General features: G+C 55.2%; 106 protein-coding genes (2 of these 106 running past the window's edge). 83 read left to right on the top strand and 23 right to left on the bottom strand.

Going from position 1 to position 115,343, the window contains the following annotated elements; genetic code table 11:
• The 3 genes from rsmB to def form a co-directional block, all read right to left on the bottom strand.
• Positions 1–509: the start of a 16S rRNA (cytosine(967)-C(5))-methyltransferase RsmB gene (rsmB, locus tag Q1A74_RS15285; RefSeq protein ID WP_299598091.1), read on the bottom strand. Its footprint begins 853 nt before the window's first position; the window shows 509 of its 1,362 coding nt (coding positions 1–509); its start codon is at positions 507–509; its stop codon lies off the left edge, out of view.
• Positions 502–1,470 carry a methionyl-tRNA formyltransferase gene (gene fmt, locus Q1A74_RS15280; protein ID WP_299598088.1) on the bottom strand — a complete coding sequence of 323 codons (969 nt, stop codon included), beginning with the start codon at positions 1,468–1,470 and terminating at the stop codon, positions 502–504. Before fmt ends, rsmB begins: the two co-directional genes overlap by 8 nt.
• Positions 1,471–1,680: 210 nt before the next feature.
• Complete coding sequence (def, locus tag Q1A74_RS15275; RefSeq protein WP_299598086.1) at positions 1,681–2,187, bottom strand: peptide deformylase; 507 nt, start codon at positions 2,185–2,187, stop codon at positions 1,681–1,683.
• A 290-nt stretch (positions 2,188–2,477) separates the two neighbouring features.
• Between def and Q1A74_RS15270 the strand changes: the two genes are divergently transcribed.
• From Q1A74_RS15270 to Q1A74_RS15225, 10 genes are all read left to right on the top strand, one after another.
• On the top strand, positions 2,478–3,545 hold the full coding sequence (locus Q1A74_RS15270; protein ID WP_299598084.1) for a LysM peptidoglycan-binding domain-containing protein: 1,068 nt from the start codon (positions 2,478–2,480) through the stop codon (positions 3,543–3,545).
• Positions 3,546–3,611: 66 nt separating this feature from the next.
• Positions 3,612–4,769 carry a DNA-processing protein DprA gene (gene dprA, locus Q1A74_RS15265; RefSeq protein WP_299598081.1) on the top strand — a complete coding sequence of 386 codons (1,158 nt, stop codon included), beginning with the start codon at positions 3,612–3,614 and terminating at the stop codon, positions 4,767–4,769.
• Positions 4,770–4,837: 68 nt separating this feature from the next.
• On the top strand, positions 4,838–6,007 hold the full coding sequence (locus Q1A74_RS15260; RefSeq protein ID WP_299598078.1) for a PQQ-dependent sugar dehydrogenase: 1,170 nt from the start codon (positions 4,838–4,840) through the stop codon (positions 6,005–6,007).
• A 325-nt stretch (positions 6,008–6,332) separates the two neighbouring features.
• Positions 6,333–6,920: a Sua5/YciO/YrdC/YwlC family protein gene (locus tag Q1A74_RS15255; protein WP_299598075.1), complete on the top strand. Its 588-nt coding sequence runs from the start codon at positions 6,333–6,335 to the stop codon at positions 6,918–6,920.
• Positions 6,921–6,967: 47 nt separating this feature from the next.
• Entirely contained in the window at positions 6,968–7,873 is a 906-nt protein-coding gene (gene hemF / locus Q1A74_RS15250) for an oxygen-dependent coproporphyrinogen oxidase (RefSeq protein ID WP_299598071.1), read from the top strand.
• A 35-nt stretch (positions 7,874–7,908) separates the two neighbouring features.
• Positions 7,909–8,337: a hypothetical protein gene (locus Q1A74_RS15245; protein ID WP_299598069.1), complete on the top strand. Its 429-nt coding sequence runs from the start codon at positions 7,909–7,911 to the stop codon at positions 8,335–8,337.
• A gap of 15 nt (positions 8,338–8,352) precedes the next feature.
• Positions 8,353–9,192, top strand: coding sequence for a shikimate dehydrogenase (gene aroE, locus Q1A74_RS15240; protein WP_299598066.1), 840 nt, complete (start codon positions 8,353–8,355; stop codon positions 9,190–9,192).
• A gap of 276 nt (positions 9,193–9,468) precedes the next feature.
• The gene (gene purE / locus Q1A74_RS15235) at positions 9,469–9,960 is read left to right on the top strand and encodes a 5-(carboxyamino)imidazole ribonucleotide mutase (RefSeq protein WP_299598063.1); all 492 of its coding nucleotides are present in this window, start codon (positions 9,469–9,471) and stop codon (positions 9,958–9,960) included.
• A gap of 41 nt (positions 9,961–10,001) precedes the next feature.
• Complete coding sequence (locus Q1A74_RS15230; protein ID WP_299598060.1) at positions 10,002–11,117, top strand: 5-(carboxyamino)imidazole ribonucleotide synthase; 1,116 nt, start codon at positions 10,002–10,004, stop codon at positions 11,115–11,117.
• Positions 11,118–11,221: 104 nt separating this feature from the next.
• Positions 11,222–11,623: a hypothetical protein gene (locus Q1A74_RS15225; RefSeq protein ID WP_299598057.1), complete on the top strand. Its 402-nt coding sequence runs from the start codon at positions 11,222–11,224 to the stop codon at positions 11,621–11,623.
• Positions 11,624–11,673: 50 nt separating this feature from the next.
• Here Q1A74_RS15225 and Q1A74_RS15220 read toward each other — a convergent pair whose 3' ends face one another.
• The 3 genes from Q1A74_RS15220 to Q1A74_RS15210 form a co-directional block, all read right to left on the bottom strand.
• Positions 11,674–12,591 (bottom strand): dimethylarginine dimethylaminohydrolase family protein, encoded by a 918-nt coding sequence (locus Q1A74_RS15220; protein WP_299598054.1) that lies wholly within the window; start codon positions 12,589–12,591, stop codon positions 11,674–11,676.
• A 184-nt stretch (positions 12,592–12,775) separates the two neighbouring features.
• Positions 12,776–14,023 carry a Zn-dependent hydrolase gene (locus Q1A74_RS15215; protein WP_299598051.1) on the bottom strand — a complete coding sequence of 416 codons (1,248 nt, stop codon included), beginning with the start codon at positions 14,021–14,023 and terminating at the stop codon, positions 12,776–12,778.
• 170 nt (positions 14,024–14,193) lie between these two features.
• Positions 14,194–14,742, bottom strand: coding sequence for a gamma carbonic anhydrase family protein (locus Q1A74_RS15210; RefSeq protein ID WP_299598048.1), 549 nt, complete (start codon positions 14,740–14,742; stop codon positions 14,194–14,196).
• 140 nt (positions 14,743–14,882) lie between these two features.
• Between Q1A74_RS15210 and Q1A74_RS15205 the strand changes: the two genes are divergently transcribed.
• Genes Q1A74_RS15205 through Q1A74_RS15195 form a run of 3 tightly spaced genes read left to right on the top strand, consistent with a single transcriptional unit; the run spans position 14,883 to position 18,061 of the window.
• Complete coding sequence (locus Q1A74_RS15205; protein WP_299598045.1) at positions 14,883–16,931, top strand: M3 family metallopeptidase; 2,049 nt, start codon at positions 14,883–14,885, stop codon at positions 16,929–16,931.
• Between the two features lie 59 nt (positions 16,932–16,990).
• Entirely contained in the window at positions 16,991–17,236 is a 246-nt protein-coding gene (locus Q1A74_RS15200; protein ID WP_299598402.1) for a YheV family putative zinc ribbon protein, read from the top strand.
• Between the two features lie 18 nt (positions 17,237–17,254).
• On the top strand, positions 17,255–18,061 hold the full coding sequence (locus tag Q1A74_RS15195) for a hypothetical protein (protein ID WP_299598042.1): 807 nt from the start codon (positions 17,255–17,257) through the stop codon (positions 18,059–18,061).
• A 33-nt stretch (positions 18,062–18,094) separates the two neighbouring features.
• Here Q1A74_RS15195 and Q1A74_RS15190 read toward each other — a convergent pair whose 3' ends face one another.
• Positions 18,095–18,754: a hypothetical protein gene (locus Q1A74_RS15190; protein ID WP_299598038.1), complete on the bottom strand. Its 660-nt coding sequence runs from the start codon at positions 18,752–18,754 to the stop codon at positions 18,095–18,097.
• A 156-nt stretch (positions 18,755–18,910) separates the two neighbouring features.
• The gene (locus Q1A74_RS15185) at positions 18,911–20,275 is read right to left on the bottom strand and encodes an MATE family efflux transporter (RefSeq protein WP_299598035.1); all 1,365 of its coding nucleotides are present in this window, start codon (positions 20,273–20,275) and stop codon (positions 18,911–18,913) included.
• A 418-nt stretch (positions 20,276–20,693) separates the two neighbouring features.
• Between Q1A74_RS15185 and coxB the strand changes: the two genes are divergently transcribed.
• Genes coxB through Q1A74_RS15165 form a run of 4 tightly spaced genes read left to right on the top strand, consistent with a single transcriptional unit; the run spans position 20,694 to position 24,923 of the window.
• Positions 20,694–21,854: a cytochrome c oxidase subunit II gene (gene coxB / locus Q1A74_RS15180; RefSeq protein WP_299598032.1), complete on the top strand. Its 1,161-nt coding sequence runs from the start codon at positions 20,694–20,696 to the stop codon at positions 21,852–21,854.
• 24 nt (positions 21,855–21,878) lie between these two features.
• The gene (gene ctaD / locus Q1A74_RS15175) at positions 21,879–23,429 is read left to right on the top strand and encodes a cytochrome c oxidase subunit I (protein ID WP_299598029.1); all 1,551 of its coding nucleotides are present in this window, start codon (positions 21,879–21,881) and stop codon (positions 23,427–23,429) included.
• Between the two features lie 24 nt (positions 23,430–23,453).
• Complete coding sequence (locus tag Q1A74_RS15170; RefSeq protein ID WP_299598026.1) at positions 23,454–24,026, top strand: cytochrome c oxidase assembly protein; 573 nt, start codon at positions 23,454–23,456, stop codon at positions 24,024–24,026.
• Positions 24,027–24,032: 6 nt separating this feature from the next.
• Positions 24,033–24,923: a cytochrome c oxidase subunit 3 gene (locus Q1A74_RS15165; protein ID WP_299598023.1), complete on the top strand. Its 891-nt coding sequence runs from the start codon at positions 24,033–24,035 to the stop codon at positions 24,921–24,923.
• 49 nt (positions 24,924–24,972) lie between these two features.
• Here Q1A74_RS15165 and Q1A74_RS15160 read toward each other — a convergent pair whose 3' ends face one another.
• Positions 24,973–25,197 (bottom strand): DUF2909 domain-containing protein, encoded by a 225-nt coding sequence (locus Q1A74_RS15160; RefSeq protein WP_299598020.1) that lies wholly within the window; start codon positions 25,195–25,197, stop codon positions 24,973–24,975.
• Positions 25,198–25,239: 42 nt separating this feature from the next.
• Between Q1A74_RS15160 and Q1A74_RS15155 the strand changes: the two genes are divergently transcribed.
• The 8 genes from Q1A74_RS15155 to Q1A74_RS15120 all read left to right on the top strand — a co-directional run bounded on the left by Q1A74_RS15155 (position 25,240) and on the right by Q1A74_RS15120 (position 31,991).
• Entirely contained in the window at positions 25,240–26,073 is an 834-nt protein-coding gene (locus tag Q1A74_RS15155) for an SURF1 family protein (protein WP_299598017.1), read from the top strand.
• Between the two features lie 94 nt (positions 26,074–26,167).
• Entirely contained in the window at positions 26,168–26,824 is a 657-nt protein-coding gene (locus Q1A74_RS15150) for a hypothetical protein (RefSeq protein WP_299598014.1), read from the top strand.
• A 28-nt stretch (positions 26,825–26,852) separates the two neighbouring features.
• The gene (locus Q1A74_RS15145) at positions 26,853–27,905 is read left to right on the top strand and encodes a heme A synthase (protein ID WP_299598011.1); all 1,053 of its coding nucleotides are present in this window, start codon (positions 26,853–26,855) and stop codon (positions 27,903–27,905) included.
• A gap of 84 nt (positions 27,906–27,989) precedes the next feature.
• Positions 27,990–28,898 carry a heme o synthase gene (gene cyoE, locus Q1A74_RS15140; protein WP_299598009.1) on the top strand — a complete coding sequence of 303 codons (909 nt, stop codon included), beginning with the start codon at positions 27,990–27,992 and terminating at the stop codon, positions 28,896–28,898.
• 77 nt (positions 28,899–28,975) lie between these two features.
• Positions 28,976–29,569 (top strand): SCO family protein, encoded by a 594-nt coding sequence (locus Q1A74_RS15135; protein ID WP_367275413.1) that lies wholly within the window; start codon positions 28,976–28,978, stop codon positions 29,567–29,569.
• A gap of 84 nt (positions 29,570–29,653) precedes the next feature.
• Entirely contained in the window at positions 29,654–30,442 is a 789-nt protein-coding gene (locus tag Q1A74_RS15130; protein ID WP_299598002.1) for a CPBP family intramembrane glutamic endopeptidase, read from the top strand.
• A 30-nt stretch (positions 30,443–30,472) separates the two neighbouring features.
• A complete protein-coding gene (locus tag Q1A74_RS15125; protein ID WP_299597999.1) occupies positions 30,473–31,432 on the top strand; it encodes a peptidoglycan-binding domain-containing protein in 960 nt (319 codons plus the stop codon).
• Positions 31,433–31,436: 4 nt separating this feature from the next.
• On the top strand, positions 31,437–31,991 hold the full coding sequence (locus Q1A74_RS15120; protein ID WP_299597996.1) for a hypothetical protein: 555 nt from the start codon (positions 31,437–31,439) through the stop codon (positions 31,989–31,991).
• A gap of 40 nt (positions 31,992–32,031) precedes the next feature.
• Here Q1A74_RS15120 and Q1A74_RS15115 read toward each other — a convergent pair whose 3' ends face one another.
• Positions 32,032–32,838 carry an iron chelate uptake ABC transporter family permease subunit gene (locus Q1A74_RS15115; RefSeq protein WP_299597993.1) on the bottom strand — a complete coding sequence of 269 codons (807 nt, stop codon included), beginning with the start codon at positions 32,836–32,838 and terminating at the stop codon, positions 32,032–32,034.
• Positions 32,838–33,623 (bottom strand): zinc ABC transporter ATP-binding protein ZnuC, encoded by a 786-nt coding sequence (gene znuC, locus Q1A74_RS15110; RefSeq protein WP_299598400.1) that lies wholly within the window; start codon positions 33,621–33,623, stop codon positions 32,838–32,840. The genes Q1A74_RS15115 and znuC overlap by 1 nt, the downstream gene beginning before the upstream one ends.
• 263 nt (positions 33,624–33,886) lie before the next feature.
• On the opposite strand from znuC, the gene Q1A74_RS15105 reads away from it, so the two are divergent.
• Complete coding sequence (locus Q1A74_RS15105) at positions 33,887–34,864, top strand: metal ABC transporter substrate-binding protein (RefSeq protein ID WP_299597991.1); 978 nt, start codon at positions 33,887–33,889, stop codon at positions 34,862–34,864.
• Between the two features lie 36 nt (positions 34,865–34,900).
• On the opposite strand, the gene Q1A74_RS15100 is transcribed toward Q1A74_RS15105, so the two are convergent.
• Positions 34,901–35,452, bottom strand: coding sequence for a hypothetical protein (locus Q1A74_RS15100; protein WP_299597988.1), 552 nt, complete (start codon positions 35,450–35,452; stop codon positions 34,901–34,903).
• 193 nt (positions 35,453–35,645) lie between these two features.
• Here Q1A74_RS15100 and polA point away from each other — a divergent pair, with 193 nt between their 5' ends.
• The 3 genes from polA to Q1A74_RS15085 all read left to right on the top strand — a co-directional run bounded on the left by polA (position 35,646) and on the right by Q1A74_RS15085 (position 39,821).
• A complete protein-coding gene (gene polA, locus Q1A74_RS15095; protein WP_299597985.1) occupies positions 35,646–38,396 on the top strand; it encodes a DNA polymerase I in 2,751 nt (916 codons plus the stop codon).
• Positions 38,397–39,132: 736 nt separating this feature from the next.
• Positions 39,133–39,597 carry a hypothetical protein gene (locus Q1A74_RS15090; RefSeq protein WP_299597982.1) on the top strand — a complete coding sequence of 155 codons (465 nt, stop codon included), beginning with the start codon at positions 39,133–39,135 and terminating at the stop codon, positions 39,595–39,597.
• 44 nt (positions 39,598–39,641) lie between these two features.
• Positions 39,642–39,821, top strand: a complete 180-nt coding sequence (locus Q1A74_RS15085) for a hypothetical protein (protein ID WP_299597979.1) — start codon at positions 39,642–39,644, stop codon at positions 39,819–39,821.
• A gap of 68 nt (positions 39,822–39,889) precedes the next feature.
• Here Q1A74_RS15085 and yihA read toward each other — a convergent pair whose 3' ends face one another.
• Positions 39,890–40,543 carry a ribosome biogenesis GTP-binding protein YihA/YsxC gene (gene yihA, locus Q1A74_RS15080; protein ID WP_299597976.1) on the bottom strand — a complete coding sequence of 218 codons (654 nt, stop codon included), beginning with the start codon at positions 40,541–40,543 and terminating at the stop codon, positions 39,890–39,892.
• 133 nt (positions 40,544–40,676) lie between these two features.
• Here yihA and Q1A74_RS15075 point away from each other — a divergent pair, with 133 nt between their 5' ends.
• The 26 genes from Q1A74_RS15075 (at position 40,677) to Q1A74_RS14950 (ending at position 65,237) form a co-directional block, all read left to right on the top strand.
• Positions 40,677–41,327 carry a c-type cytochrome gene (locus Q1A74_RS15075; RefSeq protein WP_299597973.1) on the top strand — a complete coding sequence of 217 codons (651 nt, stop codon included), beginning with the start codon at positions 40,677–40,679 and terminating at the stop codon, positions 41,325–41,327.
• A gap of 205 nt (positions 41,328–41,532) precedes the next feature.
• A complete protein-coding gene (locus tag Q1A74_RS15070; RefSeq protein WP_299597970.1) occupies positions 41,533–42,210 on the top strand; it encodes a thiol:disulfide interchange protein DsbA/DsbL in 678 nt (225 codons plus the stop codon).
• A gap of 141 nt (positions 42,211–42,351) precedes the next feature.
• Positions 42,352–43,569 carry a hypothetical protein gene (locus Q1A74_RS15065; RefSeq protein WP_299597967.1) on the top strand — a complete coding sequence of 406 codons (1,218 nt, stop codon included), beginning with the start codon at positions 42,352–42,354 and terminating at the stop codon, positions 43,567–43,569.
• Between the two features lie 164 nt (positions 43,570–43,733).
• Positions 43,734–44,279 carry a hypothetical protein gene (locus Q1A74_RS15060; protein ID WP_299597964.1) on the top strand — a complete coding sequence of 182 codons (546 nt, stop codon included), beginning with the start codon at positions 43,734–43,736 and terminating at the stop codon, positions 44,277–44,279.
• A 147-nt stretch (positions 44,280–44,426) separates the two neighbouring features.
• Positions 44,427–45,341 (top strand): hypothetical protein, encoded by a 915-nt coding sequence (locus Q1A74_RS15055; protein ID WP_299597962.1) that lies wholly within the window; start codon positions 44,427–44,429, stop codon positions 45,339–45,341.
• Between the two features lie 48 nt (positions 45,342–45,389).
• A complete protein-coding gene (locus tag Q1A74_RS15050; RefSeq protein ID WP_299597960.1) occupies positions 45,390–45,800 on the top strand; it encodes an ACT domain-containing protein in 411 nt (136 codons plus the stop codon).
• Positions 45,801–45,880: 80 nt separating this feature from the next.
• The gene (locus Q1A74_RS15045; RefSeq protein WP_299597957.1) at positions 45,881–46,627 is read left to right on the top strand and encodes a hypothetical protein; all 747 of its coding nucleotides are present in this window, start codon (positions 45,881–45,883) and stop codon (positions 46,625–46,627) included.
• A gap of 88 nt (positions 46,628–46,715) precedes the next feature.
• The gene (locus tag Q1A74_RS15040; protein ID WP_299597954.1) at positions 46,716–48,377 is read left to right on the top strand and encodes a M28 family metallopeptidase; all 1,662 of its coding nucleotides are present in this window, start codon (positions 46,716–46,718) and stop codon (positions 48,375–48,377) included.
• 250 nt (positions 48,378–48,627) lie between these two features.
• On the top strand, positions 48,628–49,389 hold the full coding sequence (locus Q1A74_RS15035) for a beta-ketoacyl synthase chain length factor (RefSeq protein WP_299597952.1): 762 nt from the start codon (positions 48,628–48,630) through the stop codon (positions 49,387–49,389).
• Positions 49,382–50,200, top strand: a complete 819-nt coding sequence (locus Q1A74_RS15030) for a 1-acyl-sn-glycerol-3-phosphate acyltransferase (RefSeq protein ID WP_299597950.1) — start codon at positions 49,382–49,384, stop codon at positions 50,198–50,200. The genes Q1A74_RS15035 and Q1A74_RS15030 overlap by 8 nt, the downstream gene beginning before the upstream one ends.
• Positions 50,197–50,457: a phosphopantetheine-binding protein gene (locus tag Q1A74_RS15025; RefSeq protein WP_299597948.1), complete on the top strand. Its 261-nt coding sequence runs from the start codon at positions 50,197–50,199 to the stop codon at positions 50,455–50,457. The genes Q1A74_RS15030 and Q1A74_RS15025 overlap by 4 nt, the downstream gene beginning before the upstream one ends.
• A 34-nt stretch (positions 50,458–50,491) precedes the next feature.
• Positions 50,492–50,743 (top strand): acyl carrier protein, encoded by a 252-nt coding sequence (locus tag Q1A74_RS15020; RefSeq protein WP_299597946.1) that lies wholly within the window; start codon positions 50,492–50,494, stop codon positions 50,741–50,743.
• Complete coding sequence (locus tag Q1A74_RS15015; protein WP_299597943.1) at positions 50,743–51,327, top strand: hypothetical protein; 585 nt, start codon at positions 50,743–50,745, stop codon at positions 51,325–51,327. The genes Q1A74_RS15020 and Q1A74_RS15015 overlap by 1 nt, the downstream gene beginning before the upstream one ends.
• Positions 51,328–51,354: 27 nt before the next feature.
• Positions 51,355–53,139, top strand: a complete 1,785-nt coding sequence (locus Q1A74_RS15010) for an AMP-binding protein (RefSeq protein WP_299597942.1) — start codon at positions 51,355–51,357, stop codon at positions 53,137–53,139.
• Entirely contained in the window at positions 53,132–53,872 is a 741-nt protein-coding gene (locus Q1A74_RS15005) for a glycosyltransferase family 2 protein (RefSeq protein ID WP_299597939.1), read from the top strand. The genes Q1A74_RS15010 and Q1A74_RS15005 overlap by 8 nt, the downstream gene beginning before the upstream one ends.
• Positions 53,869–54,795: a hypothetical protein gene (locus Q1A74_RS15000; protein WP_299597937.1), complete on the top strand. Its 927-nt coding sequence runs from the start codon at positions 53,869–53,871 to the stop codon at positions 54,793–54,795. The genes Q1A74_RS15005 and Q1A74_RS15000 overlap by 4 nt, the downstream gene beginning before the upstream one ends.
• Positions 54,792–56,354, top strand: coding sequence for a histidine ammonia-lyase (hutH, locus tag Q1A74_RS14995; RefSeq protein WP_299597935.1), 1,563 nt, complete (start codon positions 54,792–54,794; stop codon positions 56,352–56,354). The genes Q1A74_RS15000 and hutH overlap by 4 nt, the downstream gene beginning before the upstream one ends.
• On the top strand, positions 56,344–56,820 hold the full coding sequence (locus Q1A74_RS14990) for a thioesterase family protein (protein WP_299597933.1): 477 nt from the start codon (positions 56,344–56,346) through the stop codon (positions 56,818–56,820). Before hutH ends, Q1A74_RS14990 begins: the two co-directional genes overlap by 11 nt.
• A gap of 2 nt (positions 56,821–56,822) precedes the next feature.
• Positions 56,823–57,503 carry an outer membrane lipoprotein carrier protein LolA gene (locus Q1A74_RS14985; RefSeq protein ID WP_299597931.1) on the top strand — a complete coding sequence of 227 codons (681 nt, stop codon included), beginning with the start codon at positions 56,823–56,825 and terminating at the stop codon, positions 57,501–57,503.
• A gap of 8 nt (positions 57,504–57,511) precedes the next feature.
• Positions 57,512–59,854 (top strand): MMPL family transporter, encoded by a 2,343-nt coding sequence (locus Q1A74_RS14980; protein ID WP_299597929.1) that lies wholly within the window; start codon positions 57,512–57,514, stop codon positions 59,852–59,854.
• Positions 59,851–61,080: an NAD(P)/FAD-dependent oxidoreductase gene (locus tag Q1A74_RS14975; RefSeq protein WP_299597927.1), complete on the top strand. Its 1,230-nt coding sequence runs from the start codon at positions 59,851–59,853 to the stop codon at positions 61,078–61,080. Before Q1A74_RS14980 ends, Q1A74_RS14975 begins: the two co-directional genes overlap by 4 nt.
• A gap of 14 nt (positions 61,081–61,094) precedes the next feature.
• Positions 61,095–62,261, top strand: a complete 1,167-nt coding sequence (locus tag Q1A74_RS14970) for a beta-ketoacyl-ACP synthase (RefSeq protein ID WP_299597925.1) — start codon at positions 61,095–61,097, stop codon at positions 62,259–62,261.
• Entirely contained in the window at positions 62,261–62,731 is a 471-nt protein-coding gene (locus Q1A74_RS14965; protein ID WP_299597923.1) for a hotdog family protein, read from the top strand. The genes Q1A74_RS14970 and Q1A74_RS14965 overlap by 1 nt, the downstream gene beginning before the upstream one ends.
• Complete coding sequence (gene fabG / locus Q1A74_RS14960; RefSeq protein ID WP_299597921.1) at positions 62,732–63,460, top strand: 3-oxoacyl-ACP reductase FabG; 729 nt, start codon at positions 62,732–62,734, stop codon at positions 63,458–63,460.
• Entirely contained in the window at positions 63,460–64,686 is a 1,227-nt protein-coding gene (locus Q1A74_RS14955) for a beta-ketoacyl-ACP synthase (protein WP_367275411.1), read from the top strand. The genes fabG and Q1A74_RS14955 overlap by 1 nt, the downstream gene beginning before the upstream one ends.
• An 8-nt stretch (positions 64,687–64,694) precedes the next feature.
• Positions 64,695–65,237 carry an acyloxyacyl hydrolase gene (locus tag Q1A74_RS14950; protein ID WP_299598394.1) on the top strand — a complete coding sequence of 181 codons (543 nt, stop codon included), beginning with the start codon at positions 64,695–64,697 and terminating at the stop codon, positions 65,235–65,237.
• 73 nt (positions 65,238–65,310) lie between these two features.
• Here the strand turns inward: Q1A74_RS14950 and Q1A74_RS14945 are convergent, their stop codons facing one another.
• The 3 genes from Q1A74_RS14945 to Q1A74_RS14935 all read right to left on the bottom strand — a co-directional run bounded on the left by Q1A74_RS14945 (position 65,311) and on the right by Q1A74_RS14935 (position 67,564).
• Positions 65,311–65,709 carry a hypothetical protein gene (locus Q1A74_RS14945; RefSeq protein ID WP_299597919.1) on the bottom strand — a complete coding sequence of 133 codons (399 nt, stop codon included), beginning with the start codon at positions 65,707–65,709 and terminating at the stop codon, positions 65,311–65,313.
• Between the two features lie 16 nt (positions 65,710–65,725).
• On the bottom strand, positions 65,726–66,331 hold the full coding sequence (locus Q1A74_RS14940) for a hypothetical protein (RefSeq protein ID WP_299597917.1): 606 nt from the start codon (positions 66,329–66,331) through the stop codon (positions 65,726–65,728).
• A 108-nt stretch (positions 66,332–66,439) separates the two neighbouring features.
• Positions 66,440–67,564, bottom strand: a complete 1,125-nt coding sequence (locus Q1A74_RS14935; protein ID WP_299597915.1) for a GNAT family N-acetyltransferase/peptidase C39 family protein — start codon at positions 67,562–67,564, stop codon at positions 66,440–66,442.
• Between the two features lie 229 nt (positions 67,565–67,793).
• On the opposite strand from Q1A74_RS14935, the gene Q1A74_RS14930 reads away from it, so the two are divergent.
• Positions 67,794–69,263: a RimK family protein gene (locus Q1A74_RS14930; protein WP_299597913.1), complete on the top strand. Its 1,470-nt coding sequence runs from the start codon at positions 67,794–67,796 to the stop codon at positions 69,261–69,263.
• 33 nt (positions 69,264–69,296) lie between these two features.
• Here Q1A74_RS14930 and Q1A74_RS14925 read toward each other — a convergent pair whose 3' ends face one another.
• On the bottom strand, positions 69,297–70,178 hold the full coding sequence (locus Q1A74_RS14925; protein ID WP_299597911.1) for a LysR family transcriptional regulator: 882 nt from the start codon (positions 70,176–70,178) through the stop codon (positions 69,297–69,299).
• Positions 70,179–70,701: 523 nt separating this feature from the next.
• On the opposite strand from Q1A74_RS14925, the gene Q1A74_RS14920 reads away from it, so the two are divergent.
• The 11 genes from Q1A74_RS14920 to Q1A74_RS14870 all read left to right on the top strand — a co-directional run bounded on the left by Q1A74_RS14920 (position 70,702) and on the right by Q1A74_RS14870 (position 85,352).
• Positions 70,702–71,742: a sulfotransferase gene (locus Q1A74_RS14920; RefSeq protein ID WP_299597909.1), complete on the top strand. Its 1,041-nt coding sequence runs from the start codon at positions 70,702–70,704 to the stop codon at positions 71,740–71,742.
• Positions 71,743–71,759: 17 nt separating this feature from the next.
• Positions 71,760–72,767 (top strand): glycosyltransferase family 2 protein, encoded by a 1,008-nt coding sequence (locus Q1A74_RS14915; RefSeq protein ID WP_299597907.1) that lies wholly within the window; start codon positions 71,760–71,762, stop codon positions 72,765–72,767.
• Positions 72,764–73,714: a sulfotransferase gene (locus Q1A74_RS14910; protein WP_299597904.1), complete on the top strand. Its 951-nt coding sequence runs from the start codon at positions 72,764–72,766 to the stop codon at positions 73,712–73,714. The genes Q1A74_RS14915 and Q1A74_RS14910 overlap by 4 nt, the downstream gene beginning before the upstream one ends.
• An 11-nt stretch (positions 73,715–73,725) precedes the next feature.
• Entirely contained in the window at positions 73,726–74,763 is a 1,038-nt protein-coding gene (locus tag Q1A74_RS14905; RefSeq protein ID WP_299597902.1) for a glycosyltransferase, read from the top strand.
• A 1-nt stretch (position 74,764) separates the two neighbouring features.
• A complete protein-coding gene (locus Q1A74_RS14900) occupies positions 74,765–75,559 on the top strand; it encodes a WecB/TagA/CpsF family glycosyltransferase (RefSeq protein WP_299597900.1) in 795 nt (264 codons plus the stop codon).
• A 25-nt stretch (positions 75,560–75,584) separates the two neighbouring features.
• Complete coding sequence (locus Q1A74_RS14895) at positions 75,585–76,568, top strand: glycosyltransferase family 2 protein (RefSeq protein ID WP_299597897.1); 984 nt, start codon at positions 75,585–75,587, stop codon at positions 76,566–76,568.
• 100 nt (positions 76,569–76,668) lie between these two features.
• Positions 76,669–77,859 carry a glycosyltransferase gene (locus Q1A74_RS14890; protein ID WP_299597895.1) on the top strand — a complete coding sequence of 397 codons (1,191 nt, stop codon included), beginning with the start codon at positions 76,669–76,671 and terminating at the stop codon, positions 77,857–77,859.
• Positions 77,835–79,211 (top strand): hypothetical protein, encoded by a 1,377-nt coding sequence (locus tag Q1A74_RS14885; protein WP_299597893.1) that lies wholly within the window; start codon positions 77,835–77,837, stop codon positions 79,209–79,211. Before Q1A74_RS14890 ends, Q1A74_RS14885 begins: the two co-directional genes overlap by 25 nt.
• Positions 79,212–79,970: 759 nt before the next feature.
• On the top strand, positions 79,971–82,781 hold the full coding sequence (locus Q1A74_RS14880; protein ID WP_299597891.1) for an immunoglobulin-like domain-containing protein: 2,811 nt from the start codon (positions 79,971–79,973) through the stop codon (positions 82,779–82,781).
• Between the two features lie 218 nt (positions 82,782–82,999).
• Entirely contained in the window at positions 83,000–84,034 is a 1,035-nt protein-coding gene (locus Q1A74_RS14875; RefSeq protein WP_299597889.1) for a glycosyltransferase family 2 protein, read from the top strand.
• A gap of 22 nt (positions 84,035–84,056) precedes the next feature.
• The gene (locus tag Q1A74_RS14870; RefSeq protein ID WP_299597887.1) at positions 84,057–85,352 is read left to right on the top strand and encodes a glycosyltransferase family 4 protein; all 1,296 of its coding nucleotides are present in this window, start codon (positions 84,057–84,059) and stop codon (positions 85,350–85,352) included.
• A 10-nt stretch (positions 85,353–85,362) separates the two neighbouring features.
• Here Q1A74_RS14870 and Q1A74_RS14865 read toward each other — a convergent pair whose 3' ends face one another.
• Positions 85,363–86,433, bottom strand: coding sequence for a glycosyltransferase family 4 protein (locus Q1A74_RS14865; RefSeq protein ID WP_299597885.1), 1,071 nt, complete (start codon positions 86,431–86,433; stop codon positions 85,363–85,365).
• A 708-nt stretch (positions 86,434–87,141) separates the two neighbouring features.
• Between Q1A74_RS14865 and Q1A74_RS14860 the strand changes: the two genes are divergently transcribed.
• The 3 genes from Q1A74_RS14860 (at position 87,142) to Q1A74_RS14850 (ending at position 90,121) form a co-directional block, all read left to right on the top strand.
• Complete coding sequence (locus tag Q1A74_RS14860; RefSeq protein WP_299597881.1) at positions 87,142–87,756, top strand: sulfotransferase; 615 nt, start codon at positions 87,142–87,144, stop codon at positions 87,754–87,756.
• A 159-nt stretch (positions 87,757–87,915) separates the two neighbouring features.
• Complete coding sequence (locus Q1A74_RS14855; RefSeq protein WP_299597878.1) at positions 87,916–88,692, top strand: ferredoxin--NADP reductase; 777 nt, start codon at positions 87,916–87,918, stop codon at positions 88,690–88,692.
• A gap of 181 nt (positions 88,693–88,873) precedes the next feature.
• On the top strand, positions 88,874–90,121 hold the full coding sequence (locus Q1A74_RS14850) for a sulfotransferase (RefSeq protein ID WP_367275410.1): 1,248 nt from the start codon (positions 88,874–88,876) through the stop codon (positions 90,119–90,121).
• Positions 90,122–90,405: 284 nt separating this feature from the next.
• Here the strand turns inward: Q1A74_RS14850 and Q1A74_RS14845 are convergent, their stop codons facing one another.
• From Q1A74_RS14845 to Q1A74_RS14835, 3 genes are all read right to left on the bottom strand, one after another.
• Positions 90,406–92,379 carry an acyltransferase family protein gene (locus tag Q1A74_RS14845; RefSeq protein ID WP_299597876.1) on the bottom strand — a complete coding sequence of 658 codons (1,974 nt, stop codon included), beginning with the start codon at positions 92,377–92,379 and terminating at the stop codon, positions 90,406–90,408.
• A gap of 278 nt (positions 92,380–92,657) precedes the next feature.
• The gene (locus Q1A74_RS14840) at positions 92,658–95,369 is read right to left on the bottom strand and encodes an AMP-binding protein (RefSeq protein WP_299597874.1); all 2,712 of its coding nucleotides are present in this window, start codon (positions 95,367–95,369) and stop codon (positions 92,658–92,660) included.
• 128 nt (positions 95,370–95,497) lie between these two features.
• Positions 95,498–96,160, bottom strand: coding sequence for a hypothetical protein (locus Q1A74_RS14835; RefSeq protein WP_299597872.1), 663 nt, complete (start codon positions 96,158–96,160; stop codon positions 95,498–95,500).
• Between the two features lie 576 nt (positions 96,161–96,736).
• Between Q1A74_RS14835 and Q1A74_RS14830 the strand changes: the two genes are divergently transcribed.
• From Q1A74_RS14830 to Q1A74_RS14780, 11 genes are all read left to right on the top strand, one after another.
• Positions 96,737–98,149 carry an undecaprenyl-phosphate glucose phosphotransferase gene (locus tag Q1A74_RS14830; protein ID WP_299597870.1) on the top strand — a complete coding sequence of 471 codons (1,413 nt, stop codon included), beginning with the start codon at positions 96,737–96,739 and terminating at the stop codon, positions 98,147–98,149.
• Between the two features lie 47 nt (positions 98,150–98,196).
• Positions 98,197–99,408 (top strand): outer membrane beta-barrel protein, encoded by a 1,212-nt coding sequence (locus tag Q1A74_RS14825; protein WP_299597868.1) that lies wholly within the window; start codon positions 98,197–98,199, stop codon positions 99,406–99,408.
• Between the two features lie 28 nt (positions 99,409–99,436).
• Positions 99,437–99,979, top strand: a complete 543-nt coding sequence (locus Q1A74_RS14820; protein WP_299597865.1) for a polysaccharide biosynthesis/export family protein — start codon at positions 99,437–99,439, stop codon at positions 99,977–99,979.
• Positions 99,980–99,986: 7 nt separating this feature from the next.
• A complete protein-coding gene (locus Q1A74_RS14815) occupies positions 99,987–102,161 on the top strand; it encodes a polysaccharide biosynthesis tyrosine autokinase (protein ID WP_299597862.1) in 2,175 nt (724 codons plus the stop codon).
• A 105-nt stretch (positions 102,162–102,266) separates the two neighbouring features.
• Positions 102,267–103,007 (top strand): CpsB/CapC family capsule biosynthesis tyrosine phosphatase, encoded by a 741-nt coding sequence (locus Q1A74_RS14810; RefSeq protein ID WP_299597858.1) that lies wholly within the window; start codon positions 102,267–102,269, stop codon positions 103,005–103,007.
• Positions 103,008–103,292: 285 nt separating this feature from the next.
• Positions 103,293–103,748, top strand: a complete 456-nt coding sequence (locus tag Q1A74_RS14805) for a hypothetical protein (protein WP_299597856.1) — start codon at positions 103,293–103,295, stop codon at positions 103,746–103,748.
• A 20-nt stretch (positions 103,749–103,768) separates the two neighbouring features.
• Positions 103,769–104,410, top strand: a complete 642-nt coding sequence (locus Q1A74_RS14800; protein WP_299597853.1) for a YqiJ family protein — start codon at positions 103,769–103,771, stop codon at positions 104,408–104,410.
• A 129-nt stretch (positions 104,411–104,539) separates the two neighbouring features.
• Positions 104,540–106,204, top strand: a complete 1,665-nt coding sequence (locus Q1A74_RS14795; protein WP_299597850.1) for a flotillin domain-containing protein — start codon at positions 104,540–104,542, stop codon at positions 106,202–106,204.
• 371 nt (positions 106,205–106,575) lie between these two features.
• Positions 106,576–107,670, top strand: coding sequence for a 4-hydroxyphenylpyruvate dioxygenase (gene hppD / locus Q1A74_RS14790; RefSeq protein ID WP_299597847.1), 1,095 nt, complete (start codon positions 106,576–106,578; stop codon positions 107,668–107,670).
• Between the two features lie 46 nt (positions 107,671–107,716).
• Positions 107,717–108,265 (top strand): VOC family protein, encoded by a 549-nt coding sequence (locus tag Q1A74_RS14785; RefSeq protein WP_299597844.1) that lies wholly within the window; start codon positions 107,717–107,719, stop codon positions 108,263–108,265.
• A gap of 44 nt (positions 108,266–108,309) precedes the next feature.
• The gene (locus Q1A74_RS14780; protein WP_299597841.1) at positions 108,310–109,317 is read left to right on the top strand and encodes a fumarylacetoacetate hydrolase family protein; all 1,008 of its coding nucleotides are present in this window, start codon (positions 108,310–108,312) and stop codon (positions 109,315–109,317) included.
• 73 nt (positions 109,318–109,390) lie between these two features.
• Here Q1A74_RS14780 and Q1A74_RS14775 read toward each other — a convergent pair whose 3' ends face one another.
• Entirely contained in the window at positions 109,391–110,242 is an 852-nt protein-coding gene (locus Q1A74_RS14775; protein ID WP_299597838.1) for a carbon-nitrogen hydrolase family protein, read from the bottom strand.
• Positions 110,243–110,385: 143 nt separating this feature from the next.
• Between Q1A74_RS14775 and Q1A74_RS14770 the strand changes: the two genes are divergently transcribed.
• Positions 110,386–111,180 (top strand): SDR family NAD(P)-dependent oxidoreductase, encoded by a 795-nt coding sequence (locus Q1A74_RS14770; RefSeq protein WP_299597835.1) that lies wholly within the window; start codon positions 110,386–110,388, stop codon positions 111,178–111,180.
• Between the two features lie 85 nt (positions 111,181–111,265).
• Here the strand turns inward: Q1A74_RS14770 and Q1A74_RS14765 are convergent, their stop codons facing one another.
• Positions 111,266–113,305, bottom strand: coding sequence for a winged helix-turn-helix domain-containing protein (locus Q1A74_RS14765; protein WP_299597832.1), 2,040 nt, complete (start codon positions 113,303–113,305; stop codon positions 111,266–111,268).
• A gap of 215 nt (positions 113,306–113,520) precedes the next feature.
• On the opposite strand from Q1A74_RS14765, the gene Q1A74_RS14760 reads away from it, so the two are divergent.
• Positions 113,521–115,343: the 5' portion of a serine hydrolase gene (locus tag Q1A74_RS14760; RefSeq protein ID WP_299597829.1), read on the top strand. The gene runs 40 nt beyond the window's last position; only the first 1,823 of its 1,863 coding nucleotides appear in the window; it begins with the start codon at positions 113,521–113,523; the stop codon falls past the right edge of the window.

Below are 115,343 nucleotides of genomic sequence, written 5' to 3'. Positions count from 1 at the left end.
CAGGCGGCCTTGATTGCCTGTTGCAGCCACTCCGGATGCGCGGAGCTGAACTGCGGGTTGCCGGAGAGTTTGCGAGTAAGCGCTTCCTTATTACGCAGTGCATTACGCAGCACACCATTGACCACGCCAGTGGCGTGACCGAGTTTGAGCGCGCGGGCGGCCTCGACCGTGGCACCGATGGCGGCGTGGTCGGGGATGCGGGTATATTCGAGCTGGTACAGGCCCACCAGCATTAGCGCGGCGAGCTCTTCATCTTTGATGGTTTTTTTCGACAGTTTGCCGAGGATCAGCTCCAGTCGCGGCGCAAAGCGCGCTGTGCCGTAGCAGAGCTCGCGCAGCAGCGCGCGATCTTTTCCGTTTCCTTGCGCGTCATCGATCTGTTTCTCCGCCCAGGGCAGCAGCCGCTGCAATGAGCCGCGGTCCTGATACAGGCGGGCGATCACGAGAGCCGCAAGGGCGCGGGCGCCTTTTCCTGTACTTTTTGCTGCTTGCTTGGGGGAATCACTCATGGCTCTGGCCTAACTGGGTACCGGGTTGGAAAAGCTCGCGGTACCCCTTGAGGATTTCCGCTACCGGCAACGCCTTCTTGCCCGGCAATTGTAGTTGAGTCAGGCGCAACGCCTCACGCCCGCAGGCCACCAGGATACCTTCATCGTCAGCGGAAAGAATTGTCCCGGGCACATCGGTGTGGCAACCCTGCTCGAGCTTTGCCGCATACACCCTCAACCGCTGCGGTTTGCCCTTGTTATCCACATACTCCGTCCAGCACACCGGGAAGGGGTTGAACGCGCGTACCAGCCGTTCCAGCTCTGTCGCCGGCCGGCTCCAGTCCAGTCGGGCTTCTTCTTTAGATATCTTGCCCGCGTAATTGGCTTGCGCGTCGTCCTGAGTCTGCGGCTGCGCGGTACCGCTTTCCAGCAGTTTCAGTGCCTCCAGTAGCGCCGGCCCGCCCAGCTGCGCCAGCTTGTCGTGCAGGCTGCCACCGGTCTCGCCCGCCGCGATGGGCGTGCGCGCCTCGACCAGCACCGGCCCGGTATCCAGCCCCGCCTCCATCTGCATGATTGCTACGCCGCTCTCGGCATCACCCATCTCCACCGCGCGCTGAATCGGCGCCGCGCCGCGCCAGCGCGGTAATAAGGAGGCATGCACATTCACACAGCCCAGATGCGGGGTATCCAGCACCACCTGCGGCAAAATCAGCCCGTAGGCCACCACCACCATCAGGTCCGCGTCCAGCGCCGCCAGCTCCTTCTGCGCTTCTTCATCTCGCAGGGACAGCGGCTGATATACCGGAATACCGTGCTCCAGTGCCAGCTGCTTCACCGGGCTCGCCAGCAGCTTTTTGCCGCGCCCGGCGGGGCGGTCGGGCTGGCTGTAGACCGCCATGACGTTGTGTTCGCTGTCGAGCAGGGTTTGCAGGTGTACGGCGGCAAAGTCGGGGGTGCCGGCAAAAATGATGTTCAGGGTCATGGAAAATGCTTTCAGAAAAGAAGGAGTGGGCTCGACGACGAAGCTTAAAACTAGGATGCGAAGGCAGGGTGCCGGGGAGTTGCTTTCAGAAGCGTCGGCGACAGGGACGTCGCCGCCGCAGCGTACAGGGATGTATACACAGCGGTTCTGAAAGCAACTCCCCGGTGCCTTGCCGCCCAAAGACCGGCTTCAAGGCGCCGGCCTAGGGGATCAAGCTCTCTGGCGATGCGCCTTCTCAAGCTTGGAACGAATACGATTGCGCTTGAGCGGCGAGATGTAATCCACGAACAGCTTGCCATCGAGGTGATCGATCTCGTGCTGGATGCACACCGCCAGCAGCCCCTCGGCCTCCAGCGCATAGGTCTCGCCGTTGCGATCCAGCGCCTTCAGGCGGATTTTGCGCGGCCGCTGCACCGTTTCATAGAAACCGGGAACAGACAGGCAGCCCTCATCGTACTTGTGAATCTCCGGATCCAGCACCTCAACCTCCGGGTTGATCAGCACCAGCGGCTCACTCTGATCTTCTGACACATCAATCACCACAATGCGCTCGTGCACATTGATCTGCGTCGCCGCCAGGCCCACACCCGGCGCTTCATACATCGTTTCAAACATGTCATCGATCAGCGTGCGATGAGTGTCTGTCACCTCAGTGACGGGTTCCGCCACCTTGCGCAGACGGGGATCGGGGAATTCGAGGATTTCCAGTTTGGCCATAACACCTGTGACAAACTTCTAGTCTTAGTGGAACTTGCGCTGATAACATAATGATCGCGCTTGAAATTTGCTGAATTGGGAGTGGTATCCGCGCACTGGCCGACGGGCCAGATGGCGTTCTTTTACTCCCCACCCCGGCGACGTCAGCCGCCACCGGTTCAGCGCTGTGAGATTATAGCGATATAAACCCTCAGTGATAGCCGCCCGGGCGCACCCCGGGATTCAGCAAGCACTTTCAGCAAACTACAAGGCCTCAGCGCTAGCGACAAAAAAAGCATAGGAATGCTTCCATGAAAAAAATAATCCTGGCCGCCGCCGCAACCCTGCTGGTGACCATTGGCCTGCAGGCGCAAGATTCGCGCCTCAAGCCCGACCATCCGGACACCTACGTTGTGCAGAAAGGCGACACCCTCTGGGATATCTCCGGCACCTTCCTCTCCCAGCCCTGGTACTGGCCGGAAATCTGGCAGGTAAACCCCCAGGTTGAGAACCCGCACCTGATTTACCCCGGCGACCGCCTGAACCTCGTCTATATCGACGGTCAGCCCCGCCTGGAGCTGGAGCGTGCGCCCACGGCCTACAAGCTGAGCCCCACCAGCAACAACCGCCTGGGCCCGTCCGTGCGTCGCGAGCCCATTGGTAGTGCCATCCCGGCGATCCCGCTGGATGCAATCAACGCCTTCCTGTCCCGCACCCGCATCGTCGGCCCGGGCGCCTTCCAGGGCGTACCCTACGTGATTTCCGGACAGGACCAGCGCATCCTCATGGGCGCCGGTGAAAAAATATACGCCCGCGGCGACTTCCGCGAGCCCCTGTCCTCCTACGGCATTTACCGCCCGGGCCCGGTCTACGCCGACCCCTATACCGGTGAAGAACTGGGGCAGCAGGCCCTGGATATTGGCTCCGTAGACCTGCGTCAGTTGGACACCGACAACGCCAACACCGAATACGCCGTGGCCACTATGGACGTGACCCGCACCAGCCGCGACATCCGCTTGCAGGACCGCCTGCTGCCGGTTGAGGAGCGCGCGATCGCCGCGCTGTTCCAGCCCGGTGCTCCGTCGGTTCCCGTCGATGGCGTCATTCTTGGTGTGGAAGAGGGTGTGACTCAGGTTGCCAAATACGATGTGGTTGCTCTCAACCGCGGCTTGCGCGAAGGCCTGCAGCCCGGCCACGTCCTCGCCATCTACAAGCGCGGTGCCACCGTGCGCGACCAGCTGGCCCGCGAGAGCGTGAAACTGCCGGACGAGCGCGCCGGTGTACTGATGGTATTCCGCAGCTTCGAAAAAATGAGCCTTGGCCTGGTGCTGGAAGCCGACAAGCCACTCGCCGTTATGGATCTGGTAAGAAACCCCTGAGCAGGGGCATCGAGTGCGGCCGTGTGCCGCACTCAGATAAAAGACAATCCCCGGAGGTACTCGCGCATGGATGCGCTGACCGCTTCTCTTTCTCTTCTGCGGCTTGAGGGCATAGGCCCCAGCAGCTACTGGCAACTGGTGGAGCGTTTCGGCTCCGCTCTCGCCGCACTGCAGCTCCCCCCCGAACAACTCTCCCGCAAACTCCCCGATCGTGCCCGCGCACAGTTGGCGGAATATCAGCGCCTGGAGATGGACAGCGAACTGGGCCAGTGGGCCTTGGCCGAGCGCCAGCGCTGTGCGGAGGAATGCATTTATCTCGTGCATCGGGATGATGAAAACTACCCCGCGCTGCTGAAAGAAATCTCCCGTCCGCCACCGGTACTGTATGTTCGTGGCAATCCGAATGTGTTGTCGTTGCCCCAGGTGGCAGTCGTCGGCGCGCGTCGATCCAGTCGCGCCGGGCTCGACAACGCCCAGGCCTTCTCGGCCGATCTCGCCGCCGCCGGCTTTGCTATCACCTCCGGTCTCGCCCTGGGTGTGGATGCCGCCGCACATGCGGGCGCACTGCAGGGCGAGGGGCGTACCATCGCAGTATTGGGCACCGGGGTTAACCGGGTGTATCCGCGGCGCAATGCGGCGCTGGCCGAGCAGATCCTCGCCGCCGACGGCGCCATCGTCAGTGAAATGCCTCTCGGCACTGCCCCGGAAGCGGGCAACTTTCCCCGCCGCAATCGCATTATTTCTGGCCTGAGCCTCGGTACCCTGCTGGTGGAGGCCGCGGTGCGTTCCGGCTCGCTGATTACCGCACGACTGGCCCTGGAGCAGAATCGCGAGGTATTTGCCATCCCCGGCTCCATCCACAATCCGATGGCGCGGGGCTGCCACCACATGATCAAACATGGCGCACATCTGGTAGAAACCAGCGCGGATATCGTTCAGCACCTGGGCGGTCTTTTGTCGGGAATGGCGACGCAGCCGGGACTGTTCGAGCCGGCACCCGCGATTTCCGTGTCGCTTCCCAGTGAGCAGCGCGATGTCATGCGTGCGCTGGGCACCGATCCCCGCAGTATCGAACAGCTGGCGCGGGACACCGACGGCGATACCGGTGCACTAATGGCTTGCCTGCTGCATCTGGAACTGGAGGGGCTAGTGGAGCAGCTTCCCGGGGGCTACCAGCTCACCGGCAGCGGCAGCAAAGCACTACTGGCATTGGCAGAAGATTGAGGTGGCACTGGCCGAATAACCAAAAAGCCGTTACGGTCATCCCTGAAAATATCAGGGAGTCCAAAACCATGGGTCTGCTAACCAGCCTGTTCCGCAATCACATGCCCCGCCGCGCAGTTACCATTGCCGGTACGGCAGTGGCCTTTTCGTTTACCGCCACCGCATTCGCCGCCAAAGGCGATATTCATCTCGACAAGCTGAACCTGCCGGAAGGTTTCAAAATCGAGGTGTACGCCGAAGATGTTCCCAATGCCCGCCATATGGCACTGAGTGACAGCGGCACCCTGTTTGTGGGCTCGCGAGGGGAGGGCAAGGTGTATGCGGTGCTGGATAAAGATGGCGACAACAAGGCGGATGAAGTAAAGGTCATTGCGGAGGGGCTCAAGCATCCCACCGGTGTTGCCCTCAAAGATGGCGACCTCTATGTGAGCGCCACCACCAGTATTCTCCGGTTCGACGACATCGAGGCGAACCTGGACAACCCACCCAAGCCCGTCACCATCACCGAGCAGTTTCCCGATAAGCACCACGGCTGGAAATACATCGCCTTCGGTCCGGACGGCTGGCTGTATGTTCCCATCGGCGCCCCCTGCAATATCTGTGACGAGAAAGGCTACGCCAACATCCAGCGCCTCAAAATCGAGGGCGACAAGGTGGCAAAAACCGAAACCTGGGCCCAAGGGGTGCGCAATACGGTCGGCTTTACCTGGCACCCGGAGACCAGCGAACTCTGGTTTACCGACAATGGCCGCGACATGCTCGGCGACAATATGCCACCGGATGAGCTGAACAGGGCACCGAAACAAGGTCTGCACTTTGGCTATCCCTACTGTCATGCTGGCGACATCCTCGATCCCGAGTTTGGAGGAGCAGAGGGCGGATACGGCAAACAGTGCAGTGACTATGTGCCGCCGGTACAGAAGCTCGGCCCCCACGTGGCCGCACTGGGTGTAAAGTTCTATACCGGGGAACAGTTTCCGGAAGACTACAAAAACCAGATACTGATTGCTGAACACGGCTCCTGGAACCGCAGCAACAAGATCGGATACCGGGTGACCCGGGTGAGCCTGAACGAGAAGGGCGAAGCCACGTCTTACGAACCGTTTATCGACGGCTGGCTACAGGGCGAAGAACGCTGGGGCCGCCCGGTGGACGTACTGGTGATGCCAGACGGCGCTTTGCTGATATCGGACGACTACGCCGGCGCAATCTATCGTGTTACCTATACGGGTGAATAGTCGGGCGAATGACTTTGAGCCGCGCAGTACGGATTGCATTTACTCGAAGGCGTGGGGTGAGCTGAATAGCTGACACGGAAATTAAAGCGCAATCCGCAACGGCTGGATTGCCCGCGAAACGCGCCACCCCTTTTCATCCTCACGGGATGACGGCCAGCCTTAGTGCTGGCCTTTTCGTTTGTGGCGCGAGTAAAAAATGCGTCAGTCCGCACCTGCCTTGTCTAGGCTGGTACTATTCGCTAAATTGCCGCGCTGGTTAATCCCAGGCTCGAGGCATGAAGCGCCCCGAACGAGACCCTAAAGCATTCCCAAAGAGTTCCTGCCCTTGTCCTCCGAGAATTGCCCAACCACCTTCAGCCAACGTCTGACTCTGGCCTGCGCCGCACGCGCCCTGGCCGCCGGCGGCGTGATTGCTCATCCCACAGAATCCGTATGGGGGCTCGCCTGCGATCCCGGCAACCCCGATGCAGTGGCGCGCCTTGTGGCGCTGAAAAATCGCCCGCTTGAGAAAGGATTGATTCTGGTTTCCGGTGATGTGGGCGACTTTTCCGGTCTACTGCACAATCTTTCCGGCGATCAGCGCGCGCGCATCGACGCCACCTGGCCCGGCCCGGTGACCTGGCTGGTGCCACACTTTGATCAGGTGCCACCCTGGGTCAGTGGTGTGCATCACAGTGTGGCCCTGCGCCATACCGACCACCCGTTTACTGCGGCACTGACACGGGCATTTGGTGGTGCCATCGTATCCACCTCCGCCAATCCGGCGGGCTGCCAGCCGGCGCGGCAAAAATTTCAGGTACTACGCTATTTTGGTGCCGATCTGGACTTTGTCGGCGGCGGCAGCACCGGCGGTCGTGCCGCGCCCAGCGAGATCCGCGATGCGTCCAGTGGCCGCATCGTGCGCGCAGGCTGAATGCCCCTTGCTGCGCCCGCAACGCTTGAACCTTTACTGAGATTGATATGAGTACGATCGATATCCAGGCTGTCAAAAATTATTTGCTCCAACTGCAGGACCGGATCTGTGCCGAGCTGGTTGCGGTGGACGGTAACGAATTTTTCGAAGACGCCTGGAAGCGCGAAGGTGGTGGCGGTGGCCGCACCCGGGTGCTGGAAAACGGTAACGTGATAGAGAAGGGTGGGGTGAATTTTTCTCACGTCTTCGGAGACAAGCTGCCACCCTCGGCCACCGCGGCGCGTCCGGAACTGGCCGGCCGCTCGTTTCAGGCCATGGGTGTGAGTCTGGTCATTCACCCGAAAAATCCCTACGCGCCGACAAGTCATGCGAATGTGCGTTTTTTTGTGGCGGAAAAAGAAGGTGCGGAGCCGGTTTGGTGGTTCGGCGGCGGTTACGACCTGACGCCTTATTACGGCTTTGAAGAAGATGTGGTGCACTGGCACCAGACCGCGAAAAATGCCTGCGTGCCTTTTGGCGAAGATATCTATCCCCGTTTTAAAAAGTGGTGCGATGAATATTTTTATCTGAAACATCGCGATGAAGCGCGCGGTGTAGGCGGGTTGTTTTTTGATGATTTTAGCGAGGGCAGTTTCGATAATGCCTTCGCTTTTATGCAGGCGGTGGGCGACTCCTATGTGGACGCCTATTTGCCAATTCTGAATAAACGCAAGGATACCGAATACGGCGAGCGCGAGCGGGACTTCCAGCTTTACCGACGCGGCCGCTATGTGGAATTCAATCTGGTATTCGACCGCGGTACCCTGTTTGGCCTGCAAAGCGGTGGCCGTACCGAATCCATTCTGATGTCACTGCCCTCTGAAGTGCGCTGGCGCTACAACTGGCATCCCGAAGCCGGCACCCCGGAAGAAAAGCTGTATACAGATTTTTTGCCGCACCGGGATTGGGTTTAACTCAGTATTGTGGGATTTTTCTAAAGGAAATAGGTATGCACAAGGCCCGCCTGGAAGATATTAACAAACTGTTCCTGGAATACCGTCGCCTGTTTGAAGCCCGCGATGCAGAACAGATCGCGGACTTCTATCGTTTTCCGCTCCACTACTATTTCTCCAATGGTAAAAAATCCCAGCTCTCCCGGGAATATTTCATCGGGCGGGTAAACAAGCTGCTGAAGTTTTATGAGAAATTGGGCGTAAGCCAGATCGTCGGTGCGGTGACTGATGTGATCGAGCTGAATGAAAACACCAGCCTCGCCACCCTGAATTGGGTGTTGCTGGATGGCAGTGGCGAAAAACCAAAACAGATTTACAGCGCGGTCACCCGCTACATGGTGTGTGAGTATGAAGGCGACTTGAAAATTGACGGCTTGATTGGTGTGAACGAAACCAGTCAGCTGAAACAGGCATTACAAAAATAACGGACCAGAGAGAACATGGATAAGTACGCGGTAATTGGCAATCCAATCAAACAATCCATGTCCCCGGTGATCCACAGCGCTTTCGCGCAGGAGACCGGGCAGGCGTTGGAGTACGGCAAACTGTTTGCAGAACCGGATGGTTTCAAACCGGTGGTGGACGCATTCTTTGCCGATGGCGCCAAAGGGCTGAATGTGACGGCCCCGTTCAAGCTGGATGCATTTGCCTATGCCAATACGCTCACCGAGCGCGCGCGCACAGCCGGTGCGGTGAATACGCTGGCGCTGCAAGACGATGGCTCTTTGCTCGGCGACAACACCGACGGCCCCGGGCTGGTGTCAGATATTCGCGATCATCTGGGCTGGATGATTCAGGGCAAGAAGGTGCTGGTGCTCGGTGCCGGTGGCGCGACGCGGGGGACCTTGCTGCCGCTACTGAAAGAGCAGCCGGCGCAATTGCATATCGCCAACCGCACCGCGTCCAAGGCAGAGCAGTTGGCCGAGGATTTTGCGGCCTATGGGGCTGTGACGGCCGGCGGCCTGGATCGGATTCCGGCGGGATTTGAGTTGATCATCAACGCCAGTGCGGCGGGGCTTTCCGGTGAGCGGCCACAGATCGACGAGTCGGTGGTGGGGCCGGATTGTTGCGTCTATGACATGGTGTACAGCGCCGAGCCCACGGCGCTTATGCGCTGGGCGGAACCTCTGGGCGCGCGCACGGCTGATGGTCTGGGGATGCTGGTGGGGCAGGCCGCGGAGGCATTCTATGTGTGGCGCGGCGTCCGGCCTGCTGTAGAGCCTGTACTGGCGATGCTGCGGGATGCGCTGCGCAAAAAGCTCGCAGACACCGCTAAATAACAGCCTCTAGTGTTCGAAAACCTTCCAATACCTGATGGTCACGGGATCGACTAGTGACCACCAGAACACCCTATCGGACGCTATCGTAGGGATTTTGGCAGTGTGAAAGCATCGCCGGGGCCCCGAATAGGGCCCTCGCCGGTAAGATTTCACCCCAATCGCGACGGAAACACAGCGGAAAGCGCCGTATGGCGTACTTTTCTGGCGGAGTTTTGGTATCCTTCCGCCCCTAATTTTTTGGGGCCCGTGCCCGCGAAATCCTGGAGTTATGCGAAAGTGAATGAGCTTCCCTTCGAAAAAGTCACCATCGTGATGGGATCCCAGTCTGACTGGCCGACCATGGAAATGGCCACCAAGCCCCTCACCGATCTGGGTGTGCCTTTCGCCACCGCCGTGGTTTCTGCCCACCGCACCCCCCAGCGCATGACTGAGTTTGCTACCACCGCCCATGAGCGCGGTACCGAGGTGATCATCGCCGGCGCCGGCGGCTCCGCGCACCTGCCGGGCATGATCGCGGCCATGACCCCGCTGCCCGTGATTGGTGTGCCGGTGGCGAGCAAATTCATGACCGGTATGGACAGCCTGCTGTCCATTGTCCAGATGCCCAAAGGCGTGGCCGTGGCGACCCAGGCCGTGGGTGCCTCCGGCGCATTCAATGCGGGCCTGATGGCAGCACAGATACTGTCCCTGACGGATCCAGAACTGCAAAAGCGCCTGATCGCCTGGCGCGAGAAGCAGACCGCCGGTGTGCCCTTCGAAGTTGAATAAATTGCTTGGCGACTAGTGAACGATTACGAGGTATAGCGGAAATGACAGCCAGACGTGTAGGTATAGTCGGTTGTGGTCAGCTGGCGCAGATGATGGCCCAGGAGGCCCGCCCGCTGGGTATCGAATTCAGTTTTCTCGCCGAGGGTGGTGAGAACACCACCTGCGTGGAAGGGCTGGGTACCATCGTGGACGCCGGCGATGGCTCAGATATCGAAACGTTGTACAAGGCGATGGGCAGCCCGGAAGTCATCACTGCCGAGCGCGAAGGTGTGGATGCAGGCCTGTTGCGCGCACTGGAAAAATTCTGCCCGGTGTACCCGCGCCCGGATGCGTTTGAAAAAACCCAACACCGGGTGCGCGAAAAAACCGCGATCACCGATGCCGGCCTGCCGGTGGCCCCTTTCCGCCCCGCCAACAATTACGACGAGATCTGTGCGGCGGTCAAAGAGCTGGGTTACCCCTCGTTTATTAAAAGCTGTGAAAACGGCTACGACGGCAAGAACCAGTGGCGGGTGAACAGCGACGAAGACCTCGCCGCAATCGCCGACCAGGTACCCGCGCAGGAATACGTGGTAGAGAAAGGCATCAACTTCTCCCGCGAAGTTTCTTTAATCGGCGCCCGCACCGCCGATGGAAACGTAGTGACGTACCCGCTGGCGGAGAACGATCACTACAACGGCACTCTGCTGGTCTCTACTGCACCGGCGCCGCATGTGGATGAAAAGCTGCAGACTACCGCGCAAGAATATCTGTCCACTCTCATGAATGCCTGGGATTACGTGGGTGTGCTGGCGATGGAGTGTTTCGTCACCGACGACGGCCTGCTGATCAACGAGCTGGCACCGCGGGTACACAACAGTGGCCACTGGACGTTAGCCGGTGCCAAGACCAGCCAGTTTGCCAACCATGTACGTGCGATTCTCGGCATGGAACTGGGCGCTACTACTGCAGAGCGCCCGGCAGTGATGATCAATATGCTGGGTGTGGACAAAAAACCTACGCTGCAAAATGACGGTGTCTGGTCCTACGGCAAGGAGCTGCGCCCGGGTCGCAAGATGGGCCATGTGATCTTGCTGGACGATACCCAGGAAGCACTGGCCGAACATATCGATGCGATGCTGGAAGAACTCTACGGCCCCAGCAAACGCCCCGCCTGATATTCAAACCCGTTAGCGGTCTTTTCTGTTAGTTCTGGCATACTTTCCCCAATTACCCCGTTAGGAAATTTCCTGACGGGGGCGTGAAGAATCGGGGGATGTTTATGCGCGAATTTATAAAAAACCTTTCTATCTGTTTTGCCGCCGGCGGTATCGCCGGGCTCGGTTACGCACTCGGCCTGTGGGCGCTGGGCCACTACGGGTTTACCCGCGCGCTGTCGGTCGACATCGCGCCGCACCTTTCCAATGCGTACATTTATCAGCGGGTTGTGTGGGGCGGTATCTGCGGGCTGATTTTCCTGCTGCCCTGGCGCAAGAGCTGGATTACCCGCGGCTTTCTGCTTTCGCTGATACCGGCGGGGATTCTGTTGCTGGTATTGCTGCCGATGCGCGGTCTGGGTATTGGCGCGCTGGCGCTGGGGACGCTGACACCGCTGGTGATTATTCTGGCCTGCGCGGCAGGCGGGATCGCCGGGTCGGGGTGGTTGCGGGCTCAGGGGAAGTAAATCAGATACAAAAATGGCGACCACCGGTCGCCATTTTTGTTTGCGCCACATTATTTGGTGGCAACTTGCCGTGCGAGTGGCTGACACATGCAGTGCACGCCACCGCCGCCGGCGGTGATCATGGAGATATCCGGGTCAATCACTTCCAGTCCGTGGGCACGGCACTTTTCTTTCAGTTCGGTGTTGTCGGCGGGGAGCATGACGCGGTCGTTACCGAGGGCGACGACGTTGACGCCGAGCTCCATCACCTGCGGGTAGGAGATGTCGATGATTTCAAAGTTGCGGGCTTTGAACCACTGAATCAGTTCTGGCTCTACCGCATCCACACACACGGCGACGAGCTTTTCTGCGAGCGCCGCTACCAGTACGTCGATATGCAGGAAGTAGGGGTCAAATTCGTAACCTTTCACTTCCCAGCCTTCTTTTTCGATCCAGCCTTTCATCTGGTTGAAGCCTTGCGGTGAGGTGCGCTCGCCGCTGTAGCCGCACAGGATGACGCCGGGCTCGAGCACCATAAAGTCGCCGCCCTCTAGGCTGCCGGCGGTGATGATGTCGTAAATCGGAATATTCAGCTTTTGGTAAGTCTTTACCACGTCGACCCATTCGCCGCGGCGCCAGGGGGAGTACATCTGCGTAACGATGGGCCCCCAGGGTGTCATGACGCTGCTGTCGCGGGCGTAGAGCTGGTAGGGGAGGTTGCTGTCGGCGGGGAGCAGGTGGGTGGTGACGCCGGCCTGTTTGTAGGCGTCGAGCATTTCCCGATGCTGTTGTTTGGCGACGGTGGCGTCGAACTGGCGGCCGAGACGTACGGAGCGGCGGCTGGCGGCGTTGCCCATTTGCCAGGTGTAGTTGTCGATGGGGCCGACGAGCAGGTCGGTGAGCACGCCGTATTCGGAGTCGATGCCCCAGTTTTTCAGCGGCGCGGTGTTGCCGTTGTCGTTGCGGTGTTTGTAAGTAAATTCGGTCATGGTTTTTTTCTCGAATCTTTTTCGGAGCTTTGTTCTAGCTCTGTTGGCGCGGCCACTGCCGGTACCGATTCGCCAGACACGCCGTGAACCCATCCCTGGGGGCTCTTCCGCGAGGTCCCTCTCGCGGAAGGTCTGGCGAATCGGTACCGGCAGCAGCCGCTTCGCATCTAGGTAATTAGCTTCGTTAGCCTTTTTTGTTTGCCATCTTCAGCATCGCGTGCAGCAGCACATTCGCTCCCGCCTCCAGATCCTTCGGTTCCGCATTTTCCGCTTCGTTATGACTCAATCCTTTTTCACAGGGCACAAAGATCATGCTGGTGGGCGCGACGCGGGAGATATACACGGAGTCGTGACCGGCACCGGAGACCATTTCCTTGTTGCTGTAACCCAGCTCGGCTACAGAGCTGCGCACGGCTTCCACACATTTGGAATCGAAGGCGACGGCGGGGGAGCGCCACTCTTCGCGGATCTGCTGTTCGAGGCCGATGTCGTCGGCCACGCGGGCGGCGATTTCGCGGAAGCGCTGGTCCATGCTGTCGAGGATTTTCTGGTTCGGGTGGCGCAGGTCGACGGCGAGGACGAGTTTTTCTGGCACGGTGTTGCGGCTGCCGGGTTCGACGCGGATGTCGCCGAAGGTGGCGCGGGCCCAGGGGGCGTGTTCTTCGGCGAGTTTGTAGAGTTCGTCGAGTACGCGGTGCAGCCCCATAAACGGATCGCGGCGGGTTTCCATGGGGCTGGGGCCGGCGTGGCAGGGCTGGCCGATGAGGGTGAGGTCGTACCAGTTCATGCCCTGGACTCCGCTCAATACGCCGATGGTTTTTTCTTCGGCCTCTAAGATGGGGCCCTGTTCGATGTGCACCTCAAAAGCGGCGGCGAGGGGGCGCGGCTTGGCCGGGATGTCACCTTTGTAGCCAATGCGTGCGAGTTCTTCGCCGAAAGTTTTGCCTTCCTTGTCCTCGCGGGCGTAGGCGTAATGGAGGTCGAACTCGCCGGCCCAGACGCCGGAGCCGATCATGGCGGGGGAGAAGCGGGCGCCCTCTTCGTTGGTCCATACGGCGACTTCAACAGGGGCGTCGGTTTCCACATTGGCGTCATTGAGAGAGCGAATGACTTCAAGGCCGGAGAGTACGCCGTAAACACCGTCAAACTTGCCGCCGGTGGGCTGGGTATCGAGGTGGGAGCCGGTGAGCACCGGAGGCAGGTCGGGATTCTTTCCCGGACGCTGGGCGAAGATATTGCCCACATCGTCGATGGTGACGGTACAGCCGGCGTCTTCGCACCACTCTACGAACAGGTCACGGCCCTGCTTGTCCAGGTCGGTAAGGGCCTGGCGGTTGCAGCCGCCCTTGTCGGTGGCGCCGATCTGCGCCATCTCCATCAGGGAGTCCCACAGGCGCTGGCCGTTAATACGCAGTTGGCGGTTGTCGGTCATCGAGTTGTCCACAATCAGAAGTTGTTATGCGTACTTACATTCTGTACATCAGGTTTAGTACAGATGCTGGAACCATTGTGCCGCGAGGCAGAACTTCTGATTGTTGATCTCGATCGCTCCGCGCGGTGATCCTGCGGAATCAGCGCGCGCTAAATGCAGTTACTGCAGGATTAACCGGCGAGGTATTCGTCTTTCAGCTTTACGTAGTTGCCTGCGGTATAAGTGAAGAATTTCTTTTCCTTTTCCGACAGCGGCCGCGCCTGCTTTGCCGGCGAACCCACATACAGATAACCACTTTCCAGCCGCTTGCCCGGCGGCACCAGCGCGCCGGCGGCCAGTACCACTTCATCTTCGATCACCGCGCCATCCAGCACTATCGCACCGATGCCAATCAATACGCGGCTGCCCACTGTACAACCGTGCAGGCACGCCTTGTGGCCGATGGTGACGTCTTCGCCGATGGTGAGCGGCCAGCCGCCTTCGTTGAAGTCGCTGGCGTGGGTGATATGCAGTACCGAGCCGTCCTGCACGCTGGTGCGGGCGCCGATGCGCACCCGGTGCATGTCGCCGCGGATGACGGTCATGGGCCATACGGAGCAGTCGTCGCCCAGTTCCACGTCGCCGACTACCGTGCTCTGGGGGTCGATAAATACGCGCTCACCCAGTTTCGGGCTGTGGCCGCGGTGCGCGCGCAGGGTAGGTTGGGGTAATTCGGACATGGGTAAAGCTGACCTCCGGGCTTTCGAGCAAGGTGTTAGTGTGCAACGAGCGAGTGCAATCCACTAGAATATTGGGCATATGTTAACCCGTCCCCGCGATCCGCGCCCCGCTGCCGGTCGCCCATCGACAAGGAATTCCGATGTCAGATTCTTCCTCCGTCAACCCGTTGCTGACTGCCCCGCTGCTGCCGCCCTTCGATACCATCCAGCCCCAGCACGCGGAGCCCGCCATTAAGGAGCTTATCGCCAACTGCCGCGAACAGCTGCAATCCTGCCTGAAACACCGGGAAGATGGCCCCAGTTGGAATGAGACCATGGCACCCCTGGAGGAGGCGCAGGATCTGTTGAGCAAGGCATTTTCGCCGGTCTCGCACCTGAACAGTGTGTTGAGTGGCGACTGGCGCGCGCCCTACGAGGCGTGTCTGGCGCAGGTGACGGAATACTGGACCGAGCTGGGGCAGAACCCGGAACTGTTTGCAGTGTACCGCGCGCTGGCCAAGTCCGAGGAGTTTGCCGGCTGGCCCCAGGCGCGCAAGCAGGCAGTGCGCCACGGGTTGCGGGATATGCATCTCGGCGGTGTGGCTCTGGAAGGCGAGAAGCGCGCGCGCTACGCCACCATCAGCAAGCGTCTGGCGGAGCTGAAAAGTCAGTTCGCCAACAATGTACTGGATGCCACCAATGCCTGGAGCCTGACGGTCACCGACGAGGCTGAACTGGCGGGGATCCCCGAGTCCGCACTGGCCGCCGCCCGCGCCGCGGCGGAATCAAAAGGCGAACAGGGTTGGCGACTGACTCTCGATGGGCCCTGTTTCCTCGCGGTGATGACCCACGCGGAAAGCCGCGAGCTGCGCCACAAGATGCACTACGCGTTTATCACCCGCGCCTCCAGCGTGGGCCCCAATGCCGGTGAGTTTGATAACGCCAATGTGATGGCGGAAATCCTGTCTCTGCGCGCGGAACAGGCGCATCTGCTGGGCATGAAGCATTACGCCGAGCGCTCCCTGGCCAGCAAAATGGCCGGATCGCCGGAAGAGGTGGAGACCTTCCTGTGGGATCTGGCCAAGCGCGCCAAGCCCGCCGCCGTGAAGGAGTTTGCCGAACTGCAGGCGTTTGCCGCCGACGAACTGGGCCTCGACAAGTTGCAGCCCTGGGATGTGGCCTGGGCGGCGGAGAAGCTCAAGCAATCCCGCTACGCGGTAAGCCAGGAAGATCTGCGCCCCTATTTCCCCTACCCGAAGGTGCTGTCCGGCCTGTTTGCGGTGGCGGAGAAGCTGTTTGGGGTGGTGGCGGAGCGGGACGACAGCGTGGCCAGCTACCACAAAGACGTGCACTTCTACTGGCTGAAGCGCGGCGGCGAGCCGATCGCCGGTTTTTATCTCGATCCTTATGCCCGTGAGAAGAAGCGCGGCGGTGCCTGGATGGACGACGCGCGGGTGCGCCGCCAGACGGTGGCGGGGCTGCAGCTGCCCGTCGCCTACCTGGTTTGTAACTTTTCTAGCCCGTCTAAAGACAAACCAGCCCTGCTGACCCACTACGAGGTCACCACCCTGTTTCACGAATTCGGCCACGGTCTGCACCATATGCTCACCCAGGTGGATGTGGCGGCGGTATCCGGGATTAACGGTGTGGCCTGGGATGCGGTAGAGTTGCCCAGCCAGTTCCTGGAGAACTGGTGCTGGGAGCCGGAGGCTCTGGCGATGATTTCCGGGCACTTTGAGACCGGAGAGCCCCTGCCGCAGGCGTTATTGGATAAAATGCTCGCCGCGAAAAACTTCCAGTCCGCGATGTTCACTGTGCGCCAACTGGAGTTTGCCCTGTTCGATTTCCTGCTGCACTCGCGCCCGGAAGGCGCCAATGCGGATGAAATCCAGCGGTTGATCAATGACGTGCGCGCTCGGGTTTCGGTGGTGCCGGTATCCCCGGACAACCGCTTCCAGAACAGTTTCAGTCATATTTTTGCCGGCGGTTACGCGGCGGGATACTACAGCTACAAGTGGGCGGAAGTGCTGAGTGCGGATGCGTTTTCGCTGTTTGAAGAGACGGGGATTTTCGACCCGGCCACAGGCAACCGATTCCTGACCACCGTGCTGGAGCAGGGGGGCAGCCGCGACGCGCAGGACCTGTTCACGGAATTTCGCGGTCGCGCCCCTACAATAGACGCGTTGCTGCGCCACTCGGGCATTGAGTGACGTTTTTAAGCGAAATGGTTTTAAAGAGGTAAGCTTTGAGCGACGAATTTGAAAAACCCATGAAGCGCCGGTTTATTGCCGGCGCGGTCTGTCCGCGCTGCAGCGAAATGGACAAGATCGTCAATTACAAACTGGGCGATAAAAACTATCGCGAATGCGTGGCCTGTGGTTTCAAAGACGAGATCCGCCTACAGGCATCGCCGCGGGAACTGGATACCCGCGTGAATCAGACCGAAGACAGGGAAGTGGAAGAAACCGCGGTAAAAATACTGCAACCACCCGCCGGGCCGGCCGGTAAAAAATAATCCACAAACAGTGTTCCCTTGAAAAAAATCTATCCCCTGATTGCACTGGCAATTGTACTGACGATTGCTGCTTTTTATGGCCTCGAGCATTACCGTGAGGTGCGCGCGCTACAGCAGACTCATACCGCGCATCTAATAACCCGTTGCGTTAATCAGGGACTGCTATCTCTATTTACTTTGCAGGCGAATGACTGGGCGGAAAATCCCGGGCAGTTAAATGCGGAAGAAAAACGCCTCAAACAGCGTGTGGCGACATTGCCAAATGCAGTGTACGACGGCAAGCCATTTTCTGACTGGCAGGGCGCGCTGGAAGTCTGTGATCGCCTTACGGTAAATTCCAATCGCCAGCACAAAACCATTTTCCGGCCGCTGACGGAGATGGCGAAAAAGGAAATGTGGAGTCTGCAAACGGCGAAAAGTGAACAGTTTCAGGAGCGGCGCAAAAAAGCGATCTATCGCACCAAAGTTGCCGCGGAAGCGGCGGACCGTTATCTGGATGATCTGAGTGCCGATGTGAATCGATTGCTGGATGTCAGCCGGATTTCTCCCGAGGCGCAGGCGCTGACACAGCAGCAGCTGCAGGAAAATATTTTCAAGAAATATCACAGGGGACGCTTCAGCAAGCGGCGGGTTCTGCAATATCTGGAGCGTCAGAAAGAGTTTTACCAATTGCTCACAGACAACCCGAAAGGTTTTACCCTGCGCGGCGGCAGTCTGTATTTTTACAATAAAAAAATGCACCGCAGGGCAGATGACCTGAACCGGTCTCTACTGCAGGGTGAAGTGGATTTCTTTAGTAACTGGCGCCAGATTGTAGAGCAGTAAGCGGTTACAACGGTTCGCCGGTGCCAGTCTCCGTCAGTGCGACAGATCCATGTGGCGGGTAAGGGTTGGCGTGCGTAATTCGATCTGCATATGCTGGGCAAAGTCCGGCCATTCGCCCGGCGCGTCATCGTAGCGCTGCTTGTGCAGGATCATGGAAACCAGCCGTGCCGGATCCAGCTCCGCCGGCTCAAAGCGCTGCAGCAATACTTCGGCGAGGTCGTCCAGCTGGCACGCCAGCGTTTCTCCCAGTAACTCCCGCACCACCAGGTTGGCCACCATCGGGTCCATCGGCAGCAGCGGTGTGCCGCACAGGGGCTGCAGCATATCGTTGATTTCTTCCATGGTGCGGTGGGCCAGATAGGCCTCATCGAGAATCGAGCCCAGGCCGTGCTCGTGGGGTTGGCGCTCGGGGATTTCACTGAAACTGTGCAGAATCAGCTCCCGCACCGGGTGGAAATTCAGGCCGCCGGCATCACACATCTGGTCCAGCCGCTTTAGCCAGGTGGGTATCGCCTGGATATAGCGAATCACAAAACAGGTGATGTGCAGGGGCGCGTCCCGCTGTGGCAGATGAATGCTGCGGTGCAGGTTCGGCAGGGTATCGTGCAGCGAACGGCGAAAACGCCCGCGCGCCTGTTCGGCGGCGACCGCACGGTCGATACAGTCCTGAATTAATTGGTAATGGTCAGACATACATCAAAACGAAAACGGCGAAACCGCCTCCCCGTTTCTTTGTTCGCATGCCCCTCCCCAGAGTATTCCTGACTCTGCATAGCCTATCCATAGGCTAAAAAAGTGTGCGGACAAGACTGCTTAACGTTGGACGTGGAATCGGTACCGTAGCTCCAGTTACAGCCAATAATTGTTCTTAGTGTAGTTGTAAAAGTAGACCATTAATCCGGCGGAACGTGCGACAAACCACAAAAAAAGGCTGAACCAGATGCCAGTGTTGTCCCACTGGCGCGTAAACCACCAGCAGGGCAAAAACACCATCACAGTTGCAATGAACATGGTGTCACGCATCTGTCTGCTTTTTCCCGCCCCGATGAAAACCCCGTCAAGCTGATAACTCCAAACCGCCACCAGTGGCAATGCGCACAGCCATGGATAAAAGACCGCAGCTGCGTCTAAAACGTCAGGAATATTGGTGAACATCGCCAATATCCAGCTTTCTCCGACGACCAGGACCAGCGTGATCAACATCGCGGATGCCAGCGCCCAGACCCCGGCAGCGGTATTGGTGCGCTTGAACTGGGCCATGGAGCCGCGGCTTACTGCGTGACCAACCAGGGACTCGGTGGCGTGGGCGAAGCCGTCCAGCGCGTAGGAAGTCATCATCAGCAGTTGCAGCAGTATCGCGTTGGCCGCCAGCACCGTATCTCCCTGTGCGGCGCCCTGGGCAGTGAAAAATGTCAGGGTGAACAGCAGCAGGCAGGTGCGGATAAACAGGTCGGTGTTGATCCGCAGCAGCTCTCTCCAGGGGCCAGTATTTTGCCACGGCCAGAAGTCCACGCTCTTCAGCACCCTGCGCAATTCCACCAGTGCAGGCCGGTGACGTTTGCCGAGCAACCAAAACCCCAGTGTAAAACTGCAGACGTCCGCACTCACCGAGGCCCAGGCCGCGCCGCGCGCACCCATGTCCAGGCCGAGGATCAGCAGCAGGTCCAGCAGGATATTCAGCAGGTTGGCGGTCACCAGAATCGCCAGCGGCGCGCGGCTGTCCTGGCGACCGATGAAAAACCCGAGCAGCGCGAAATTGGCCAGTACCAGCGGCGCGCTCAGTAACCTTATCTGCAGATAATCCTGCGCGTGGGGGCTGGCCTCGGCGCTGGCGTTCATCCACTGGGTGATTAGCGGTAGCAGTGGTGACGCTAGCAACAGCAGCATAAATCCCAGTAGTGCCGCCAGGCACAGGGCGCGCAGCAGCCAGGCGACACCGGCACGATCGTCGCCGGCGCGCGCAACCAGCCCGGTGGTTCCCATACGCAAAAAACCGAACGCCCACAGCAGCATCGAAATCACACTGGCGCCAATGGCAACGCCGGAAAGGTATTCCGGGCTAGGCAGGTGCCCGAGCACGGCAGTGTCTACGGCACCCAGCAGAGGCACAGTAATGTTGCTCAGGATCATGGGCCAGGCGAGCTGCCATACCCGCACGTAGGGCGCGGAAAATCGGCGCGAAATGGCACTTCGGCGCGCCTGTGAATTTTTCATGTAAGTTGGCGGTTTAATTGACTTTCTTCTGGCAATGTGTTTCTTTTGAACGTGCTAGATGCGACAAAAAGACACAGGTTGTTGGTTGTACCTTCCGGGCGACGACATCTGAAGTAAAAATAACAAGTTGCACTGACAAGCAGTATCGCGCAGTCGAGGTCCTCGCCCGGTGTGCGAACCAGTGTATGTAGTCTTGGTTTACTACAGCATGTCCACATGATGATGTGTGGAACATACCCCGATCTGTGGATCGGGGGCAGACTCCAGTCCTCCGAACGGCCAACCGCTGTTACAGGGTTTTGCTATTTTGTGGTTTTCAATACCGCGACTGCGCACGCAATTTCAGTGTGCCGGCTCGCAGTGCTGTGACCGCAGGAAAGCGGCTCGCGAGAATAACAAACATGGAGATCTGCAGGCGATGTTGATGGGCTTAAAACGGCTGTTCGCCTTTCTGACCCTTTCGGCTCTCGCTCCCGGTGCTTTCGCTCAAGAAGCGGCAGAAAAAGCACAGGAGGGCGTTCAGCGCTGGGGGGTCAATATGACCCAGGGGGTAACCGAAGTTTCCCGTACCACTTACGATCTGCACATGCTGATTTTCTGGATCTGCGTGGCAATCGGCGTTGTGGTGTTTGGGGTGATGTTCTACAGCATGTGGCGTCACCGCAAAAGCAAGGGTTACAAGGCGGCTCAATTTCACGAGAGCACACTGGTGGAGCTGGCCTGGACCATCGTTCCCACCCTGATTCTCGTCGGCATGGCCTTTCCGGCCACTAAAACCCTGTACGATATCTACGATACCAAGGAAGCCGATCTCGATATCATGATCACCGGCTACCAGTGGAAGTGGAAATACGATTACCTGGGTTCCGATGTCTCCTTCTTCTCCAATCTTTCCACCCCCCTCACGCAGATCAACAACCAGCAGGCGAAAACCGAAAACTACCTGCTGGAAGTGGATGAGCCGATGGTGGTGCCGATCAATAAAAAGATCCGCTTCCTGATTACCGCCAACGACGTGATTCACGCCTGGTGGGTGCCGGACCTTGCCGTGAAAAAAGATGCGATCCCCGGCTTCGTCAACGAGTCCTGGACCCGTATCGATGAGCCGGGAATCTACCGCGGCCAGTGCGCCGAGCTCTGCGGTAAAGACCACGGCTTTATGCCGATTGTGGTTAAGGCCGTGCCGGAAGACGAGTACCACTCCTGGTTGAGCGAGCGCGCCGAACAGGCTGCACTGATCAAGGAGCTGACGAATAAAACCTTCACCTTCGACGAGCTCTACGAGCGCGGCAAAAAAGTTTACAACAGTGCCTGTGCCGCCTGTCACCAGCCCAATGGCCAGGGTGTGCCCGGGGCCTTCCCGGCGATCGCCGGCTCCCAGGTTGCTACCGGTGGAATGGATAGCCACCTGAGTATGGTAGTGAACGGCTCGCCGAATAATCCGGCGATGCAGGCCTTCGGTGCACAGTTGAATGAAGTGGATCTCGCTGCGGTCATCACCTACCAGCGCAATGCCTTCGGCAACAATATGGGCGACACCGTGCAGCCCATCGACATTCTCAATTTCAAGAATAAGTAAGCAGGAGCCGAGAGGAGTTTAGTTATGGCACACGGTCCCAAACCCGGATTTACCCGCTGGCTCTACACCACTAACCACAAAGACATCGGCTCGATGTATCTGTGGTTCAGTTTTGCGATGTTCCTGCTGGGCGGCTGTATGGCGCTGGTTATCCGCGCCGAATTGTTCCAACCCGGCCTGCAGATAGTGCAGCCGGAATTTTTTAATCAGATGACCACCATGCACGGTCTGATCATGGTATTCGGTGCGGTGATGCCGGCCTTCGTTGGCCTCGCCAACTGGATGGTGCCGATGATGATCGGCGCTCCGGACATGGCGCTGCCGCGCATGAACAACTGGAGCTTCTGGATTCTTCCCTTCGCGTTTGCGATGTTGACCTCCACTCTGTTTATGGAGGGTGGCGCGCCCAACTTTGGTTGGACCTTCTACGCACCGCTGTCCACCGAATACGCACCGCCGAGCGTAACCTTCTTCATCTTCGCCGTGCATATCATGGGTGCGTCATCGATCATGGGGGCGATCAACATCGTCGCCACCATCCTGAACATGCGCGCGCCGGGCATGACCCTGATGAAGATGCCATTGTTCGTGTGGACCTGGCTGATTACTGCCTACCTGCTGATTGCGGTCATGCCGGTACTGGCCGGTGTAGTGACCATGATGCTGATGGATATCCACTTCGGCACCAGCTTCTTCAGCGCGGCCGGCGGCGGTGACCCGGTACTGTTCCAGCATGTGTTCTGGTTCTTCGGCCACCCCGAGGTGTACATCATGATTCTGCCGGCGTTTGGTATCGTGTCGGCGATCATCCCCACCTTCGCGCGCAAGCCGCTGTTCGGCTACAGCTCCATGGTGTACGCCACCGCATCCATCGCCTTCCTCAGCTTTATCGTGTGGGCGCACCACATGTTTACCGTGGGAATGCCGATTGCCGGTGAGCTGTTCTTCATGTACGCCACCATGCTGATTGCCGTGCCTACCGGGGTGAAGGTGTTCAACTGGGTGTCCACCATGTTCCGGGGCTCGATGACCTTCGAGACTCCGATGCTGTTCTCCATCGCCTTCGTAATCCTGTTTACCCTGGGTGGCTTCTCCGGGCTGATGCTCGCCATCGCGCCGGCGGACTTCCAGTATCACGATACCTATTTCGTGGTGGCGCATTTCCACTATGTGCTGGTACCTGGCGCGATCTTCTCGATCACCGCCGGCGTCTATTACTGGCTGCCCAAGTGGACCGGGAATATGTACAACGAGACCATGGGCAAGGTGCATTTCTGGATGGCGTTTGTCGGCCTGAACGTAACCTTCTTCCCCATGCACTTCGTCGGCCTCGCCGGTATGCCACGTCGCATACCGGATTACGCCCTGCAGTTTGCTGATTTCAACCAGATTGCCAGTGTGGGTGCCTTCCTGTTCGGCGCTGCGCAGATCGTGTTTCTGTTCAACGTGATTCGCACCGTACAGGGCGGCAAAAAAGCCACCGATGAAGTTTGGGAAAATCCAGAAGGGCTGGAATGGAGTGTGCCTTCACCGGCGCCATACCATACCTTCAGCACACCGCCGGTCGTGCGTTAATCACTGAGTTAACGGGCAGCCATTATGTCGCTGAGTGCAAACGCTAAAACCACGGCCAAGCTGCTGACCCTCGCGGTCAGCATGCTCGGCTTTGCGCTGTTCATCATGCCGCCGCTGTACGATGCCTTCTGCGAAATTACCGGACTCAATGGCAAGACCGGCGGACGTTATGAAGCGGTGCCCGCCGCGGTGGATACCGAGCGCACGGTGAAAGTGCAGTTCGTTGCCAGTAACAACGAAAATATGCCGTGGGAATTCAAACCGGGCACGGTGGAATTGCGCGTGCATCCCGGTGAGGCTGTGGACACGGTTTTTGTTGCCCGTAATCCCACCGAGCACGACATGGTCGGTCAGGCGATCCCGAGCCTGGTACCTTTTAAGGCCGCCAGCTATTTTCATAAGACCGAGTGCTTCTGCTTCAATCAGCAGGCACTCGCTGCCGGAGAAACTGCAGAGCTGGGGTTACGATTTATTGTCGATCCCGACCTGCCTCCCGGCGTAAACACCATCACCCTTTCCTACACGCTGTTTGATGTCACGGAAAGAGTTGCCAAACAAGCGAACAACAAAAATTCCGACCCCGAGCGAGAGGGATAAAAAACTATGGCCACTGAAAGCAGCTACTATGTTCCCGAGCAGTCCCGGCTGCCTATCTTCGCCACCATCGGCCTTTTTCTGACGGCCTTCGGTGCCGCCAGCTGGATCAATGGCGGGAGCTCCTATATTTTCTTCGCCGGTGCGCTGTCCATGGCCACGGTACTGTGGTTCTGGTTTGCCACGGTGATCAAGGAAAATATGCAGGGGCTCAACAGTGATCAGCTCAAGCGCTCTTATGTGTGGGGTATGGGCTGGTTCATTTTCTCGGAAGTGATGTTCTTCGCAGCGTTCTTTGGCGCGCTGTATTACATTCGCACCTTCGCATTGCCATGGCTTGGAGGCGAAGGTGACCGCGGCTCTTCCAATATGCTGTGGGATGGCTTCCAGAATACCTGGCCGCTTATGGTCACCCCAGAACAGGCAGTAGCCGGTGATTCGGCCAAAGTGGTTGGGCCCAAGGGCATTATCGACCCCTGGCACCTGCCGTTGCTGAACACCGTATTGCTACTGGCCTCGAGCGTTACCGTGCACATCGCCCACGTCTACCTGAAAAAAGGCAAGCGCCAGGGTTTCAACCTGTGGCTTGGTGCCACCGTGGTATTGGGCTTCACTTTCCTGTTCTTCCAAGTGGAAGAATATCTGGAAGCCTACCAGCAGTTGGGGTTGACACTGGAATCCGGTATTTACGGAACGACCTTCTTCATGCTGACTGGTTTCCACGGCGCGCACGTTACCTTGGGCACCATCATGCTATTGATCATGCTGCTGCGCTCGGTGATTGCACATCACTTCAAGCCTGATGATCACTTCGGCTTTGAAGCTGCCAGTTGGTACTGGCACTTTGTGGACGTGGTGTGGGTAGGATTGTTTATCTTTGTTTACGTACTCGGTGCGTAACCAGACCGGCAATGGTGGGTGCGATGTGCATCCACCATAGATTTAAACATTAATATTTGTTCGCCCAGGGTGCCGTGTTGGAAAGCATCCCGCTGTGAAAGCCATACCAGATGGCAATAAGCAGCAATGCCGCCAGGGTTATGCGAATGCCCAGCGTATAGAGGGTACGCTTAGATTGCGGCGCGCCCATATCGCGCAACATAAATAGCAGAGCGCTGGTCAAACTGGCCAGCACGGCGAGAAACAGCAACACGATAATTGCTTTTAGCCACATAATTTAGCGCCACCCATAGAAGTAAACAGAAGTATTGTTGGCATGACAGTTCCGAATAAGTCGTCACACCCTGACGACAATGCATTTACCACCGGGACCCAAACACTCTCCACGGAAGCGGGAGAACCATCGCGAGCCGCCAGTGTAGCATTTATCCGCAATTGGCCTCTCAGCATCCTGTGCCTGTGTTTCTTTCCACTGCTGATTGGTCTGGGCAGCTGGCAATTACAGCGGGGCGAAGAGAAGCAACAGATTCTGGATAAAGTGGATGCCCGCCTATCATCACAACCGCAAAAAATTTCCGAGCTGATAAAACCAAAGGTCTACACACCTGTTCGGTTGCTCGGCTTCTATACCGATGAATATTTTTATCTCGATAACCGCACCCGCAATGGCCGTGTCGGCTACGAAATACTGCAGGTGTTTGAAACCGGCAACAGCAAATCTGGAAAAGCCCGCTGGCTGATCAACCGCGGCTGGCTGCCTGCCAGCAGTGACCGAAACCGGCTGCCAGATATTGCTTATCCACTGGCCGCCAAGGTTATCACCGGGTTTCTGTACCCGAATGGTGATACAGCGGTGGACGAGCAAACTGCGGTGTCTTCCCACAGTCGAATCCAGTCTCTGCAGCCATTGAGTAGCGGCCAGCTACGGCTGCAGCAGCCTGCATGGCATATTCGCCTGAGTGCCGATTCCGATACCGCACTGCTGACAGACTGGCAATTGATCACCACAAACCCACAGAAACACCGGGGGTACGCGGTTCAGTGGTTTACCATGGCTGCGGCACTGTTGGTACTCTGGCTGCTTGCGGCGACCAATATGCGGCGTATCGTGCGAGAAAAGTGGTTTAAAAAATCGCCAGAACAGACATAATCAACCGATAACAATAACGAGCTACCGCAGGTTATCCACCCGAGCACCACAATGAGGAGCTGGTACACCGCGGCGCAACAGCGAGGTACAGATCGTGACAGAGCATACGCAGACGCAAACTGCACCTATCGGAAGTGATGTCGGGCGCGGCGAACAGACGAAGTCCAGGGGGCTCGGCCGCCTGTCCGGGTTTATCGTCTTCGCATCTGTGGCTCTCCCTATTGTGGCCGCCTACATCGTGTTCTATACCGGCGTTGGCATACCCACAGCCACCGTCAATCAGGGAGAACTCCTCAAGCCCGCGCAACAGGTAGCCGAAATGGACCTGATTGAGCGCGGTGGAAAACCTATTATTCTCGCCGAGGAAGAGCCCAGGTGGCGCTACCTGATCCTGAGCGATGCACAGTGCGCGGAAGCGTGCGAAAAGCTTCTGTACACAACTCGCCAGGTCCATATCCGTCTCAGTGACAAGGCGCCGCGGGTAGAGCGTTTACTGGTGACCAGCGATGCGCTGGCCGAAGCGCGCCACAGCCACCTGGCCGGCCTGCACCCGCTGCTCCGCTTTGCCACCGCTGATCAGCAACAGGTTGAGCAGTGGCTGGCAGACAGTAATTACGCACAACTGCCGCGACCCAGCGCACTGCTGGTGGATCAGAATGGTTTTGCCATGATGGTTTACGACAACGGTCACAGTGGTAACCAGTTGCTCAAAGATATCAAACGACTGCTGAAGTACTCCTACGAAAAGTAGCGGCCCTATTGACTCGGGAGAGAGCGAAATGGATGTGGAATCCGACATCACCGAACTGCGAAAAAACTACAAGAAAGACTGGCGTTTTCGCCTGGCCATGATCGGCACCGGACTGGCCCTGGTGGTGGTGGTTCTGGGCGCGTTCACCCGTTTATCCCATGCCGGGTTGGGCTGCCCGGACTGGCCCGGTTGTTATGGTCATCTTTTGTGGCCGAATGATGGGCATGAAATTGCTGCGGCTAACCTGGCCTTCCCCGACACACCTGTCGAGACCGATAAAACCTGGCCGGAAATGGTGCACCGCTATTTTGCCGGCATGTTACTGCTATTGGTGGCGGGGCTGACGTACATGTTCTGGCGCCGTCGCGGCCACCGCGGTTTTATCCAGAGCCATATCCTGCTTGGGCTGATTATCCTGCAGGCTGCATTCGGCATGTGGACCGTGACCCTGAAGCTGTGGCCACAAGTCGTGACTGCGCATTTGCTCGGTGGGATGGCCACGCTCTCCGTGTTGTGGATGCTGGCCGAACGGCTGCGCTACCGGAAACGGCTGGTGCCGCCGCACGAATTTACCGCGCTGCAAAAATTGCGTCCGCTGGCTGTGGCCGCGGTGATTGTTGTGGTGTTGCAAATTACCCTGGGCGGATGGACCAGTTCCAATTATGCCGCGCTCGCCTGCCCGGATTTCCCGACCTGTCACAACCAGTGGTGGCCGGAAACAGATTTCAGTCAGGGTTTTAATGTTGCGCAACAGATAGGGCCGAATTATCTGGGCGGTGCGCTGGAGGGGGATGCGCGCACGGCCATCCACCTTACCCACCGTATTGGCGCAATAATCGTCTCGCTGCTGGTTGGCCTGCTTGCACTGTTGGCGTGGCGGGCTGGCTCCCGGCGTTGGGCTCAGGGACTGTTCGCGGTGCTGTGCTTGCAAGTGGGATTGGGAATTGCGAATGTAGTGATGTCCCTGCCGCTGTCGATTGCGGTGGCGCACAATGCTGGCGCAGCACTGTTATTACTGAGCTTGCTGACGTTCTGTTACCGCATCAATACGGTACAACCGGCGATGAAGAATTTTTCGTAAAACGTGAAGTGATTGATCAGGAATGATGTTTGGTCCAGAGGATTGAGTAGTACCTCAGATAATAATGACAACGAGGTGGTAACCATGAGTACCCAGGCAGTAAACGTTCAAAGTGCCGGCTGGCGCGATTACTATGAGCTCACCAAGCCGCGGGTGGTGATGCTGATGATCCTCACTTCGGTGATCGGCATGTTGCTGGCCGTACCCGGTATGGTGCCGCTGGACGTCTTGATTCTGGGAAATATCGGTATTGCCTTGTGCGCAGGCGGAGCCGCTGCGGTCAATCACCTGGTGGACCGGCATGTGGATATCAAAATGGCGCGCACCACCAATCGGCCGGTGGCGCGGGGGCGAGTGGAACCGCAAAAAGCCTTGCTGTTCGCGCTGGTATTGGGTTGCACTGGTATGGCAATCCTGCTCGCTTTTATCAACGCACTGACTGCCTGGCTGACACTGCTGTCCCTGCTGGGCTATGCCGTCGTCTATACCATGTTCCTCAAGCGCGCCACACCGCAGAATATCGTCATCGGCGGTCTCGCTGGCGCAGCGCCACCGCTACTAGGTTGGGTCGCGGTGACCGGCGAAGTACATGGCCACGGCCTGCTGCTCGCGCTGATTATTTTTGCCTGGACGCCACCGCATTTCTGGGCCCTCGCCGTGCACCGCCGGGACGATTACGCAAAAGCCGAAATTCCCATGCTGCCCATCACTCACGGTGTGGGTTACACAAAAATCCATATCCTGCTGTATACCATTATCCTGTTTGTCGTCAGCCTGCTCCCTTTTGCTACGGCAATGCTTGGCTGGTTGTATCTGCTCGGCGCGGTCGTGCTGGGTATCGGCTTTCTGTACTGGGCCATCGAAATGCTGCGGGATAAAAAACCGAACGCCGGAATGGAAACCTTCAAGTATTCCATCATCTATCTGATGGCACTTTTCTGCATCATGCTACTGGATCACTACCTGGTGGCACTGCCCACCAGTGGAGTCTGAAGATGGGAGAAAATGCACAACATTCACCAGAACAGAAGCGCGGAATATTAATCACCGTCGCAATAATGGTGTTGTTCATGATCGCGGTCATCGCGGGTTTTCTGAACAAGATGAATCAGCCGCGGGTGATTACCGAGAGCGAGCTGCGTGCCAATGGTGCGATAAAACTGGAGCGGCCGCGGATTCTTGATGAGTTCGATCTGGTCGCCGATACCGGGAGTGTGTTTAAAACCACGGAGCTGGAAGGTCGCTGGACGCTGGTATTTTTCGGTTTCACCCACTGCCCGGATGTATGCCCGACGACGTTGTCCACACTGAACAATTTTTATCAGACCCTGGACGACGACACCCGCAGTGACACCGATGTGCTACTGGTGTCCGTTGATCCTCAGCGGGACAAGCCGGAGCAGTTGCACGACTATGTGCGTTACTTCAATCCGGATTTTTACGGCGTAACCGGCGAGTTTCTGAATCTCAAGCGTTTTGCCAATCAGCTCAATGTACCTTTCAACAAGGTGCCGCTGGAAGATGGCAACTACACCGTGGATCACGGTTCCCAGGTAGTACTGATCAACCCCCGGGGGCACTACCACGGCTTCTTCAAGGCCCCGCTGGACCCGGCAAAAATGAAGCTTACCTACCGTTCCATGCGAGCCACGTACAACGGCTAGGCAGACCCTCGTCACTGAAATAAACCCCCACAGGCGCTAGAATGGCGCCTGTTCTCGTCTGATCAAACTGAAAATGGATTTTCTATGTTTTCACTCAATGTCCAAGAGGGCGAGCCGGTGATCCGTGCCGCCGAGCCCTTCAATAGCAAATCACTCTGGCTTCCCGCTGCCTTTCTTTGTCTGCTGGCAATTCCATTTGGCTGGATCGGGGTGTTCGCGCCGGCGATCTGGCTCGGTCTGGTGGCAATGGAAACCACCCAGGGCTGGAAAAAAGCCGCGAGCTATGTAATTACCGGTTTGCTGATGCTGGTGGTGACCAGTGGACTTATTCCGGGAAATGACCACATCCTGTTGATGGATCCCTATCTTGAGAGCGGCAGTGAGATATATCCGAGCTTCCGCCCGGCCAAGGCGATCATCGCCCTCACCGTGGTGCTGTTCATGCTGGTGCGCCCGCAGCCCCTGAAGGGCAGAGACCTTCCGGTGATGGCAATAGCCATCGTCACCCCGATACTGATCGGAGCCCTGTTTCTCGAATTCCAACCCAAACTCACCGCCACCATCGCACTCGCCGCGCTGCTGAATCTATTGGTCGTGTGTATTGCCGAGGAAGGTTTTTTCCGCTGGGTTATTCAGCGCGGGCTGGGTCAATGGCTAAACCGCTGGCCCTGGATCGCCACGATCCTGGTAACCCTGCTGTTTACCTATTTACATACAGGCTGGGCGGCATCCATCACGATGCTAATACTGGTGGGCGTTGCCGGGCTTGGCTACGCACTTGTTTGGCAACTGCGCGGTAGCTTCTGGGCCTGTGTGTTTACTCACTCCGGGGTGAATGTTTTGCATATGGTGCTTTTGAAATATCCGGGTTGAGACCTGATGTAGCGACGAAAGGAATTTTCCATGCCAAAAGGACTACTGAGGCCTGTGGGTGTCTCTGGCACGAATGATGTAAGGGATGTGAGGTTGGTACAGATGTACCTGAATTCATTTGCGGGAAGCTTTGCACCCTTAGCACTACTAGATGAAGATGGTTTGATCGGAACAAAAACCATCGCAGCGATCAAACACTTCCAGAGAAATGCAGTTGGTATGCGATACCCCGATGGTCGAGTGGACCCGGAAGGGAAGACATTTCGATATCTAACGATGTATTTCAGCGAAGTCGAACAGAATGCAGTTGAACAAGTGTTGGTGGGGGCTTCGCCCAAGAATCAACCAGAGCCAGTTTCAAACGAAACAGTAAACGCGAAAGCCGGGCTAAACAACCTGATCGTCAGCTATGGTGACATTGCGTCAGAGCGACGAATTGTTGATCCATACAGTATAGAAGTCATCAAGCTGGCACTGAAAGAGTCCGGAATGAATCGCGCTGTGATCACCTCAACGTTCCGTACACCTGATCAGCAAGCGCGAATTATGTTAAAAAATGGGAAAAAGGATCTGAAAGCCCAGTTTCGGTTATACGGCGCTAATGGCGATAAGGTGCTGCGGGTGTACGCAGATAATAAATCAAAGAGTGACGACGAAATTGTCGAGCTGATGAAGAATGCAATTGTTCGGTTGGGACAGTCCGGACAGCGTGTCTCCAAACATTGCGTCGGAACAGAGGAATACAAAAAGCTGAATATCTTTGATATAGGTGTGAATTCAACAAGGGCAGTATGTAAGGGGTTCAATATCAAAAAATTTACATCTTGTTTGAATGACCTGGTGAGTGAAGGCTATATCGAAAAATTGATCGATGAAACTGGGAAATCGAATTCATGTTGGCACATAGAGATAAAGCCAAATAAAAAGCCCCTGCAAGAGTATGCAAAGGGTTCGATTCTAAAACCAATTAAATACGTTTCTGAAGGGTGATGGCATGCATAAGTTAGTACTGGCAGCTCTGCTCGTGGTGGTCAATAGTGCCTGCGCACAAAATAATGAAGCCCTTGATTGCAAGTACACCGACCGTGTTATCGAGGACATCGCTATTCCCCTGGATGGGAAATTGGTGGAAAAGCGGGAGTCGGTAGATCCGAATAGTGACGAGCCGGTTTATACCTATACCATTTTGTTTCAGAATCAGGACTCGATGAAAGTTGAGCAAAAGTTCTGCGATATGTACAACATGTCGGTCACTTACAGAATGAAACATTTGGACCGTAAGGAATTTGATGCATCCCTGAATCGCATTAAACAGATTGCAGACAACGCTAAACAGGACTATCAACTCAAGGCCCCGTTGAGCGCTATAGTCGATATGACGATGAATCAGCGTGGCTTGTCTCTGGGGGCCGCCTTTGATGTAGGCTTACCCAGTCAGGCGGCAAGTTCAAATGAAAATGTAGAGCACAGTGTGAGCTTCAAACCGCTTCCGACGTCTGAAGCGTACGCGGCTGAATTGGGCTTCTATTTCGGGATAGGCGGCGAGTAGGTCTCCACCAGTTTGGTTTGACTGGGTACTCTCCCTTGTATTACGACTCTTTTTTTGACCAGAACTGCCCCAGCAAAAATATCAGCCCCGCCGCCAACACAATCGATGGCCCCGCCGGGCTGTCCCACAGCACCGAGGCGATGAGTCCGAGCAGGACGGAGACGCAGCCGATCAGCGACGCATAGCCGGCCATTTGTTCCGGAGTGGTGGAGATGCGCCGTGCGGTGGCCGCGGGGATGATTAGCAGGGCGGTAATCAGCAGTACGCCCACTACCTTCATGGCGATGGCGATCAGCAGTGCCAGCATCAGCATCAGCGCCAGTCGCACCCTTTCTGTTTTTATCCCCTCTACCGCCGCCAGTTCTTCGTGGAGGGTAAATGCCAGTAGCTTCGACCAAAGGAAGTACAGCAGTACCGCGATCACCAGTGCGGCGATGGCCATCAGTACCAGATCCCGGGTGGAGACTGCCAGCAGGTCGCCGAGTAACAGAGACAGCAGATCCACGTTGATATCCAGCAGGCTGATGGTAACGATGCCGAGGGCGAGCATGGAGTGGGACAGAATGCCCAGCAGGGTGTCCACCGAAAGGTTCTGGCGACGGTGGAAATACACCAGCAGCAGGGCCAGCAGGCAACTGCTTACCACCACAGCCAGGGTGGGTTGGATATGCAGTACGAAGCCGAGGGTCACGCCCAGCAGTGCCGAGTGGGCCAGGGTATCGCCGAAATAGGCCATGCGGCGCCATACCGCAAAGCAACCCAGTGGGCCGCTCACCAGCGCCACCAGCAGGCCAGCGCCAAGGGCGTACCAGAGAAACGTCGAGTGCAGGAGTTGCGACCAGTCCATCAGTGTTGCCCTCCGGAATCCCGGGGTGCGGATCGAGATGGTGGTGGAGTCACGGCGTGGTCGTGGTCGTGATCGCAGTGCTCATCCACCACTTCCCCATTCAGGTCGTGGTGGTGGTTGTGGTGATGGGTATAGGGCGCCAGTTTGTCGCCAAACATCTCCAGGTAGATAGGATCTTTACTGACCTGCTCGGGATGACCGTGACAGCAGATATGCTGATTCAGGCAGAGCACCCGGTCTGTTGCCGCCATCACCAGGTGCAGGTCATGGGAAACCAGTAATACCCCGCACTGAAGCTCGTCGCGCAGTTGCGCGATCAACTGGTAAACCTCGCTCTGCCCCCCCAGGTCGACACCTTGCGTCGGTTCGTCCAGTACCAGCAGCTGTGGCTTGCGCGCCGCGGCGCGGGCCAGCAGCACCCGTTGCATCTCCCCGCCCGACAAATCTGCGAGCCGCGCGGTGGCCAGGTGTGGGGCGGCCACGCGGGCCAGTGCCTGTTCTACATTTACGTTGTCGATCCCCAACTGCAGAAAACGCCCCACCGTCATCGGCATGGTGGCGTCGATCTGCAGCCGTTGGGGCATGTAGCCGAGGCGCAGTCCGGGCCGCCGCTCGACGCCACCACTGGTGGGGCGGCTGAGGCCCAGCAGCAGTCGCAGCAGGGTAGTTTTACCCGCGCCGTTGGGGCCGATGACGGTCACGATTTCCGCCGGGTGCAGTTCGAGAGAAATATCCCGCAGCAGTTGCCGCCCGGAGATTTCCAGGTTGAGGTTGTGGGCGCGGATGAGCGGTGCAGAAGAGCTCAGGAGGTACTCCAATTTCGGCTGACTGTCGGTTATTAGATCATTTAGATAGGCGGATTAGGCTGGCGAGTGTATGCCGGGTGTGATTATATCGCACCCCCTTTCAAGGTGGTGGTATCGGACATTGCGCTGCAATGTTTTGAGCTCAGGGCTTTCCCGCGATTACTCACGGCCATATCTCGTGCCTAAACGTGCCTTTAAAGGGTTATCAACGCGCCAATTTGTACCGGTCAGGCTGTCTATTCATGTCCAAACAACCACTCCCAACCATTCTCTTTCTGCTTGTTGCGTCACTTGCGGTTTTGCTTGCGGGCTGTGACACCAAGAATTTGGGTGACGAGCGTGACAGCGGCAGCGGTGCCACACCACTGCTGCTGGCGAGTATCGGCCCGGTGGCGATGATTGCGCGGGAAGTGGTGGGCGATGACATGGAAGTGCGGACGCTGATCCGCAATGGCGACCCACACCACTATGCCCCCAAGGTTACCGACCGGGTAGCGATGGAGTCGGCACAGCTGGTGGTCTGGCTGGGCCCGGCGATGGAATCGGTGTTGGCTCGACAGATGTCACTGCTGCCTGCGGATCGGCAGCTAGGTTTGCTTGCCGCTGGCGACTATGAATTTGAGGGGGCCGACTCGGGTGACCCTCATATCTGGCTGCGCCCGCGCAATGCCGCGGTGATGGCCGCCCTGATCGCCACGCGCCTGGCGGCACTGAACCCGGAACAAGCGGATGTGTTTCGCACCCGGGCGCGCAATTTTTCCCGCGCCATGGCAAACCTGCAGAAAGTACAGGATCGGGCGCTGTGGGCCTATCGTGGTGTCCCCGTGGTATCCACCCACACGGCGTACAGCCAGTTCTTCGGTCCGGCGGGGGTGAAAACCGAGAGTCTCGGCTCTTCTGCCAGCCACCAGCACGGTGCCCGCACCATGCTGGAAAAGCACAAAGCGGCAGAAGATGGACAGGCGCGCGGTTGCCTGTTTGGTGAAGTGCCGGAGAATGAGCGGGATCGGCAGACGGCGGCGCACCTGAATCTAGGCTATGTAGCGCTGGATCCGCTGGGAGTCGGACTGCCGCCAAACGCGGATTACACCGCGCTGATGGCGAAACTCCTGGCGGATGCGCGTAAATGTCTGGGGACTATTCCCGATACGGCTCTGGACGCTGCTTCCGGTGCCGAAGTCGAAACCGATCCCGAAACTGGCCCCAACCGAAGCGAATGAGGGGCCGGGGCGGTGCTCAACTCGGCCGGGTCTGTTTCAGGTAGGTTCCTGAGGCGCATCTTCTTTTACCGGACTTTCCTGTGCCGGCTCGCTCGCGGCCGCCTCCTCTTCCTGATCCACATCGGCATCTGTTGTCAGCGCCGCCGGCTCCAGCGGTTGCAGGGGCAGGTGTCTGGGCTGCTCCGTATCCAGCAGTGGCTTTTCCCGAAGCTCGGCCGCTGTCTCTTGCACCACTTCTTCACTAATCTGGCGCTCACCCGCTGTGCGTAAGGCTTCCAGCAACTGCTTCTGCTGTTTCTGCACACTGTTGATCAGCGCCTGACGATTGGGTGCGCGGCGTATTTCCTGGCGGATTTTTTCACGAAACTGTTCGTCCAGCAGGCGCCTGTCTGTTTCGTTTTCGGTGGTTGTGACCTCGGGCACCGGGTAGGCGACCGCTTCCACATGCTCGATGGCTTCCGATTGCGTTTCAGTCGTCACGCCAGTCGTCAGGTCAGTCCTGGCCTCGAGGTCAGTCTGTTCCGCGGCAAAGGCTGCGCAGGACAGCGCGCAGGCCAGCAGCCCCGGAAGAATAATGCGGGGTTCCATTGCAAATACCTCTCCTTAATTTCCCTATACCAAGCCTAGAAGCTACTGGCGAGACGTGGGTGACAGTGCGATGACTCGCGCGGCGGTATCGGTGGAGCGAAAGCTCTCTGCGAGGGGAGCGAAAAGATGCGATCGCGGGTATCCTGTCGCCCACTGATATCTCCGCAATGAAAAACTGGTTTCCCACCTGTATATGAGTAAAGACAAGACTGCTTCCGCGCCTCTGATCCTGGTTGATGGCTCCTCCTACCTGTACCGCGCCTTCCACGCGCTGCCGCCGCTGGCCACCAGTAATGGTCAACCCACCGGCGCCGTGCGCGGGGTCATCTCCATGCTGCGTAAACACCTGAAGGAGCACCCGGACAGCCCGGTCGTGGTGGTGTTCGACGCCAAGGGTAAGACCTTCCGCGACGAACTGTTCGAAGAGTACAAGTCCCACCGTCCACCCATGCCGGACGACCTGCGCGCACAGATCCAGCCGATCCACGACATCATCGACGCCATGGGCCTGCCGCGCCTGGTCATCGACGGAGTGGAAGCGGACGACGTGATCGGCACCCTGGCACTGCAGGGCGCGGAGCAGGGCCTGGACGTGATCATTTCCACCGGTGACAAGGACATGGCCCAGCTGGTGCGCCCCGGTGTCACCCTGGTAAATACGATGTCCAACACCGTGATGGATGTGGATGGGGTAAAAGACAAATTTGGTGTCGGCCCGGAGCTGATCATCGATTTCCTTGCCCTGATGGGCGACAAGTCCGACAACATTCCCGGCGTGCCCGGTGTGGGCGAGAAGACCGCACTTGCGCTATTGCAGGGGCTCGGCAGCCTGAAAGACATCTACGCCGACCTCGACGCCATCGCGCCCCTGGGTTTCCGCGGCTCCAAAACCCTGGCCAAGAAAATGGCCGAACACAAAGACGCCGCGGACATGTCCTACGTGCTCGCCACCATCAAGACCGATGTGGAAATGGACTGCGAGCCCCAGGAACTGGCCAACGGAGAGCCGGATACCGACAAGCTGCGCGCACTGTTTGCCGAAATGGAGTTCCGCAGCTGGGTGGAGGAACTGAGCGAGGAGGGCGGCGGTGACCCTGAGTCCGCCGCCGATGCGCTGACCGTAGAGCGGAATTACAGCATTCTGCTGGATGAGAAAGACCTGGATAGCTGGCTGGAAAAGCTCAAAAGCGCCGACGTCTTCGCTTTCGATACCGAAACCACCAGCCTCAATTACATGCAGGCCAAGCTAGTGGGGGTGAGCTTCGCCGTGGAAGCGGGCGAGGCCGCCTATTTGCCGTTAGCCCACGATTACATGGGGGCCCCCGCGCAGATCGATTTTGATCAGGCGCTGGCCAAACTGAAGCCGATTCTCGAAGACGAGCAATACAAAAAAGTCGGCCAGAACCTCAAGTACGACAGCCACATTCTTGCCAACTACGATATCGAACTGCGCGGTATCGCCCGCGACACCATGCTTGAATCCTATGTGCTCAACAGCACTGGCAGCCGCCACGATATGGATACCCTCGCACTGAAATATCTGGGCGAGACCACCATCAAGTTTGAGGACATTGCCGGCAAGGGCGCCAAGCAGCTCACCTTCAACCAGATCGAACTGGACAAGGCGGGCCCCTACGCCGCGGAAGATGCCGACATCACCCTGCGCCTGCATCAGGAACTGAGCGGTCGTCTGGCGAAAGAGCCGAGCCTGGAAAAAGTGCTCGACGAAATCGAAATGCCGCTGGTGCCGGTGCTGACCCATATCGAGCGCAACGGGGCCTACATCGACGCCGCCATGCTGAAAAAGCAGTCCGGCGAGCTCGAAGAAAAAATGCGCGATCTTGAGCAGCAGGCGTTTGCAGAAGCCGGGGAAGAATTCAATCTCGGCTCCACCAAACAGCTGGGCACCATCCTGTTTGAAAAACTGGAAATTCCGGTGATCAAGAAAACCCCGAAAGGAGCGCCGTCCACCGCAGAGGCCGTTCTGCAGGAGCTGGCCCTGAGCCACAAGTTGCCGGCCATCATCATGCAGTACCGGGGCATGGCCAAACTGAAAAATACCTACACCGACAAGCTGCCGCAGATGATCGACCCGGCCACCGGACGTGTACACACGTCTTACCATCAGGCCGTGGCTGCCACCGGGCGTCTGTCGTCCTCCGATCCCAACCTGCAGAACATTCCCATCCGCAGCGAAGAAGGTCGCCGTATCCGCCAGGCCTTTGTGGCGGACCCAAACATTAACGGCGGCAGTGTGATTGTGGCCGCGGACTATTCCCAGATTGAACTGCGGATCATGGCGCATCTGTCTGGCGACAAGGGGCTGCTGGATGCCTTCGCCGCGGGCGCCGACATTCATCGGGCTACCGCCGCGGAAGTGTTCGAAGTGCCGGCAGACGAGGTGAGCGATGAGCAGCGCCGCCGCGCCAAGGCAATCAACTTCGGCCTGATTTACGGCATGAGTGCCTTCGGCCTCGCCAAGCAGCTGGATATTCCCCGCGCAGATGCACAAACCTATATCGACCGCTACTTCGAGCGTTATCCGGGTGTGCTCGAATACATGGAGAACACCCGCAAGCAGGCTGCAGACAAGGGTTATGTGGAAACCCTGTTTGGCCGCCGCCTGTATCTGCCGGAAATCAATTCCCGCAACGGCATGCAACGCCAGGCTGCCGAGCGCACCGCCATCAACGCGCCCATGCAGGGCACTGCGGCAGATATCATCAAGCGCGCGATGATCGCCGTGGCCGCCTGGTTGCGCGACGAAAAACTGAAAACCCGGCTGATCATGCAGGTGCACGATGAACTGGTACTGGAAGTCCCCGCCGACGAGCGGGATGTGATTGTGAAACGGATTCCGGAACTGATGCAGGCCGCAGCGGAACTGGATGTACCGCTGATTGCGGACCTGGGAGAAGGAGCCAACTGGGACGAGGCGCACTGAGAACTTTCAAATTTTTTGAAATTTTTTTGTTTCCGGTGGAACTCCACCGGAAACAGCCCCTCTAACTAAGCAAGATCGTTGATTTGAACATCATCCCCCAAAGCTTAGTCAGAAGCCCCTCGCCCCGAAGCTACCCCCATCGGGGCTTTTTTTTGCCCAAAATTTGTCCGCGCACAAAAAATACACTGATCGAGAAACGAACAGGGCTGGTAGATGGTTGATTGCGAATTGCACGAAAATGGAAAATTTAGCCAGTGGTGGAGAATAAAGTCTCAATATAAGAATTTAATATCCCCAGCAGGCGTGGTTGTGGGATACATTTCCTGTATCCGAATACCGGAGAGCAACGCAGAGAAAATTGAGTGGGGAACAACCGCGGCCCAGCTTAGTCTTTGTATTGAAGGAAACGCATCGGATGCAGTGGAATTTGGGTGAGAACCCAAGAGCGTGCCCGTCCCCCTGGGCGCGTTCCCCACAGTGCCCATCCCCAAGGGCACTGACCCCTGGCCGGCAGCTGCAATCTGCCGGCTTTTTTTTGCCTGCTATTTCAGTTTAGTAGAAATCTGGCGGTCTATTTCACATCACCCGCAGAGATTACCTTCCTCACAATTGCAAATGATAATATTTCGTATTACGGTGTATTGAGTGTGCCCCCTTTGCTCAACCGCCGAGCTGGAAATCACCGGGAGGGACATGGAACAGGGATGTATCAACCCGAATTGCATGGGGAATTTTTGTGAATTTGAAGTTTTTGTGTGCCAACCATCGCCAGTGGTTGATGAGCGATGCCCGGCGTGCGGAGCAGTCGTGGCTGGAGTGGACCGAGCGGGGAGCGCTTTTGTGTGAAGAGGGGCAGTATCGGCAGGCGGTACCGTTTCTCGGTTGCGCATATGAGTTGGCCGATTTCCTTCTCAGTGAGCGAGCCCCGGGCTACGCCGTGGCGGCAATGCGCTTTACCGACAGTGCTCGTCAGCTCATGGAAGCGTATCGCCAGACCGGCGATACCGGGCATGGCAATTATATCCTTGTGGGGGCCAGCTCGCGCCTGTCGCGGGAACTGGCAACCAAAGCCCACTACCAACTTACCGCCGACTGTATCCGTACCCTCTATACGGAGGACACCAGAGTGCCCGAAGCCTGGGGTGGGCAGTTGCCAGGAGAGTTGTCGCCGGCTGCGGGTGGGCCCCCGCGGCTGCATTGATTGGCGCGAACCCACATCACATTGAACCAGGAGCGCAATTCACCATGGCGTCCGCGGATCGATTTCTTAAAGTTCAGATCAGCCGGGAGGCCCTCGCGTCTCTGATTGCTGAACGTCATCTCACGGCAGAGCAGCTACGCGGCCTGACGCCGACTGCGCGCCGCGCGCTGCGACGTATTCTGCTGGACAGCCTCAAGGAAGAGGGGCTGGCCGGCAGCCATTAACGTCGCGATGGTCCGGGGTTTTACGTATGTGAGCGCTTACTGGTCGCCAGGGCCCTTGCCGCTGGATATTACTCCGCTGTATCGCCTTCGCTGTCACCCGGCGCCAGTGACAGCCACTGATTCAGGCGCGCCTCGAGCTTGTCCAGCCCCTTGCGTTTGGGTGAGGAGAAGATCTGCACGCTGACGTTGTTGTCCAGTCCCAGCTCCTTCAGCTCCTTTTCTACGGCGAAGCGGGTATTGTTGGCGGGGCCGTTTTTCAGTTTGTCCGCCTTGGTCAGCAGGATATGCGCCGGCATACCGGCATTCACCGCCCAGGTGAGCATCTGCAGGTCGAATTCCTTCAGCGGCTGGCGGATATCCATCATTAACACCAGTCCTTTCAGGCACTTGCGCTGCTCCAGGTAGAACGCCAGGTGCCGCTGCCACTCATCTTTCATGGAGCGCGCTACCTTGGCGTAGCCGTACCCCGGGAGGTCCACCAGCCGCTGCTGCTCGCTCAGGCGGAAAAAGTTGATCAGCTGGGTGCGCCCCGGTGTCTTGGAGGTGCGCGCCAGCTTGCCGTTGTCGGTCAGCGCATTGATGGCGCTGGATTTGCCGGCATTGGAGCGGCCGGCAAAGGCTACCTCGGCGCCGGAGTCCTCCGGGCACTCCGCCAGGGTGGGCGCGCTGATAAGAAATTCCGCTCGGCGGAAATTGATTCGTTCTACATTGGATTCGGACATGAGTCTTCCCGGTACACTCAGATGGCGCGCAAGTATATAATGCCGCGGTTTTAACGTCGCTGATGGCTGCCGGGCGTATGGTAAGCCGCCAGCAACGTAGGATGCACAATTTCAGCGCGCAACAGGACGACGTATGAACAGCATTATAAAAAAGGCCGCTCTGGCTTTGGGGATGGTAGCGTTTACCCAGGTCGGCTACGCCGCCGGTGACGCCAGTGCGGGGCAATCCAAGGCGGCTCTGTGTGTTGCCTGCCACGGTCCGGATGGCAACAGCCCGGCACCCACCTTCCCGAAAATCGCCGGCCTCGGTGAGAAGTACCTGCTCAAGCAGATGCACGACATCAAGAGCGGTGACCGTGCAGTCCCGGAAATGACCGGTATGCTCGACAATATGAGCGACCAGGATCTGGAAGACGTGGCGGCGTTTTTTGCCTCGCAGAATATCCAGATCTCCGGTTCCGAGGCCTTCTCGGTAATGCTGAACAACGGCGACAATGTGGATGGCCTGGAGCTGGGTAGCAAGATCTATCGCGCCGGCAATACCGCCAGCGGCGTGCCCGCCTGCATGGGTTGCCACTCTCCCACAGGTCAGGGTAATGCCCCGGCCGGCTATCCGCGCTTGTCTGGTCAGTACGCCGAATATGTGGAAAAGCAGCTGAAAGCCTTCCGCGCCGGTACCCGCGCCAACGATGGCGACGCGCGCACCATGCGTACCGTGGCCAAGCAGTTGTCTGACGCCGAGATCAAGGCGGTGGCCAACTTTGTTGCAGGCCTGACCGAGTAAGAACCGCTCGGTTGCACCGTCGGTACGGGAGCGAGTTCACAAAAGGCCGGTCTGTGACCGGCCTTTTTGTTTCTGGCTGCCGCACCCGGGTTGCACCCGGCAGCGGGAACTTCAATAATTCCGGCGGTCTATATTCAGCCGGGCGTCAGGTATTCAAGACCATACTGCCCCCGCCACCCAGAATAAATGTTTGGAGTAAGTCCCAATGAGAACTGTTGTCGCCCTGTTCACCATGCTGCTGAGCCTCGCGGCCTGCGCCCAGGATACCCCGGGTAAATTCAAGGCCGGCCAGCACTACGAAGTGCTGCCCACCGCTGTAGCTCAGGATGACAACAGCAAAGTCGAAGTCACCGAGCTGTTCTGGTACGGCTGTGGCCACTGCTACCACTTCGAGGCGCCGCTGAAGAAGTGGCAGAAAACCATGCCCGCCGATGTCGCGCTGAAGAAGATTCCGGCCATCTGGCAGCCGGTGATGGAAGTCCATGCGCGCATGTTCTACGTCGCCGAAGCCATGGGTGTGATGGACAAGGTCCACGATCCGATTTTTGCCGCCATCGCCCAGCAGCGTAAAATGTTCGCCAACCGCGACGGCCGCAACTGGAAGCCAGACGATGCCGCCATTGCCGCGATCTTTACCGACAATGGCGCCGATGGTGAGAAAGCGGTCAAACTGCTCAACTCCTTTGCCATCAACAGCAAAATCAAGCAGGGCCAGGCCAAACAGCGCGCGTACAACCTCACCGGTACGCCCGAAATGGTGGTTGCGGGCAAATACCGCATCAGCACTTCGCTGCCGGGCCTGAAAGGTAAATCCAATGGCCAGCAGCTGATGCTGGACGTAGTGGACTTCCTGATCGAGAAAGAGCGCGCCGAAAAGGGCTGATTACTCGAGCCCGACCGCACAAAACCCCGCTCGCGCGGGGTTTTTTTATACCTGTTTTTTTTACCCCCCGCTTTAAGGGTGCAGGCGCATGCGGACGTTGTACTCCACGGTGCTGCTAGGCTAAAACAGGGTTCCAAAAAAATGTACGCCACTACGATCATGCCCAGAAACCGCCCGCGCCAGCTCCGTCTGCTTTCCCTCGCCCTGTGGTTGGTGGGGACATGGGCCTGCGCGCAGCCTGCCGCAGATCAGGAAAATCGCGACACCGCCGCGCGCGCGGTCAGCCTGTTGTCGTTTATCGGTGTGGATTACCCGGAAGCCGTGGCGGACGGGGCTATCCGCGACCGCAGCCTGTATCGCCAGCAACAGGGCAACGTACGGGTGGCGACCGACCTGCTGGAGCGCCTCCCGGACAAGCCCGGGCGCACCCAGCTGCAGGACAACCTGCGCGCCCTGTCCGATGCTATCGACAATCGCGCCCCCGCGGCGGTTGTGCGCCAGCGCGCCAATGGCGCCGCCGACCGGTTTGCCGCACTGTATCAATTGCCGCGATCGCCGGCGGAGCCGCTGCCACCCGCCAGTGAGGCGCGCGCGCTCTATCAGGATCGCTGCCAGCACTGCCACGGTGAGCGGGGTGATGCCCACCAGGCCGAACGCAATCTGAATGACCCGGCGCGTATGGCCAATCTGAGCCTGTACGACTTTTACAACGTGCTCGAACCCACCCGTAACGATGCCCACGACAACGCTGTAGACGGCGACCTTAGCAGCCGCGAGCGCTGGGCACTGGCGGTGATGGTGGCGGGCTTTGCTGCGCCCGAGAACGCCCCCGCGCACAAGCGCGCCCAGGAATATCCCGCCCTGGTGGGATTGCCGGGGATGGCGGTACTGCGTCCCGCAGAATTGCCCGCGGATGCTCGCACTGCGCTGATGTGGTGGCGCGCTCACCCCCGGGAAACCGCGCATCTGCAACACCCGCTGGCGCGCGCCGCCGGGCTGCTGTACCTGGCGCAGACGGCCTACCGCGGCGGCGACACCGCCAGCGCCTACCACCAGTTGATGCTCGGCCTGCGCGAAGGCTACGCCCAGGCGCGCCCCCAGCTCGTCCACAAGAACCCGGCGCTGGCTGCACAGCTCGACCAGCAGTGGCAGGAGCTCCGCCAGTCCATCCTCGACCGCGCCCCCAGCAACGAGGTCATCGACAAGTTCCAGCGCCTGCAGGCCAATGTGGTGCGCGCGCGGGAGCAATTGCAGCCGTCTTCCGGCGGCGCCATCTACGGCTGGGCTGCGCTGCTCTTCCTGGTCGCCCTGGGGGTGGGTGCCTTGTTGTGGTACGGGCTGCGCCGGCCGCGAAAATAAAAACCGCACTCTTTTTCATATGGCGCGCGTCCACTTAGCGTGGTCTGGCGCCGAATCAAAGAAATTTGTCGCATCTGCTGCCACTGTTGAGATTAACGACTAGGCTTTTAATTAGGTTGATCAAAAAACCGCCAGTCGTTGAACCCAACAGAGAAGAGTGCCGCATGAAGTTGTTGCGTCAGTTGTCCTTCCGTCCCGTCCTCCTGTCCCTGCTGCAGGCCTATGTCCTTGTGCTTGTGGTGTTTTTTCTTGTTCCCATGGTCGCCTCCGCCCAAGAGCAGACCCCCGATCAATCCAATGCCCGCCAGTGGGCCGGCAACTGGCTTGTGGTCGGGCAGGGCGACGAGCAGCTTGTGTGGCAGCTCAAGTCCGATGGCACCGGGTTTGCGCACGGCTTCCGCAAGGACGGCCAGCTCACCCACGGCTTTGCAATCTCCTGGCGTATTGAGGGAGACATCGTGCGTATCCGCACCGGCGGGACCCTGCATTGCAACAGCGGCATGGTCTACGCGCAATTTACCGGTTGGAGCCCCGTCACCTTAGACTTCAACGTGATCGACGGCCGCCACTGGCGCCAGCACAACGGCGGTATTCTGGCCTTCCAGCGTCGCCTGCCGGACTGGGAAACCCCCAACCACGGTGCCGAGTGCCCGAATCTTTACCAGGGCGAAGGCAAGGAAACCCAGCAGACCGCCTCGACCGCCAACTGAGGCAGGGATCGGGGCGTGAACACCAGAGTGCACAATCCAGCGCCGAGCTGCCGGGCGGGTCAGGATCGATCTGCCGGTGGCCATAGCGGCAACACCATTGGGTGGCCAATCTTTCAGGGACGAATAAAGCGCAAGCGGAGGCAGGCTGTGAAGCAGCAACGCTTTATTCCATCGCGGCGTTCATCGAGACAAGTTTCGAGACAAGTTTCGAGAGAGCCCCGACTACTGCGCCCGGTGTTGTGGGCGCTGGCCACCGCGGCGATCGGATACTGCCTGCATACCCAGGCCCAGGACGACTCCCTCAACGGCGCGGATGCCGAGAGCGGCGGGCCCCAGGCCACACAGCAATCCTCTTCACAGCAGCCGTCAAAAGATGCCCAGTATCCCGGCTGGGATGCAGAATCCCGCCTGAAGGCCACCCAGTGGGTAGGTAACTGGCTGATTTCCCGGGATGGCGAGGCCCAGCACGTGTGGAGCCTGAACAAAGACGGCACCGGCCGCTCCTACGCGTTCAGCCGCAGCGGCGAGAAAATGAAGTTTTCCTACGGCTACGATATCCGCTGGTACTTCGACCCGTTTACCCAGATGGCCAACATTAAAACCGAGCGCCGAATTGTGTGCCGCGGCGGTCGCCTGTACCCCTATTTCCTCACCCTCAAATCTTACGAAAGCGATTACGCGGTCAAAGGGAAATACGCCTGGCAGACCACCTGGACCGAAGCCAGTATCGGCCGGAACTACCTGCACAAATCCCTGGTGGTATTTGTGGCGCCGCTGTCCGGCTGGCACAACCCGGAAAAAGATGCGCCCTGCCCGAAATTCCCGCGCATGGATGTCGAAAAAGATATCGACATGGCACTGGACCGCTGGGAAATGGAAGAGGAAGTGACGGAGGAGCTGGTGGATACCTCACCGGTGGAGGGGGAGCCCGAATTCGAAGGGGAGGAGTTTGGCCCGGCCCCGCAGGACGCAAAGGCCAAGGCACCGGGGCAGCGCAAGAGCACCGCAAAAGCCCGGGTGAAAGACAAATCCGCAAAGCCGCAACAGCGACGGCCCAACTGACCCTATCCAGTGAACCCAATACCGCAACCCACGGGAGAGGAAAACATCGTGAATGCCCAGGTAAAAATCGACCAGCTGCTACAGCGCCTGACCCCGATCCTGAACCGCGAGCCGCTGGTGATGTGCCAGCTGGATGAGACGCAGTTGCAGGGGTTGCTCCAGGATTGCCTGTGCGTATTCCGCGAGCGGGAAGGCCTGTGTGCGCTGTTGCCAAAAGCAGTGGCCGAGCGCGAATCCCTGCCCGACGAGGGCGGATACCGGCAGATCACCCTGCAGTATTCCGCCTGTCTGCAGGTGCCGGGTCTCACCGGCATCATTGTGCGCGAACTGGCGGATGCCGGTATCCAGGCCAATGTGGTGTCTGCGCGTCACCACGAGCACCTGCTGGTGAGCGAGCCCGATGCCGCTCAGGCCATGCAGATCGTTTACGGCATCAGCAATCGCCTGCAGTACAGCTAGCTGGCGAGTTCGTTCCGCGGTAAACGACGCAGAAAACCCGATGTCCGGCAGGGAGCGCCGATGAGGAGCTTGTCGAGACCATGCATATCGCTTACCCAGCACCGCTGCCGCACGGCCATATCCATCAGGTATTGCCGGATTTTTTTGTGGTGCGCGGCACCGCCCGGATCGCACCGCGGGTGGTGGTCAATCGCAATATGGGCATCCTGCGCAACGGCGACGATCTGTTACTGGTGAATCCAATACGCCTGCGGCGCCTGGAAGAAGAGCGCCTGTGCGAGCTCGGACGCGTGCGCCAGGCGGTGCGGCTCGGTTACTACCACGGCTGTGACGATCTCTACTATCGCGATCGCTTCAATGTCTTCTTCTGGCGCCAGGCGCACTCAGATCACTACCCGCTGCCCCCCGCCGACCAGTTTCTCACCGACGGTGGCACCTGCCCGGTAACCGGTGGGCGGGTGTTTGAATTCAGCAACAGCCGGGTACCGGAAGCGGCACTACTGATCCCTCAGGCGGGCGGCCTGCTGCTCACCTGCGATGCACTGCAATTCTGGAGCGGCTGGACCGGCTGCAGCTGGGCCGGCAAGTGGATGTTGCGCATGAGCGGTGTACACCAGGGTATGCAGGTGGCCCCTGGCTGGTGCCGGCGTGCGACCCCCGAACACGAGAACAACCAGCGCTGGCTGGCGGCGGATTTCCAGCGCCTGCTGAATCTCCCTTTCTACCACCTGCTCGGCGGCCACGGTGATTTCTGTGCAGATCGCGCGCACGAACTTGCCGAAAACGCCGTGGCCAGCAGCTTTATGAGACTTGCCCCACGCCATTGATGTCCGCCAATCGCCGGTGTCGGCCATAGGGGACGTGATAAGCTCCGGTTCATTCCATAAGTTCAAGAATGACTCCGACGAGCCCCGCATGAGAATAAAACGACTTGCCGGCCGCACTGTTGCGGTGGGTATTCTGGCCGCGCTGATTGGCGTGGGCATCAGCTCCTGTAACAGCGTGCGCGGGCTTCTGCCCATCCCCAGCGCGGATATGGAGAAAATGCGCGCAGATGTGGAGTACCTGTCTGCGGACGCACTGGCGGGGCGCCAGACTGGCAGCGCCGGTTATCAACAGGCGGCCGACCACGTGGCCGCCCGGTTCAGGGCACTCGGCCTGCATTCCATCACCGGCGATGACTACTTCCAACCCGTGCCTTTCCGCGAGGCCCACTGGGGCGATAGCAGGGCGACCCTGATGTTGCACGGCCGCGACGGCGACATCACGTTTGAGTTGGGCGAAGATTTTCTTGCCTCCCCACCGTCGATCGGCGAAGACACAGCCACTTCCGCAGGCCTGGTATTTGTGGGGTACGGTATCGAAGCGCCGGACTACGGCCTCGACGATTACGCCGGGCTGGATGTACAGGGAAAAATCGTCGTGGTGTTGGATGGCCGACCGCTCCAGTTGCCGAACGAAGTGGGTGCCCACTACGCCTCCGGTCGCACCAAGCGCGACACGGCCGCCCGTCGCGGCGCCGTGGGTTATATCAGCCTGAATACACCGACCCGCGAGGCGCGCCGCCCCTTCGCACGTTCTGTCGACCACCTGAACGACCCCAGCTTCGACTGGCTGCGTGCGGACGACATTCCCGGCAATGCCATTCCCGGCATGCACCCGGGCGTCGTGCTGGACATGCCCGCCGCCAAACAGCTGTTTATGGGCGCACCGCGCAGCCTCGACACTGTGTACACCGAAATGAAAAACGGTGTCGTGCCCAAGGGATTCCCGCTGCCCTACAGCGCCACGCTCACCAGCAGTGCCGAGCACCGCAAGATCATCAGCCCCAACGTGGTGGGCCTGCTGCCCGGCAGCGATCCAACCTTGAAAGACGAGTATGTGATTTTTTCCGCACACCTGGACCATATCGGCCCCAGTGGGGGTGGCGAAGACGCCATTAATAACGGTGCCCAGGACAATGCCGCGGGCATCGCCGTAATGCTGGAAGTCGCGCGGCTGTTTACGGAATCCGGCCGCGCCCCGCGCCGCTCGATTCTATTCGTCGCGGTGACCGCCGAAGAAGAAGGCCTGCTGGGCTCCGATTACTTCGCCCAGCACCCGCCGGTGCCACCAAAATCCATGGTGGCGAACATCAACCTGGATATGCCCATGTTGCTGTATCCGTTCAGAGATGTGATCGCCTTTGGCGCTGAGCACTCAAGCCTGGGTAAAACCGCCGCCCGCGCCGCCGAGCGCACCGGCCTGAAACTGAGCCCGGACCCGATGCCGGAGCAGGTGATTTTCGTGCGCAGTGACCACTACAGCTTCGTGCGTCAGGGGGTACCCGCGATCTACCTGATCACCGGCCGCGAAGCCATCGACAAGAACATCAACGGCACCGAAGCCCAGGTCGAATTTCTCCAAACCCGCTACCACCAGCCTGGTGACAAGGCCGACGAACAGGTCAACTACATCGCCGCTCAGCAATTTGCCGAAGTGAACTATGCAATTGCGCGGGAAGTGACGGACGGGGATAAAAAGCCGCGCTGGAAGCGGGGAGATTTTTTTGGGGCGCTTTACGCGCGAGGCGACTGAGGCGGCTCACAACAACCCATGTGGCACATGGATATAAGGACTGACTGAAGCGTTTTGGTCGGAATTGGTTCAAATGCACTATGTGCAGCTGGTAGAAATTGGTCAGTTTGTGTACCATTCTGGGCCGCGTCGGCGGCCGAGGTTGTTTTATCCGCCAGGCAATTTGAACATTTTCCCAATGCCGGTAACCAGGGCTCGTGCCGGCATCTGGCTTTTTTGAGGGGTGGGGCTCGGCTCCATTGAAAAACTGGTGTCTGAATTCACAATATCCGCATGGCGCGCCTGGGCGCCAGGGGTCAGCGATGCCACCGATTGGCAGCGCTGGCGCAACGGCGAGTTAGACTTCGCCGAACAGGCAATCCCCGACGCCAGCTTCCTGCCGGCCATGCAGCGCCGTCGCCTGAGCCTCCTGTCCAAGGCCGCCATGGCCACCGCACACCCGCTGCTGAACGGGCGGGATATGCCGGTGCTCTGCTGCTCCGTGCACGGTGAGGCCAAACGCACCTACGCCCTGTTACAGGATGTGGCCGCCGGTGAACCGCTGTCGCCCACGGCCTTCGGCCTCTCGGTACACAACGCCATCGTCGGCCAGCTCTCCATTTCCCTCGGCGTTCATGCGCCGGCCCTGGCACTGGCCGGTGGTGACTACCCGCTGCTCAGCGGACTGCTGGAAGCCGCCGGCATGCTGGCGGAAGGCATAGCGGGCACCGATGAATTGCTGCTGCAATTTTACGAAGAGCCGCTGCCGGAGCTTTACCTGCACAACACCGTCAGCCCCGCGCGCATCTGCGCCACCAGCCTGCTTCTCAAGGCCGGCGCAGGTAGTGAGGGTGGATATACGGCGCGTTTGAAAAATGGATCACCGCAAGCGGCAGAATCCGCCTTTTCTCAGCCGGAGTACCAGCTGCCGCTGATCGCCGCGCTGGTGGATGGCGCGGGGAATTTGCCCCTGGGGCAGGGCTGGACGCTGGAACTGGCGCGGAATGAAGATCGCGGAGCGACCAATGTCTGAATCGGCCAATACCACTTCTGCCACAACGCATATCAAGATGCCCGGCAATCGGCGTCGCGACCGCTACTGGTTGCGCCTGCTGGCCACCGCCACCGCGTTCAGCCTGTTTGGGCTCGGCGGCCTGGTGTTGCGGTTTGTGCTGTTCCCGCCGCTAAAGCTGGTTTATCGCGATCAGGCCGTGCGCCAGCGCAAGGCGCGCAGCATGGTGCAGTGGGCTTTCAAATCTTTTATCGGCTTTATGCATGTCACCGGTATCTATACCTACCGCATGCACGGCGAGGAAAAGCTGCGCGAGCCCGGCCGCTTGGTGCTGGCCAATCACCCGTCGCTGATCGATGTGGTGTTTCTGATTTCGCGCACGCCCAATGCCAACTGCATTGTGAAAGCCAGCCTGTTCCGCAACCCGTTTATGCGCGGCGCGGTGACCACCGCGGGTTATATCCCCAACGACGATCCGGAAAAAATCATCGCCATGGCCGCGGAATCCCTGCGGCGCGGTGAGAGCGTGGTGCTGTTCCCCGAGGGCACCCGCACGGTGCCGGGCAAGGCGCTGCGGCTGCAGCGGGGCGCCGCTTATATGGCCCTGCGCGCCGGTGTGACACCGACCCTGGTGACCATTCGCTGCAATCCGCCGATGCTGATGAAGAATGTGCCCTGGTACAGCATTCCCAAGTCCCGGCCGCATTTTGAATTTGATATTACCGATGGCGAGCAGCTGATTCCGGTTCGGGAACTGGACGAAACGCCGCTCGCGGCGAGAAAAATTACCAACCAATTAAAAGTGTATTTCACTGAGGAGCAAGCGGCGTGAGCAATCTGGTTGAGGAACTCAAGGTTCTGATTATCGACGTGCTGAACCTGGAAGACGTAACCCCGGCAGACATCCAGGCGGATGAGCCGCTGTTTGGCGAAGGCCTCGGTCTCGATTCCATCGACGCCCTCGAGCTGGGCCTGGCCCTGCAGAAGAAATACAACATCAGTATCGATGCGGAAAACGAAAACACCAAAACCCACTTTGCCAGTGTGAACAACCTGGCGAAATTTGTGGCGGAAAGCCAGGGCGCCTGATCCGCATCGGGCACCGGAAAACAGAGAAAAAAAGATGTTTGAAAACAGAGAAGCCATTTTTACCCAGCTGAAGGACATCCTGGTTGAGATGTTTGAAGTGGAGCCGGACGATGTCAGCGAAGACGCGCATCTGTCCGACGACCTGGATATCGACAGCATCGACGCGGTCGACCTGATCGTGCGTCTCAAAGAACTCACCGGCAAAAAAATTGCGCCGGAAGAATTCAAGAGCGTGCGCACCGTCGGTGACGTGGTCACCGCGATCGAAAAGGTCGTGGCCGAGTAATGTCGCGGCTGGCGCAGGCTGTTCTGGTACTCGTGGTAACCGCGTATCCCTTCGCGGTCTACTTCGGTATCCAGTACCTGTCCCTCGGCTACCTGCTGGCACTGTTGCTGGCAGTGGCAGGGCTGCGCCTGGTATTTATGCTGCGCGGCAACGCCAAAGACAGTGCCGGCGGGCGCATCGGCGCCGGTGCACTGGCAGCCATTCTTGCAGTGCTCGCTGCCACCAGCTGGTTGCGCGGCGATAGCGCAGGTCTGCTGTGGTACCCGGTATTCTGCAACCTGTTGATGCTGGGCATTTTTGCCCACAGCCTGCTGTTCCAGTCGCAGAGTGTTATCGAGCGGCTGGCGCGGATTCGCGAACCGGATCTGCCGGAGAGCGGTGTAGCCTACACCCGCCGGGTCACCCAGGTGTGGTGCGGATTTTTCCTGGTCAATGGCCTGATTGCCACGGCCACCGTACTGCACGGTGACCTGGACCTGTGGGCCCTCTACAACGGCCTGCTTTCCTATCTGCTGATGGGCCTGTTGCTTGCGGTTGAGTGGCTGGTGCGCGGTCGCGTGCGCCGTCAAGCCGCGGCCTCCTGAGCGAGCGGTGGTTTTATGGAGCGCGCGATGCAGTGGCAAGAAATATTTGGCTATTCCACAGACGATGCGATCTTCTGTATCGGCGCCGACGGCCGCGCCATTTCCTTCGCGGAATTCAAACGCGACCTGGCCGATGCCAGTGCCTATTTAAGCGAATTAAGCGAATCTAAACAGTCGTCGACACTGAAGCGCGCTGCACTTTACTGTACCGATACCTACGTATTCTGCGTGTGGCTGTTCGCCGGCCTCGGCTGCGATCTGCAGCTGGTGATTCCCGCCAACAACAAGCGCGCGACCGCGTCGGCGCTTGCCAACGCAATTGACGGCATCGACCTGTGGTTGGGCGAATGGCCCGCGCAGGAAGCCGCTGTTGCGACTCCGGCGCTGGCGGACGCACCGCAAGGCGCGCTGCCGCAGGCGTTTACCGGCACCCTGCAACTGTTTACCTCGGGCAGCAGTGGCGAGCCGCAGCGCATCGATAAAACCCTGCCGCAGCTGATGGCAGAAATCAGCGCGCAACAGCAGCAGTGGCAGGCCATCACCGCCGGTTGCACGGTGCTCGCTACCGTCAGCCACCAGCATATTTACGGTTTACTGTTCCGCCTGTTGTGGCCACTTGCCAGCGGTCGCCCGTTTGCGGGGAAAACCTATGTGGATGTGGCGGCACTGCTGGACGATGCCGAGCGCCTGACACCGGCACTGTGGGTGGCAAGCCCCGCACAACTGAGCCGCCGTAACGACGCCTGGCCCTGGCACAAGGCGGAACATCTCAGCGGTATATTTTCTTCCGGCGGACCACTGGCCGTGGACGACGCCGCCGCGATTGCCGCGCTGAGCGGGCACTGGCCGCTGGAGATTTACGGCAGCACCGAAACCGGCGGTATCGCCTGGCGGCAACAGCAGGATGGCAACATCCTGTGGACACTCCTGGCCGGCGTGGCGCTGGATACCTATCAAACTGCGGAATCGCAAACGCCGCTTTTGCACGTGCAGTCCCCGTGGGTTGAATCCGGCTTTGCCACCCAGGACTGCGTGGCGTTTGTGGGCGAGCGCTTTGAACTGCGCGGCCGCGCCGATGCCATCGCCAAGATTGAAGAAAAGCGCATTTCCCTTACTCAGGTGGAACAACTGCTATCGGCGTCACCACTGGTGGCCAGTGCGAAGGTACTGGTGCTGCCTAAAAATGCGGAGCGCAGCCGCGATCTACTGGGTGCGCTGGTGGTGCCAACGCGCGTAGGCGCACTTGAATTAAGCCAGCAGGGCAAGTCTGCACTGATGCGCAAACTGCGCGCCTGGCTGGCGCCAGACCTGGACGGCGTGGCACTGCCGCGCTCCTGGCGGTTTGTGCGCGAAATCCCGGTCAATCAACAGGGCAAAAGCCCGAGAGAGCTGTTGATGCAAGCGTTTGAAAACGACCACGAATTTTCCGTGCCGGCGGCGATGCTGCCGCAGGTAGAAGCCACCGAAATCGATCGCGACGACAATCGCGATGACAATGCACAGCCAAAACGTGCGCGCGCGATGCTGCGTATCCCCGCGGATTTACCATGCCTGCCGGGGCACTTTGATACCGCACCGGTGGTGCCCGGCGTGGTGCAGATCGACTGGGCGGTGCACTTCGGCAAGCAGTTGCTGCAGATTCCCGGCGAATTCGCCGGTATGGAAAATATTAAGTTCAAGCAGTTGCTGGTGCCCTTTGAACAAGCAGAGCTGGAGCTGTCCTTCGATACCGAGAAGCAAAAACTCAGCTACCGCTTTTTCTGGGAAAGCGATGAATTCAGCAGCGGCAAACTGAGTTTCCAGCATGCCTAGGTTCTGCTTTGTCATCCCAGTGTACAACCACGAGGGCGCCATCCCCCCCACCGTGGAATCCCTGCGGGCATTCCAGCTGCCCTGCGTACTGGTGGACGACGGCAGCCATGCCCCTTGCCGCGAAGTATTGCAAACACTCGCCGCTGAAAATCCAGATTGGGTGCACCTTGTGGTGCGCGAGAAAAATGGCGGCAAGGGCGCGGCGGTAAAATCTGGCCTGCGCGCGGCACTCGAACTTGGCTACAGCCACGGCATCCAGGTCGATGCCGATGGCCAGCACAACCCGGCGGATATTCCCCAGTTTATTCAGCACAGCGGCGAGCAGCCCGGTGCGCTGGTGTGCGGCTACCCGGTGTACGACGAGAGCGTACCCCTGGGCCGGTTTATCGCCCGCTACCTCACTCACGTGTGGGTGTGGATCAATTCTCGCTCCCTGGAAATCAAAGATTCCATGTGTGGTCTGCGCAGTTATCCACTGGCACAGACGGTGACCCTTATCGACGAGGAATACACCGGCGACCGCATGGACTTCGACCCGGAAGTGTTGGTGCGCTGGCACTGGCGCCGCTACGGCCTGGTGCAGTTGCCGGTAAAGGTCTGCTATCCGGTGGACGGCGTTTCCCACTTCCGCGGCTTCCACGACAACTGGCTGATCTCCGCCATGCACACGCGGCTGTTCTTCGGCATGTTGGCGCGTTTGTTCCGCCGCCCCGCTAAGCGGGTGGTGTTATGAGCGCGCTGCACTGGTCCCGTTACCGCGAGCAGGGTTTTTTCCTTGGGATCAAATTCCTGTTTCTGCTGCACCACCGCCTCGGTCCCATCGCGTTCAAGATCGCGGTGTACCCGGTGGTTCTGTGTTATTTCCTGAAAAACGGCGCCGGCCGCCGCGCCATTCGCGAATACCTGGGCCTCTTTTCCCGGCGCTTTCCTGAGTCCGGTGTGCGCTCCACTTGGTACACCGCATTCCGTATTTTTCTGAATTTTGCCGACAGCGCGCGGGAAAAGCTCGAAGCCTGGTTTGTGGGCATTCCGCGCAGCTGCATGAACTTCCCCAATCAGGCGTATCTGCACAGTCTGGCGGAGCAGGGCCAGGGCGGTATTCTGATTGGCTCCCATCTCGGCAACCTGGAGGTGTGTCGCGCACTGGGCAGCTTCCACTCCAGCATGAAAGTGAACGTGCTGGTGCACACCAAGCATGCGAAAAAATTCAACCGCATGATGAAGCTGCTCAACCCCAGCAGCCAGCTGCGCCTGACCCAGGTGACGGAAATTTCCCCGGCGCTGGCGATGCAGTTGTCCGAGTCCGTAGAGCGCGGTGAATTTGTGGTGATTGTTGGTGACCGCACGCCGGTGGATTCTATCGGCCGCACCTGTGAGGCGGAATTTCTCGGCCGCAAAGCGCCTTTCCCCCAGGGGCCGTATATTCTCGGTGCGCTGTTGCGTTGCCCGGTGTACACCCTGTTCTGCCTGCGCACCGATGCGGGCTACGACATTCATCTGGACAAGCTCTGCGACAAGGTGGTCATGGAGCGGGGCAATCGCGAAGCCCATATTCGCGAACTGATCGCGACCTACGCAGCCCGCCTGGAGCAGTATTGCCAAAAGGCGCCCCTGCAGTGGTACAACTTTTATCCCTTCTGGAATCAAGCCTTATGAACAGCGCAGTCATGCAGCGTACCCCGGTGCTCTTTGACGGTAGCCCGTTGAGTGTCGAGCAGATCAACGCGATCGCGCGCGGCAAAGCGGATGTGAAACTCTCCACCGACGAGCAATTTATTGCGCGCATCGAAAAGGGCGTCCAGTTTCTCGACCAGCTGTGGCAGCAGGAAGGGGTGATCTACGGGGTGACCACCGGTTACGGCGATTCCTGCACGGTGAATATTCTCGGTGACCTGGTGGAAGAGCTGCCGCGGCACCTGTACACCTTCCACGGCTGCGGCCTGGGGGATATGTTTACCCTGGAACAGAGCCGCGCGATTGTCGGCGCGCGCATGGCGAGCCTCGCCCGCGGCAGCTCCGGGGTGCGCTATGAACTGCTGCAACAGCTGGAACTGTTGCTGCAGAAAGACATTATTCCGGTGATTCCCCAGGAGGGCAGCGTCGGCGCCAGTGGCGACCTGACCCCGCTGTCCTATGTGGCCGCGGTGCTGGCCGGTGAGCGCAAGGTGTGGTTCCGCGGCGAACAGCACAAGACCGCCGAGGTTTTTGCCGAGCAGGGCATAGCGCCGCTGAAACTGCGCCCGAAAGAGGGCCTGGCGATCATGAACGGCACCGCGGCGATGACCGGCCTCGCGTGCCTCGCCTACAGTCGCGCGGAATACCTGTGTCAGCTGAGCGCGCGTATTACCGCGCTGATGAGCGTGGCCCTGCAGGGCAATGCCTACCACTTCGACAATGCGCTGTTCGCGGTCAAACCCCACCCCGGGCAAAACCAGATCGCGCGCTGGATTCACGACGACCTGAACGTGGGCGACGCGCCGCGCCAGTGCAGCCGCCTGCAGGATCGCTACTCCCTGCGCTGCGCGCCCCATGTCATCGGTGTACTGCAGGATTCCCTGCCGTGGCTGCGCCAGTTTATCGAGACCGAACTGAACAGCGCCAACGACAATCCGATTATCGATGGCGAACACGAGCAGGTACTGCACGGTGGCCATTTCTACGGCGGCCACATCGCCTTCGCTATGGACAGCCTGAAAAATGCCGTGGCCAACTTGGCGGACCTGCTGGACCGGCAGATCGCCCAGCTTGCGGATATCAAATTCAACAACGGCCTGCCGGCCAACCTCACCGGCGCCACCGGCGAGCGCCGCCCGCTGAATCACGGTTTCAAGGCGGTGCAGATCGGCGCAAGTGCCTGGACCGCGGAAGCGCTGAAGCAGACCATGCCGGCGAGTGTTTTCTCCCGCTCCACCGAGTGCCACAACCAGGACAAGGTGAGCATGGGCACCATCGCCGCACGGGATTGCGTGCGCGTACTGCAGCTCACCGAACAGGTCACCGCCGCCGCTCTGATCATGTCCTGGCAGGGCGTGCAGCTGCGATTGCGCGCCGACCAGGTGCGCGAAGACAGCCTGTCCGGCGGTGTGCAGGCCACCCTGCAACAGGTGGCGGCGACGTTTGAATTTTTGGAACAGGATCGCGAGCTGGAGCCAGACCTGCGCAAATTTATTGACCTGATCCAGCAGCGTCACTGGAGGTTGTACGGTGACCAGTAAAAAACACGTCCCCGATCACTGGTGGGCAGAGATCGAACTGGAAGTGCCTTTCCACGATGTGGATATGATGGAAATCGCCTGGCACGGCCACTACGTCAAATATTTTGAAATCGCCCGCTGCGCGCTGTTCGATCAACTGGATTACAACTACCGCCAGATGCGGGATTCCGGCTACGCCTGGCCGGTGATCGACCTGCACGTGCGCTACGTCAAACCCCTGCGCTTTGGCCAGGTGGTGCGTGTGCGCGCGCAGATTGCGGAATACGAAAACCGGCTCAAGGTCAGCTACCAGGTCTTTGACCGCGACAGCGGTGAGCGCTTGACCAAGGGCCATACCATGCAGGTGGCGGTGGATATGCGCACGGAAGAAATGCAGTTCGCTTCACCAACGATCCTGCTGGAAAAACTGGGTGTGGCAAAGACTGCACAAGAGTCCTTGGTCGCAGTGGAAACCACCGGGGCTTGAATATGAAACAGCAACGTCGAACATCTTTTGGGTTCATTGTCGCAACCGCGGTGGCCGGCTTGCTGTTTGGCAGCCTGGGCGCACATGCGCAGCATGCACAACAGGCGCAGCAGGTTAATGCGGATGCGACCCGGCAGGTTACCGTGGAAGCCCTGGAGAAAATTTCCCGGCAGCTGCATCAGCCAGCACAGATGCGGGGAGAATTTCGCCAGCAGAAAACCCTGCCCAATCTGCCGCGCCCGCTGCAGTCCGAGGGCAAGATTTCCCTGTCCCAGCAGCACGGCATCAGCTGGCGCACCCTGCAGCCGGTGGCCTCGCATATTGTGATGGGCGGGGAAGGTAAGGGCGGATCTTCCAGCGCCTTTTCCCGGCAGATGGCCGAGCCCATGATGCATATCCTGCACGGCGATTTTGCCGCACTGGAGCAGATGTTTTACGTGGATGCCGGTTACGAAAAAGACCCGGCAACCGCCGAGGCCGGCGACAGCTGGAAAATGTCTCTGCGTCCGCGCAACGCGCGCCTGCAAAAATATCTGAATGCCATCGAAATTTTTGGCAACGACTCGGTGCAACGCATCCGTCTGCTGGAAGGCAATCAGTCGGTCACTGATATTGAATTTCTCAATCTGCAGCCGGTCACCGCGCAGGACGCGCAGTTTCTCGCCGAATTTGATTCGGACTGAGGCGGCGCATGAAACGGCGACTGGCTCTGTGGTTACTGCTCAGTGGTGTGTTGGCTCTGGTCACCGCGCTGCGCTTCAGTGACGGCTGGCTGCAGACCGATATCGTCGCACTGGCAGAAGACGAGTTGGCCGCAGGCCTGGACGAGAGCACCGCAAGCGCGGTCAAGCGTGCCAACCAGCAGTTCCAGCAGAGTCTGATCTGGCTGCTGGCCGCAGAAGACGGCGAGGGTGATCCTTCGGCGACGCAAAAACTGGTCGCTGCCACCGCCACCCTCGGCGAACAGCTGCAGGCCAGCAGCGCGGTCACCGAGTCCACCTTCCGCTGGGGCGCCGACCGCGAGCGGGCCGACCTCTGGCAATTCCTGTTTCCCCTGCGCGGGCAGCTGCTGAGCCACACCGTCCGCGCACAACTGCAGCAAAACCCTGAAGCCGTTACCCGGCAACAACTGCAGTTTATTTTCAGCCCCCAGAGCGCCGGCACCCAGCTGGATCTGGAGCGGGATCCGTTTTTCACCTTTCAGCATTTTGTTACCGCGGAGAACAGCGCGGTCAGCAACAGTGTTGCCGCACTGATCGACAATATTCCCATCTATCAGCAGGGCAACACCCTGTTTACCCTGGTGCGTAGCCAGGGCAAGCCGCTGGAATTACGCGGCAGTGTGCACACTCCGACCCTGAAACTGCGGGACGAACTGCAGCAATGGGCCGCAGGGCAGAACCTGCAATTGCTGGTGGCCGGCGCACCGCTGCATTCCGAATATGCCGCTGCCGGTGCCCAGCGTGAAATCCGTCTGATCGGCGGCTTTTCCATAGTGGCGATTCTGCTGTTGTGCATCGTGACCTTCCGCTCCCTGCGCCCGCTGCTGCTGTGCCTGTTCGCCATCGGCTGCGGTATCGCCACGGGCACCGCGGCGGTGATCGCGTTGTTGGGGAGCATGCACATCCTTGCGTTTGTGTTCGGCACCACGGTCACCGGCCTCGCCATCGATTATGCCTTCCACTTTATCTGCAACCGCTTGCGCCCGGATGCGGGGCCGGCGAATGAAAATAGTCATAAAAAAGACCGGGATATCATGCCCGGCCTGGTACTGGGATTACTGTCCAGCTGTCTGGCCTTCTTTGCCCTGGCGCTCACACCTTTCCCACTGCTGCAGCAGATGGGTGTATTTGTGGGCTTTGGCTTGCTGGGCGCTTGGCTGACGGTCGTGTTGCTGTTTCCCGCGCTGCTGAAAGTGCGCCCGCGGCCCGTCGATTTTTCCGCGATCTTTTCCCGCCTGCCCCGCTGGGTCTATCCCTCTGCCATCGCGCTGATGGTCGCTGCGGGTATCGGTGGCATTGCCATTGCCAAACCGGCCAACGACCTGGGCCTGTTCTATCAGCCGCCGCAACAGTTGAAAGCGGAAGAACAGCGTATCAACGCGCTGCTGCCGGTGCGCCCGGCCTCGGCCTATTTTCTGGTGCGCGGCAGCGATGAAAACACCTTGCTGGAGCGGGAAGCGGCGCTGACCGCGTGGCTCGATGCGGCGACAAGTCAAACGATCAAGGGCTATTCCGCACTGTCTGCCTTGCTGCCGGCAGAATCCGTGCAGCAGCAAAACCACGCGCTGCTCGCCGGTTTTTATCGCTCCGCGACCGTTTCAAATTTTTATCAGCAGCTGGGATACACCGGTGAGGAAACTGCAGCACTGGTGCAGGGGCTGCAGCGTCCGTTCCAGCAGGTACCGGTTTCCCAGTGGCAATCGCAGTTACCGCAAACCCACCGCCAGTTGTGGCTCGGCTGTCAGGCGGGGGAGTGCCTGTCACTGGTGCGTATTTTTGGTGTGAAGCCGGAATTTGATGGGAACGCGCTCAGCAAAAATCTGCCCGGGGTAAGTTTCCAGAATCCTCCGGCCACCATCGCCGCGGTGCTGGAAAAGCAGCGCGATCAACTGTTAATGCTGCTGCCGCTGATTCTGCTGATCGCCACCCTGGTGATCGCACTGCGCGCGGGCTGGCGCGGCGCGCTGGCGATTGCAGCGCTACCACTGGCGGCGGTGTCCTGTGCGTTTGCCGCTGCGTCGCTTTTCAGCGCGGGGATCAATCTTTTTCATGTGGCGGCGCTGCTGCTGGTATTCGGTATCGGTGTGGATTACGCGGTGTTCGGTTATTTCAGTCACCGCAAAGAGGCCAGTTATACGCTGCTGGCTATTCTGCTCGCGGGCATTACCACGCTACTGGGTTTCGGATTGCTGGCGCTGTCGCAGACGCCGGCCATTGCGGATTTTGGTTTTACCCTGGCGGTGGGCACGGTGGCAACACTGACCCTGGCCGCCCTGGTGTTTTCAACGGGATTTTTCGGAGGTAACAGGTGAAGGAATGCCAGGCTGATGTTTTGGTAATTGGTGCCGGTCCGTCCGGGGCCATTGCCAGTGCGCTGTTGGTGCGCAAGGGCTGGAAGGTGGCGGTAATCGAGCGGCAGGAATTTCCGCGCTTCTCTATTGGCGAAAGCCTGCTGCCCCAGTGCATGGAATTTATCGAACAGGCGGGCATGCTGGACGCGGTCAACGCCGCCGGTTTTCAGTTTAAAAACGGCGCCGCCTTCGAATGGGCTGGCGCGCGCACCGCGTTCGATTTTCCCGACAAATTTTCCCCCGGTCACGGCACCACTTTTCAGGTACAGCGCGGCAACTTCGACAAGTTGCTGGCGGATGAGGCAGAAAAACAGGGGGCGGAAATCCATTACCGCCACACCATCGTGTCCGCAGAAATCGAGCCGGGTAATGCACGGCTGATCGCCGAGTGCGATGGCGAGCAGGTGGCCTTCACCGGCAAGTTTGTGCTGGATGCCAGTGGTTTCGGCCGCGTGCTGCCGCGCCTGCTGGACCTGAACCGGCCATCGGATTTCCCGGTGCGCCAGTCCGTGTTCACCCATGTGCAGGACAACATCGATGAGCCCGGTTTCGACCGCGACAAGATCCTGATTACCGTACATCCGGAACAGCGGGATATCTGGTACTGGCTGATCCCCTTCGCCGGTGGCCGCGCGTCCCTCGGCGTGGTGGGCAAGCAGGAACAGATCGAGGCACTGGGGAAAACCCCGGAAGAAATCCTGCGCGCGGCGGTGGCCGGCTCCCCCAATCTGGCCACGACCCTGGAGAACGCCGAGTTCGATACTCCGGTGCAGCGCATTACCGGTTACGCCAGCGATGTAAAATCCCTCACCGGTCCGGGCTTTGCCCTGCTGGGCAACGCGGGGGAATTCCTCGATCCGGTGTTCTCCTCCGGCGTCACCATCGCCATGAAATCCGCCCAGCTCGCCAGCGATTGCCTGGACCGGGAGCTGCGTGGGGAGACCGTGGACTGGCAGGCCGAATTTGCCGCGCCGCTAAAAGCGGGTGTCGATGTGTTCAAGGTATACGTCACCGCCTGGTATGAAGGGACTTTCCAGGATGTAATCTTTCATCCCAACCCGCAGCCGGAGATCAAGCGCATGATCTGCTCGATCCTCGCCGGTTACGCCTGGGATACCAACAATCCCTATGTGGCCAGCGCCGGGCGCCGCCTGCGCACCCTCGCGGAAATCTGTGCCCGGGACTGAGAACGAACAGAGATATGCCCGATTATTATCTGAACCATATGAGCCTGACCTGCGCTCTGGGTACCGCCACCGACGGGGATGCCGACGCACTCGCCGAGCGTCTGTTCCGCGGCGACATCGACGGCATGCGCCAGGGCAGCCCCTGGCTCGGCCCAGAGCACAGCCGCTTCGGTGCCGTGGAGTTGGCATTGCCGCAAGTGCCCGCGCACCTGGCGGAATACGACTGCCGCAACAATCGCCTGGCACAGCAGGTGGTGTCCGGCCTGCAGCAGCCACTGGAGCACCTCATCGAGCGTGTGGGTGCATCGCGCATTGGCGTGGTGATGGGCACCTCCACCTCGGGGATTGCCAGCGGCGAGCAGCACCTCGCAGATCCGGGCCAGAAAAATTATCGCTACCGCTATCAACAACAGATGGCTGCGCTGGCAGAATACGTCGCCCGCTATCTGCAGCTGGACGGCCCGCGCCTGACGGTGTCCACTGCCTGCTCGTCCAGCGCCAATGCCTTCGCCAGTGCGCGCCGGCTGTTGGCCATGGACGTATGTGATGCGGTGGTGGTCGGCGGCGTGGATACCCTGTGCGGGATGACCGTGACCGGGTTCAACGGCCTCGGTGCCCTGAGCGCGGGGCATACCCGCCCGTTCAGCGCCGACCGCGATGGCATCAATTTGGGGGAGGCCGGGGCCGTGTTTATCATGAGCCGCGAGCCCGGCCCGGTGCGTCTATGTGGGGTGGCGGCGAGCTCCGATGCGCACCATATGTCGGCCCCCGATCCCGAGGGTTGCGGTGCCGAGGCGGCCATGGCGGGCGCATTGCAAGATGCCGGTCTGCAGCCCGCGGATATCGGTTATCTCAATCTGCACGGTACCGGCACACCGCAGAACGACAGTATGGAAGGCCGCGCGGTGAGTCGGCTGCTGGGCGAGGCGACACCCTGTTCGTCCACCAAGCCCATGACCGGGCACACTCTGGGGGCGGCGGGCGCACTGGAGGCGGCATTCAGCTGGCTGGCACTGACCCGCGGCCAGCTGCCACCCCACTGTAACGGTGGCGACCGCGACCCGGCACTGCCGTCACTGAATCTGGTGCGCGCGAGCAACGGCTCGGTCGCACCGCGCTATGTAATGAGTAACTCCTTTGCCTTCGGCGGGAGTAACTGCTCACTGATACTGGGAAACTAATGGAACAGAATCCATCATCCCCGGCCCAGCCCTATAGTGCTGAGGAACTGGTACCCCACAGCGGCGATATGTCGCTGGTGGACGAGGTGCTGGAGGTGCAGGAAGAAACCCTGCGCGCTCAGCTCACCGTGCGCGACGACGGCATCTTCAGCCGCAACCGGCGCGTACCCGCCTATGTGGGGATCGAATATATGGCACAGTCCGTGGCCACCTTTTCCGGCTACCACGCACGCCAAGCCGGTAAACCGGTGCAGTTGGGGTTCCTGCTCGGCACCCGCCGCTTCGCCAGCAACGTGGCCTGGTTTGAGTGCGGCAGCCAACTGCAGATTACCGTGGAGCGCCTGTTGCAGGCGGAAAACGGCATGGCGACGTTCGAGTGCCGCCTTAGCGGCAAAGGCATCGAACAGACCGCGCGGCTGAACGTGTATCAGCCGGATAACATCGAAGAATACCTGAAGGAAAAACGCTGAATGTCTGATTGGGTACTGGTAACCGGCTCCAGCCGTGGCATCGGGCGCGCCATCGCCCTGTGCCTGGCCAACGATGGATTCAATATTGTGCTGCACTGCCGCAGCCGCCGCGAAGAGGCGGAGCAGGTGGGTAGCGAGATCGTGGCGCTGGGTCGCGAAAGCCGCATTCTGCAGTTTGATATTCTCGATCGCGATGCCGCCCGCGCCGCTCTGGAGGCGGATGTGGAAGCCCACGGCGCCTATTATGGTGTGGTGTGCAACGCCGGCCTCACCGCCGACAACGCCTTCCCGGCAATGCCCGCGGAAGACTGGGACCGCGTAGTACACACCAATCTCGACGGTTTCTACAACGTGCTGCACCCGCTCACCATGCCCATGGTGCGCCGCCGCAGTGGTGGCCGCATTGTGGTGATGACCTCCGTGTCCGGCATCGCCGGCAACCGCGGCCAGGTGAACTACTCCGCCTCCAAAGCCGGCCTGATCGGCGCCAGCAAGGCGCTGGCGCTGGAGCTGGCCAAGCGCAAGATCACCGTCAATTGCGTCGCTCCCGGCTTGATCGATACCGATATGGTCAACGACGACCTGCCGATGGATGAAATCATGAAGATGATTCCCGCCCGCCGCCTGGGCAAACCGGAAGAGGTGGCTGCCACCGTCTCCTTCCTGATGGGCGAACACGCCGGCTACATCACCCGCCAGGTGATCTCGGTCAACGGTGGGCTCTGCTGATGAAACGGGTAGTGGTTACCGGCATGGCCGGACTGTCGCCGATCGGTCAGGATTGGGCCTCCATCGAAGCATCCCTGCGCGGGCGCCAGTCCGGTGTGGTCTATATGGATGACTGGGACAAATACGAAGGGCTGAATACCCGCCTGGGTGCCCCGGTAAAAGGCTTTGAAAAGCCCGCGCACTACAACCGCAAGCGGGTGCGCAGCATGGGCCGGGTTTCCCTGCTGGCGGTGCGTGCCACCGAACTGGCCCTGGAAGATGCGGGCCTGCTGAATGACACCATCATCAACAGCGGCCAGGCGGGTGTTTCCTACGGCTCCTCTGCCGGTACCCCGTCCGCCATCGGCGATTTCGGCAACATGCTGATCAACCATCGCACCGATGGCCTGAACGCCACCAGCTATATCAAAATGATGGCGCACACCGCGCCGGTGAACATCGGCGTCTTCTTCGGCATGTGCGGCCGCGTGTACACCACCAGCTCCGCCTGCACCTCCGGCAGCCAGGGCATTGGCTACGCCTATGACGCCATTCGCTGCGGCAGCCAGACGGTGATGGTGGCCGGCGGTGCGGAAGAGCTGTGCGCTACCGAGGCGGCGGTGTTCGACACCCTGTTTGCCACCTCCACCAATAACGACGCTCCCGGCACCACCCCGCGTCCCTTCGACAAGAACCGCGACGGTCTGGTGATCGGCGAAGGTGCTGGTACCCTGATCTTGGAAGAGTACGAACACGCCAAGGCCCGCGGCGCGCGCATCTATGCGGAAATCGTCGGCTTCGGCACCAACTCCGACGGCCGTCACGTCACCCAGCCCCAGGCGCCCACCATGCAGATCGCCCTGGAGCAGGCCATGGACCAGGCCGGCATCGACGGCAGCGCCATCGGTTACGTAAGCGCTCACGGCACCGCCACCGACCGCGGCGACGTGGCCGAGACCCGCGCCACCCGCGAAGCACTCGGCCGCGCCGTGCCCATCAGCTCCATGAAAAGCTACACCGGCCACACCCTCGGCGCCTGCGGTGCGCTGGAAGCCTGGGCGAGTATCCAGATGATGCACGGTGGCTGGTTCCACCCCACCATCAACCTGCAGGAAGTCGATCCGGAATGCGCGGATCTGGACTACATTCAGGGGGATGGGCGCGCGATTGATACCGAGTATGTGATGAGTAATAACTTTGCCTTCGGCGGTATCAATACCTCGCTAATTTTCAGAAAACTAGACTAATAAAGGTGATGAAATTGGTTTTCCGTCTGCTTGCATTTGTAGTTTCAGTATTATTTTTCCAGCAGGCGGCAGCCAACGAATTGTTGATCAGCGCCGGCGGCGGTCCGCAGCCGGACTCCCCGCAGACCAACCGAACCTACGGCATCGATTACTCCTTCAAAAAATTCGAAAAAAGCCACCGTCAGCATATCCACCTGGGGGTGAGCTACACCCGCGTGGAAACCGATGCGGACGAGCACAAATCCTTTCACGCGGTTTCCATTTATCCACAGCTGAATCTCTACCCGCGCAAACAGAGCTGGGGCCAGCCCTACTTTTTTGTGCGCGCCCTCGGCCCCAGCTATATCAGCAGCAACCAGCTGGGCAATCGCCACCAGGACAACAACTTCGCCTTTCAGGCCCAGGTCGGCTACGCCGCCCGCATCAACTGGCAGTCCCGCGAGGATCTGGTGGTGATGGTCTCCTGGAAGCACTTCTCCAACGCCAACCTGTTCAGCGACAACGACGGTATTGATATGCCGTTTGTGATCAACGTGGGCCTGAATTTTTAGCTTCCTACCGGCCCATCAAAAAAGCCCCGCATTGAAACAATGCGGGGCTTTTTTGATGGGCCGGAGATAAAAATTATCTCACCAGGTTCTTCGCAATCGCATGGTCAAGGTTGTTGACCCAGCGGTTGTAGTTCCTGTGAATGGTATTGCGGCCACTGTTGTAATCCAGCAGATAGCTGTCTTTATACGCGATGCTATAACGCTCGGCACTGTAATTGATTACCGCCGTGGCGCGGTGCTTGCGCACGGCGATGGAAGCATCAATTTCACCGGGCTTCACCTCGCGGCAAACCCAGCCCTTGTCGATACAACCGGCCTGGATTGCGTTAGCGACGGTTTGAGCGGACTGCGGTTGGCCGTCCAGACGGTCGGGCACCGGTCTATCATATACATTCATTAGTGGATGGCTGGTACATGCGGCCAAAACCGCAGAGATACCGCCAATCACCAACAAGTTGCGCAACTTCTTCATATAACCTCCGGACTGATCAAATACCATCGGTGGCCTTCAGGCTCTGACGTTCTTGCTCTTCGGCGTCTTTAGCCTGCCACTTGGTGTAGTAAGCGTCTTTCTTCTTGTTCACGCTCGCCGCATTATTTTCCGCCCAAAGAATCGACTGCTGGGAATTTTCCACCAGTTTGGTACCCGTAACCCAGCCGCCGAACTCATCAGAAGCCGTGCTGAATTTGCCTTCGCCATCTTTACGTACCGGCTGGAAGCTGAAACGGGCTTTCCAGGCGCCCATACGCGGGGTGACCATGGCGTAGTAAGTTTTGCCTGCTTCCAGGTCGGCGCGCATGAAATCTGCGGCTTCGGACACCACCATAAAGGTGTGCTCACCGGGCTCAACCTCGCGGGAAACCTTGGTGCCATTGGCCATGATGCCGATGAACTCGTTACCGTTTTCGGTCACTTCGAATAGGGACGCATTGATTGCGGAGCCGACGAAGGAAGAGCGCATGAAAACAACCTGCGCCTTGCTCGGGTCCGGTGCGGTTAGAGTCTGGTTGGTGCTGGTGACCATGGGGCTGCCGGCACAGGCCGCGAGCCAGATTGAAGAAAAAACAAACAACAGTTTGAAGCAACGGAACATCCGGATGTCTCCTGATTTTTATTGGTAGAACCAGTAAGTTTGACAAAAGTCCCGCGTAAAAAACAGCTTCTGGTTGAGAGGTATCAGTCGAGAACTGATCTGTATGATTTACGGTCTATCTGGTTGCCGGACAACCACTGACGTGCGTAACTTCTCCCCCCCAAATATGGACATTCGGGTTATATCATCGCGAGCGATAGGAAGGTACTGGCTATCCAGCGGGTTATCTTCGTCATCCACGTCTGGGTCGTGCAGATAAAAGCACTCATCGTCCACCCCTGTCAGCGTGACCCAGTGGGGTACTTTTTTACCATCAAGCCGGTAGGTACTGATCAGCATGATGACCAGTGCTCCGTCTTCCAGCCACTGCTGGCACTGCTCCTGGCTAAAGTCTTCCGTCACCACCGGCAGGCCCGATAGCGCGGCTTGTTGACGATAGTCTGCATCGACCTGTTCGATCACCGACTTCTTCCTCGCGCTGCGCACACTGTGTATAAACAGCGGTCCGCTCTGGTTGACGTAGACGGCACAATCGAAGCCCCGCTTCTGCATGGCGAGCGCCAGCCCAATGGGATGACAGCCACCGGTACCGGACGTCATAAAGATGGTGGTGGCTTCCCGCCACAGCGCCAGTTCATCGGTGGCGTTGGGTTCGTAGCGGGCGTCCAGCCCCGCCATGGCCATCATTGCGGCGGCCGGGCCACAGGTAAAATCGGTGCGCTGGCCGTACCAGGGGACTTCCAGTGTGTGCAGGTTTTCTGGCCGGTAGCGGATGCGTTTTTGCATACGCAGGGCATTGCCGGCATCTTCATAGTAATTGGCGTAGCTGCCAAAGGTGCGGTACCCCAGCTGCTGATACAGGGCGATGGCGGCACGGTTGGCTTCCGCCACCTCCAGGCGCATATACAGCCGACCACTGCGGCTGCTGGCATCCTCCGCAGCACTTAACAGGGCTTTGCCAATGCCCTTGCCGCGGCCGGCGGGGCCAACGGCGATGGAGTAGAGCCGGGCAAGCCGAGTTCCTCTGCGCAGCAGCACCAGGGCGTAGCCAAGCAACTGGTCAGTTGCCTCGGCCACGAGGAATACCCGGTTTTCTGCGCGTACCCAGTGGCGCAGACGGCGGCGACTGAGGCGGTCTCCGGCAAAGCTTTGTTGCTCGAGGGAAAACAGTGCATCGACGTCGCATTCTACGGCGTTACGTATCTGAAAATCGAAGGGAGCGGGGTTGGGCATGGCGGGTGGAATCACCGGGGCAGGGCACCGCGAAAGTGCGGCCAGTGCACGTTAGCAAACCGCTTGAAAAAAACCAGCATTGCACAGGAAAAAATAATAGGCAGCAGGCGAAAACTCTTCTATCTTTCGCCAATCCGATGGCCAGGTCTGACCGTCCGTACACCCTGTGTTTTAGTCTCAACCTTCCCTTCATTGCCATCCGGCAACCACTGAGGCGCATCATCTATCCATGTCCCAGGTCCTGATTGTGATCGACGAGCCCGACGATTGGGCTCCCTACTACCCGAGCGAGCGGGTTATTACCTTTGCCGATTATCTGGCCTTGCCGGCCCGTGCTCAGCAGCGGGTGCGGGTGATCAACCTGTGCGCCAACTACGACTATCGAAGCGAGGGCTACTACTGTTCCCTGTTGGCCGAGGCGCGCAGCCACAATGTGCTCCCGAGTGTGCGAACGCTGAATGATTTGTCCCTGCCGCAGCTGTACAAATTGCAGCTGGCGCAGGCCATGCCATCGTTCGCGAAGCTGCCACCACCGGTGCCGGGTGGAGAGTGGGTGATCAAGTCCTACTTCGGCCGTTGCTCTGAATCTGCGCTGCAGCCGCTGGCACGGGTGCTGTTTGATCGTTTTGCCTGCCCGGTACTGGAGATCCGTCTGCAAGCCAATCCCCGCTGGGAAGTGGCGGAATTGAAAATTTGTTCACACCGGGATCTCAACGAGGTTGAGGAAACAGAATTTGCCGAAGCTCTGGATAACTTCAGCAACAAGGTGTGGCGCCAGCATAAGAAGCCGAGCAATACCCGCTACGATCTTGCGATTCTGGTAAACCCGGAGGAAAAGCTGCCTCCTTCCGATAGTGCCGCCATCAAAAAGTTTGTCGGCGCCGGGCGTGAACTTGGGTTGTCTGTTGAGCTGATCGGCCCGGAGGATTTCATGCGGCTGTCGGAATTCGACGGGCTGTTTATCCGTGAGACTACTGCGATTGATCATCACACGTATCGCTTCGCCAAAAAGGCAGAGGCAGAGGGGCTCGTGGTCCTGGATGATCCCACCAGTATTCTGCGTTGTACCAACAAGATCTATCTGGCGGACCTGTTCAATACCCACAAAGTACCGGCACCGCGCACGCGCATTCTGCGCCGTGGCGATGAGGCGGGGCTGCAGGAAGCGGTAGCGGAGCTTGGCTTGCCAATGGTGGTGAAGATTCCGGACGGATCCTTCTCCCGTGGTGTAGTGAAAGTGACCTCGGAAGCGGAGCTGCACGATAAGCTCGAAGAGCTGTTCGCGGAGTCCAGTCTTCTGCTCGCTCAGGAATTTTTGTACACCGAGTTCGATTGGCGTATCGGTGTGCTGGACAACAAACCACTATATGCGTGCCGCTATTACATGGCGAAGAACCACTGGCAGATCTACAACCACGGCAACAAGAAAACCGTCAGCGGTGGCTTTACCACGTTGCCGACGTTTGAAGTGCCGAAGCCGGTATTGCAGGCCGCTCTGAAGGCGACAAAACCGATCGGCCGCGGATTCTACGGGGTGGATGTGAAGGAGTCGGCAGGTAAGGGGTATGTGATTGAGGTGAACGACAACCCATCTATCGACAGTGGGGTGGAAGACAAATATCTCGGCAAGGAATTGTATCGCTTGATTCTGCAGGAATTTATTCGTCGGCTGGACGCGCGCAAGGCGGGTCAGCAATAGACCGAGACAAGGCAGGCTCCTGGCAGCGCGGAATCAGGGCGCCTGCCGGCACAACTCCAGCCAGCGCTCGATACCCTTGCTGCGGTACTTCTGCCGGTGCAGCACAAAGTAGAACTCGCGGCTGAAATCCCGCTGTGGCACCGGTAGCTCCACCAGTGCGCCTCGGCGGAAGGCGTCTGTCAACGATACCCGGGAAAGGCAGCTGATCCCGAGGCCCGCTTCTACGGCACGCTTGATGGCCTCAGTGTGCTGCAGTTCAAGTCGGATGTTCAGCTCCGGCAGAAGGCCCGCCAGCGCACGTTCGAAGGTCTGGCGGGTGCCGGAGCCTGTTTCCCGCAGGATCCAGGTGGCTTCGCGCAGGTCTTCATCGCTCAGTTGCGCGCGTTTGGCCAGGGCGTGATCCGGTGCACAGAACACCACCTGTTCATCGTCCCGCCAGGGAATCATTTCCAGATCCGGATGATTGAGCTCCCCCTCGATCAGCCCAAGGTCCAGTTCGAAGTTCAGGACCCGTTGGGCAATGGCTGCGGTATTGGCCACTTCCAGCTCAACCCGTGCGCCGGGTTGCTCCTCCATGTAGCGGGCCATGATATCGGCAGCGAGGTAATTGCCGATGGTCAGGGTGGCGCCAATCTTCAAGCGCCCGAGGTCCCCGTGTGCCTGCAGACTGACCTCCAGTTCCCTTGCGCGCTCGAGCAGTTCTTCAGCTCTCGGCCAAAGTTGCCGCCCTAGCTCATTCAAGCGCAGGCGTTTACCGGTACGCTCAAACAGTCGCAGGTCAAACTGCTGTTCGAATTCTTTTAGTGCGGTAGAAGCCGCAGACTGTGACATGTTGAGACTTTCCGCAGCACGGCTCACGTTTTGGAAGTGCGCGCACGCGAGGAAGACTTCTAGTTGACGCAAGGAATAGCGCATGGAATTACTCGAAACGATATTTACCACAGACTAAGCGCTGCGTTTTATGCATTCTCCAATTAATGTAGAGGAACAGCAAATGCGTTGATCCGCCCCTTGTGGGGAACGACTGAGGAGAGAAAACCTCAGCCACTGTCCGCTTAGTCAAAATGGGGCCAGGCGGCACCCGCTGGATATCAGAACGCGCGCGCAGAACTCTGCATAAGTATGCCAAGAGGACGTTATTTATTATCACAACTAACAGCTTTCGGGCACAGTTTGTGCAGTGAAAAAGCAGACGCGCGGCAAAAGGGCATTGCTGAGCTCGTGGATGAATTTGATGCCAAATTCATTAAATGTAGAACAATCTTTTATTTTGTCCTAGTAAATTGGTAAAGTGTGAAGTTCGTCCCACCGAGGACGTGTTTTTAGTTTTGGCGGCATTGCCGAAAATCGGCCTGTCTCGAAATGGTGCGTAGCTTAAACCTCAGCACCACGAGACGGCATAGCTCACAGCAGCCGTGCGGCTGAATGAGCCAAGTAAATGGATTTACTGAAGAGGGTTCACCAGCCACTGGAGAACTTTTTGTGCGAGAACAGGGATATGTCTCATCAGCCCAGAACAGATTTTGAGCCACAGGCGAGCCTTACACTGGATTCGCCAGTATTTGTCATTGGCCCGCTGCGCTCCGGATCTACACTCCTTCGATTGCTCCTTGATCACCACCCCAACATTCACATGTTTGGGGAGTTTGAGGGTGCTGTTTCTCAGGCTCGCGGTGATCAATGGCCGGATCTTGAAGACTACTGGCGTTTTGTCAAAACTGACCGGCAAACAGGTGCCATGCACCTGCAGATCAACCATGCATTGGATTACCCGGCATTAATCGAAGACTTTCTAAGACAACTTTACCTCAGAAATCCCCAACCTGTGATTGGTGCATCGATCCACTCGCGTGTTGATCTGTTACCTCGGCTCTGGCCTAACGCGCGGTACATACACCTTTACCGCGACCCAAGAGATGTCGCCCGCTCGTGTATTGGGATGGGGTGGGTAGGGAATGTCTACGAGGGCGCGAAAATATGGTGTGAATTTGAAAGGCGACGTGAACTGTTGAGGTCGCGGGAGCAGCCTGGCAAGGCCATCGGCGTTTCTTACGAAAAACTTGTAGAAAATCCTGTAAAGGAACTGTCAAGACTCTGTGAATTCCTTTCCCAGCCTTTCGAGGCAGGCATGCTCCAACTAGAGCGCGACACTACCTACAGTTGCCCATCAAAAAAGTATGCTGAACAGTGGAAATCAAAATTATCCAAACGGGAAATACGCTGGATAGAATTGCAAGCCGCTGAGCAGATGCTGGTGCAGGGCTATCAACCAGTGGTAGAAAACTCTGACCCGCTAACACTAAAAGAAAAAATCGCAATAAAAATTCAAAACAGAGTCTATCGAGTCAGCTACAACATTAAAAAGTGGGGATTTATTTTGTGGATTCAACATGTTCTATCTCGGCGTACAGGAGTTCGCCAGTGGATCGAATATGTGAAACATAAAACCAATACTATTGATCGTTCATTGTTAAAGTAATCGGGGAGCTCACACGAATGGATACGCCGGTAGCCAATCAATTGGCCGTAATCATCGTAAACTACCGAACGCCCGAATTAGTAAAAGACTGTCTAGAATCCCTGCTCCCTGAGGTTGATCGACAGAATGCCCGCGTTATCGTTGTCGATAATGCGTCTGGTGATAAATCGCTTGAAAAAATAGCGGAATGGCTTTCGGTACAAAAGACTTCGTATCGCGAAATAACAAGCCTGGTGCAATCAGAGGTAAACGGTGGTTTTTCAGCTGGTAATAATCTAGGTATGCGGATAGTAAAGCCAGAATACTATCTTTTACTAAATAGCGACACGCTTGTGCGACCCGGCGCTATAAATACACTGTTGCAGTACATGGGAGAGAATCTGGACGTAGGCGCGGTAGGCCCACGACTGGAATACCTCGATGGCACTGCGCAGATAAGTGCATTCCGGAAGTGTGGTGTAACCAGTGAATTTATTCGTGGAGCACAACTCAACGTAGTCAAAAAACTGTTTTCTCACAAGGATGTATCTGTTCCTCTGACAGATGCTCAATCGAAAATTGACTGGGTTAGCTTTGCTTGTGTGATACTTCGTGCGGAAGCGGTAGCGCGTGTCGGTTTCATGGATGAAGAATTCTTCATGTACTTTGAAGACATCGAATACTGCAATAGGCTCAGCGCCGCTGGATACAAAATTGCTCAAACGACTGATGCCAGAGTAGTGCACCTAAGGGGTGGGACGTCACCTGTAAAAGCGAACAACGCAAAGTGTAAGAGACTGCCAAAATACTTTTATCAATCGCGCACGCGTTATTTTTGTCTATTAGGCTCAAAGCTCACTTTCCTCGCGGCGAACCTTGCATGGCTAGGCGGGCGAATACTCAGGTTTACCAAACTTCTCAAAAGCCGAAGACCAATACATTCGATACCCCGTGAGTGGGCGGATATCTGGACAGGTGTATTTAGAAATCATAGACCAGTATTACAGCCTCGTGCCAAGCCCGCGAACGAGGCAGTAAGCGTATGAATATATCAGCTGACGTCGCCGTAGATGCCGAGAGAAAAAAACCGGATTTCATCATCATTGGCGCCATGAAATGCGCAACGACCACACTGTATGATCAGCTGAACCAGCAGTCGGGCATTTTTATGCCGGCACTAAAAGAGCCAAATTTTTTTAGTGACGATGAGCAGTACAGCCGTGGCGTGCAATGGTACGAAGAAATTTTCTCTGGTGCGCGAGCGGGCGATCTTGTTGGTGAAGCAAGTACACACTATACGAAGTTTCCGACGTACCCGGAGACAATACAGAGAATACGAAAATTATTGCCCGGCGTCAGATTGATATATGTCATGCGTCATCCAATCGATCGTCTTGTATCTCAGTACATTCATGAATGGAGCTGTGGGAATATCAGAGTTGGTCTCGACGAGGCCTTGAAACGACACCCTGAGCTGATAGCCTACAGCCGATACAGCTATCAGCTGCAACCATATCTCGAAGCTTTTGGGGCTGACAATGTTTTGCCTGTATTTTTTGAGAGACTTAAATCCGAACCACAAAAAGAACTGGATAGAGTGGCTAAATTCATAGGGTATCCAGAGTCTGTATGCTGGCACAACGAAATTGCACCAAAAAATATATCGAAAGAAAGAATCCGGCGTTTCCCATTCTATGAATTCATACTGCAAAACAAATTTATGTCTAACTTGCGGCGGACACTGGTCCCGAAAGTAGTAAGAAACTTGGTTAAAAAAACGCTCCAAATGAATGAGCGACCAAGACTCAGTGATGACTCCCTAATCCGGCTTACAGAAATTTTTGATCGAGAACTAATGAGCATTGGCAGTGCGCTTGGTGTCGATCTGAATGTCGAAAATTATGTCGAGATGGTGACATCACGGCAGCTGGAATGGAGCTGCCAAAGTTATAGTCCAGAGCTCAAAAGAACCAATAAAGCGGTACTTATGTGAGTCAAAATTTCATGCAAAAGAAAGAGCTCGCTGAGGACCCATTAAGACTGGGTTTTGTAGTAATTGGAAGAAATGAGGGCGATCGACTTAAAAACTGCCTTCGTTCAATTGTAGATGCTGGCAGATCGTTAGGAGAATGCCACCTCGAAAATTCAATTGTTTATGTTGATTCAGGTTCCCATGATGGCAGCGTTGAATTTGCCCGAAACCTTGGCTGCCTTGTAGTTTGTCTCGATTCAACAATTCCTTTTACGGCGGCTCGGGCGCGTAACGCTGGTTTTAAGCATTTACTTCAAAAAAAACCAGTAACGAAATTTGTACAGTTTATCGATGGCGACTGTACGCTGGAGAAAAATTGGTTATCTACGGCTCTCGATTCTATTTCCGAGCAGCATGATGCGGCGGTTGTCTGTGGTCGCCGTAGAGAGCTGTTTCCGGAAAAAAGTATCTACAACCTTCTTTGTGATATGGAATGGGATACCCCTGTTGGGGAGACTAATGCCTGCGGAGGCGATTTTCTCGCGCGGAGGGATGCCCTCGAAAGTGTGGGCGCATTTTGCGAAGAACTTATTGCCGGTGAAGAACCGGAAATGTGCTACCGCCTTGCCGACAAAGGCTGGAAGATATACCGAATAAATTGCGCAATGACTGCTCACGATGCCGCAATTGACAAGTTTCGGCAATTCTGGCTGAGAAGCAAACGATCAGGGCACGCTTACGTAGAACGCTGCACAATACACGCGACAAGGAGCTCCCCATATTGCGTACGGCCCGTGGTAAGTATTATCGTCTTGGGAGCGATTCTGCCGTTGATTATTATACTCACGAGCATATTCAGCTTTAAATTCGCTGTGGCTCTTGTGCTAATCTACTTGATATTAGCCGTAAAGATTTCCCTCGCAAAATACAGGAAATATAAAGATATATACGCAGCGTTTTATTATGGCCTGCTGACAACCGTTGGGAAGTTTGCCCAGTTTTCTGGTGTATTACAGTTCATCTATAGGCGTGTCCATAGATCAGAATCCAGGATTATCGAATATAAATAAAATGAAAAAATCAAGTATATTGTCAGGTAATATTCAGGATTCTGAATTTGATATCGGCTGTTGTGTGCTGAATGATATATCACTCGAGTCGGTAAAAAAAGTAATAAAGGACTTTAGTGCGGATGATATTCCGCACTATGTGGTTACGCCGAACATTGATCATTTGCAGCGTTTATTGATCAGTCCCGAGAGGGATCGACTGGAGAAGGTATATCGCGGCGCAAGCCTTTCGTTATGCGATAGCCGGATTCTTGAGGCCCTATTAAATATAAATGGTTACCGTATTAGTGAGGTAATCACTGGCAGCGGGCTTACACAGGTGCTATTTGATCAGGTGCTTACTCATGAGGATCGTATCTTCATCCTCGGGGGAGAAGAGCGGGTGATGGAAATAATTCGCGAGCGATATCCAAAGCTCGATATATATCACTACAACCCGGGGATGGGTTTTATCAAGAACCAGGAAGAAATACAAAAGGTTGTGGAGGTTGTACGTGGCGTTAAGCCGAACTATGTTTTTTTAGCTGTTGGCTCGCCGCAGCAGGAATATATGGCGGACATTCTCTCTGCGAAAAAGGCTTATAAAGGAGTTGCCCTATGCGTAGGCGCATCGATGCTATTTCTGGCCGGCATGGAGCAACGGGCTCCCGAATGGCTACAGAGGCTCAGGTTGGAATGGCTGTATCGAATGTCGCAGAGTCCAGTTCGGTTAGGTAAAAGATACTGGAAGAACGCTATCAGCCTGCCTTCCATCCACAAAATGTTGGCGAGCCATTCAGCTTTAAGGCGCTTGTAGGTAAATCGGACCCCAGGGAGGGAAGATGTCTGAAACTAACCGTAGTTACGTGCTTATCTCGCCTTGTCGAGACGAGTCCGAGTATATGACGCGCACGATTGAAAGTGTGGTTTCGCAAACAGTAAAACCAAGCCTATGGGTCATAGTCGATGACGGGTCCACTGACGGGTCGCCAGAGATACTTGCGGATTATGCCGCCCAATATTCCTTTATCAAAGTAATAACGCGTAGAAACCGAGGCTATCGTAATGTCGGCCCAGGTGTTGTCGATGCATTCTACTGCGGTTACGAAGAAATAAATCCAGGCGCTTACCAATATTTATGCAAGCTTGACCTCGACTTGGAATTACCACCAAAGTACTTCGAGACTCTGATTGAGCGCATGGAAAGTAACCGACGATTGGGTACTTGTAGTGGTAAACCGTATAACCTGATAGGCGGCAAGTACATCAGTGAGCGGAGAGGCGATGAAATGTCTGTAGGTATGACAAAATTTTTCCGCACGAAATGTTTTCAGCAGATAGGCGGCTTTGTACGGGAGGTAATGTGGGATGCAATCGATTGTCATAAATGTAGACAGCTCGGTTGGAAGGCGAGAAGCTGGGATCATCCCGACCTTAATTTCCTCCATCTTCGGGTAATGGGCTCAAGTCAGCATGGGGTAATTACCGGTCGTCAGCGACATGGCTATGGGCAATATTTCATGGGTACAGGCATTGTCTATATGTTCGCTACCTGTCTGTTCCGTGCTGTGGAGTATCCATTATTAGCTGGCGGTGCCGCGATGTTTTGGGGATATCTCCGTGCCATGTTTCAACGCAAGAGAAGATATGCTGATGCGGAATTGATAAAACAAATACGGGAATACCAGTGGCATGCATTGTTCTTCGGAAAACGAAGAGCGAGGAACCACATGGAGAAAAAAAACTTACTGAGTTGGAATCCGGAGGATACCAGTATCGGCTCACAGCATCTTTTAAAAAATCAGCAGTTAAAATTGGACTCTTGAAATGGTAGCTGTGAGACAGCCGAGAATAGCTTACTTGGCTCCAGAAATACCCGGGCTTTCAAGTACATTTGTATACAATGAGATTCTGGGGCTTGAGGAAATGGGTATCGAAGTAGTGCCATACTCCCTCCATTCGGTCACAAATTCCAGTGAATCTATAGAAGTCAAGCGCATAGCAAGTAACTGTATCTATTTGTATGAGCGAGGGTTGGTTGAACTTTTAATCGCCCAATTTTCCTGTGTAGCCAGGAGACCACTCGGATACCTAAGGGCACTTAAACTATTAGCCACGGATATATCCCGTCTTGCTAGGCAACCCCGCCGTGCAGCGGGAATGGTTTATCGCTTTCTCGTCGGCGCGAGATTCGCCAATCTCCTGGCCAGCCAACAGGTCGGTGACATCCATTGCCATTTTTCCCACATTGCAGCGGATGTCGCTATGTATGCATCTACAATAAATAGTGGCAAATTTAGTATTACAGCCCACGCAAATGACCTATTTGAGCACGGTTACCTCTTGCGTGAAAAATCTGAAAGAGCGAGTTTTATCGCAACGATCTCGGAATACAACATCAAGTTTCTTGAAAAACTGGGTATTAGCCCCGAAAAGATAAGGTTGGTGCGATGTGGAGTGGATGATACGGCATTCTCTCCTCGTCCTTATAAACCTTTGCCAAAAGTGCCAAGAATCGGTTGCCTGGCGCGGCTTGTGGAAAAGAAAGGCATTGATCTTTTGATTGAAGCGGCCAGTATAATTAAGAAAAAACGCATACCTTTTCAGCTGGTTATCGCCGGGTCAGGTCCGCTTGATTCACAGTTAAAGGAGCTGGCGAAAGGTAAAGATGTTTGGCAGGAGACTGATTTTTTGGGGGAAATATCTCACGACCAAGTGGCCTCCTGGTATGATGAAATTGATGTTTTTGTGTTACCTGCGAAGAAAGACTCTAACGGGGACATGGATGGAATTCCCGTTGTGCTGATGGAGGCAATGATGCGGCGAGTGCCCGTCATCTCGACGAGTGTCTCAGGGATTCCTGAATTAGTCCGAGATTGTGAAACAGGTCTGATTGCGAATCCCGACCCCCAATCTCTAGCGAACACAATTTCTCATTTTTTAAACGATAGTGAAAAAAATATTATAGATAGACTGGACAGTGCTGAAGCTCTCATAAGATCTGAATTTAAGTTGAGTGACAATACTCGCAGACTGGCAATTTTTAAAGGTCTGGAAGTCAGGTCAGTTAAAATATCGAGCGTGACCACGTCGTGCCAAATATATTCGCCCAGCTAAGTTTACTCATTTGGCCGCTAATAGCATTTCTGTTATTTAAGCGACTCAGTCCTTTGGTTGCTACCTTTTGGACAATTGTCGGTGGATATCTATTTCTACCCGTAAAAGTCAGTTTTGAGCTTCCTTTGGTTCCAAGCCTGAACAAAGAATCGATTTCTGCGATTAGCGCATTGATGGGATGTGTCCTGGTTGGAAAGATACGGATAAATCAGCTACCTCAGAGCACATGGGCGAAAATATTGCTTGTCGCGGGCCTGTTGTTTCCCATTGCGACGGTTTTAACCAACAGAGAGCCGGCATTCAACGGGGAATTCTATATCCCGGCAATGCCTTTTAAAGAAGTCATTACTCTGACTTTAAATCGATACATACTCCTTATCCCACTTTTGCTTGGCGCGCTTCTTGTACGGAACCTCAACGACGGTATCACAGTGCTGAGGCACGTCGTTTTGGCGGGAGTAATCTACTCGCCATTTATCATTATCGAGGTTGTTCTGAGCCCTCAACTACATACGTGGATATATGGATTTTTCCCGCACTCATTCGCGCAACAAATACGTTTTGGAGGCTATAGGCCAGTTGTCTTTATGGGGCATGGTCTTCTTGTCGCTAATTTCGCAGCAATTGTTCTGGTCGCCGCGGTGGGGCTTTGGAAAGCAAAGCAAAGAGTTCTTTATTTTCCGAGCATTTTCTTCGTGTTTTATTTGGCGCTTATTTTAGTTGTCTGTAAAACCGTGGGCGCCTGGATTCTCGGAATACTTGGTGCTGCAATATTGATATTCACCAGCTCAAAAATGGCGGTTCGAATAGTATCTGCAATGGCGCTCTTTATATTCTTATATCCCATAATGTCTATTTTTGGCTTCGTACCTAGGGAGTGGCTCGTCGAGACCGTGAGTGGAATTTGGCCGGATAGGGCACTAAGCCTGGCATTCAGATTCCACCATGAGCAGATGATGCTCGAGCATAGTCTTGAGAAATTTATGTTCGGTTGGGGTGGGTGGAACAGAAATCGGGTGTTTGGTTCAGTTACAGACGGATATTGGATCATCGTCTTGAGCAAATATGGGCTCGCCAGCTACGCGGTATTGCTTGGCCTCCCCCTGCTGGCTGTGTTAAGCGGAGCTCGCGTCCTCAAAAAAGTAAATAATAGAGTTGGTCAGCGAGTAGCCGCCGCATATTGCGTAATTATTTGCCTGATGATGGTTGATCAGATTCCTAATGCTTCTCAAGACAGTTGGGTTTTATTTATTTATGGTTGTGCAATCGGCTTGTTTGTCCCATTAAAAACCGCCATTAAAAAAGACTCCGTGGTAAAAAGTAAAAAACCTCAGGTATTTGAGCGTGCTTGATATTTTCATTATTCGTCGCGGGCAATAGGCGTTCAAAGGTATTCTCAATATGTTTTAGCAGTATCAAGTTTCCTACCCCTTCCACGGGTATCATCGGCGAGGCAGTTATTTACACTCGCCGCACTTATGACCATTCCGCATCACTAAGTCAAAAATCCGTGAATTGCTTCCTGCCACAAATTTAACGGTCAGAGCTAGTGATCACGTTTGGCGCCTATTTGATTGACCAATGGGTATTCGGTCAAACCATTAAAAATAGCCTTGTGAATTGCTGAACCAGTTAGACGTAGATAGTGCTTCGGCTATCGGGTAAGTCATCAAAATAGAGCAAACTTATCGTTAGCAAAAATATGAATTGCTTCCTGATATTTACTGCGAAACAGGGTAATTTTTACACATCTTAAGTGAACTGGCACAAAACGTGCGGGTTTAGTTCTAGAAATCGTAATGCTTTAACTATGTGAGTAAGCGGATAAAGCATCTAGGTTACGCATACTAGGTCACACCGGCAGTGTTTAGTCCTCTTATCCCTCATGATGAGCGTACCCGTGTATCAAACTGAACGGGCGCCGCAGCACTGCGTGACTTTTTCTCTGTATCTAGTCAAACATTGAAGCTATTCGGCCACAACACAAAATGTGTGGCGTCGCGGTTGAATCCCATAGGATTAGACCAGTTCAGGAACACCTGTAAACACTCTTGCGCCATGTTAATTGAACAGATGCGCAGCTCCGAGTTACCCGAGGTAGAGGTAAAACCATGTTACGAAGGCTCCGAAATTTAACGCTTTATATATTGATTTCCAGTGTGGCAGTAGGCTGCGGCGGCGGCGGCGGCGGCGGCGGCGGGAAAGGCAAAGGTGAAGAAAACTCCGCGCCCAGAATCTCCCTGGCAGGAGCCTCTGAGGTGTCACTGAGTGTCGGTGGCAACTTTGTAGAGCCCGGCTTTAGCGCCTCGGATAAAGAAGATGGTGGGTTGACTGACCAGGTAGTAACCGAAAGTGACTTGGACACCGATAAAGTAGGTAACTATACAGTCACTTATCGAGTTACAGATTCAGGGGGGCTTTCTGCTGAAAAAACACGGGCTGTGCGTGTGGTCAATGAGTCAGATTCCGGAGATCCCCTTCCGGAAACTACTAATGTGCCTCCTATTGACAGTCTATCCGTAGTTGCATTTTCTGACGCTGGGTACAGCGAGTTGACCCAATTGGCAGAGGGGGCAGTAGTCGACCTTTCGAAAGCTCCAACAAATCAGCTAAATGTGATAGCGACGTCGGAGGACGAGTCGAAGACGGGCAGTGTTCACTTTCTCCTGGATGGACCCGTGTCCATCGATCGTCACGAAAACGTGGCCATCTATACCATGGCGATTGAAAGTGACAATCTACAAATCGATAATGGCGAGTTTCCCCCCGGTGCCTACAGTCTTGCCGTGACTCCCTATGCCGGCCCAGACAAAACCGGGGAGGAGGGGAATAGTCAAATAATCAATTTTACCGTTATAGATGGGGAAGATGGCGGGCCTCAGTTAACGGTGCCAGCAATCGCTGCGATTGACTTTGTCACTGTTGATAGTGAAGATAACATTTTGGTGTTTGAATCAAGGCTTTCTAATGGCGACGTAATAGACTTAAACACGCTTTCTTCAGACCTATATAATTTCGTGGCCGAGCCAGTCAATGATGAGCTCACCAGAAGTGTTGCGTTTACCCTCCGTGAAAAAGGCCTGAACGACTTAATAATAGATCGCTATGAAAATACACTGGCATACACTGCTGCCCATGGCGGTGAGCACTTAAGTGTCAGCTCATCAGTCCTGCCATCCGGCGACTATGTGCTGACGGTTACGCCCTATTCAGAGAAAAATAAAGAGGGTGAAGCCGGCAAGCCGTTTGTACTCGAGTTTAGTATCGTCGGATTTAGCGAATCTGCGATCTTCGCTGCTAACGATTTCTATCAGATGCAAATGGGCGGCACACTCGAAACATCAGAGCGCAATGCTGTCTTCAATAACGACACTGTTGATCGGAATAGCGCGACATTCACAGTATCTGTGGAACCTAAATCTGGGAGCATAGAAATGGATGCTACAGGGATGTTCTTGTATCAGCCCAATCCTGAGTTTACAGGGACGGATCAATTCGTGTATGAGATTCGCCAAGAATCGGAGGTCGCGAAAGCAACAGTTTCAATCGAAGTGACTGACCCGATCAGTGCTGGTAACCCCCCGCAGTACACGAGCGAAGGCTTCACAATGATCATGCCCTCGACTGACTCGCGGGTGATCTATGTGAGTAACTCGTCTGGTAGCAATACTAACAGTTGCCTTTCCGAGAGTTCGCCGTGTAAGACTATCCAGGCGGGTATTGAAAAGATGCGTGTGGGCTACCCGGATCATATCTATCTCAAGCGAGGAGACAGCTGGAACACTGGAAACATCAAGATACCTAACGGCAAGTCGGCAGATGAGCCGGCCGTGATGGCTTTCTATGGCGATGGACCACGCCCAAAAATCATCTCATCCGGCAGCCACCTGCGGCACATCCACGGTGACTCTAAATACATCAGCTATATTGGTCTGCATTTTTACGCGTACAAAAAAGACAGATCAAACTCAGGATTTGACCCTGTAGACGACGATACGCTGTCATTTATGGGGCCCAATCATGATATTTTGATCGAAGACTGCCTTATCGATCACACCGAAATCGTAATTCAAGAGTGGGAGGGCAGCAAAGTCGGTGCCTTTACCGTGAGGCGCAATATCTTTACCGGTGCCTACATTTCCGGGACTAGCACCAGCAGGTCACATCGGCCATCAAATATATTTGCTAAAGGTGTCGAGCAATTGACCATCGAAGAAAACGTGCTCGACTATGGCGGATGGAATCCGGACGTCGCTGGCGCCGGCGCAAATATGTTTAACCACAATGTCTACCTCCAAGCCGGCTCAAACGGGAACAAACTTCTGTTTAAGGGAAATATTTCCGTAAGGGCATCAAGTCATGGTGTACAAATGCGGTCAGGGGGCCTCGCTGAAAACAACTTCTTTGCTCGCAATGCGATTGGCTTGCTCATAGGCTATAACGTCATTGATATTCCGGCAGGAACTCGTGCGTACGCCTATGACAATGTAGTTTCTGAAGGACAGAGCATGCACAAGGGCATCGATGCCTGCTCAGGTAACAATCTCTGTACCGGTGCGCTTTACGGAATCAACCTCGGTGGTGAGCTGGCTGATTTCGTTGCACAGAACAATATTGTTTCCAAGCGCAGCCCCAACGAAACTCAAGACTACTCAACATTGAACATCAAGGGCTTCGCAGTAAGTAGCAATGTTCAAATGTCTGGGAATATCGAGTACAAGTTCGAAGACGGCAATGAAGCGAGCGCCGGCTATCGAGATCCTGAGCGTACGTTAGCGGACTACAACGCTTATCTGGGAGGCGAGAGAAGCTTCGACGCCTTTATGGATGTGGTGAAAGAGCGCCCATTACAGTCCTGGGACGCAAGATATTCAGCGCCAGCCATTAATGACTATCTAAGAGAAGGCTTCCTTATCGACTGATCCCTCAAAGCCCCGACCCACAATCGGGGCTTTTTTTATCGGCCCATCTCCACTTCTTCGCTATTGTCAAACTCTGGATCTGGCACGCCAAAAAGATGATATTGGCGACAGTTCTGGCTGCCCTATCCGTCGCTGTTTACACCCCATTAATGTTAGAATGAATCCTAATAAACAGTGCCGTATCTCACCTTCTACTCACGCTTTCAGGGAACGATAACATGATGAGTTGGTCTTTGGCTTTGGCAACTTATGAACGCAGGGAAGTACTTGAACAATGCGTTCGCTGTGTGCTTGCTCAAACTTTCCTCCCAAAGGAAATTGTAATTGTTGATGGCAGTCGGCTTTGGCACGAAAACATGGTGGCGGTGGAGTCGCTTCTGCAAAGCGTACCTGCTATAAAACTTGTATATGAAGAGGCACTAGTGCGCTCCGCTGCGGCACAACGCAACCAGGCCGCTGACCGTTGCACTGCGGAGGTATTGTTTTTTATCGACGATGATACATTAATGTATCCAGATTGCGCCGAGCGGATCATGGAGGTCTATAACGCCGATAAAAATAAAATGATTGCAGCTGTTGCCGGAGCAAACGTGGCCGAAAGCCCGCTGAATTGCTCCAGCTCAAGTGAGGCGACTCCCCTATCTTCGAGCCCCGGGGGAGGGGTACTAAAAAAGGCGGCGCGTTCTGTTTTAAAAGCGAACGATCGGTTTTTGCCCTACGAAGACAAATTTCCCAGCCACGACGTTCCCCAGTTTTTAACAGACTTCAATGTTGCATTCTGTCGCACATTGCCTGGATTCTCATTGACGATGCGCAGAAGCATTGCCACGAGAGAAAAATTCGATAACAGGTTGCTCAGGTATTCCGCCGAAGAAGACAGCGATATTACCTACAGAGCCTCAAGGTCTGGATTACTGTTAAAGTCGCTGGATGCGAAACTTCATCACATAGGCTCTCCCGGCGGGCGCTTGAGTACTTATACCACGACCGCACTAACCGCGATAAATCTTGTGTTTTTGCACAGAATCAATAGCCCTGACCTCAAAAGCTCAAAGTTTCGACTGTGGAAGTTTTTATTACGGCGCTCGATGATCGAAGCTGCAAAAGACGTATATTATCGGGACCCACTATTCCCGAGATTTAGGGGGATTATTCGTGGAGTATATTCAATAGGAACACTGCTGAACGCGAACATGCAAAACAGTGTTCAAAAATTCTGCTCGATGCAGGAAAAGCTCGTCCTTAATAAGTAGTTAATTATTGGCAGATATACATATGGGCGTGAAAAAATATAAGGTCCTTATTTTGGCTGAGGCAGCGAATCCAGAGTGGACTAGCGTACCTCTGATTGGTTGGTCTTATACGGAGGCGATAGGACGTGTATGCGACATTCATCTCGTAACACAAATAAGAAATAAAGAGGCTATTGAGCGGCACGGCTGGACTGAAGGCAGGGAATTCACTGCGCTAAATACAGAGTTTATTGCTAAGCCAATAAATATTCTCTCCCGTATCATCCGCGGTGGAGATAAGCTGGCCTGGACCGTGGCCACGGCCTTTCAGTCCTTTATATACCCCTATTTCGAGTACAAGTGCTGGAAAACGTTCTCTCACCGGTTGAAGTCAGGGGAATTCGACGTAGTACACAGAGTTACCCCGGTGAGCCCGACAGCGCCGAGCTATCTCGCTAAAAAATTGAAATCGATCGGTGTTCCGTTTGTCGTAGGCCCTATGAATGGAGGGGTTGACTGGCCAGTGCAGTTCAGCGACCGTAAAAAACAAGAAAAAGAGTGGCTGACAAAATTCCGGCAAGCATATAAATTCCTGCCAGGCTATAAATCAATGCGGAAAACAAGCTCGGCAATTTTAGCGGGGTCTCGAGCGGTCCAGCAGCAGTTGCCGGAATATACAAATAAACAAGTGCTCTATATGCCCGAAAACGGGATAGATACACAAAGATTTGAATTAGGTATCAGGAAGTCTCACGTCAAACACCCCTTGAGGGCAGCATTTATAGGCCGCCTTGTTCCGTACAAGGGCGTTGATATGGCGATTAACGCCATTGAGCATGCGGCTTTAAAGGGTGAAATTTATTATGACATTTTTGGCGCTGGGCCAGAAATGTCGAAGTTACGAGGCCAAATCGAGTCATTAGGGCTGGAAAAAAGCATCACGCTGCATGGCAATGTGCAGCATTCTGAGTTAACCGCATACCTAAAAGATATTGATGTGCTTATTTTCCCAAGCATCAGAGAGTTCGGTGGCGGAGTTATTTTGGAGGCAATGGCATGCGGAATCGTCCCAATTGTTGTTGATTATGCCGGTCCTTCTGAGCTTGTGGATGATAGCTGCGGTTATCTGATTGAGTTGGGTAACCAACAAGAGATTGAAGCCAGGCTGAAAGTATTGATTAATAGAATTATAGATAACCCAGACGATTTAAGTGAGAAAAGTAAACACGGGATATTGAAAGTGAAAGAAAAATTCACTTGGAGTTCAAAGGCTGAAAATACTCTAAGAATATACTCCTGGGTACTTGGGGAGTCTGACAAACCAGAACTTCCGTATTAACTTTCGGATGCTAGCCTATAAGCGCATTTTCAAAAAGCACAATCGAATTTTCCCAAGATACGTTAGTAACAGAACTAATAGAGTGATTTCGCATTATCAGCCTCTCAGCGTTTGTCATAGCAGTTATTTTTTGAATAGAAGTTGATTGGCTCAACACATCATCTACATCGGAAAGATAACCATTTTTGCCAGGCTGAATGTAATCTACGGCACAGCCGGCCTTGGTTGCGATTACTGGACACCCACAGGCGAGAGCCTCAAGAATTGGCAGACCAAAACCTTCTGTACGGCTGCTAAAAATATAACCATCTGACCTGGCATAAGTTTCCCGTATTTGAGATTGGCTTGGGTTCTCCAGTATTGTTACTCCATCTATAGATGCGTTCCTAACTATGTCTTCGCGGCCGAATATTATGAGCTGAATGTTCGGATGTATCTTTTTCGCATGAAGAAATGCAGATATTGTTACGTCGAAACCTTTAAACTTCCGTTTCGAGTACATCGTACAAAAAACTGTACTGCTACTATCTGGCTGCTTATCTGAATAAAACATGGATTTATCGACAGCATTTGGCACCAGCTTAACGTTTGTATCCCCATACTTTTCAGCCATAACCTTAGCCAACCAGTTGGCGATGACGATTTTCTCCATAGGGTAGCGATAGCTGGCCTCGACTTCTCTAATGGGGAAGTGTGGATGTATTTCGTGATGTTGGACAAAGTAGAACTTCTTTCCTTTGCTTTCACGGAGACGATTGACCCAGCTTGCGGTTTTCCACCAGGTCGCTATAACGACGTCAGAATCTGGAATATCGCCGTCCTTAAGTACCTTCTTTCCCGGAAACAGCTTAATACCGACATTCGATAAGCCCGAAAAGTGTGACTTCTCAAGATGTTCTCGGTCACTTTTTTTCTGTGCGATGTTCTTTAGCCACTTTATCGGGTTTCTAGATCGGGGGCGTCCGAACGCGCAGACTATTAAGACCTCGTGCCCTAGAGCTGCGAGGCCCTCCGCGTAAATCGCGACTACGCGACATCCACCCGAATAGTTAGGTTCGGGGTGCAGGAAACAGATTCTCAATGTTGAAGCTCCAGCCTGTATATTTCTTCCATGAATGCAAACTTCAATTTTAAAATGTTTGCTAGCGAATAAAAAACTTGGTTAGCAAAATACTCAACAATATGGCACAAGATTTACAGATAAAAAGCCGCTGGTGCCGCCGTTCAAAAATTTGCAGTGTTAACGCAATGTTAACTGGTAGCGCAGCTCTTCACCAGCGTGCAGCGTCGCCTCATGCAAATAATACCCTTGTAAACGAGAGAGGCGGCGTCCGAATGACGTCAATTTTTTGGCAGAAGGCAGTCCCGCCGAGTATACACAAGTGAATGGTCGTGGAATGAAAGGTAGAGAATTCCCCTGGTGTTTACTAGTTAGTAGCTGGAATACGTTCTGATACTGACTTTATGTAAGCGTGATGGCCTCAGGTTGTTGCAACTCGCCAGCATCAACTGCGTTCGTCAAGAATAGATTGTTGGCACCCTTACGCAGATAGGGATTCAGCTGTATCAGATATTACGATATGCTCATTGTACCAAGTGCGATAGCTTTCCTGGAAGCCATCACTGCCAGTAAATATTTTTTATTCTCAAAGGCATCTAATCCTATATGTGATGCCAATTTTCAAAGGATGTTTTGGTGAAAATCAATGCGGAATGACTTTGCTTTAGTAACAGTTGTGCGTGGCCTCGCCGGATAGCCTGTAAACTCCGATACTAAATCAGGATGATTATGAAGATTTTTGGAATTGGCTTGTCCAAGACAGGAACAAGCAGCTTAACAAAAGCGCTGAAGATACTCGGGTATAAAAATTCAATACACAATCCCTCTCAGTGGTTATCCTTCCGTGACCCAAAAGGACTAACCTTTGACTATTCACAGCTCGATGATGTCGATTCCGCTACCGATATTGAAATTGCCTACTACTACAAACAACTGGACAGGCGTTACCCGGGGTCGAAATTTATCCTCACAACAAGAGATGTCAATGGCTGGCTGAAGTCGTGTGAGAATCATTTTAATGATGTTCTAACCAGTTCTGAGGCTGAGAAGCAATTGCATAAGGCGCTTTACGGTAGTTCGGTTTTTAATAGAGAGCGTTTCCGATCGGCGTACTCTAATCACGTAGATGACGTCCTTGACTACTTTCGCGACCGAGATAGTGACTTACTTGTGCTCCCAATTGGGTCCGATTCCAAAATGACCCTGCTGGAAGATTTCCTGGGTATAAAAGGCGGTAGCCATGCTTACCCTGCTGCCAACAAGGCCTTCCCGCTACCTATATGGGTTAAATCGAGATTAAGACGGTTTCCGTTACTGATGAAACTTCGGAATCAGTTTAGGTAGAGGGTGCTCGACGTATAGTCAGGCCAACAAGTGCGAGTGTTGACCTGCAACTGTATATCTGCTTAATAGATATATATCATCAGATTGTTCTGTTAGTCGAATAATGTGGCTAAAGGTAGAATACACGTATTATCTAAGGTAGTTAGTGGTTCTAAACATATGTCAAATCTGAATAAAGAAACGGTACTCGAAGTCCATCATTGGAATGAAACCCTGTTCAGCTTTAAAACCAGTCGCGACCCGGGGTTCCGTTTCGAGAACGGTCACTTCACCATGATTGGGCTCGAGCAACCGAACGGCCGACCGCTTTTGCGTGCTTACTCCATTGCGAGTGCTAACTACGAAGATGAGCTGGAATTTTTCAGTATCAAAGTTCCAGATGGCCCATTGACGTCGCAGCTGCAGAAAATAAAGCCGGGCGACGAAATTTTTGTAAGCCGCAAGCCGACGGGTACTCTGGTAGCGGACCATCTGTTGCCAGGTAAGCGGTTATGGTTACTATCCACAGGAACGGGCTTGGCGCCTTTTATGAGCATCATCAAGGACCCAGATGTTTATGAGCGTTTTGACCATGTCATTCTCGCCCACGGTGTACGGTTTACCTCTGAGCTCGCCTACCAGGATCACATTGAAAAAGAGCTGCCTGAGCACGAGTACTTCGGAGAAATGGTTCGTGAGGGGCTACTTTATTATCCGACAGTAACTCGTGAAGCATATCGCAACAATGGGCGTCTCACCGATCTGATGCTGTCTGGAAAAATCTTTAAAGATCTTGACCTGCCCCAGCCGAATGTGGATGAGGACCGATTCATGTTGTGTGGCTCTCCAGCCATGCTGAAAGATCTCACCTCTATTCTTGATGACTGGGGATTCCGCGAAACGCGTGCGGGGGTGCCTCACGAGTATGTGATCGAGCGTGCATTTGTAGAAAAGTGAAGGTTGAAGTCTGGCTGGGGTGCTCGTCGTAACCTTGGGTAAGGAATGAGCCTTTACGAAGGTGAGCGTAGGCTATCTACGCTCACACACTTTGGCCGCTAATTTTATTTTTTGAAGTCAATTAGTCGGCTAACTGTCGTACAATGTTGGGCTTCGAAAGCGGTTCCGATTATCGGATTCTATGGCCTTCACTATTATTCCATTTGCCATGTCTAAAATAATACGAGATTCATCGCCCCCTATTTTTATCGTCGGGCCGCCTAGGTCGGGCACATCGCTTTTGTCGGCTATAATGGGGAGTCACAGCAGAATAGCGTGCGGGCCGGAGACAGACCTGTTTAAGTGCGTGCCACAGGAAGATGCCAGCCGCATCATATCGGGGCCAAAATGGGTAGAGCAAGTCACCGAGCGACTCGAATGTATATTATACCCAGATGGAAGAAGCCTGATTAGTCATTTTGGGCTGACAAAGGAATCGGTAAGAGATTACCTGTCTACACAAGAACCGTCACCAAAGGCAGTTTATTCAGCAGTCCCCGCTGCCTTTGCTAAAGCTCAGGGAAAAGCACGTTGGGCGGAAAAAACACCCCGACATATATTGTACGTTGAGACTATTCGCAAACTTTATCCTGAAGCCAAAATCATCCGAATTGTCCGTGATCCAAGAGATTCAATTCCCTCGGTAATAAAAAATATTGGGCTTTCTACTTCGCTTATAGGAGAGTTCTACCGGTGGATGACTGTATTCACAATAAGCCATTCGTTTTTTGAGAATGATTTAAATAGTATCACTGTTAGGTATGAGGATCTGGTACAAGATCCCAGCCAAAAAGTGCGGGAAATCTGCAAGTTCTTGGGAGAGAATTTCGAATCATCTATGCTTGATCGGTCTGGTGCTGAGCATGTTCGAGTAGCTTCGGAAACCTGGAAGAATGATATCGACAAGAAAATAAATGACGATAATGTCTTCGGTTGGAAGTTAAATATGGATAACAAAATCGCGAGAGCAGCATCGCTTATATGTTGTGATGCTCTCGAAATACTTGGTTACCCTAATCCAGAAAAGCCCAAACAAGAAATAAATGTTTTTCCGCTCGGTGAAAATTTTGGCGTTGCCAATGAACCACATATTATAGATTGCGCTCAGAAAGGATTTAGGTACACAGCGAGTCCAATTCGTTATCCAGCTAATATTGCGGAGGCCTTAAAACCCCATCCGGATGTTCTACTAGGCGATCTTCCATTAGGGAAAAATACCACGCTAAGATTTTCCCTTTGTTTCCAGGCAATTTGGATAATTGTCCGCAGATATTTCTTGAACAAGCCTGTGACAGTCGATCCAAGTATTCGGCTAGGCGTCGGCACTCTGAGTCAGGTAGTTGGTAAAATTGCTTTGATTTTCGGAAGCCGGCGAACGTTTACGGAATAGTTTAATGCGCACTACATAAACATGGCAGTCTATTACATTGTCAAGTTAGATTTCCTTCACACCACCTACCCTCAACTCTTTCTGTAACGCGACATCGGTGGTGTTAAGGTCATATGCTACTCGGTAGCAGTGAATACGAGCGTCAGAATAGAAGTGCTTCTTGGGTTTCGAGAAGTTAGATATCCAAATTTGATTAAAATAGATAGAGTTTAATCCGTTAAAACCTAAGCTCTAGCTTGAAAATTTCACGCAAATCTCAAGATGATTCGAAAAAAGCTGTGCTCTCAATCTATGAAAATCCCATATTCCTTAACTCTGGAATGAATTTCGGGAGCCAAAACTCGAGCATAAGTTGCTGTAAAATGGTCCTGGTCTCTAAATTTTAAAACGTTCCCGGTCACTGCTGAGCATATACTTTCGCCACATAGCAGGTCCGAAACATCTATAGGAAAAACATTGCTTGGCAAATTCAAACTATCAATTTCCCCGTTCGATAAAATATCGCTCAAATAAGGATTCAGATTCTTTTTTCTATCGATAGAGCAATTTTCTGAATCTGGGCCAAAACGGTCAACGCAAAGTGCGACATCAAAATCTGCTCTGGGAGTATCTCTAATTGAAATTATAGGAATATCAGGTATGAGCCGCCAAGCTTCGAGAAATCCTTGGGGTATAAAATCGCCAGCTTGCTCAGAGCTCGTCCGAGTAGAGGTGAGTAGCGTAAAAACAGCTCGTGGTTTGATTTCATTAATTCTTTTGATTACGTCTTTTGACCAGCTCAGGCAAGCCTTCTCTGCGCCAAGATTGAGATCCAAGCTAGACAATGTAAGAGGGCATCCTGCTTTGGTGATATTCAAAATTTTTAGAGATCTGTCCGTCGAAGCAATTGTCTGAAGGGCGGGTAGCCAATGGGCCGAATGTGAGCCGCCTACCAACATAACCACCTTTTCCCCTTCCATATTTCCGAATGTGCACTCGATCAATTCAGCTTTATCCCATCGCTGACTGCAGGATTTGTCTAGGCTTTCCGATTTATCCCACTTGGCTATAACAGGTGCTGGCACCACTCCGACCGGATTCCCGCCACTTAATAGTATTTCAACGTCGTGATTTGCACGTTCTTTAGCCGAAATATAGTTCACTCCCCAAAAGCCTACGGTTCCGATAGCTGGGAGCATTACTAACACACTCGCAGCTGTTGTGTGTGCGAAGCTTCTATTAATTATCGAAGATTTACGGAATGGAACTTCAAAGAAAAAGTAGGTAATGCATGCGAGAATCAGAGATGCAGTGATTATTAGGACGCCTGCAAAAAAACTAACAGCCTCAACTCCTGTGGTCTGCAAGTAACCAATGAGTATAGGCCAGTGCCACAGATAAAAGGTGAAGGAAATGTCACCGAGTCGCTGAGTCAATCTGTTATTTAAGAGGCGCAAATTTGCTCCATTGTTTGCCGCCAAAATAATGCCAACGGTAGCGACTACAGGAACAACGGCAGCAACACCTGGGAAGTGGCTTCCCACGGATATGAGTGCTGCGTAAAATGTTAATATCAACAAACATCCATAACCAATAAACCAAGACCAAACTCTCGACAAATTCAGTTTATGAACGACCGATGCAAATAACGCGCCAGACAAAAATTCCCAAAATCGTGCCCAAGTATTAAAGTATGCAGACGCCTGATTCATTTCAGTTACTAAAATGGCATAGGCGAACCCCAAAAATAAAAAGCATGCTAATGCGAGCCTAATGTCTCGATAAAAATATTTAGATCCCCGAAAAATAAAGCTTAAAGCAATGAAGATTATTGGGAGAGCAACGTAAACCTGCATCTGTACAGACAAAGCCCACATGTGCTGGAAAGGGCTGGCTATTTCACCTCTCGCCAAATAATTGGTTCCGGATAAAAATAGCCACCAGTTTTCTAAAAAGAAAATGGATGCTATGGCATCTTTAATTTGAGAGTTCCATTTGCTCTCCATGCCAATCAAAAAGAAGCTTGCACAGGTGCATAGAATTACAATACTTGTACTTGGTACAACACGAGCCAAAGTCTTCTTGTAATAAGCTAATAGGTTAGGCCAGTCTGGAGCACCATTTTTGAAAAGTGAGGAGTAGATAAAAAAGCCCGCGATCACGAAAAATGCATCAACGCCGCCGGATACACGCTGAAACCAGATGTGGTAAACGGCGACTAGAAGTGCCGCATATATCCTTAGACCTTGTACTTCCCTTAGATATCCAATCTTCCTCATGCGACGCCTCTCTATTCAGTAGCAAAAAAAATAAGCAGGAAAAGACAAGCCATAAAAATTCTCTCTTTTAGTAAAAAGATTTTTACTGGTTAAATTATGTCGTCAATTATTAGAGGTATATATTCATTTATTTTGCAATCAGAACTTCGATGGTAAATTAGCTTTCTCGAAGAAAATAAAAATTCTAATGAAGAAAATAAATTCGCGATTTCAGATGTGGCGGATAATATTGCTAACGATTATTATAGGCAAGCAGTGCTGTTGAATCGATATGGCATCTATATAAAACACTCAATTTTATTGGCGACTTGCCCGACGTACTCAGCCTTCAAAATGGAATGGTGATCACCTGGCACCTCGTAGGTCGTAAGATTTTCACAATACTTTCCCCATCCAAGGTCTTTGGAGGGCTGTTCTCCATACAGGCGCCTTCGGTCACGTGCTTTGATTAAGACGATCGGCCGATAGATGCGAGATAAGCGAGTGGTAAAAATTGCATTCTTACGGACTTGATGTCGTATTCGTATGTTGTTCGCATCATCTGTTTTTCTGGCACAGTCCGCATGCTGTGCTCGACTCTTCCTGGTAAATTGCGAATACCTTTGTTTTACCCGCGACATGAGATACCCAGGACCGTGGGTAAATATGTGTTTAATATGTTGTTGTGCGCGGAATGAAAGCCTTCGGTGTGCAGTGAAGGCGTCTGGGGTTACAGTATCAAGCAACCCCGTGAATGCTACCTCGTGGCCCAGCTTTTCGAGCTCTCGCCCGACTTCAATAGCAATGATCCCACCAAAGGATTTGCCGGCGAGATAATATGGCCCATTTGGCTGTAGCGTGAGGATCACAGACAGATATAGTTGTGTAATCCCTCCTATGGAGTCTGTTGTTGTGGCTGCCCTCGAATCGGCCCCGCGTGTGATGAGATCCAATTCTTCAGGAAGGTATACGGCATATACTGAGCGTTCTGTGGCCAGGGTCTTCGCGAGCTCTAGATACTCAACAACTCCGTTAATCAATAGCAGGGGCGGAGTATTTTTACGCCCCGGCTTAAGTAAAAGGTATCCCGAGTCGTTGTTGGCACCGCCATCTTCTGATCTTACTTCGGCTGTTAAACGACTGGAGATCAGAGCTGACTGTTGCCGCACCGTTGGGTTGTGTATTAAATCACCAATTGAAAGACTGGCGCACAGCTCAGTAGATAGCTTGGCAACTAGGCGTACCGCAGATATTGAGTCTCCACCAAGCTCAAAAAAATCACTGTTAGCGTGAATGGATCGGTCGCCAAGAAGTTCACGCCACACAGCGGTGATGCTGTGTTCCATTGGAGTTGCAAGCGGTTCTTCCCGGTCTGACTGTAATGCCCGGCAATTTTGTGGTGCCGGCAAATTTATACGATCGACTTTGCCATTGTTGTTGGTGGGGATCGATGCGACCTGTAGATACAGTGACGGAATCATATACGAAGGAATGAAATCTTTAGCGAAGGATTTTACATCTCTAACGGATACCATGCCTGTCGCTTCCGGCACTACGTATGCGATGAGCGTTGCTGAAGAGTCATCATCGTTGAGATATTTTGCTGCGATCACGCAGTCTTTCATCCCGGGAGCTCGCTTTAGTATGCTCTCTACCTCCAATAGCTCAATCCTGTTCCCATTGAGCTGAATCTGAAAGTCTTCTCGGCCGAGCATTTCGTAGAGGCCATCGCTATCCTTTCGCACCATGTCGCCGGTTGCGAAATAACGTAGGCTATTCAGTTCAACGAATTTTTCGTGATTCAGGTCCGTACGATGCATGTATCCGGGTATAACACCTGGGCTAGAGACAAATAATTCTCCAATCTCGCCATCTGTAACTACCGTGTGGTCCTTATCGAGAACTGCGAGCTTTACATTTTTCTGAGGCTTACCAATTTTTGTCTTAGTAAGCTCCGTCGCGGTGACCGGCCAATAAGTGACCATGCAATTGGTTTCGCTTGCGCCATAATTCACATACAGCTGAACTCGTGGCAATATTCTCCGGATCTTGCAAAGAAGACTGGGGGGTACGTTGTCACCGCCGGTGAGAATTCGCTCGAGGTGCTTAAGTGACGCGATTCTATGCGGCTCTGACTCTACGAATTCGATAAGCCTGCCGAGAAGAGTGGGAACGAAGTGCCAGACAGATACCCGTGATGCTATAGAAAAAAGCCGCTCCACTTCGAGGATATCCGATCGTTCGGCGATAGTGATGGAGCCGCCGAGAGCAAGTAGTGAAAGAAGCTCAAATGTACTGATACTAAAGGAGGAGCCAGCTACGGATAGGATGCTGTGAGCGCTCGTGAGCTCGAAACAGAAAGCCGAAGACGACATACCGTGCGCGAGATTCAATTGTGAAGAAACCGCGCCTTTCGGGCGTCCGGTAGTTCCGGATGTGAAAAAAATATGCGATTCATTTAGCAGCGTTACCGGGTACGCTTGGAACGATTGGATCTGCCGACCGCCAAGGTCGGAAATAGACTGATAGCTTTGAAGCTTTGCAGAAGAATCGTTCAGTATTTTATTGTATTTTTCAGTTGGGCTTATGGCGTCATATACAATAATGGCTGGTGCAACGTCTTCCAGAATCATCCCAATCCTCGCGGGAGGAAACTTAGGATCTATCGGCACATAAGTCGCGCCTAGCAGGTGTGTCGCAAGCAGAGTGGTTACCAACTCAGGGCAAGGATCCATTAATACCGCTACACGTGAGTTTGAGCTAACCCTTCTTGCTTGTAAGCCTGCAGCCAATTGCCGTGCGGACGACATCAAGCGGCTATAGGTCAACTCCTCATCTTTATATGTAACGGCGACCTTGTCAGCGTGGCGTTGGCCATTGCGTTCTATCTGGCGGATTACCGGAACACCGACGTCGTATGGAGATACGGTAGCGGTGACAAGCGGTACATCAAGGTTGTCTCCGCGGCGCGTGTTCAATATGGATGTACCTTCCAAGCTGTACTCGTCCATTGGTTTTCTTGGGTGATGCTGAAGCCTGGCTATCGCTTGCAGCTTGAACTCAGCTTTCCCTTGCGTCGCCTGAGGCTTGGTGACGCCAGGAAATGCTCATTATCCGTACTGCAGGAGAGCGTCACGCATTAGGCCCCCGCAGGCTCTTGCTGTTCGGCGGGCTGTGTGGCACTGGGTGAGGCTCTCTTACCGGAGGAATCTGGAGCCCAGTCGGAAGGCATAAGCGAGAAATTGATCAGCGTCGACGTATCGCCGGTGTTGCGGGCATGCTCAATACGTTGATAAAAGTTCTTACCGGTATTCTGAGGCACGCTTGTGCTCATCTGGGCGCCGTGTTTGGGGCGCTCGACGTACTCAGGGAAGGACATTTCCGCGGCGTTCTGCTTCGCATATCCCTTGCCGAACAGTTGTTTGAGTTCGCCGAACCCATCATTGCTGACGAGCTGTTGTCCGCGAAGGTTGACGCCTTTAGATATGGCCCTGGAGACAAACTGCTCGAGATTTTCAGTGTCGAAGGCTATGTGCTGTACGCTGTGGTCACCATGGCAATCGGCAAAGGCGGTGACCTGGCTTTTCTTCTTGCGATCTATCCCTTCTACGAGCACCACACCGAAAGATTCGAAGTCGATACACCAGAGTTTCATGCTGCTATCCGGATCGTCGGGACGGACATCATCCACCCGCTTGGTGAGCTTTCCACCTTCAACTTCTATGTGGTACCACGCCCACTTTTCGATCATCCCTTCCGCCACTGCATAGGCAATATGGTCAACTCTACTGACTCTAGACATTCCTTGTCTCCCCCCAATCTGTTTTTCAACCACAATAATCGCAGCTAATGGACGCTAATATGGCAGCGATCAAAATAATGTCAACCGGAAATTGCTGCGAACTTGCGCACAAAAATGTCTCTCGGATCTGCGCTCGATTATAAATTTGTGCGAAATGCACGCCTATCTTGGCGGGACTTTCTTTTTTATTGGTGACGTGGCGCGATATTCTTTTAGGTGTGTCGCACAATACGGCTCGGCACGTGATTTTGCGCGCCAATTTTCACTCTTCTAGTGCCCTGGTTTGGTTTTGCGCCAAAATTAGTTGAGTCCCATCACAATTTAGGCGGATAATCATTGTTCGCTGGCATGCACCGCCACTAGAAAGTGGCCACTGACAAAATCTCTCAGGTTTAATGGAATTCGGCCCGATTTATGCATTGGCATAATTAGGCGTCGTGGTTGCAGGGATGTCATACGCAAGTAGTACAGTAATGTATTTGGCTTCGCGCCAGTGCCACCGGCCCAATAGCCGAAGCGAAACAATAACAGGGAATAGTTTGAGGCTATGTAGCCTTACCTAAAGGAGGGGTGCTTGTGGAACAAGGATGGATCCGCAGTAGGCAGGGCGGGATAACTGCGCTTTATCGATTATTTGATGTGCTGCTTATCCAGGGCGTACTTTACGCTAGTCTCGCTTACTTTGAAGTCACGCCTGGCAAAGATTGGTTGATTGCAGGCCTTTTGGCCGCCGTCAGTTTTGCGTTCATTGCTGAGTCAGTTGAACTTTACCGGTCTTGGCGCGGCGAAACGTACAAAAGGATTTTTGGTACCGTGACAACGGCTTGGGTTGCGGTGTGTGCCTTCCTTATCCTTCTCGCTTATTCTTTTAACGCCTTTGGCGCTGACTATATGCGGCCGGCGGTGGCGGCATGGTTGGTATTTACTTTATTTGCTCTCGCTTTCTGGCGCTTTTGCTTGCGTCAGCTGCTGTTTTGCATTCGCCTAAACGGGGGGAATTCACGCAGGGCGGTCATCATCGGCTGCACGGAATCCGGTTACAAGCTCGCTAAAGACCTCGCAGAAAACCCTCAGCTGGGAATTCATATCAGTGGATTCTATGAGGTGCCTGAATTTCAAGAGCACACCGCCTGCATTGGTGATGAGAGCAGGTTTCCAATACTCGGTACTGTTGATGAGGCCATCAAAAAGGGCCGTGCAGGCGAGCTCGATGTCGTATTTATTGCTTTACCGATGCGCGCGGAGCAGTTCATTAGCGAGGCGCTGGACAAATTCTCGGACACTACTGCCACGGTCCATATTCTTCCCAATTTCTTTGTGGCGAAGATGCTTCACGCGCGGTGGCATCAGGTGGGAAGTAGCAGCCTGTTAAGCGTCTTTGATACACCGATTCAGGGCTTTGACGGGTGGTTGAAGCGACTTGAGGATCTGGCCCTGGCTTCAGTTATCCTCACGCTAATTTCACCGGTTTTCCTGGTGGTTGCCGCAGCTGTAAAATTTTCGTCGCCGGGACCGGTTATCTTCAAGCAGCGACGCTACGGGCTGGATGGCCGCACTATTTACGTATGGAAATTCCGTAGTATGACCGTCATGGATGATGGCGAAAAAGTAGAGCAGGCGAAAGAGGGCGACCAGCGCATTACTCCTTTAGGAAGAATTTTGCGCCGAACTTCTCTTGATGAGCTACCTCAGTTCTTCAATGTGCTTCAGGGGACCATGTCTATCGTAGGCCCTAGGCCACATGCCGTTGCGCATAACGAAGAATATCGAAGTCAGGTCAATGGCTATATGCTCCGGCATAAAGTAAAGCCAGGTATTACCGGCCTGGCACAAATAAAAGGCTTTCGGGGCGAGACGGACACCCTTTACAAGATGAGTCGTCGTGTCGAATACGATCTCGAGTATATTCGCCGCTGGTCGATACTGCTTGATCTTCGAATCATATTTCTGACCATCTACCGTGGTTTTTACCACAAGAACGCTTATTAAGCCGTCAATCCCGGTTTATAGTCCGGTGAATGAGAGCGGAAATTGATATGAAGCCAAGATTCGACTGCGCCACGGCGCTCTTCCCGCGAGGACCCGTTAATCGCACCTGGCGACAGAGCGCCTTATTTTGTAGTTTGGCGGGAATAGCCTCAACCGCACACGCCGTTACCATAGACCTGCCGGCAGAGTTCGAGTTGGTCGGTTCTGCCGGTCTGGAGGTGCAATATGACGATAATGTTTTCCTGACCACACAGAACCGTCAGGGTGACTGGGTTACCCGCGTGTCTCCGTCAATCGAATTGTCGAGAGAGGGGCAGGTTACAAACCTTAGCAGTAGCTTTACCGTTACGCGTGGGCACTACCTGAATGGAACGAGGGAAAATGTTACTGACTACGCAGCGGATCTTGGTTGGCAATGGCGCGCGGCTGCAATGGTAGAGGTGCGCACGTCGGCAAGTTACGCGGACGTTGCCCAGTCCGTTAACGGCAATCTGGATGGTGGTCTAGCCCCGATCTTGATTGAGGCTGAGAGGACGCGTCGGCCGAGTGGTGAAATCGGCATTGCCCTGGGGCGCCAGGGAGGCAGGCTCCAGGGGTTGATTCGACACGGAATAAGAAAAAGCGAGTTTGACGATTCGATCCGCGATTCTACGGCCGTATATTCTGGCGTTAGCACAACGTATGAATTGAATAGTCTACTTCTGGTGGGTATTCAGTTGGTGGATACGGATCTGGAGTATGCAGAATTCGCCGAAATACCGGATCGGGACAGTAATGAAATGCTGGCGATGGCGACGGCAGAGATTAGATTGCCGAAAACAAATATCCAGCTACGGGGGGGGGAGCTTAAAAAGGAATTTACTCGCGGGGTCAGAGCGGATTTCGAAGGGCCACGCTGGGACGCGACCATTACCTGGAGCCCAAAAACATACAGTACGCTCTCCTTTTCATTGGGTGAAAATGTACAGGAATCCCTGGGTGTTGCGAGTTATGTGGACGTCGACAGTAAAGTCTTTTCCTGGTCGCACCAGTGGGGTCAGAATTTGAGTAGTACACTGTCGTATAGTCAGACGGAAGGGGAGTTCATCGGCGCAGATAGATTGGACAGAGTAATGCGCTCAAGTTTTTTAATTCGATACCTACCTGTCGAGTGGATAATTGTTCGATTTGGTGTTTCCAGCCTTGAAAATAGCACCACCGTCAATGGCACGGACTTGGACAATAATCGGTTTCTTCTGGGTATAGAGGCGCCGCTTTAAAAGGTCGTATTCAAAAAGGATTTTTTACATGTATGCCCTTAAGGCTTCGTCACTACTTATCGCGCTGATTGGCTTAACCATGGTTCCGCTCAAGCTGGTGGCAGAGAGTTTTTCGGAATATCGTCTAAATGCCGGTGACAGGATTTCAATACGGGTGTATGGCGAAAATGACCTGAATCATGAGGCTATGCTCGGCGATTCCGGAAATATTACTTATCCATTTCTCGGCGAGATTAGGGTCGTTGACCTTACGCCGGAGCAGCTTGAGGCGATCATTGTAAAAGGCCTTAAGGGTGACTATCTGATTAATCCAAGTGTGACTGTAACAATTACCCAATATCGTCCGGTATTTATCTACGGCGAGGTACAGGCGCCGGGCGGGTATAGCTATCAGCCGGGCTTAACGGTCGGGAAGGCAACAGCACTTGCGCAGGGTATCACGGAGCGGGGGTCGGAAAGCAGGATATATCTCATTAGAGAGGGTGGATCTGAAGAAGAGCGAACGCGCGTAGACATGTCTACCAAGCTACGGCCAGGCGACGTAGTAACCATAGAGCAGGGGTTTTTCTGACACGAGTATGGAGAATCACAATCATATCGACGAGGAGCCGAACTCTTCGCCTCTGGGTAATATAGATCTAATTGCCCTTTTTTTTGCCGTTTATGAAAAGAAATGGTATATCGCTGCGTTTGCTCTGATTGTCACCACAGCTGCATATTTTTCCGTTCAAAGTATTCGCGATAGATACCAGGCAACTGCGACACTACTGTTGTCTACTAACCAGGCCAATCTGGTTTCTATCCGAGATGTGTATGAGGCCGGTGCACAACGTCGTGAGTTTCTGATGACGCAAGTTGAAATGTTGCGGTCGCGTGCAATTGCCGAGCGCGTCGTTGATGCGGTTAATCTAGAAAACCATGAAGAGTTCAATCGACCACCCAAGCCCTCACTTTCTTCAAAGGTAAAGCATTGGCTTGGTATGGAGGATGAAGCTCCTTCACTGGATCCCGCCGCGTTATCCCGCCGCAAGCGCGAACAGATCGTAAATCAGATTGTGGACAGAATAAATGTACAACCGGTCAGAACTACGCAGCTGATCAAGTTGTCTTATGAAAGCTACTCAGCGCAGTTGGCAGCGGCTATACCGAATGCGGTAGCGCAAGCTTATATCGAAGAGCAGCAAAGTGTTCGTACCGATGTCACTGAAAAGGCCACCAGCTGGCTGAGTGAGAGGCTGGAAGGTCTTCGCGTCAAACTGGAAGACTCCGAGCACGCGCTAAACGAGTTTCAGCAGCGGGAGGATTTGGTAGACCTGCAAGGAGTGCGGGGGCTTGCTTCTCAAGAGCTAAATGAAACCATGAATCAGCTGCTGGAGGCGAGGCGGGAGCTTAAAGTCGTCGAGGCGATTTACAATCAGGTCCGGCGGAAAAATAGCGAAGCAGAGTCATTGCTAAGCCAGCCTGAGGTTCTGAATCACCCCTTGATTCAGGCTGCGAGGCAGGCAGAAACGTCTGCCCAGCTCGGCGTCACCGAGTTGGCTCGCCGTTATGGCCCGAAGCATCCGACCATGCAGGCAGCGCAAGACGAGCTTGACAGCGCACGCGCCCAACTCCGGAGTGAGATAGCGAACCTCGTGGCAAGTATTGAGGTGGACTTCGAGCAGGCAAGGGAAAAGGTGCGGACTCTTGAGCGAGAGCTGGCGACGGCAAAATCTGATTTGCAAGCGGTAGCACAAAAAGAGGTTCGTTATGACGAGCTAAAGCGGGAAGTCCAGATAAACAGTCAGCTTTACAATACATTCCTGACGAGATTTAAGGAAACCCGTGAAGTATCGGGATATGAATCCGCGGCGGCCCGCCTAGCAGATCCGGCGGTCACACCCAGACGGCCACTGGCGTCCAAAAAGAGACTTCTGGTTTTGTTTGCATTTGTCGCAAGCGCGGGCTTGGGCGTGGCTCTAGTGGTTCTTCTGGACTTTCTGAAAAATGGAATCCGGGACCCTCAGGACATTAGCAGGAAGCTTGGCCAGCCAATGATGGGTATGGTACCCCTAGAGTCCTCTGGCGATCTGCCGCTGTATAACTACTTTGATGGAGAGGACAGGCAGTTCTCTGAGGCTATCAGATCGTTGCGAACCGGCGTTGTACTTTCAAGGTTAGACAATAAAGCCGATGTAATCTGTGTGACCTCGTCGGCTCCAGAAGAAGGAAAGACGTCAATATCCATCAATCTATCCTTCTCCCTCGGGCAGCTGGAAAAAGTATTGTTAATTGATGCCGATATGCGGTGCCCCTCTATCGCGAGAAAATTTGGTATAGCGCCGAATCGGCCTGGTCTGGCCGACCTCCTATCCGGCAGGTTTGCCATCAATGAGTGTATTGTAGGGGATAAAAAAAGTGGCATTGATTTGATGCCGTCCGGAATCCGTCCAGAGGATCCTCAGAGGTTACTGGGGTCGGTACAGTTTCAGAATATGCTGAAAGAGCTCAGGACAAAGTACGACCGCATTATTATTGATACTCCGCCGGTGCAGGCGGTTAGCGATGTGCTGGTCATTTCCAAGTTGGTCGGTTCGCTGCTTTATGTGGTGCGTGCAGAAGATACAAGAGTAGGCGTTATCCGTGCGGGAATTTCTCGTCTGGCAAGCATCGGTGTGAGACCTGATGGCGTCATCCTGAACTGCGTCTCGATGCAGAAACGGAGCGCTTATTCCGATCAATACTACGGTTATTACCCGGAATATTCTGGATAGGACCCAAGTCGTTCAAGGACATTCCTTCACTAAGTGAAGGTAAACGGGTTCAGAGCGCATACTCGACGGCGGACAAATGCGCAATAAATGCGATAATATACGCCAATGATTGATCTGCACTGCCATATTCTGCCCGGGATTGACGATGGTCCCCGGACATTAGAGCAAAGCGTGGCGCTTATCCGGGCGGCGGCTGCTAACGGTATCACTCATATGGTGGCAACCCCACATATCCACCCGGGGCGCTACTCAAACACCTCTCGCTCCATAGAACACGCTTTTCGCGAGTTCCTTGGTAATTTACCCTCCTACAAAGACCTCAGTATCAAATTTGCGCTTGCCGCAGAGGTGCGTGTGTCAGATGAGCTAATTTACCTCGCCTCGACCAATACACTTCCGGCACTGGGTTACTGGGAGGGAGATCTCCTGGTATTGCTGGAAATGCCCCATAGTCACATCCCGGCAGGCTTGCCAAAGCTGCTCGGTTGGCTCGCTCGTCAGAATATCCGGCCGTTGATTGCGCACCCAGAACGCAACAAAGACATTATGCGGGATTTGCATCAAATCGACCCTTTGGTACAGGCCGGGTGTTTATTTCAGGTAACGGCAGGTGCGTTGGTTGGCCAGTTCGGCGAGCCGGCACGTGTCCGCGCCACCGAGATCCTGAAGAAGGGGTTGGCCACTGTACTGGCTACGGATACCCATCATATTCAGCGGCGGCCACCAAATCTTGCTGAGGGCCGTCGTGCGGCGGAGAAAATAGTAGGTGAAAAGCGGGCTTGGGAGATGGTGCGTGATAACCCTGCAAAGATCGTGGGTGACCGCTTTGTGACCTCATCCAGGTGAGGCGTAAGAGCAAACAATGTTCGGCTGAACAAGAATTAGACCACAGAGGACGCGCACGGACATTATTAATACCAGTGGCTTAGTCCATGAAGAGCGACGAAACACATGATAACCACCCCCGGGTGGTTTTTTTATGGACGAAAACTAAACAGGCGGGCTGGGTTGTGGCTAATATTCAACCATTTTGCTGTTTGGTCATCATCTCCATTTGATGTAATGCGGTGTAATTGACGCTGTGAGAGCATGTGTGTACTTTTGTATACACGGTTTTTGCTTGGGAGCACCATGCTAAATAAAACACAGTCTATATCCGTGCGTCTGTCTCCAGATGATTATGCCTACCTGATGTCAATCGATCGAAATGGTGCGTTTACGCAGAGCGAAAAAGTGCGTGAGTTGATTGCCATGGCAAGGGAGTCTGTGGGTGTGAGTCGCTACGCCCAATCCTATTTGGCCGCCGGTGAATCCATGTTGCCAATTAAAAGCCGCTATTTGGAAGAAAACCACCGAAGCTTACTCGTGGAGTCATTGCTGGAGCTAGTATCGGAAAGCGCTGCAGCTATCCAGGTATGCACTGAAGAGAAAAGATTGGCTCCTGCCCTGGAGCGCAGAGCGCTGCCGGCCATCGAATCTTTTTTGGAAAAAATGCTGTTGTTATCGGTACAGGATGAGCCGCGACTTGTTGACCAGGATGTAGCGGAAACGATTAAGCAGCGCGTTAAAAATTTACTGCAGTACTGATATTGGCTTCAGGAGGTTTGATGGAATTCTTTCTACAAGATGGTAACCAGCTATTTACCGGCGCTCTGGTATTGATGTTGATGATTGCCCTACTCGAAGGGGTGATGATGCTGATCGGTGTCGGCCTTTCCGATCTACTCGACAACCTTTTGCCAGACATCGACCTCAATGGAGGGATGCCCGATAGCGGCCCCAGCGCTGGTTTGACGAAACTGCTTGGTTGGCTGCGCTTTGGCGAAGTGCCGGCGTTGATCCTGTTGGTGGCGTTTCTGGTCAGCTTCGGAATTACCGGGCTGCTGATCCAAATGGTGGCCGAGGGGCTGCTCGGTGCACTTATTCCGACCTGGATACTGGTAATACCGGTGCTGTTTCTTGCATTGCCGCAGGTGCGCCTGTTTGGCCGGATGCTGCGCTACTTTGCCCTGGGGGATGAAACACAGGCAGTGGAACGCAACTCGTTTGCGGGCCGACAGGCAGTAATCACCATTGGCGAAGCGGCGGTCGGCTCGCCGGCGGAAGCGCGCTTTAAAGATGAATTCGGCACTACGCACTATGTCATGGTGGAGCCTTACGATGAGGGCGAGCTATTTTCTCAGGGACAGCAAGTGGTGCTGGTGGAAGAGCAGGGAGCCAGCTTCCGGGCTATTCGCCCGGCCGGCTAACTACCTGTGGATTGTGTGGGGGGCTCAATGGCAATCATGCTAACAAGTTCGAACAACCAAACCGCAAAAAACATTAAAAATATTTGGGAGAAATAAACCGTGATTCAAAATTTGCATAGCATTGCGATTATGGCCGGGGCAGTACTGGTTGGCCTGATTATTATCGGCACCATTTTTGCGCGGCTGTATACCCGTGCATCGAAAGAACGCTCCTTTGTGCGCACCGGTATGGGCGGCCAGAAAGTCATTATGAACGGTGGCGCGTTGGTGCTGCCGGTGTTGCATGAAATCATTCCGGTCAACATGAATACCCTTCGCCTGGCGGTATCTCGCAAGGAACATCAGGCACTGATCACCAAAGATCGCATGCGTGTGGATGTACTTGCCGAGTTTTACCTGCGCGTGAAGCCGGATACCGATGCGATCGCCAATGCAGCGCAGACACTGGGTGTGCGCACTCTGGATCCGGAAGCGCTGAAAGAAATGATCGAAGGCAAGTTTGTCGATGCTCTGCGCTCGGTGGCTGCAGAAATGGAAATGGCCGAACTGCACGAGCAACGCAGTCAGTTCGTACAGAAAGTACAACAGGTGGTTTCTGAGGACCTGTTGAAAAATGGTCTCGAACTGGAGTCAGTGTCTCTCACCGGGCTGGATCAGACCGGCAAAGAATTCTTCAACCAAGACAATGTATTCGATGCGGAAGGTCTTGCCAGCATGACCCGCTCTATCGAGGCCCGTCGTAAAGAAGTGAACGACGTGGAGCAGGATACTCGTGTGCAAATCGAGACCAAAAACCTCGAAGCCGAACGTCAGCGTCTCGAAATCGAGAAAGAAAAACGTTATGCCCACCTCGAGCAGCAGCGTGAGCTTGAAAATCGCGAAGCCGCTCAGAAAGCGGATATGGCGAAAGAAACCGCTGCACAGGAGCGTGCCGCTCGCCAGGCGACCATTGAAGCCGAGCGCGAAGTCGATCAGTCGCGGATCGCCGCCGAACAGGCCACCCGCCTGCTGGAAATTGAAAAAGAAAAACGCCTGCAGGAGCAGGAAATCGAACGTGAACGCGTGCTGGACGAGCAGCGTATCTCCAAGACGAAATCCGTAGAAATTGCCGAGCAGGAGCGGGCCATTGCGGTCGCGGAAAAATCTAAAGAGCAGTCGCTGGCGGATCAGCAGGCAAACGTGGCCCGCGCCGAAGCGGTGAAGGCCGAAGAGCAGGTGCGTACCGCCAAGGATGTAGAGGTCGCGGAACGTGACAAGCGCATTGAAATCATTGAGGCGCAGAAAGAAGCGGAACGTCAGGCCACTTCCATCAAGGTTGCCGCTGAAGCGGAAAAGGCAGCCGCGGAAGACAAGGCCGAAGCGCTGCGCCTGCAGGCGTCTGCAGAAGCCGAAGCAGTGCGTATCAAGGTGGAAGCCGACCGCGAGAAATACGCGGTGGACGCCGAAGGCCAGCGCCTGATGAACGAAGCGATGAACAGCCTCAGCGATGCGCAGATTGCACTGAAGCGCGTGCTCAGCCTGCACGAGAGCCTGCCGGGTATTGTGCGCGAGAGCGTACGCCCGCTGGAGAAGATCGACGGTATGAAGATTATCTCCGTGGAAGGTCTGAACGGCGTCGGCGGCCGCACCAGCGGTGGTATCGTGGACAGCGATGGCGAAACACAGAGCCAGAGCCTGCCAGAAGCACTTGTCGGTAGCGCACTCAAGCACCGCGCCATGGCGCCACTGGTGGACTCCCTGCTGAAAGAGGCCGGTGTGGGTGATCTGAGTAAGGTAGTTGAGCCGGAGCTCTAAACCTCACTGAGACGTTCTGCTAGAAAACCACTCTGAAGACACCGAAACAGGTATCCGATCCGCAATGGGCCGGATACCTGAGTTTCTCACCTAGATCCCGCTCGTTTCGTCCCTTATTCACTGGAAGTCGGATTTTCGCAGTCATGTCGCTGGGAAAGTGGATACCAGAATCTTTACCTCAGTCATCAAATTCCCACCAGCAGCCCCCTCCGGGGCCTATTACTGCTGTTATCCGGGGCGCTGTCCTTCACGACCCTTGACATTGGTTACACGCGTAACTAAATTCGTTGCACCTGAAACCACTCGGGCCTCCGCAGCCACAAGCCGCGTCGAGGGCCCCGATAATGCATCCACTGTATAAGGAGGATCACATGGCCGATCTTTTTGAAAACCCAATGGGCCTCGATGGCTTCGAGTTCGTCGAATTCACCGCGCCGGAAAAGGGCATCCTGGAAACCGTATTCACGGCCATGGGCTTCACCAAGGTTGCTCGCCACCGCACCAAAGACGTGGAACTGTGGCGCCAGGGTGATATCAACTTCATCACCAATTACGAGAAAGGTAGCCACGCCGACTACTATGCCCGCGAGCACGGCCCCTCTGCCTGTGGCCTGGCATTTCGTGTAAAAGATGCCACCTTCGCCTATAACGAAGCGCTGAAGAAAGGCGCACAGCCGGTGGAAGTGGAAACCGGCCCTATGGAGTTGCGCCTGCCTGCCATCAAGGGCATTGGCGGCGCCACTCTGTACCTGATCGACCGCTACAAAGAAAACGAAGCCATCTACGATATTGACTTCCATTGGCTGGAAGGCGTCGACAAGCACCCGGAAGGCTGCGGCTTTCATACCCTGGATCACCTGACCCACAATGTGTATCGCGGCCGCATGGATTACTGGGCCAGCTACTATGAAGACCTGTTCAACTTCCGCGAGATCCGTTACTTCGACATCAAGGGTGAATATACCGGTCTGTTGTCCAAGGCGATGACTGCGCCAGATGGCAAAATCCGTATCCCGTTGAACGAAGAAGCCGCCGGTGGCGGCGGCCAGATTGAAGAATTCCTGATGAAGTACAACGGCGAAGGTATCCAGCATATCGCCTTTGCCTGTGACGACCTGCTTGCCTGCTGGGACCGCCTGAAGGCCCAGGGCATGGAGTTCATGACTCCACCGCCAGCAACCTACTACGACATGCTGGAAGAGCGCCTACCCGGGCATGGTGAGCCAACCGACGAACTGAAAAAACGCGGGCTGCTACTGGACGGCACTACCGAAGACGGCGAACCGCGCCTGCTGCTGCAAATTTTCTCGGCCAACATGCTTGGCCCGGTGTTTTTCGAATTTATCCAGCGCAAGCAAGACGAAGGCTTCGGCGAAGGTAACTTCAAGGCCCTGTTCCAATCCATCGAGCGCGATCAGCTCAAGCGCGGTGTGATTGGCGACAAAGGTAAAGAAGACGCCGCGTAATCCGCGGCGACTTTTGCAAAGCCTGGAAACGGCCCGGAGGCCAAATATGGCAATACAACGTATCCACCACGTGGCCTACCGATGCCGCGATGCCAAGGAGACCGTGGCGTTTTACCGCGATCTTCTGGGGATGGACTTCCAGCTCGCCATCGCTGAAGACCGGGTGCCGTCTACCGGCGCGCCGGACCCATACATGCACGTATTCTTAGATGCGGGGCAGGGCAATGTACTGGCGTTTTTCGAGCTGCCCAATTCCCCGGATATGGGCCGCGATGAAAACACCCCGCAATGGGTACAGCATATTGCGATGGAAGTAGAGAGCATGGACGAGTTATTGTCCATGAAACAGAAACTGGAAGATGCCGGTGTCGACGTCCTTGGCCCTACCGACCATACCATCTTCAAGTCCATCTATTTCTTCGACCCCAATGGTCACCGCATCGAGCTCGCCGCCAATACCGCAAAACCCGGTATGCACAAAGAGCTGAAGCGGGTTGCCGAAGACATGCTGGAAGAGTGGTCCCGCACCAAGAAAGCGCCACGCCACGCCGCGTGGATGCACGGTGAGGAAGAGTTCAAAGCTCTCGACCCATAAACTGATTAATTTATTCGATATTACTTATTCAAGAGGAAGGCACAGTGAAGTTAGCCAGCCTGAAATCCGGCCGTGACGGCCTGCTTGTGGTGGTCAGTGACGATCTCACCCGTATGGCCTCCGCCGCAGAAATTGCCCCCACGTTGCAAAACGCGCTCGACGATTGGGCGGAAAAATCTGTGCAGCTCGAAGCGCTGCAACAAAAACTCAACCGCGGCGAAATCGAAGGCGAGGCTTTCGACCAGAGCAAGTGCCACTCCCCACTGCCCCGCGCATACCACTGGGCCGACGGCTCCGCTTACGTAAACCATGTAGAGCTGGTGCGCAAAGCGCGCAACGCAGAAATGCCCGAAAGTTTCTGGACTGACCCGCTGATGTATCAGGGTGGTTCCGATACTTTTCTGGCGCCACGCGAGCCGGTAAAAATGCCACAGAGCGACGGTTTCGGTATCGACTTTGAAGCTGAGATCGCCGTAATTACCGACGACGTCCCCATGGGAGTTTCTGCTGAGAAAGCACTCACGCACATCAAGCTGGTAATGCTGGTCAACGATGTCTCCCTGCGTGGTTTGATTCCGAATGAATTGGGTAAAGGCTTCGGTTTTTACCAGTCCAAGCCTTCCAGCGCTTTTTCCCCGGTGTGCGTCACCCCCGAGCAACTGGGCAAAAACTGGAACGAGGGCAAGCTCAGCTTGCCGCTGGTTTCCGAGCTGAACGGCGATAAATTCGGAGAGCCCAACGCGGGTATCGACATGACCTTCCACTTCGGTCAGCTAATTGCCCACGCCGCTAAAACCCGCCCCCTCGGCGCGGGCACCATCATCGGCTCCGGCACCGTCTCCAACAAACTCGACGGTGGCCCCGGCAAGCCGGTAAAGGAAGGCGGCGTTGGCTACAGCTGCATTGCCGAGATCCGAATGATCGAAACCATCCAGAACGGCAAGCCCACAACGGCCTTTATGCAGTTCGGGGATCGTATTGCAATCGAAATGCTGGATGATACCGGCCGGTCGATCTTTGGGCGTATCGAGCAGCAAGTAGAGAAGATATAGCTCTTTGTAAAAACAAAAAAAGGTCGCTACATAGCGACCTTTTTTATTGCGTGAGCTTTTGTTGGTGCCGGGGTTACAGTCTGCGCATGGAAAGAACGGGCATATTTTTTCTAACTTTTTCGAGTTTACTGGCGTCGAGCGTCGCTGTTATCACCGCTTCTCCCTCTCCGGCCTCCGCGAGAATCTCGCCCCAGGGATCAATAATAACCGAGTGACCCCAGGTACGCCTTTTTTCCGAGTGTTGCCCGCCCTGGTTGGCCGCAATCACAAAGCAGCCGTTCTCGATGGCGCGGGCCTGCAGCAGAGTTTTCCAGTGTGCCTGGCCGGTGGTGTGGGTGAACGCCGCGGGTACCATCAATACCTCGGCTCCGTTTATGGCCAGTTGGCGATACAACTCCGGGAAGCGCAGGTCGAAGCAGATACTGAGCCCTAGCTTTGCCCAGGGGGTGGATACGACGCAGGGTGCGTCTCCCGGTTCGATACTGTTCGACTCCCGATAGCGACCGGCGGCGTCGTCCACCTCCACATCAAACAGGTGCATTTTGTCGTAACGTGCGCGCAGTACTCCCTGCTGGTCGTACAACAGAAATGCGGAGCGGGTACGCTGGCCCTCCACCGGGTGTCCATCCGGCCTGTCTTGCAATGGCATCGCGCCAGCGGCAATCCAGATATCCAGTTCTCGCGCCCAGTTTTGCAGGTTCCACTGAATCGGGTGTCTGTGTTCACTGGCCGCAGCATTCCTGGTGAAGGGCTCTGCCACCGCGCGGCTGCCGCCCTCGGCCAGGTGGGCGAAATACTCCGGTAGCAATACCAGATGGGCGCCGGCGCCTGCGGCTTCTTCCGTCAGCGCCCGCGCCTGCGCCAGGTTTTCGGCGACATCGCTTCCGCTGACCATCTGGATCGCGCTGATACAAAAGTTTCTCACCTGGGACTCCGAAAATTCTGTGACTGCACCTCAGTATTGCGTCTGACATACGTTGGACGCAAACCTGGTTGATCGGTTGACTCTACCGTCAGTGTTAAAGCGTACTAGTATTGCCGGAAATTAACACAATTCCGGACAGGACTATGGATCTTAAATTGGACGGTAAACTGGTGTTTATCAGTGGCTCCACGAAGGGTATTGGTCGTGCCATTGCCGAGGTAGTTCTGCAAGAGGGCGCCAGGGTGATTATCAATGGCCGTTCCGATACCGCGACTGTGGCCAGTGAAATGTCAGGCCCGGGTGAAGTCATCGCCATCGAGGGCGATCTGGCGCGGCCGGAAGAGGCGGAGCGTATCTGCACCGAAATTGACTCCCACGGCGAGCTGGATGTGTTGGTGAACAATATGGGGATTTTCAATCCCCATCCCTTTGCGGATATATCCGACGACGAGTGGCGCTACTTTTTTGATGTGAACGTGCTCAGTAGCGTGCGCTTGTGCCGACACTTTTTCCCGAAAATGCTCGAAAGAGATTTCGGCCGAATTATCAATATATCCAGTGAAGCGGGCATGCGCGGTCTGGAGAGCATGGTGCACTACTCGGTGAGTAAGGGGGCTCAGATTGTATTGGGTCGTGGCTTGGCAAACCTTACCAAAGGCAGTGGTGCCGATATAACCGTCAACTCCGTGTTGCCCGGCCCCACCATGACCGCTGGGGTGAGTAACTGGTTGGCAGAAAGTGCTCAGGTACAGGGTAAAACCGAAGCGCAATTTGTCCGTGAATTTTTTAAAGAGACCGAGCCGGACTCTCTTTTACAGCGGTTTATTGAGCCGGAGGAAATTGCCTCGGTTGTTGCGTTTATCGCCTCACCTCGCAGTTCAGCGATCAATGGTGCCAGTATCAAGGCGGAAGGGGGCCTGATCAAAAGTATTGTTTGAAAATTGTTTCGTACAACAAATCAATACTGGTCCTCCTTGGTATATCGATTGTTCGATGGAGCGCATTGGGGAATCGTTTGATCATTTAATTTCGCATGGATACTTTCACAAGATTACTCTCGGCCAATAGAGATTTGACAAAAACACCGCGCTCACCATTTACATCCAGGTCGAAATTCAATCGGAAACGGTTTCTCGCCAGCTCTCTGGTCTCCGTTACGCCCGTGTTCATATTGGTACGCTTCATCAATGCCGTGTTGCCTTCATGGGCAGTGTAGTACAGCCAGTCCCCCTGAACTTGCCAGCGGTTCGGTGAAGTAGAGGGTAAGTATGTGATCTTGTGAAGTTTTTCCTCGCCGCGAAATAGCCATGCAGTACGGTCGGTGTCGATCCGAATGGAACGGTTTTGGTCGATCTCTACCGCGCTGGAATACCCCAGTGTTATGGCTTCTTGGGTTCGGCCGTCAAGATGGAGGCGGTACAGAATCAGTGTCCCTTTTTCTGTTTTTGGGAATACCAAACTGTTCCCATCTTTTGACCAAATGGGGAATCCCGATAGATCAGCCCCGCCGGTAAGGTATTCCAGTTTTTCCTGGTCAATATCGAGCAGGAATACACGGCCATTCAGCAACCCCGAAAGGTAGTGTCCATCCGGACTCACTTGCAACGATCCTAATCTGGAATCCAGCGGCAATTCTTGGATTGTCTTCGCTGTACCGTTCGTAGACTGATGCATTATTGAAATGTGTGATCTTCCTAGAGATACAAAGAAAATTTCCTGCTGATTTTTAGAAAAAACAGGAAAATCTTCCGCGCCGGGCAGGTCCAGAACCTGGGAAGCCATAAGAGGGCGGGTCAGGAAGGGGTTGGGCTGCTCCTGAAGGTCGAGAAAGTTGCCATTGTGTTGACGCATAAACAGGCAGTGGTTGCCGCATAGGTAGAACACATCGTTGATGCCCTCTGCAGTACCGTCACGTATCGTTAGTCGGTTTTCCTTGAGGTCGAAGGTTTGAATGACGCCGGTGAAACTGGTGAGGGTAAGGCTGTGGTTGTCTGGGGCCCAGGCAAGTCGACTCGCCGGTCTCGATAGGATTCGTGCGTGAAGAAGACTGTTGGTGGCAATATCGAGCACGAGCAGTTCCAGCTTATCTTGTTCCACCTCGCGCAAGATAGCTAACATCTTTCCATCGATGGATTCGCGAGCGAAATAGTCACCGCGTCCACGTACACTCGGCGCAGTGATATCGAGCAGTTGACCCGAGTCTAGATTCAGCTTGGTGATCCCCGCCGGGCTAGCTGCTGTCGCACTGTCTTTAAAATACACGGCTCTTTCCGTGTTCGACCAGGCGGCGAGATAGCGCCTGGTGTCGTTATTTGGAAGAAGCCTTTTTGCATCGACAATACCTTTCTCCGGCTCAAATCGCGCAACATAGTGCTGCAATGAGTCACCAAGACTGCGCGAGTACACCAGCTCTTTCCCATCGGGCGACCAGAGTGTATTTGCGTAATCGGCTGGGTCCCAAGTCAGCCGCTGTACTTGCTGAGTATCGAGATCCTTTACATACAGTTGCAGAAAGTCATCTTTGTTGGCCCGGTGGGAAAAGATCAACCGGTTTGTTACCGGATTGAAATCCGGGCTGACTTCCGATCCACTCATTCGGGTCAGCGGTTCCACCAGGGGTGATTGTGTGTCTGATGAATCGTCACGGATCAAAACACTGAGGGTAATAATACAAAGGGCGATAGAACATACAGCAGCTGCGAGAACGAATTGCCAGCTGGGCCGTCGATCTGGCTCCACCACGTGCAGTTGGGGGGAGGTCTCCGCAATCAGCGAATATCCCTTTAAAGGTTCGGTGCGAATATAGGAGGGGTTCCTGGCGTCGTCTCCGAGTGCATCGCGCAACTTTCTGACCATCGCCCGCAGCGCATCGTCACTCACCACGCGCCCGGACCAAATATGGGCGCTGATGATGTCGCGGCTTACTGTTTCACCTGCATGGTCTGCCAACAGCGCCAGTAGTGTATTGACCTGTGGCTCGAGTTTTCTTTGCTCACTCCCGCGGCTTAATACACCGCGCCCATGGTCGTATAAAAAGTCGCCTATGTGATACGCCTTGTTCACCGGCCAAAACCCCAATTCTCTTATAAATCAAACAGTTATGATCATGTGAATACATGTGACTGTCGCCTGCAGGCGCCTGGTCACAGACATTCACAATGGTTCCTTTGTCGTCACAGCACCGCGCTCGTTACTTATTGGTTATTAAAACACAGTCACTGTGACCGGGGTGGCCCCGGCGTTTGTGGCTTTATATACCCTTAAGGAGGAACTGCTGAATGGCCTCAGTTTTCAGAGCGGCGCTAGCGCTAATGTTAATGATGCACTGTCATTTAGGTGCCGCAGTGTCGTCACCACCACAAGAGTACAGCCAACTGGCCGAAGAAGTAGACCGCATATTGCAGCAAACCCGAACCCCGGGTGCCGCCATTGCGCTGATCGAACCGGGCGGGTCCGTATGGCGTTACACCACCGGCTTTAAAAATATCGCACATAACGAGCCGGTCGATCCGAGCACTATTTTTCGTGTGGGCTCTGTGTCGAAAATATTCGTCAGCCTGGCGGTCATGAAGCTGGTTGCTGAGGGGGGGCTATCGCTGCAGGACCGTCTGGCCGAAGTCGCGCCAGAAGTTGAGTTTTACAATCCGTGGGAGGATCAACACCCGGTGCGTGTGGTTCATCTACTGAACCATACCAGTGGTTGGGATGCCCCCCACGCGCCAGAACTGGTAGCGCAGAGTGGTGAACCGCCGACTATTGCCGAAGTGCTGGCGCTGCATCCGCATTCGCGCGAGTCCCGTTGGATACCCGGAAGCCGCACTGCCTACAACAATACCGGGCCGCTGGTGGCCGCCTACCTGGTAGAGAAACTGACCGGAAAACGGTTTGAAAAATATGTGCAGGCGCATTTTTTTGATCCGTTGGGTATGACTGATAGCGGTTATTTCTTTGACGACCGGTACCGGTCGCACTCGGCGGATTTGTATCGTGGAAGTGAAAAGTTGTCATATTGGCATCTCCCCAATCGCGCCGCAGGGGGGATGCACAGCAGTCTGGATGACATGATCCAGCTGCTTGCCTTCCTGCAAAATCCTGATGGGGGCGAGATACCAAGCGTGCTTCCCGGCAAGTTCGTCCGGATGATGGAAGAGCCCAATGGGACGAGCGCTACAGATGCCGGGTTGCAGATCGGTTGGGGCTTTGGGCTTACGTCATTTCATCATGAGGGGGAGGTGTGGTATGGACACGAGGGCGCTCTGCCCGGAGCGCGGGCGCTGGTGGCGTATCAACCGAATAATAATGCTGGGCATGTGATACTGACCAATGGTGACAGTCCAGCGGCAGGGCAAATCCATAAATTGCTGGCAGAGCACCGCGCCACGCAACAGGAGGCGAGCCCGATTCCGGCATCAGATTACCGCGGCAAACCGGACTCCTCGCTGGCCGGTTTTTATCGCGTGATTAGCCCGGTGGCCGAGCGTTTTCGCATTGCCCATAGCCTGCTGCCCTGGAAGATATCCATCGCCGATTCAGGTGTTAAGTTGTCGCCGCTCGTGGGAGGGGCGTCGCGCAATCTTGCGGTGTCGGAGTCCGGTCAGTACCTGCAACCGTACTCGGGGCGGGTAGCTCTGGTGCAAGTGGATGATCCGCTCGTCGGTAAGGTCGTACATTACGGCCCTATGACGTTGCAGAAAACAAATGCAGTAATCGCATTGGTGCCGGCCGTACTGCTGGCGGTCTGGCTGGCTTCAATTGCTGTCGGGGTGTTTCAGCTACTGTTCTGGCTGGTCAGGAAGGTGTTCGGCGGAAGTCTGTCGAAGGCCGATGCGTGTATCCGTCGCTGGTCATTACTACCGTTGATCGGCATTTTGATGGCGGCTGCGGGTGCAGTGATGAACAGCCGCAGCAGTGAGCCTTATGCGTTATCTGTCACCGTCTCCATGTCCTCTATGCTGATATTTCTTGGCACACTGGTATTTCTAGCCGGTGCACTGGGGAGCCTGCACGTCTGGTATCGCCAACGTGGTGAGGCAACGGCTGGATTCTGGCATGGACACGCAACACTGCTGATTTTCCTGAACCTTGTGTTCGCTGTATACCT

This window comes from uncultured Microbulbifer sp. (assembly GCF_947504145.1).
Lineage (GTDB): Bacteria > Pseudomonadota > Gammaproteobacteria > Pseudomonadales > Cellvibrionaceae > Microbulbifer.
The sequence above is the reverse complement of the archived record's forward strand: the minus strand, read 5'-3'. Positions and strand labels throughout refer to the sequence as shown.

Excerpts from the sequence above, each read along its gene's own strand:
- Q1A74_RS14845 (WP_299597876.1), bottom strand. The coding sequence starts at position 92,379 with ATGAGGAAGATTGGATATCTAAGGGAAGTACAAGGTCTAAGGATATAT.
- Q1A74_RS14875 (WP_299597889.1), top strand. The coding sequence starts at position 83,000 with ATGATGAGTTGGTCTTTGGCTTTGGCAACTTATGAACGCAGGGAAGTA.
- Q1A74_RS15205 (WP_299598045.1), top strand. The coding sequence starts at position 14,883 with ATGTCAGATTCTTCCTCCGTCAACCCGTTGCTGACTGCCCCGCTGCTG.
- Q1A74_RS14915 (WP_299597907.1), top strand. The coding sequence starts at position 71,760 with ATGGATACGCCGGTAGCCAATCAATTGGCCGTAATCATCGTAAACTAC.
- Q1A74_RS14955 (WP_367275411.1), top strand. The coding sequence starts at position 63,460 with ATGAAACGGGTAGTGGTTACCGGCATGGCCGGACTGTCGCCGATCGGT.
- Q1A74_RS15200 (WP_299598402.1), top strand. The coding sequence starts at position 16,991 with ATGAAGCGCCGGTTTATTGCCGGCGCGGTCTGTCCGCGCTGCAGCGAA.
- Q1A74_RS15060 (WP_299597964.1), top strand. The coding sequence starts at position 43,734 with ATGAAGTTGTTGCGTCAGTTGTCCTTCCGTCCCGTCCTCCTGTCCCTG.
- ctaD (WP_299598029.1), top strand. The coding sequence starts at position 21,879 with ATGGCACACGGTCCCAAACCCGGATTTACCCGCTGGCTCTACACCACT.
- Q1A74_RS14795 (WP_299597850.1), top strand. The coding sequence starts at position 104,540 with ATGGCCGGGGCAGTACTGGTTGGCCTGATTATTATCGGCACCATTTTT.
- Q1A74_RS15170 (WP_299598026.1), top strand. The coding sequence starts at position 23,454 with ATGTCGCTGAGTGCAAACGCTAAAACCACGGCCAAGCTGCTGACCCTC.
- Q1A74_RS14820 (WP_299597865.1), top strand. The coding sequence starts at position 99,437 with ATGTATGCCCTTAAGGCTTCGTCACTACTTATCGCGCTGATTGGCTTA.
- Q1A74_RS14785 (WP_299597844.1), top strand. The coding sequence starts at position 107,717 with ATGGCAATACAACGTATCCACCACGTGGCCTACCGATGCCGCGATGCC.
- Q1A74_RS14880 (WP_299597891.1), top strand. The coding sequence starts at position 79,971 with ATGTTACGAAGGCTCCGAAATTTAACGCTTTATATATTGATTTCCAGT.
- Q1A74_RS15010 (WP_299597942.1), top strand. The coding sequence starts at position 51,355 with ATGCAGTGGCAAGAAATATTTGGCTATTCCACAGACGATGCGATCTTC.
- Q1A74_RS14930 (WP_299597913.1), top strand. The coding sequence starts at position 67,794 with ATGTCCCAGGTCCTGATTGTGATCGACGAGCCCGACGATTGGGCTCCC.
- fmt (WP_299598088.1), bottom strand. The coding sequence starts at position 1,470 with ATGACCCTGAACATCATTTTTGCCGGCACCCCCGACTTTGCCGCCGTA.
- Q1A74_RS15020 (WP_299597946.1), top strand. The coding sequence starts at position 50,492 with ATGTTTGAAAACAGAGAAGCCATTTTTACCCAGCTGAAGGACATCCTG.
- Q1A74_RS15125 (WP_299597999.1), top strand. The coding sequence starts at position 30,473 with ATGCCAAAAGGACTACTGAGGCCTGTGGGTGTCTCTGGCACGAATGAT.
- Q1A74_RS14945 (WP_299597919.1), bottom strand. The coding sequence starts at position 65,709 with ATGAAGAAGTTGCGCAACTTGTTGGTGATTGGCGGTATCTCTGCGGTT.
- Q1A74_RS14855 (WP_299597878.1), top strand. The coding sequence starts at position 87,916 with ATGTCAAATCTGAATAAAGAAACGGTACTCGAAGTCCATCATTGGAAT.
- Q1A74_RS15015 (WP_299597943.1), top strand. The coding sequence starts at position 50,743 with ATGTCGCGGCTGGCGCAGGCTGTTCTGGTACTCGTGGTAACCGCGTAT.
- aroE (WP_299598066.1), top strand. The coding sequence starts at position 8,353 with ATGGATAAGTACGCGGTAATTGGCAATCCAATCAAACAATCCATGTCC.
- Q1A74_RS14985 (WP_299597931.1), top strand. The coding sequence starts at position 56,823 with ATGAAACAGCAACGTCGAACATCTTTTGGGTTCATTGTCGCAACCGCG.
- Q1A74_RS14980 (WP_299597929.1), top strand. The coding sequence starts at position 57,512 with ATGAAACGGCGACTGGCTCTGTGGTTACTGCTCAGTGGTGTGTTGGCT.
- Q1A74_RS15070 (WP_299597970.1), top strand. The coding sequence starts at position 41,533 with ATGAGAACTGTTGTCGCCCTGTTCACCATGCTGCTGAGCCTCGCGGCC.
- Q1A74_RS15245 (WP_299598069.1), top strand. The coding sequence starts at position 7,909 with ATGCACAAGGCCCGCCTGGAAGATATTAACAAACTGTTCCTGGAATAC.
- Q1A74_RS14900 (WP_299597900.1), top strand. The coding sequence starts at position 74,765 with ATGAAAAAATCAAGTATATTGTCAGGTAATATTCAGGATTCTGAATTT.
- Q1A74_RS14850 (WP_367275410.1), top strand. The coding sequence starts at position 88,874 with ATGGCCTTCACTATTATTCCATTTGCCATGTCTAAAATAATACGAGAT.
- Q1A74_RS15000 (WP_299597937.1), top strand. The coding sequence starts at position 53,869 with ATGAGCGCGCTGCACTGGTCCCGTTACCGCGAGCAGGGTTTTTTCCTT.
- Q1A74_RS15085 (WP_299597979.1), top strand. The coding sequence starts at position 39,642 with ATGGCGTCCGCGGATCGATTTCTTAAAGTTCAGATCAGCCGGGAGGCC.
- Q1A74_RS15115 (WP_299597993.1), bottom strand. The coding sequence starts at position 32,838 with ATGGACTGGTCGCAACTCCTGCACTCGACGTTTCTCTGGTACGCCCTT.
- hutH (WP_299597935.1), top strand. The coding sequence starts at position 54,792 with ATGAACAGCGCAGTCATGCAGCGTACCCCGGTGCTCTTTGACGGTAGC.
- Q1A74_RS14950 (WP_299598394.1), top strand. The coding sequence starts at position 64,695 with ATGAAATTGGTTTTCCGTCTGCTTGCATTTGTAGTTTCAGTATTATTT.
- yihA (WP_299597976.1), bottom strand. The coding sequence starts at position 40,543 with ATGTCCGAATCCAATGTAGAACGAATCAATTTCCGCCGAGCGGAATTT.
- Q1A74_RS15075 (WP_299597973.1), top strand. The coding sequence starts at position 40,677 with ATGAACAGCATTATAAAAAAGGCCGCTCTGGCTTTGGGGATGGTAGCG.
- Q1A74_RS15160 (WP_299598020.1), bottom strand. The coding sequence starts at position 25,197 with ATGTGGCTAAAAGCAATTATCGTGTTGCTGTTTCTCGCCGTGCTGGCC.
- Q1A74_RS15040 (WP_299597954.1), top strand. The coding sequence starts at position 46,716 with ATGAGAATAAAACGACTTGCCGGCCGCACTGTTGCGGTGGGTATTCTG.
- Q1A74_RS15045 (WP_299597957.1), top strand. The coding sequence starts at position 45,881 with ATGCATATCGCTTACCCAGCACCGCTGCCGCACGGCCATATCCATCAG.
- Q1A74_RS15005 (WP_299597939.1), top strand. The coding sequence starts at position 53,132 with ATGCCTAGGTTCTGCTTTGTCATCCCAGTGTACAACCACGAGGGCGCC.
- Q1A74_RS14770 (WP_299597835.1), top strand. The coding sequence starts at position 110,386 with ATGGATCTTAAATTGGACGGTAAACTGGTGTTTATCAGTGGCTCCACG.
- dprA (WP_299598081.1), top strand. The coding sequence starts at position 3,612 with ATGGATGCGCTGACCGCTTCTCTTTCTCTTCTGCGGCTTGAGGGCATA.
- Q1A74_RS14935 (WP_299597915.1), bottom strand. The coding sequence starts at position 67,564 with ATGCCCAACCCCGCTCCCTTCGATTTTCAGATACGTAACGCCGTAGAA.
- hppD (WP_299597847.1), top strand. The coding sequence starts at position 106,576 with ATGGCCGATCTTTTTGAAAACCCAATGGGCCTCGATGGCTTCGAGTTC.
- hemF (WP_299598071.1), top strand. The coding sequence starts at position 6,968 with ATGAGTACGATCGATATCCAGGCTGTCAAAAATTATTTGCTCCAACTG.
- coxB (WP_299598032.1), top strand. The coding sequence starts at position 20,694 with ATGTTGATGGGCTTAAAACGGCTGTTCGCCTTTCTGACCCTTTCGGCT.
- polA (WP_299597985.1), top strand. The coding sequence starts at position 35,646 with ATGAGTAAAGACAAGACTGCTTCCGCGCCTCTGATCCTGGTTGATGGC.
- Q1A74_RS15135 (WP_367275413.1), top strand. The coding sequence starts at position 28,976 with ATGATCGCGGTCATCGCGGGTTTTCTGAACAAGATGAATCAGCCGCGG.
- Q1A74_RS14965 (WP_299597923.1), top strand. The coding sequence starts at position 62,261 with ATGGAACAGAATCCATCATCCCCGGCCCAGCCCTATAGTGCTGAGGAA.
- Q1A74_RS14890 (WP_299597895.1), top strand. The coding sequence starts at position 76,669 with ATGGGTATCGAAGTAGTGCCATACTCCCTCCATTCGGTCACAAATTCC.
- Q1A74_RS14905 (WP_299597902.1), top strand. The coding sequence starts at position 73,726 with ATGCAAAAGAAAGAGCTCGCTGAGGACCCATTAAGACTGGGTTTTGTA.
- Q1A74_RS15215 (WP_299598051.1), bottom strand. The coding sequence starts at position 14,023 with ATGACCGACAACCGCCAACTGCGTATTAACGGCCAGCGCCTGTGGGAC.
- Q1A74_RS14940 (WP_299597917.1), bottom strand. The coding sequence starts at position 66,331 with ATGTTCCGTTGCTTCAAACTGTTGTTTGTTTTTTCTTCAATCTGGCTC.
- Q1A74_RS15225 (WP_299598057.1), top strand. The coding sequence starts at position 11,222 with ATGCGCGAATTTATAAAAAACCTTTCTATCTGTTTTGCCGCCGGCGGT.
- Q1A74_RS14800 (WP_299597853.1), top strand. The coding sequence starts at position 103,769 with ATGGAATTCTTTCTACAAGATGGTAACCAGCTATTTACCGGCGCTCTG.
- Q1A74_RS15155 (WP_299598017.1), top strand. The coding sequence starts at position 25,240 with ATGACAGTTCCGAATAAGTCGTCACACCCTGACGACAATGCATTTACC.
- Q1A74_RS15190 (WP_299598038.1), bottom strand. The coding sequence starts at position 18,754 with ATGTCTGACCATTACCAATTAATTCAGGACTGTATCGACCGTGCGGTC.
- Q1A74_RS14895 (WP_299597897.1), top strand. The coding sequence starts at position 75,585 with ATGTCTGAAACTAACCGTAGTTACGTGCTTATCTCGCCTTGTCGAGAC.
- Q1A74_RS15165 (WP_299598023.1), top strand. The coding sequence starts at position 24,033 with ATGGCCACTGAAAGCAGCTACTATGTTCCCGAGCAGTCCCGGCTGCCT.
- cyoE (WP_299598009.1), top strand. The coding sequence starts at position 27,990 with ATGAGTACCCAGGCAGTAAACGTTCAAAGTGCCGGCTGGCGCGATTAC.
- Q1A74_RS15105 (WP_299597991.1), top strand. The coding sequence starts at position 33,887 with ATGTCCAAACAACCACTCCCAACCATTCTCTTTCTGCTTGTTGCGTCA.
- Q1A74_RS14925 (WP_299597911.1), bottom strand. The coding sequence starts at position 70,178 with ATGCGCTATTCCTTGCGTCAACTAGAAGTCTTCCTCGCGTGCGCGCAC.
- Q1A74_RS14840 (WP_299597874.1), bottom strand. The coding sequence starts at position 95,369 with ATGGACGAGTACAGCTTGGAAGGTACATCCATATTGAACACGCGCCGC.
- def (WP_299598086.1), bottom strand. The coding sequence starts at position 2,187 with ATGGCCAAACTGGAAATCCTCGAATTCCCCGATCCCCGTCTGCGCAAG.
- Q1A74_RS14920 (WP_299597909.1), top strand. The coding sequence starts at position 70,702 with ATGGATTTACTGAAGAGGGTTCACCAGCCACTGGAGAACTTTTTGTGC.
- Q1A74_RS15030 (WP_299597950.1), top strand. The coding sequence starts at position 49,382 with ATGTCTGAATCGGCCAATACCACTTCTGCCACAACGCATATCAAGATG.
- Q1A74_RS15065 (WP_299597967.1), top strand. The coding sequence starts at position 42,352 with ATGTACGCCACTACGATCATGCCCAGAAACCGCCCGCGCCAGCTCCGT.
- Q1A74_RS15270 (WP_299598084.1), top strand. The coding sequence starts at position 2,478 with ATGAAAAAAATAATCCTGGCCGCCGCCGCAACCCTGCTGGTGACCATT.
- Q1A74_RS14815 (WP_299597862.1), top strand. The coding sequence starts at position 99,987 with ATGGAGAATCACAATCATATCGACGAGGAGCCGAACTCTTCGCCTCTG.
- Q1A74_RS14805 (WP_299597856.1), top strand. The coding sequence starts at position 103,293 with ATGCTAAATAAAACACAGTCTATATCCGTGCGTCTGTCTCCAGATGAT.
- Q1A74_RS15100 (WP_299597988.1), bottom strand. The coding sequence starts at position 35,452 with ATGGAACCCCGCATTATTCTTCCGGGGCTGCTGGCCTGCGCGCTGTCC.
- Q1A74_RS15145 (WP_299598011.1), top strand. The coding sequence starts at position 26,853 with ATGGATGTGGAATCCGACATCACCGAACTGCGAAAAAACTACAAGAAA.
- Q1A74_RS14910 (WP_299597904.1), top strand. The coding sequence starts at position 72,764 with ATGAATATATCAGCTGACGTCGCCGTAGATGCCGAGAGAAAAAAACCG.
- Q1A74_RS15185 (WP_299598035.1), bottom strand. The coding sequence starts at position 20,275 with ATGAAAAATTCACAGGCGCGCCGAAGTGCCATTTCGCGCCGATTTTCC.
- Q1A74_RS15210 (WP_299598048.1), bottom strand. The coding sequence starts at position 14,742 with ATGTCCGAATTACCCCAACCTACCCTGCGCGCGCACCGCGGCCACAGC.
- fabG (WP_299597921.1), top strand. The coding sequence starts at position 62,732 with ATGTCTGATTGGGTACTGGTAACCGGCTCCAGCCGTGGCATCGGGCGC.
- Q1A74_RS15230 (WP_299598060.1), top strand. The coding sequence starts at position 10,002 with ATGACAGCCAGACGTGTAGGTATAGTCGGTTGTGGTCAGCTGGCGCAG.
- Q1A74_RS14870 (WP_299597887.1), top strand. The coding sequence starts at position 84,057 with ATGGGCGTGAAAAAATATAAGGTCCTTATTTTGGCTGAGGCAGCGAAT.
- Q1A74_RS15130 (WP_299598002.1), top strand. The coding sequence starts at position 29,654 with ATGTTTTCACTCAATGTCCAAGAGGGCGAGCCGGTGATCCGTGCCGCC.
- Q1A74_RS14860 (WP_299597881.1), top strand. The coding sequence starts at position 87,142 with ATGAAGATTTTTGGAATTGGCTTGTCCAAGACAGGAACAAGCAGCTTA.
- Q1A74_RS15220 (WP_299598054.1), bottom strand. The coding sequence starts at position 12,591 with ATGACCGAATTTACTTACAAACACCGCAACGACAACGGCAACACCGCG.
- Q1A74_RS14825 (WP_299597868.1), top strand. The coding sequence starts at position 98,197 with ATGAAGCCAAGATTCGACTGCGCCACGGCGCTCTTCCCGCGAGGACCC.
- Q1A74_RS15260 (WP_299598078.1), top strand. The coding sequence starts at position 4,838 with ATGGGTCTGCTAACCAGCCTGTTCCGCAATCACATGCCCCGCCGCGCA.
- Q1A74_RS14970 (WP_299597925.1), top strand. The coding sequence starts at position 61,095 with ATGCCCGATTATTATCTGAACCATATGAGCCTGACCTGCGCTCTGGGT.
- Q1A74_RS14835 (WP_299597872.1), bottom strand. The coding sequence starts at position 96,160 with ATGTCTAGAGTCAGTAGAGTTGACCATATTGCCTATGCAGTGGCGGAA.
- Q1A74_RS15120 (WP_299597996.1), top strand. The coding sequence starts at position 31,437 with ATGCATAAGTTAGTACTGGCAGCTCTGCTCGTGGTGGTCAATAGTGCC.
- Q1A74_RS14810 (WP_299597858.1), top strand. The coding sequence starts at position 102,267 with ATGATTGATCTGCACTGCCATATTCTGCCCGGGATTGACGATGGTCCC.